At 64.7% G+C, this 111,086-nt stretch carries 106 protein-coding genes and 1 pseudogene (1 of these 107 only partly in view); 34 read left to right on the forward strand and 73 right to left on the reverse strand.

Annotated elements, in window-relative coordinates:
• Nucleotides 1-76: 76 nt before the first annotated feature.
• The 4 genes from RGUI_RS18695 to RGUI_RS18710 all read left to right on the forward strand — a co-directional run bounded on the left by RGUI_RS18695 (nt 77) and on the right by RGUI_RS18710 (nt 2,160).
• The gene (locus RGUI_RS18695) at nt 77-511 is read left to right on the forward strand and encodes a CBS domain-containing protein (protein WP_081535641.1); all 435 of its coding nucleotides are present in this window, start codon (nt 77-79) and stop codon (nt 509-511) included.
• Between the two features lie 98 nt (nt 512-609).
• On the forward strand, nt 610-1,116 hold the full coding sequence (gene coaD / locus RGUI_RS18700; protein WP_081535643.1) for a pantetheine-phosphate adenylyltransferase: 507 nt from the start codon (nt 610-612) through the stop codon (nt 1,114-1,116).
• A 167-nt stretch (nt 1,117-1,283) separates the two neighbouring features.
• Nucleotides 1,284-1,772 carry a hypothetical protein gene (locus RGUI_RS18705; RefSeq protein WP_081535645.1) on the forward strand — a complete coding sequence of 163 codons (489 nt, stop codon included), beginning with the start codon at nt 1,284-1,286 and terminating at the stop codon, nt 1,770-1,772.
• Nucleotides 1,765-2,160 (forward strand): cell division protein ZapA, encoded by a 396-nt coding sequence (locus RGUI_RS18710; RefSeq protein WP_081535647.1) that lies wholly within the window; start codon nt 1,765-1,767, stop codon nt 2,158-2,160. The genes RGUI_RS18705 and RGUI_RS18710 overlap by 8 nt, the downstream gene beginning before the upstream one ends.
• Before the next feature lie 72 nt (nt 2,161-2,232).
• Here the strand turns inward: RGUI_RS18710 and RGUI_RS18715 are convergent, their stop codons facing one another.
• Genes RGUI_RS18715 through RGUI_RS18725 form a run of 3 tightly spaced genes read right to left on the reverse strand, consistent with a single transcriptional unit; the run spans nt 2,233 to nt 3,347 of the window.
• Nucleotides 2,233-2,727, reverse strand: coding sequence for a hypothetical protein (locus tag RGUI_RS18715; protein WP_081535649.1), 495 nt, complete (start codon nt 2,725-2,727; stop codon nt 2,233-2,235).
• A gap of 9 nt (nt 2,728-2,736) precedes the next feature.
• Complete coding sequence (gene grxD / locus RGUI_RS18720) at nt 2,737-3,099, reverse strand: Grx4 family monothiol glutaredoxin (RefSeq protein WP_081536176.1); 363 nt, start codon at nt 3,097-3,099, stop codon at nt 2,737-2,739.
• A 5-nt stretch (nt 3,100-3,104) separates the two neighbouring features.
• Complete coding sequence (locus tag RGUI_RS18725) at nt 3,105-3,347, reverse strand: BolA/IbaG family iron-sulfur metabolism protein (RefSeq protein ID WP_081535651.1); 243 nt, start codon at nt 3,345-3,347, stop codon at nt 3,105-3,107.
• Nucleotides 3,348-3,586: 239 nt separating this feature from the next.
• Between RGUI_RS18725 and RGUI_RS18730 the strand changes: the two genes are divergently transcribed.
• A complete protein-coding gene (locus RGUI_RS18730; RefSeq protein ID WP_081535653.1) occupies nt 3,587-4,756 on the forward strand; it encodes a pyridoxal phosphate-dependent aminotransferase in 1,170 nt (389 codons plus the stop codon).
• 17 nt (nt 4,757-4,773) lie between these two features.
• The gene (locus RGUI_RS18735) at nt 4,774-5,721 is read left to right on the forward strand and encodes a 2-hydroxyacid dehydrogenase (protein WP_081535665.1); all 948 of its coding nucleotides are present in this window, start codon (nt 4,774-4,776) and stop codon (nt 5,719-5,721) included.
• A gap of 65 nt (nt 5,722-5,786) precedes the next feature.
• On the opposite strand, the gene denD is transcribed toward RGUI_RS18735, so the two are convergent.
• The 5 genes from denD to RGUI_RS18760 are packed head-to-tail and all read right to left on the reverse strand — an operon-like array spanning nt 5,787 to nt 10,822.
• Complete coding sequence (denD, locus tag RGUI_RS18740; protein ID WP_081535667.1) at nt 5,787-6,752, reverse strand: D-erythronate dehydrogenase; 966 nt, start codon at nt 6,750-6,752, stop codon at nt 5,787-5,789.
• Complete coding sequence (locus tag RGUI_RS18745; RefSeq protein WP_081535669.1) at nt 6,749-7,672, reverse strand: sugar kinase; 924 nt, start codon at nt 7,670-7,672, stop codon at nt 6,749-6,751. The genes denD and RGUI_RS18745 overlap by 4 nt, the downstream gene beginning before the upstream one ends.
• Before the next feature lie 9 nt (nt 7,673-7,681).
• Nucleotides 7,682-8,833: a fumarylacetoacetate hydrolase family protein gene (locus RGUI_RS18750; protein WP_081535671.1), complete on the reverse strand. Its 1,152-nt coding sequence runs from the start codon at nt 8,831-8,833 to the stop codon at nt 7,682-7,684.
• Between the two features lie 10 nt (nt 8,834-8,843).
• The gene (locus RGUI_RS18755; protein WP_081535673.1) at nt 8,844-10,226 is read right to left on the reverse strand and encodes an FAD-binding oxidoreductase; all 1,383 of its coding nucleotides are present in this window, start codon (nt 10,224-10,226) and stop codon (nt 8,844-8,846) included.
• Nucleotides 10,223-10,822 carry a LysE family translocator gene (locus RGUI_RS18760; protein ID WP_081535675.1) on the reverse strand — a complete coding sequence of 200 codons (600 nt, stop codon included), beginning with the start codon at nt 10,820-10,822 and terminating at the stop codon, nt 10,223-10,225. The genes RGUI_RS18755 and RGUI_RS18760 overlap by 4 nt, the downstream gene beginning before the upstream one ends.
• Before the next feature lie 156 nt (nt 10,823-10,978).
• On the opposite strand from RGUI_RS18760, the gene RGUI_RS18765 reads away from it, so the two are divergent.
• Together RGUI_RS18765 and RGUI_RS18770 are read left to right on the forward strand one after the other, a co-directional pair.
• Entirely contained in the window at nt 10,979-11,740 is a 762-nt protein-coding gene (locus tag RGUI_RS18765; protein ID WP_081535677.1) for an SDR family oxidoreductase, read from the forward strand.
• Nucleotides 11,741-11,751: 11 nt separating this feature from the next.
• Entirely contained in the window at nt 11,752-12,675 is a 924-nt protein-coding gene (locus RGUI_RS18770; protein WP_081535679.1) for an NAD(P)-dependent oxidoreductase, read from the forward strand.
• Nucleotides 12,676-12,698: 23 nt separating this feature from the next.
• On the opposite strand, the gene RGUI_RS18775 is transcribed toward RGUI_RS18770, so the two are convergent.
• From RGUI_RS18775 to RGUI_RS18790, 4 genes are read right to left on the reverse strand one after another with little or no spacing between them, the layout of a single operon-like run.
• Nucleotides 12,699-13,397, reverse strand: a complete 699-nt coding sequence (locus RGUI_RS18775; RefSeq protein ID WP_081535681.1) for an RraA family protein — start codon at nt 13,395-13,397, stop codon at nt 12,699-12,701.
• Between the two features lie 17 nt (nt 13,398-13,414).
• Nucleotides 13,415-13,744, reverse strand: a complete 330-nt coding sequence (locus RGUI_RS18780; protein WP_081535683.1) for an AzlD domain-containing protein — start codon at nt 13,742-13,744, stop codon at nt 13,415-13,417.
• Entirely contained in the window at nt 13,741-14,448 is a 708-nt protein-coding gene (locus tag RGUI_RS18785; RefSeq protein WP_081535685.1) for an AzlC family ABC transporter permease, read from the reverse strand. Before RGUI_RS18785 ends, RGUI_RS18780 begins: the two co-directional genes overlap by 4 nt.
• On the reverse strand, nt 14,445-14,909 hold the full coding sequence (locus RGUI_RS18790) for a hypothetical protein (RefSeq protein ID WP_081535687.1): 465 nt from the start codon (nt 14,907-14,909) through the stop codon (nt 14,445-14,447). Before RGUI_RS18790 ends, RGUI_RS18785 begins: the two co-directional genes overlap by 4 nt.
• Nucleotides 14,910-15,035: 126 nt before the next feature.
• Between RGUI_RS18790 and RGUI_RS18795 the strand changes: the two genes are divergently transcribed.
• The 4 genes from RGUI_RS18795 to RGUI_RS18810 all read left to right on the forward strand — a co-directional run bounded on the left by RGUI_RS18795 (nt 15,036) and on the right by RGUI_RS18810 (nt 20,339).
• On the forward strand, nt 15,036-16,817 hold the full coding sequence (locus RGUI_RS18795) for an IlvD/Edd family dehydratase (protein WP_081535689.1): 1,782 nt from the start codon (nt 15,036-15,038) through the stop codon (nt 16,815-16,817).
• A 10-nt stretch (nt 16,818-16,827) separates the two neighbouring features.
• Nucleotides 16,828-17,565, forward strand: a complete 738-nt coding sequence (locus RGUI_RS18800) for an SDR family oxidoreductase (RefSeq protein WP_081535691.1) — start codon at nt 16,828-16,830, stop codon at nt 17,563-17,565.
• Between the two features lie 375 nt (nt 17,566-17,940).
• Entirely contained in the window at nt 17,941-19,650 is a 1,710-nt protein-coding gene (locus RGUI_RS18805) for a tetrathionate reductase family octaheme c-type cytochrome (protein WP_172841201.1), read from the forward strand.
• Nucleotides 19,650-20,339: a cytochrome b/b6 domain-containing protein gene (locus tag RGUI_RS18810; protein ID WP_081536177.1), complete on the forward strand. Its 690-nt coding sequence runs from the start codon at nt 19,650-19,652 to the stop codon at nt 20,337-20,339. Before RGUI_RS18805 ends, RGUI_RS18810 begins: the two co-directional genes overlap by 1 nt.
• 24 nt (nt 20,340-20,363) lie before the next feature.
• On the opposite strand, the gene RGUI_RS18815 is transcribed toward RGUI_RS18810, so the two are convergent.
• Nucleotides 20,364-21,503 (reverse strand): mandelate racemase/muconate lactonizing enzyme family protein, encoded by a 1,140-nt coding sequence (locus RGUI_RS18815; RefSeq protein WP_081535695.1) that lies wholly within the window; start codon nt 21,501-21,503, stop codon nt 20,364-20,366.
• Nucleotides 21,504-21,577: 74 nt separating this feature from the next.
• Between RGUI_RS18815 and RGUI_RS18820 the strand changes: the two genes are divergently transcribed.
• A complete protein-coding gene (locus RGUI_RS18820) occupies nt 21,578-22,372 on the forward strand; it encodes an NAD(P)-dependent oxidoreductase (RefSeq protein ID WP_081535697.1) in 795 nt (264 codons plus the stop codon).
• Here the strand turns inward: RGUI_RS18820 and RGUI_RS18825 are convergent.
• The 8 genes from RGUI_RS18825 to RGUI_RS18860 form a co-directional block, all read right to left on the reverse strand.
• Nucleotides 22,357-23,253, reverse strand: a complete 897-nt coding sequence (locus tag RGUI_RS18825) for a DMT family transporter (protein WP_081535699.1) — start codon at nt 23,251-23,253, stop codon at nt 22,357-22,359. The two genes, RGUI_RS18820 and RGUI_RS18825, sit on opposite strands and share 16 nt — an antisense overlap.
• Nucleotides 23,254-23,261: 8 nt before the next feature.
• Entirely contained in the window at nt 23,262-23,984 is a 723-nt protein-coding gene (locus RGUI_RS18830; protein ID WP_081535701.1) for an SDR family oxidoreductase, read from the reverse strand.
• A complete protein-coding gene (locus tag RGUI_RS18835) occupies nt 23,981-24,874 on the reverse strand; it encodes an NAD(P)-dependent oxidoreductase (RefSeq protein WP_081535703.1) in 894 nt (297 codons plus the stop codon). The genes RGUI_RS18830 and RGUI_RS18835 overlap by 4 nt, the downstream gene beginning before the upstream one ends.
• A 24-nt stretch (nt 24,875-24,898) precedes the next feature.
• The gene (locus RGUI_RS18840; RefSeq protein ID WP_081535705.1) at nt 24,899-26,389 is read right to left on the reverse strand and encodes a UxaA family hydrolase; all 1,491 of its coding nucleotides are present in this window, start codon (nt 26,387-26,389) and stop codon (nt 24,899-24,901) included.
• A gap of 62 nt (nt 26,390-26,451) precedes the next feature.
• Nucleotides 26,452-28,047: a TRAP transporter large permease subunit gene (locus RGUI_RS18845; RefSeq protein ID WP_081535707.1), complete on the reverse strand. Its 1,596-nt coding sequence runs from the start codon at nt 28,045-28,047 to the stop codon at nt 26,452-26,454.
• Nucleotides 28,048-28,050: 3 nt separating this feature from the next.
• Complete coding sequence (locus tag RGUI_RS18850; protein WP_081535709.1) at nt 28,051-28,860, reverse strand: TRAP transporter small permease subunit; 810 nt, start codon at nt 28,858-28,860, stop codon at nt 28,051-28,053.
• Nucleotides 28,861-28,965: 105 nt separating this feature from the next.
• Nucleotides 28,966-29,982, reverse strand: a complete 1,017-nt coding sequence (locus RGUI_RS18855) for a TRAP transporter substrate-binding protein (RefSeq protein ID WP_081535711.1) — start codon at nt 29,980-29,982, stop codon at nt 28,966-28,968.
• A 384-nt stretch (nt 29,983-30,366) separates the two neighbouring features.
• A complete protein-coding gene (locus RGUI_RS18860) occupies nt 30,367-31,392 on the reverse strand; it encodes a TRAP transporter substrate-binding protein (protein ID WP_081535713.1) in 1,026 nt (341 codons plus the stop codon).
• A 204-nt stretch (nt 31,393-31,596) separates the two neighbouring features.
• Here RGUI_RS18860 and RGUI_RS18865 point away from each other — a divergent pair, with 204 nt between their 5' ends.
• From RGUI_RS18865 to RGUI_RS18875, 3 genes are read left to right on the forward strand one after another with little or no spacing between them, the layout of a single operon-like run.
• Nucleotides 31,597-32,274 carry a GntR family transcriptional regulator gene (locus RGUI_RS18865; RefSeq protein WP_081535715.1) on the forward strand — a complete coding sequence of 226 codons (678 nt, stop codon included), beginning with the start codon at nt 31,597-31,599 and terminating at the stop codon, nt 32,272-32,274.
• A 48-nt stretch (nt 32,275-32,322) separates the two neighbouring features.
• Nucleotides 32,323-33,168 carry a fumarylacetoacetate hydrolase family protein gene (locus tag RGUI_RS18870; protein ID WP_081535717.1) on the forward strand — a complete coding sequence of 282 codons (846 nt, stop codon included), beginning with the start codon at nt 32,323-32,325 and terminating at the stop codon, nt 33,166-33,168.
• A 9-nt stretch (nt 33,169-33,177) separates the two neighbouring features.
• Entirely contained in the window at nt 33,178-34,158 is a 981-nt protein-coding gene (locus RGUI_RS18875) for a LysR substrate-binding domain-containing protein (protein WP_081535718.1), read from the forward strand.
• A gap of 15 nt (nt 34,159-34,173) precedes the next feature.
• Here RGUI_RS18875 and RGUI_RS18880 read toward each other — a convergent pair whose 3' ends face one another.
• Both RGUI_RS18880 and RGUI_RS18885 read right to left on the reverse strand, forming a co-directional pair.
• The gene (locus RGUI_RS18880; protein ID WP_216640086.1) at nt 34,174-34,530 is read right to left on the reverse strand and encodes a response regulator; all 357 of its coding nucleotides are present in this window, start codon (nt 34,528-34,530) and stop codon (nt 34,174-34,176) included.
• Nucleotides 34,531-34,542: 12 nt separating this feature from the next.
• Nucleotides 34,543-38,847: a CheR family methyltransferase gene (locus RGUI_RS18885; protein WP_081535721.1), complete on the reverse strand. Its 4,305-nt coding sequence runs from the start codon at nt 38,845-38,847 to the stop codon at nt 34,543-34,545.
• 114 nt (nt 38,848-38,961) lie between these two features.
• Between RGUI_RS18885 and RGUI_RS18890 the strand changes: the two genes are divergently transcribed.
• Nucleotides 38,962-40,557, forward strand: a complete 1,596-nt coding sequence (locus tag RGUI_RS18890) for a PAS domain-containing hybrid sensor histidine kinase/response regulator (RefSeq protein ID WP_081535722.1) — start codon at nt 38,962-38,964, stop codon at nt 40,555-40,557.
• Between the two features lie 93 nt (nt 40,558-40,650).
• Here RGUI_RS18890 and RGUI_RS18895 read toward each other — a convergent pair whose 3' ends face one another.
• From RGUI_RS18895 to RGUI_RS18945, 11 genes are all read right to left on the reverse strand, one after another.
• Nucleotides 40,651-41,022, reverse strand: a complete 372-nt coding sequence (locus RGUI_RS18895) for a response regulator transcription factor (protein WP_081535724.1) — start codon at nt 41,020-41,022, stop codon at nt 40,651-40,653.
• A 153-nt stretch (nt 41,023-41,175) separates the two neighbouring features.
• Nucleotides 41,176-41,931, reverse strand: a complete 756-nt coding sequence (locus tag RGUI_RS18900; RefSeq protein WP_081535726.1) for an SDR family NAD(P)-dependent oxidoreductase — start codon at nt 41,929-41,931, stop codon at nt 41,176-41,178.
• A 10-nt stretch (nt 41,932-41,941) separates the two neighbouring features.
• Complete coding sequence (locus RGUI_RS18905; protein ID WP_081535728.1) at nt 41,942-42,988, reverse strand: transketolase family protein; 1,047 nt, start codon at nt 42,986-42,988, stop codon at nt 41,942-41,944.
• A complete protein-coding gene (locus tag RGUI_RS18910) occupies nt 42,985-43,836 on the reverse strand; it encodes a transketolase (RefSeq protein WP_081535730.1) in 852 nt (283 codons plus the stop codon). The genes RGUI_RS18905 and RGUI_RS18910 overlap by 4 nt, the downstream gene beginning before the upstream one ends.
• Nucleotides 43,837-44,053: 217 nt before the next feature.
• The gene (locus tag RGUI_RS18915) at nt 44,054-44,971 is read right to left on the reverse strand and encodes a dihydrodipicolinate synthase family protein (RefSeq protein ID WP_081535732.1); all 918 of its coding nucleotides are present in this window, start codon (nt 44,969-44,971) and stop codon (nt 44,054-44,056) included.
• Complete coding sequence (locus tag RGUI_RS18920) at nt 44,968-46,047, reverse strand: Ldh family oxidoreductase (RefSeq protein ID WP_081535734.1); 1,080 nt, start codon at nt 46,045-46,047, stop codon at nt 44,968-44,970. Before RGUI_RS18920 ends, RGUI_RS18915 begins: the two co-directional genes overlap by 4 nt.
• 3 nt (nt 46,048-46,050) lie before the next feature.
• The gene (locus tag RGUI_RS18925; protein ID WP_081535736.1) at nt 46,051-47,097 is read right to left on the reverse strand and encodes an L-idonate 5-dehydrogenase; all 1,047 of its coding nucleotides are present in this window, start codon (nt 47,095-47,097) and stop codon (nt 46,051-46,053) included.
• A 7-nt stretch (nt 47,098-47,104) separates the two neighbouring features.
• Nucleotides 47,105-48,382: a TRAP transporter large permease gene (locus RGUI_RS18930; protein WP_081535738.1), complete on the reverse strand. Its 1,278-nt coding sequence runs from the start codon at nt 48,380-48,382 to the stop codon at nt 47,105-47,107.
• A gap of 1 nt (nt 48,383) precedes the next feature.
• Nucleotides 48,384-48,878: a TRAP transporter small permease gene (locus RGUI_RS18935; protein ID WP_081536178.1), complete on the reverse strand. Its 495-nt coding sequence runs from the start codon at nt 48,876-48,878 to the stop codon at nt 48,384-48,386.
• A gap of 91 nt (nt 48,879-48,969) precedes the next feature.
• Nucleotides 48,970-49,944 (reverse strand): TRAP transporter substrate-binding protein, encoded by a 975-nt coding sequence (locus tag RGUI_RS18940; protein ID WP_081535740.1) that lies wholly within the window; start codon nt 49,942-49,944, stop codon nt 48,970-48,972.
• Entirely contained in the window at nt 49,941-50,687 is a 747-nt protein-coding gene (locus RGUI_RS18945) for a GntR family transcriptional regulator (RefSeq protein WP_081535742.1), read from the reverse strand. Before RGUI_RS18945 ends, RGUI_RS18940 begins: the two co-directional genes overlap by 4 nt.
• A 102-nt stretch (nt 50,688-50,789) precedes the next feature.
• Between RGUI_RS18945 and uxuA the strand changes: the two genes are divergently transcribed.
• The 3 genes from uxuA (at nt 50,790) to RGUI_RS18960 (ending at nt 55,629) form a co-directional block, all read left to right on the forward strand.
• Nucleotides 50,790-52,007: a mannonate dehydratase gene (uxuA, locus tag RGUI_RS18950; protein WP_081535744.1), complete on the forward strand. Its 1,218-nt coding sequence runs from the start codon at nt 50,790-50,792 to the stop codon at nt 52,005-52,007.
• Entirely contained in the window at nt 52,004-53,470 is a 1,467-nt protein-coding gene (locus RGUI_RS18955) for a mannitol dehydrogenase family protein (RefSeq protein WP_081535746.1), read from the forward strand. The genes uxuA and RGUI_RS18955 overlap by 4 nt, the downstream gene beginning before the upstream one ends.
• Nucleotides 53,471-53,601: 131 nt before the next feature.
• Nucleotides 53,602-55,629: a bifunctional diguanylate cyclase/phosphodiesterase gene (locus RGUI_RS18960; RefSeq protein ID WP_081535748.1), complete on the forward strand. Its 2,028-nt coding sequence runs from the start codon at nt 53,602-53,604 to the stop codon at nt 55,627-55,629.
• Nucleotides 55,630-55,646: 17 nt separating this feature from the next.
• Here RGUI_RS18960 and RGUI_RS18965 read toward each other — a convergent pair whose 3' ends face one another.
• From RGUI_RS18965 to RGUI_RS19030, 15 genes and pseudogenes are all read right to left on the reverse strand, one after another.
• Nucleotides 55,647-57,701, reverse strand: a complete 2,055-nt coding sequence (locus RGUI_RS18965; protein WP_081535750.1) for an exonuclease domain-containing protein — start codon at nt 57,699-57,701, stop codon at nt 55,647-55,649.
• Nucleotides 57,694-58,077: a response regulator transcription factor gene (locus RGUI_RS18970; RefSeq protein ID WP_081535752.1), complete on the reverse strand. Its 384-nt coding sequence runs from the start codon at nt 58,075-58,077 to the stop codon at nt 57,694-57,696. The genes RGUI_RS18965 and RGUI_RS18970 overlap by 8 nt, the downstream gene beginning before the upstream one ends.
• A 13-nt stretch (nt 58,078-58,090) precedes the next feature.
• Complete coding sequence (locus RGUI_RS18975) at nt 58,091-58,603, reverse strand: hypothetical protein (RefSeq protein ID WP_081535754.1); 513 nt, start codon at nt 58,601-58,603, stop codon at nt 58,091-58,093.
• A gap of 3 nt (nt 58,604-58,606) precedes the next feature.
• Nucleotides 58,607-60,445 carry a DUF294 nucleotidyltransferase-like domain-containing protein gene (locus RGUI_RS18980; RefSeq protein WP_081535756.1) on the reverse strand — a complete coding sequence of 613 codons (1,839 nt, stop codon included), beginning with the start codon at nt 60,443-60,445 and terminating at the stop codon, nt 58,607-58,609.
• 101 nt (nt 60,446-60,546) lie between these two features.
• Nucleotides 60,547-62,331 (reverse strand): annotated as a pseudogene (locus RGUI_RS18985) (sodium:solute symporter family protein).
• 4 nt (nt 62,332-62,335) lie between these two features.
• Nucleotides 62,336-62,596 carry a DUF4212 domain-containing protein gene (locus RGUI_RS18990; protein ID WP_081535758.1) on the reverse strand — a complete coding sequence of 87 codons (261 nt, stop codon included), beginning with the start codon at nt 62,594-62,596 and terminating at the stop codon, nt 62,336-62,338.
• Nucleotides 62,597-62,674: 78 nt separating this feature from the next.
• A complete protein-coding gene (gene acs, locus RGUI_RS18995; protein ID WP_081535760.1) occupies nt 62,675-64,645 on the reverse strand; it encodes an acetate--CoA ligase in 1,971 nt (656 codons plus the stop codon).
• Between the two features lie 310 nt (nt 64,646-64,955).
• Complete coding sequence (locus RGUI_RS19000) at nt 64,956-65,531, reverse strand: VPLPA-CTERM sorting domain-containing protein (protein WP_081535762.1); 576 nt, start codon at nt 65,529-65,531, stop codon at nt 64,956-64,958.
• Nucleotides 65,532-65,677: 146 nt separating this feature from the next.
• The gene (locus RGUI_RS19005; protein WP_172841203.1) at nt 65,678-67,972 is read right to left on the reverse strand and encodes an AMP-binding protein; all 2,295 of its coding nucleotides are present in this window, start codon (nt 67,970-67,972) and stop codon (nt 65,678-65,680) included.
• 374 nt (nt 67,973-68,346) lie between these two features.
• Nucleotides 68,347-68,553, reverse strand: a complete 207-nt coding sequence (locus tag RGUI_RS19010; RefSeq protein ID WP_081535766.1) for a cold-shock protein — start codon at nt 68,551-68,553, stop codon at nt 68,347-68,349.
• A 215-nt stretch (nt 68,554-68,768) separates the two neighbouring features.
• Nucleotides 68,769-69,344, reverse strand: a complete 576-nt coding sequence (locus tag RGUI_RS21575) for a hypothetical protein (RefSeq protein WP_216640087.1) — start codon at nt 69,342-69,344, stop codon at nt 68,769-68,771.
• Between the two features lie 120 nt (nt 69,345-69,464).
• Entirely contained in the window at nt 69,465-69,692 is a 228-nt protein-coding gene (brnA, locus tag RGUI_RS19015) for a type II toxin-antitoxin system BrnA family antitoxin (protein ID WP_216640088.1), read from the reverse strand.
• The gene (locus RGUI_RS19020) at nt 69,670-69,939 is read right to left on the reverse strand and encodes a BrnT family toxin (RefSeq protein ID WP_081535768.1); all 270 of its coding nucleotides are present in this window, start codon (nt 69,937-69,939) and stop codon (nt 69,670-69,672) included. Before RGUI_RS19020 ends, brnA begins: the two co-directional genes overlap by 23 nt.
• A gap of 50 nt (nt 69,940-69,989) precedes the next feature.
• Complete coding sequence (gene ettA, locus RGUI_RS19025) at nt 69,990-71,645, reverse strand: energy-dependent translational throttle protein EttA (RefSeq protein ID WP_081535769.1); 1,656 nt, start codon at nt 71,643-71,645, stop codon at nt 69,990-69,992.
• A 134-nt stretch (nt 71,646-71,779) separates the two neighbouring features.
• Nucleotides 71,780-72,424: a VPLPA-CTERM sorting domain-containing protein gene (locus RGUI_RS19030; protein WP_081535771.1), complete on the reverse strand. Its 645-nt coding sequence runs from the start codon at nt 72,422-72,424 to the stop codon at nt 71,780-71,782.
• 241 nt (nt 72,425-72,665) lie between these two features.
• Between RGUI_RS19030 and RGUI_RS19035 the strand changes: the two genes are divergently transcribed.
• Nucleotides 72,666-73,274, forward strand: coding sequence for a nicotinate-nucleotide adenylyltransferase (locus RGUI_RS19035; protein ID WP_081535773.1), 609 nt, complete (start codon nt 72,666-72,668; stop codon nt 73,272-73,274).
• Nucleotides 73,275-73,328: 54 nt separating this feature from the next.
• On the forward strand, nt 73,329-74,819 hold the full coding sequence (gene dacB, locus RGUI_RS19040) for a D-alanyl-D-alanine carboxypeptidase/D-alanyl-D-alanine-endopeptidase (RefSeq protein WP_081535775.1): 1,491 nt from the start codon (nt 73,329-73,331) through the stop codon (nt 74,817-74,819).
• A 12-nt stretch (nt 74,820-74,831) separates the two neighbouring features.
• On the opposite strand, the gene RGUI_RS19045 is transcribed toward dacB, so the two are convergent.
• The 8 genes from RGUI_RS19045 to RGUI_RS19080 form a co-directional block, all read right to left on the reverse strand.
• Nucleotides 74,832-75,566, reverse strand: coding sequence for a DUF4336 domain-containing protein (locus RGUI_RS19045; RefSeq protein WP_172841204.1), 735 nt, complete (start codon nt 75,564-75,566; stop codon nt 74,832-74,834).
• 4 nt (nt 75,567-75,570) lie between these two features.
• Nucleotides 75,571-75,867 (reverse strand): hypothetical protein, encoded by a 297-nt coding sequence (locus tag RGUI_RS19050; RefSeq protein ID WP_081535778.1) that lies wholly within the window; start codon nt 75,865-75,867, stop codon nt 75,571-75,573.
• A gap of 90 nt (nt 75,868-75,957) precedes the next feature.
• Complete coding sequence (locus RGUI_RS19055) at nt 75,958-77,235, reverse strand: TAXI family TRAP transporter solute-binding subunit (protein WP_081535780.1); 1,278 nt, start codon at nt 77,233-77,235, stop codon at nt 75,958-75,960.
• Between the two features lie 63 nt (nt 77,236-77,298).
• Nucleotides 77,299-77,943, reverse strand: coding sequence for a hemolysin III family protein (locus tag RGUI_RS19060; RefSeq protein ID WP_081535781.1), 645 nt, complete (start codon nt 77,941-77,943; stop codon nt 77,299-77,301).
• Between the two features lie 169 nt (nt 77,944-78,112).
• On the reverse strand, nt 78,113-78,394 hold the full coding sequence (locus tag RGUI_RS19065; protein ID WP_081535782.1) for a contact-dependent growth inhibition system immunity protein: 282 nt from the start codon (nt 78,392-78,394) through the stop codon (nt 78,113-78,115).
• Nucleotides 78,391-79,221, reverse strand: a complete 831-nt coding sequence (locus RGUI_RS19070; RefSeq protein WP_081535783.1) for an RNase A-like domain-containing protein — start codon at nt 79,219-79,221, stop codon at nt 78,391-78,393. The genes RGUI_RS19065 and RGUI_RS19070 overlap by 4 nt, the downstream gene beginning before the upstream one ends.
• Before the next feature lie 273 nt (nt 79,222-79,494).
• Nucleotides 79,495-82,788 carry a carbamoyl-phosphate synthase large subunit gene (gene carB / locus RGUI_RS19075; protein WP_081535784.1) on the reverse strand — a complete coding sequence of 1,098 codons (3,294 nt, stop codon included), beginning with the start codon at nt 82,786-82,788 and terminating at the stop codon, nt 79,495-79,497.
• 65 nt (nt 82,789-82,853) lie between these two features.
• Nucleotides 82,854-84,128, reverse strand: coding sequence for a glycosyltransferase family 87 protein (locus RGUI_RS19080; protein ID WP_172841205.1), 1,275 nt, complete (start codon nt 84,126-84,128; stop codon nt 82,854-82,856).
• Between the two features lie 206 nt (nt 84,129-84,334).
• Between RGUI_RS19080 and bchE the strand changes: the two genes are divergently transcribed.
• The 4 genes from bchE (at nt 84,335) to RGUI_RS19100 (ending at nt 89,365) form a co-directional block, all read left to right on the forward strand.
• Entirely contained in the window at nt 84,335-85,975 is a 1,641-nt protein-coding gene (bchE, locus tag RGUI_RS19085; protein ID WP_081535786.1) for a magnesium-protoporphyrin IX monomethyl ester anaerobic oxidative cyclase, read from the forward strand.
• Nucleotides 85,975-86,571 carry a bacteriochlorophyll 4-vinyl reductase gene (gene bchJ, locus RGUI_RS19090; protein WP_081535787.1) on the forward strand — a complete coding sequence of 199 codons (597 nt, stop codon included), beginning with the start codon at nt 85,975-85,977 and terminating at the stop codon, nt 86,569-86,571. Before bchE ends, bchJ begins: the two co-directional genes overlap by 1 nt.
• Nucleotides 86,572-86,804: 233 nt before the next feature.
• Nucleotides 86,805-88,583 (forward strand): aspartate--tRNA ligase, encoded by a 1,779-nt coding sequence (gene aspS / locus RGUI_RS19095; protein ID WP_081535788.1) that lies wholly within the window; start codon nt 86,805-86,807, stop codon nt 88,581-88,583.
• Nucleotides 88,583-89,365, forward strand: a complete 783-nt coding sequence (locus RGUI_RS19100; RefSeq protein ID WP_081535789.1) for a BglII/BstYI family type II restriction endonuclease — start codon at nt 88,583-88,585, stop codon at nt 89,363-89,365. The genes aspS and RGUI_RS19100 overlap by 1 nt, the downstream gene beginning before the upstream one ends.
• Here RGUI_RS19100 and RGUI_RS19105 read toward each other — a convergent pair.
• A complete protein-coding gene (locus tag RGUI_RS19105) occupies nt 89,345-89,977 on the reverse strand; it encodes an MT-A70 family methyltransferase (protein WP_081536180.1) in 633 nt (210 codons plus the stop codon). The genes RGUI_RS19100 and RGUI_RS19105 overlap by 21 nt on opposite strands.
• A 174-nt stretch (nt 89,978-90,151) precedes the next feature.
• Between RGUI_RS19105 and RGUI_RS19110 the strand changes: the two genes are divergently transcribed.
• Complete coding sequence (locus tag RGUI_RS19110; RefSeq protein ID WP_081535790.1) at nt 90,152-90,868, forward strand: GNAT family N-acetyltransferase; 717 nt, start codon at nt 90,152-90,154, stop codon at nt 90,866-90,868.
• A 62-nt stretch (nt 90,869-90,930) separates the two neighbouring features.
• A complete protein-coding gene (mce, locus tag RGUI_RS19115; RefSeq protein WP_081535791.1) occupies nt 90,931-91,335 on the forward strand; it encodes a methylmalonyl-CoA epimerase in 405 nt (134 codons plus the stop codon).
• Nucleotides 91,336-91,375: 40 nt separating this feature from the next.
• Here mce and RGUI_RS19120 read toward each other — a convergent pair whose 3' ends face one another.
• Together RGUI_RS19120 and RGUI_RS19125 are read right to left on the reverse strand one after the other, a co-directional pair.
• Nucleotides 91,376-92,080, reverse strand: a complete 705-nt coding sequence (locus RGUI_RS19120) for an EI24 domain-containing protein (RefSeq protein ID WP_081535792.1) — start codon at nt 92,078-92,080, stop codon at nt 91,376-91,378.
• Complete coding sequence (locus tag RGUI_RS19125) at nt 92,077-92,655, reverse strand: nitroreductase (RefSeq protein WP_081535793.1); 579 nt, start codon at nt 92,653-92,655, stop codon at nt 92,077-92,079. Before RGUI_RS19125 ends, RGUI_RS19120 begins: the two co-directional genes overlap by 4 nt.
• Before the next feature lie 94 nt (nt 92,656-92,749).
• Here RGUI_RS19125 and RGUI_RS19130 point away from each other — a divergent pair, with 94 nt between their 5' ends.
• A complete protein-coding gene (locus RGUI_RS19130; protein WP_081536181.1) occupies nt 92,750-93,001 on the forward strand; it encodes a DUF167 domain-containing protein in 252 nt (83 codons plus the stop codon).
• A 106-nt stretch (nt 93,002-93,107) separates the two neighbouring features.
• Here the strand turns inward: RGUI_RS19130 and RGUI_RS19135 are convergent, their stop codons facing one another.
• The 10 genes from RGUI_RS19135 to dusB all read right to left on the reverse strand — a co-directional run bounded on the left by RGUI_RS19135 (nt 93,108) and on the right by dusB (nt 105,778).
• Complete coding sequence (locus RGUI_RS19135; RefSeq protein ID WP_081535794.1) at nt 93,108-93,737, reverse strand: VPLPA-CTERM sorting domain-containing protein; 630 nt, start codon at nt 93,735-93,737, stop codon at nt 93,108-93,110.
• A gap of 200 nt (nt 93,738-93,937) precedes the next feature.
• Nucleotides 93,938-95,203, reverse strand: coding sequence for a GTPase HflX (hflX, locus tag RGUI_RS19140; protein WP_253798629.1), 1,266 nt, complete (start codon nt 95,201-95,203; stop codon nt 93,938-93,940).
• Nucleotides 95,204-95,235: 32 nt separating this feature from the next.
• On the reverse strand, nt 95,236-95,469 hold the full coding sequence (hfq, locus tag RGUI_RS19145) for an RNA chaperone Hfq (protein WP_081535796.1): 234 nt from the start codon (nt 95,467-95,469) through the stop codon (nt 95,236-95,238).
• A 134-nt stretch (nt 95,470-95,603) separates the two neighbouring features.
• Nucleotides 95,604-97,127 carry a TrkH family potassium uptake protein gene (locus tag RGUI_RS19150; protein WP_081535797.1) on the reverse strand — a complete coding sequence of 508 codons (1,524 nt, stop codon included), beginning with the start codon at nt 97,125-97,127 and terminating at the stop codon, nt 95,604-95,606.
• Between the two features lie 6 nt (nt 97,128-97,133).
• A complete protein-coding gene (gene trkA / locus RGUI_RS19155) occupies nt 97,134-98,510 on the reverse strand; it encodes a Trk system potassium transporter TrkA (protein ID WP_081535798.1) in 1,377 nt (458 codons plus the stop codon).
• Between the two features lie 55 nt (nt 98,511-98,565).
• A complete protein-coding gene (locus RGUI_RS19160) occupies nt 98,566-99,969 on the reverse strand; it encodes a sigma-54 dependent transcriptional regulator (protein ID WP_081535799.1) in 1,404 nt (467 codons plus the stop codon).
• A gap of 3 nt (nt 99,970-99,972) precedes the next feature.
• The gene (locus RGUI_RS19165) at nt 99,973-102,174 is read right to left on the reverse strand and encodes a PAS domain-containing sensor histidine kinase (RefSeq protein ID WP_081535800.1); all 2,202 of its coding nucleotides are present in this window, start codon (nt 102,172-102,174) and stop codon (nt 99,973-99,975) included.
• 176 nt (nt 102,175-102,350) lie between these two features.
• On the reverse strand, nt 102,351-103,727 hold the full coding sequence (locus RGUI_RS19170; RefSeq protein WP_081535801.1) for a response regulator: 1,377 nt from the start codon (nt 103,725-103,727) through the stop codon (nt 102,351-102,353).
• Nucleotides 103,728-103,742: 15 nt separating this feature from the next.
• A complete protein-coding gene (locus RGUI_RS19175) occupies nt 103,743-104,807 on the reverse strand; it encodes a nitrogen regulation protein NR(II) (protein WP_081535802.1) in 1,065 nt (354 codons plus the stop codon).
• Nucleotides 104,804-105,778, reverse strand: a complete 975-nt coding sequence (dusB, locus tag RGUI_RS19180; RefSeq protein ID WP_371587016.1) for a tRNA dihydrouridine synthase DusB — start codon at nt 105,776-105,778, stop codon at nt 104,804-104,806. Before dusB ends, RGUI_RS19175 begins: the two co-directional genes overlap by 4 nt.
• A gap of 201 nt (nt 105,779-105,979) precedes the next feature.
• Here dusB and RGUI_RS19185 point away from each other — a divergent pair, with 201 nt between their 5' ends.
• Genes RGUI_RS19185 through RGUI_RS19195 form a run of 3 tightly spaced genes read left to right on the forward strand, consistent with a single transcriptional unit; the run spans nt 105,980 to nt 108,095 of the window.
• Nucleotides 105,980-107,125: a bifunctional 2-C-methyl-D-erythritol 4-phosphate cytidylyltransferase/2-C-methyl-D-erythritol 2,4-cyclodiphosphate synthase gene (locus RGUI_RS19185; protein ID WP_081535804.1), complete on the forward strand. Its 1,146-nt coding sequence runs from the start codon at nt 105,980-105,982 to the stop codon at nt 107,123-107,125.
• Nucleotides 107,122-107,616, forward strand: coding sequence for a phosphatidylglycerophosphatase A (locus tag RGUI_RS19190; RefSeq protein WP_081535805.1), 495 nt, complete (start codon nt 107,122-107,124; stop codon nt 107,614-107,616). Before RGUI_RS19185 ends, RGUI_RS19190 begins: the two co-directional genes overlap by 4 nt.
• A gap of 5 nt (nt 107,617-107,621) precedes the next feature.
• Nucleotides 107,622-108,095, forward strand: coding sequence for a CinA family protein (locus tag RGUI_RS19195; protein ID WP_371587440.1), 474 nt, complete (start codon nt 107,622-107,624; stop codon nt 108,093-108,095).
• A 46-nt stretch (nt 108,096-108,141) separates the two neighbouring features.
• On the opposite strand, the gene RGUI_RS19200 is transcribed toward RGUI_RS19195, so the two are convergent.
• Complete coding sequence (locus tag RGUI_RS19200) at nt 108,142-108,597, reverse strand: type II toxin-antitoxin system RatA family toxin (protein WP_081535807.1); 456 nt, start codon at nt 108,595-108,597, stop codon at nt 108,142-108,144.
• 69 nt (nt 108,598-108,666) lie between these two features.
• Between RGUI_RS19200 and hpt the strand changes: the two genes are divergently transcribed.
• Nucleotides 108,667-109,206 (forward strand): hypoxanthine phosphoribosyltransferase, encoded by a 540-nt coding sequence (gene hpt / locus RGUI_RS19205; RefSeq protein ID WP_081535808.1) that lies wholly within the window; start codon nt 108,667-108,669, stop codon nt 109,204-109,206.
• 6 nt (nt 109,207-109,212) lie between these two features.
• On the opposite strand, the gene RGUI_RS19210 is transcribed toward hpt, so the two are convergent.
• Nucleotides 109,213-110,088, reverse strand: coding sequence for a CHAD domain-containing protein (locus RGUI_RS19210; RefSeq protein WP_172841206.1), 876 nt, complete (start codon nt 110,086-110,088; stop codon nt 109,213-109,215).
• 123 nt (nt 110,089-110,211) lie between these two features.
• Between RGUI_RS19210 and RGUI_RS19215 the strand changes: the two genes are divergently transcribed.
• Entirely contained in the window at nt 110,212-110,619 is a 408-nt protein-coding gene (locus tag RGUI_RS19215) for a DUF4864 domain-containing protein (RefSeq protein WP_081535810.1), read from the forward strand.
• Between the two features lie 3 nt (nt 110,620-110,622).
• Here the strand turns inward: RGUI_RS19215 and RGUI_RS19220 are convergent, their stop codons facing one another.
• Nucleotides 110,623-111,086: the 3' portion of a HugZ family protein gene (locus tag RGUI_RS19220; RefSeq protein ID WP_081535811.1), read on the reverse strand. The gene runs 28 nt beyond the window's last position; the window shows 464 of its 492 coding nt (coding positions 29-492); the start codon falls outside the window, past its right edge — the gene reads right to left on this strand; its stop codon occupies nt 110,623-110,625.

The raw sequence follows: 111,086 nt of genomic DNA on the forward strand, positions 1-111,086 counted from the left end.
CGTGAGTCGCGCGCTTGACAGAATGCCGCAGGTTGGGGGACCATTTTCCACTCACTCGGGAAATGGGAGGAAAACCATGCAAGTCAGGCAGATTCTGTCATTCAAATTGCTGCCCGGCGTCGCAACGATTCAGCGCGATGCGCGCGTGTCCGAAGCGGCCTCGGAAATGGCGGCGCGCCGCATCGGGGCGCTGGTCGTCAGCAGCGACGGCACCACGGTCGATGGCATCCTGTCCGAACGCGACATCGTGCGCGAACTGGGCCGTCGCGGGCCGGTGTGCCTGAGCGATATGGTTGGGCAGATCATGACGCGCGAAATCCAGACCTGCCAACTGGATGATCGGGCCGACGATATCCTGTCGCTGATGACCGAGGGCCGGTTCCGCCACATGCCGGTGATGCAGGGCGGAAAGATGGTGGCCCTGATCTCCATCGGCGACGTGATCAAGGCGCGGCTGTCGGAACTGACGATGGAGAAGAAGGCCCTTGAAGACATGATCATGGGGTTCTGAGGTTTCGCTGCAACTGCGAAATTCCGTCCCGGGATGCTGCACTTGCAAAATCCTTCCGGATATTGTTGCGTCGGTGAGAGCGAATTCAGGAGGCTCCCATGCGCATCGGACTTTATCCGGGGACTTTCGACCCCGTGACGCTGGGCCATATCGACATCATCACGCGGGCCTGCGCGCTCGTTGACCGGCTGGTCATCGGGGTGGCGATCAACCGTGACAAGGGGCCGCTCTTTTCGCTCGAAGAACGGGTCGACATGATCGAGAACGAATGCGCGGTCCTCAGCGAGAAGACCGGCACAGAAATCGTTGTGCATGCGTTCGAAAACCTGCTGATCGACTGTGCCAACGATGTGGGCGCCACGATGATCGTGCGCGGCCTGCGCGCCGTGGCCGATTTCGAATATGAATTCCAGATGGTTGGCATGAACCGGGCCCTTGATGCGTCGGTCGAGACGGTGTTCCTGATGGCCGATGCGCGTCGACAGGCGATTGCATCCAAGCTGGTCAAGGAAATTGCGCGGCTTGGCGGGGACGTTCATTCGTTCGTCACGCCCGCGGTGCGGGAACGCCTGCTGGCGAAATATCCCCGCTCAGCCGCGACCTGAATCGCCAAACCGTTTGCGCAGAGGGTCAGCCGCGCCCCGTAAGCCCTTGACGGCAAACAGGGGCGCAATCAGCTTCGCCATCGGCTAAGATCGGGCAAAGGTCCGCGGCCCCCGATTCGACCGGGTCTGACCGCAGGCCCAAAGGACGACGCCGGAAAAGAGGCAGAATGAGCGATATAGACGAACTGGAGCGCCGGCTTTCCTCTGCGCTGGAACGCATCGGCCAGGGGCTTGGCGGGCTTGAAAAGGCCGACCCGTCGCGTGCCGATACGGCCGAGGTCGAAGGTCTGCGCGAGGCGCTGGAAACCGAGCGGGCCTCCAACGCGCAACTGAACGACCGGGTCAAGGCGATCTCGGAGCGGCAGGAAACGCAGGTGGCCCGGCTGGAACAGCGGGCCGGCGAAATGGCCGCCCGGATCGAGGAACTGGAAACCGAGATCGAACGTTTGCGCGCCGTCAATGCCCGCCTGCGGGAAACCAGCACGGCACTGCGAACGGCGAATGCCCAGGGCCTGGGAGATTCCTCGGCTATCAATGCGGCGATGGAGGCGGAGCTCGACGCGCTCAAGCAGTTGCGCGAAAGCGACCGGGCGGAGTTGAGCGCCATCCTTGCCGATCTCATTCCGCTGGCCGAGGGGGGTGCCGGTCATGCCTAACCTGACCATCACCATCGGGGGACGCCCGTTCGAGGTCGCCTGCCAGGAGGGCGAGGAAAGCTATCTGGAGGCAGCGGCCAAGGCGCTGGACAACGAGGCGTCGACCCTTGTCACCCAGGCCGGTCGTCTGCCCGAGGGACGCATGCTGCTGATGGCGGGGCTGATGCTGGCCGACCGCTGCGCGGGGTTGGAGGAACGGTTGCGCGCGGCGGAATCGAAACTGGCCGAAGTGAACTCGCAACTGTCGACCATGGAAACCGCCCCGCCGCCCGAACCCGAACGGGTCGAGGTGCCGGTCATTCCGGCCAGTGTGACCGACGCGCTGGCAGAACTGGCCGCCCGGGCCGAGGCACTGGCAGAGTCCGTGGAAGAGAAGGTCGCCGGCTGACGGCAGGAACGGCGCTGGGCCGGAAGGGGCCCGGCGCGGTCATGGGGGTGTCGGGTGGCTCAAGGCGGCCCCCTAGCGCAGCCCCAGCACCATCCTGACCTCGTCAAGGGAGCGTTTCAGGCGCACCATCACCCCTTCCGGTTCCGGGAAGGGGAAATAGAACAGGCGGCCATTGTCGATGTCTTCCACCATGCCGCCGACCGCATAGGCCAGCGGGAAAAGCACACTGCGCGCCACGCCTGCGCCGGGAAAGAACCGGCCATCCCGCGGGTCATGGAATTCCAGCCGCGCGGTCGCATGGGCCAGCCTTTTAGCGAGCTTCTCTGGGGCATCGGCGGGCAGGCGAGACACCAGATCCGCGCCCTCTCCGGAAACCTCCAGCCCACGCGACAGGATCACATGCGCCCGCACAGGGGCCCGCAGATCGATCTCCGGACCCCAGCGACCATTCCGTTTACGCTCCTGCATGTCCAGCGTACAGCCGAGCGGACCGCGCAGATAGCGTGCGATGCGATCGACGCCTGTCGCGTGCCCGGCCGGGCCATACCACAGCCGCGCCCTCAGCATCGGTGCACCTCAGGCGTTGGCGGCGCGGATCTTGTCGGCGGCATCCTTGGAGTAGGACACGCCCTTGTCGTCGAACAGCTTGTCCAGTTCGCCCGACAGCGTCATCTCTGTGACGATGTCACAGCCGCCGACGAATTCGCCCTTCACGTAAAGCTGGGGGATCGTCGGCCAGTCGGAAAAGTCCTTGATGCCCTGCCGGATCTCGTCATCGGTCAGCACGTTGATGTCGGCGAATTGAACACCCATGAAATTAAGCACGCCGGCCACGCGGCTTGAGAACCCGCATTGCGGCGCGTCTTTCGTGCCTTTCATGAAAAGCACCACGTCGTTGGTGTCGATGGTGTCCTTGATCTGGTTCTGGGCGTCGGCCATGTCGGTCACTCCGGGGCTTTGGTGGTGAGGGCAAGCGCATGGAGCGCCCCGTTCGAGCCCTCCATCTGGTCTTTCAGCGCGGCATAGACGGCCCGCTGCTGCTGGACACGGTTCATGCCCTTGAAGCTTTCGTCGATCACCTCGGCGGCATAGTGGTTTCCGTCGCCGGCGATGTCGGTGATGGTGATCTGCGCTTGCGGAAACTGCGCGCGGATCAGGGATTCGAGTTCTTCGGGCGCGATGGCCATGGGCGGGCGTCCTTATCCAACGGTCAGCACAGATGTAGAAGCCCGCAGGCGCGGCTGCAAGCGGTGATGGTACGTGGCGCCGGCCCACAGCTTGGAAATGTTCAAAACTGCGGCGAAAGCGTCGCCGAGCCGGGACGAGCCCCCGGTTCTATCGCGGCCCTTTATCTCTGCGGCCAGATTGGTATACCAAATCAGGGGGCTGCGGCGAACCTGCGCCGCTTCACGGGGAGGGGAACGCGATGTCAGATCTGAAATTTGCCGAAAGCCTGTCACGGCTTGGCACCGAATCCGCCTTTGTGGTGCTGGCGCGTGCCCAGCAACTAGCGCAGGCGGGGCGCGATATCATCAACCTTGGCATCGGCCAGCCTGATTTCAAAACGCCCGGCCATATCGTCGAGGCGGGGATCAAGGCCCTGCAGGATGGCCAGCACGGCTATACCCCGGCCAATGGCATCTTGCCGTTGCGGGAGGCTGTCGCGGCCGATCTGAACCGCCGCCACGGGGTGGAGGTGAACCCCGATCATGTCGTCGTGGTGCCCGGCGGCAAGCCCACGATGTTCTTCGCCGTGCTGATGTTCGGCGAACCGGGGGCGGAAATCATGTATCCCAATCCCGGCTTCCCGATCTACGAATCCGTCATCAAGTATTCCGGCGCGACCCCGGTGCCCATCGCGCTGGAGGAGAAGAACGGTTTCGCCTTCGACGCCGAGACGGTTCTGGCCCAGATCACCGACCAAACCCGGCTGATCATCATCAATAGCCCGGCCAACCCGACAGGCGGCGTGACGCCCAAGGAGGAGATCGACAAGCTGGTCGCGGGGCTTGACCGTCACCCGCATGTGGCGCTGATGTCCGACGAGATCTATTCCAACATGCTTTATGGCGGGCGGGCCCATGTCAGCCTGCTGCAATATCCCGAGATCCGCGACCGGCTGATCATGCTGGACGGCTGGTCCAAGACCTATGCCATGACCGGCTGGCGGCTGGGCTATGCGGTCTGGCCGGAGGCCTGCGTCGATCATGTCACGCGGCTGTGCATCAACGACCATTCCTGCGTGAACGCCGCCACCCAATATGCCGGGATCGCGGCATTGGAAGGGCCGCAGGACGCCGTGCGCGACATGGTGGCAGAGTTCGACAAGCGGCGCGAGGTGATCGTGCGGGAGTTGAACGCGCTGCCCGGGTTCCGTTGTGCCGATGCGGCCGGGGCCTTCTATGCCTTCCCGAATATCGAGGGCACGGGGATGTCCTCGAAACAGGCGCAGGATCGTTTTCTGGATGAGGCCGGTGTGGCCACCGTCGCCGGCACATCCTTCGGCGCCTGGGGGGAGGGGTATCTGCGCTTCTCCTACGCCAATTCGACCGAGAACACTCTGGAGGCGCTATCGCGCATCCGCCAACTGCTGTGACCCTGGGGGGACCTGACATGACCGACGCGACCCTGCTGCTGTGCGGTGCCGGCTTCAACGATGAAGAACGCGCCCGCCTTTCGAACGCCTTCCCCTCGGTCCATGTCGATGGGCCGGACCTGATGGAGGGGCTGGACGACGCCACGCGGGCCGGGATCCGCGCCATCGCCTTCAAAGGGCACAAACCGCTGGGCGGGGCGCAGATGGATCTGTTCCCGGAACTCGGGATCATTGCCAATTTCGGCGTGGGCTATGACGCCATCGACGTGGCCGCCGCAACTGCGCGGGGCGTGCGCGTGACCAACACCCCCGATGTGCTGAACGACGACGTTGCCGATCTGGCCGTTGCACTGATCCTGGCGCAAGCCCGCCGCATGGTGGTGGGGGCCGATCGGGTGGCCTCTGGCCGCTGGGCGCGGGAGGGCGAGATGCCGCTTAACCGCAAGGTTTCAGGTGCCAAGGCCGGGATCGTGGGCCTTGGCCGCATTGGGCGCGAAATCGCCAACCGTCTGACGGCCTTCAAGATGGACATCCACTACCACTCCCGGTCCGAGAAGGAGACGCCCGGCTGGACCTATCACGCCGACCCGGTCTCGCTGGCTGGGGCCGTCGATTTCCTGATCGTCGCGCTGGTTGGTGGGGAGGAGACCCGGAACTATGTCGGACGCGAGGTGCTGCAGGCGCTGGGGCCGACCGGGGTTGTCGTGAATATCTCTCGCGGGACGACAATCGACGAGGCGGCCCTTCTGGATGCGCTGGAGGCCGGGACCATCGGCGGCGCCGCGCTGGATGTCTTCCTGAACGAACCCAACATCGACCCGCGGTTCCTCGCGCTGGATAACGTCGTGCTGCAACCCCATCAGGGCTCCGGCACCGTTGAAACCCGCCGCGCGATGGCGGAGTTGCAGTTGGCCAATATCAAGGCGTTCGTGGAGGGCACGGCGCTTCCGACCCCGGTGAACTGACATCGGTCGAACGATGCCGCGCCCCTGACCTGATCCGGGGCGCGGGGTGAGTTCGGTTTCGTGCCTCAGGACCCCGGTCGGTCATCCTCGATGTAATACCGGATATTGTCCTCGAAACTCTCGTCTGCGCTCAGCCCCAGTGCCAGCGCCTTGTCGGCGTGGATGTCGAAGCGCCATCCCGACACGATGCGCTTGATCTCGGGCTGATCCTCCCACCGGATCAGGCCCGCCGGTTCTGGCCCGGCGACCGCCGTCATCGCGTCGATCATCTGCCCGATGGTCCATGTCCGCCCCGGCATCGTCATGCAGCGGTTCTGGCCGAGGGCTTCGCCGTCCAGTTCTGCCGCCTTGATCAGGTTCTCCACGCATTTCCGTGGCGACAGGTAGTAATGTGGAAACTCCCGGTCGACGGGGCAAACGGCCTCTGCGCCGTTCAGGGGCTCGCGGAAGATCGACGACATGAAACTGGATGCCGCCCGGTTGGGCTTGCCCGGCCGAACGGAAATCGTGGGCAGGCGCAGCCCCCGCCCGTCCACCAGACCCCGGCGGGAATAGTCGTTCAGCAGCAATTCCCCCACCGCCTTTTGCGTGCCGTAGGACGTCTGGGGGTTGAGGTAGCTGGCATCGGTGATCGGATCGGGAACCTCGCCCCCGAAAACCGCGATGGAAGAGGTAAAGACCAGAACCGGTTTCGTGCCCAACTCCCGGCAGCGTTGCAGCACGTTGAAGGCGCCCATCATGTTGATGTTCAGCCCGGCGTCGAGGTCTTCCTCTGCATGGGCCGAGACGATCGCGGCCAGCAGATAGATCACGTCGGTTTCGGCGTCGATCACCTCGGCGACCGAGGCCGGATCGGCGATGTCGCAACGAACCGTGTCCAACGGCACCGTGGAGTCGAACGGGGCGGGGTTGTTGATATCGGCCAGGACCAGTTTTTCGATGGCTGTTCCGCGCAGCGTGCCGCGTTCCGCCAGCGCGCGCGCCAGTTTCTGGCCGACGAAACCGCCGCCGCCGATGATCAGGACCTTCATGTTTCCCCTCCCTTTTCGAATATGTCCGGGGCGAGCGCCCCGCGCCGCCGGATCACTTCGCCCGCAAGCGCGGCCGCTTTCCCGGTCGCCGTCACCATGTCGTCCCCGGTCGCCCGCGCGGCCAGAAAACCCGCGGCGAAGCTGTCGCCGGCTGCGGTGCTGTCCACGACCTGCCCGACGGGCGGCGGCGCGACTGTGGCGAAGCCTTCGTCGCGCGACCACAGGTGGCAGGCGGCGGCGCCGTTCTTAACGACAACCGTTGTGGCGCCCGTATCGCGATAGCGCGCGATGGCCGCGTCGGGCGTTGTCTCTCCGAAGGCGATCTCTTCCTCGTCGAAGGAGGGCAGCACCGTATCGGCCACCGCCGCGCCTTGCATCAGGCCCGCCCGCATGTCGTCAGCGCCCGCCCAAAGCCGCGGCCGCAGATTGGTGTCAAAGGCCACATGGGCCCCGGCCGCACGGGCGCGGGCCAGCGCCGCGCACAGGGTTTCCCGTGCCGCGGGCGACAGGATCGCCAGTGTGATGCCAGAGAAATGGATCACCTCCCGCCCGGCAAAGGCGGTGTCCAGCCAAGCCGGGTCATCGGCCATTGCGCGCGCCGCCGACTGCCCCCGCCAATAGGAAAAGCTCCGCTCCCCATCCTTCAGGCTGATCATGTAAAGCCCGACGGTGCGGCCGCCGATCCGCCGGATCGCAGTCGTGTCGATGCCCTGTCCCGCGATGAAGGCGACCATGTCGGCTGAAACCGCGTCGTCCCCCACCGCCGTTGCATATCCCACCGACCAGTCGGGCGGCAGCAGGCGCCGCGCATACCATGCGCAGTTGAACGTATCGCCGGCAAAGCCCATCCGGAACAGCCCGCCCTCGGCCGGGGCCATTTCCACCATGCATTCGCCGATGGCGAGGAAGGATTTGGCCATCGCGCGCGCCTACAGCAGGTTGCGCCCGGCAAGGTTGCGCATCAGCGCCCCGGTGCCAAAGCTCCATTCCGGGGCCTCGGTCGACAGGCGCACGATATTGCGCAACTCGCCCAGGCCTTCTTCGCGGATCGTCACCACGTCGCCCATCTTGTGGGTAAAGCCCTGTCCGGGGGTGTCGCGGTCCTGCACCGGGGCGAAGAGCGTGCCGAGAAACAGGAAGAAGCCGTCGGGATACTGGTGATGGCGCCCGATGGTCTGGCGCAGGATGTCCATTGGCCGGCGGCTGATCTTCGTCATCGAGGAATGGCCGATCAGGGCAAATCCGTCCTCGCCCTGCACGGTCAGCGACAGTTCCGCGGCCTCGACATTGGCCATTGTATACCGGTCGTCGAACAGCCGGACGAACGGCCCGATGGCGCAAGAGGCGTTGTTGTCCTTCGCCTTGCCCAACAGCAGGGCCGACCGTCCCTCCACATCGCGCAGGTTCACGTCGTTGCCCAAGGTCGCGCCCACCGCGCGCCCCCGGCTGTTGACCGCCAGCACGATCTCGGGCTCGGGGTTGTTCCATGTGGAAATCGGGTGCAGCCCCACCGCCGCGCCCCAACCGACCGAGGCCATCGGCTGGCACTTGGTAAAGACCTCCGCATAGGGGCCGATGCCGACCTCCAGATAGGGGGACCAAAGACCTTCGGCCTGCAGCACGCGCTTGACCTCCAGCGCCTTGTCCGATCCCGGTTCGATCCCCGACAGGCTATCGCCGATGACCGCCTGCACCTTCTTGCGGATCGCCTCTGCCCGGTCGGGGTCGCCCGCGGCCTGTTCCTCGATCACCCGCTCCACCATCGACTCCGCGAAGGTCACGCCAGAGGCCTTCACCGCCTGCAGATCGAGGGGCGCCAGAAGATGCAGGTCGTCCTCCCCGGCGGTTTCGACCGATGCGGCGGTCAGGTCGGCCAGTGTGCAGATCGTCTCCCCCTTCATGTCGGGCAGATGCAGGGGCAGTTCCTCATGCTCCAGCAGGTCGCGCATCGTGGGCGTGCCGGGGCTGGTGATGTCCACGACCTCGTCATCGCGCAGGGTAACGATGGCCGGGCCGATGCCGGGGCGCCAGACGCGGCCGACCAGCAGCGCATCGGGATCGGGGTTGGAGCGGGGCAGCATCAAAGCCTCCTTACGCGCTGGGCGGCGGCAGCATCTTGCCGGGGTTCAGGATGTCGTGGGGGTCGAACGCCGCCTTGATCGCGCGCATGTAGGTCAGCGCGGCCCCATGTTCGGCGTCCATGTATTTCATCTTGCCCAGCCCGATCCCGTGTTCGCCGCTGACCGTGCCGCCCAGTTCCAGCGCAAGCTCTGCCAGCGTGTGGGAAAACTCGCGCCCCCGGTCCATCTCGTCGGCATCCCCGGGATCGACGCTCAGCCCGCAGTGATAGTTGCCGTCACCCGCATGGCTGACAATGGTGCAGGTCAGGCCCAGACGCCGGGATTCCGCCTGAGAGCGCGTTACCGCCTCTGCCAGTTTGGAGATCGGCACGCAGACATCGGTGGTCATCAGCTTCTTGCCGGGAAAGAACGAGGTGCTGGCGTAATGCGCCTTGTGCCGCATGTCCCACAGCGCATTGCGATCCTCGGTCTTCGTCGCGGTCTGGAACCCTTCGGCGCCGAAATCGGCCGCGATCTCGCCGAAACTGGCCATCTGTTCGGCGACCCAGGCGGGCGAGCCGTGGAATTCAAGGAACAGATGCGGGGCCTCTGGCAGGCCGGCCTTTGAATAGATGTTGAACCCTTTCACCATCATCTCGTCCAGCATCTCGATCCGCGCCACGGGCAGGCCCGACTGTACGGTCAGGATCACGCAGTTCACCGCGTCCTCTACGCTCGCAAAGCGGCAGGTCGCGGCCGAGATCGCCTCGGGCACACCCTGAAGGCGCAGGGTCACTTCGGTCAGGATCCCCAGCGTCCCTTCGGAGCCCACCAGAAGATGGGTCAGGTCATAACCGGTGGAGGATTTTCGCGCCTTGCTGCCGGTGCGGATGATCGTGCCGTCGGCCATCACGGCCTCCAGCGCCAGAACGTTTTCGCGCATGGTGCCATAGCGAAAGGCGGTGGTGCCGCTGGCCCGCGTCGCCGCCATCCCGCCGATGGAGGCATCGGCCCCGGGATCGACCGGGAAGAACAGGCCGGTGGCGCGCAATTCCTCGTTCAGGGTCTTGCGGGTGATGCCCGGCTGCACCACTACGTTCAGATCCTCGGCATTGACCGTCAGCACCCGGTTCATCCGCGCCATGTCAAGGCTGATCCCGCCCGCGGTTGCCAGGTGCTGCCCCTCCAGCGAACTGGCGGCCCCATAGGCCACGACAGGGCAGCGATGGGCATTGCAGGTCTTCAGGATGGCCGCGACCTCTTCGGTCGTCTCCGGATAGGCGACGGCATCGGGCGGGGAAAAGGGATAATAGGTCTCGTTACGGGCATGCAGGTCAAGTTCGGCTTGCGTGGTGACGAGCCTGTCGCCCAGCTGCGCGCGCAACTCGTCAAGGGCGGCGGTGTGATCGGTCATTCCGTGTTCAGTCCCGAAAGGATGGCCAGCGCCACGACGACAAGCATCGACGCGGCCATGAGATAATTGATCCGCCGGTGCCCGGCCTCGCTGATGTTCAGCCGGTGCAGGCTTGCCCCCGCCCACAGCCAGCCGAGGTGAATTGGAATCCAGATTGCGTTCATGATCACCAGCTTGGCTGCTGTCTCGAAGACAAGGTTTTCCGGCGCAAAGGCGAACCCCGCAAAAAGCGTGGTGTTCACGGCATAGGCCTTGGGGTTGATGATCTGCAAGAGCACACCGGCCATGACGCCGGGGGGTGTCTTCGCCTCGATAAACGCGATGCGGGACCCGGCAAAGGCGATGCGCGCGGCGAGATAGGTCAGATAGGCCACCGACGCGCCCATCAGCACCACGCGGATCACCGGCACCGACAGGACGATGGCCGCCACGCCCGAGATCACCGTCAGCCCGACAAGGTTGGAGCCGAGAAACAGCCCCAGCACATAGCGCAAACCGGGCCGGAACCCGTAGGCAGACCCCATGCCCGCCGCCGACAGCACACCCGGGCCGGGCGTGATGATCAGGAACAGGACGGCGGCGGCGAATGTCAGCATCGACGATCCGTCGCCGGCAGCGCGGTGTGTGGGCTCACGTCTGGGCCTCCCGGGGGGCGCGGTCTTGCATCGCCGCTTTAATGGTATACCATTTCGATGAATGCGGGTTTGCGGGGCTTTGTCAACCGCTGTGCAAGGCCCGCAGGGGGAGGAGACATGCAGCTTTTCGATCTGAGCGGCCGGACGGCCCTTGTGACGGGCGCGTCCATGGGCATCGGCTTTGCGCTCGCCCGCGGACTTGCACAGGCCGGTGCGCGGGTGGTGTTGAACGCACGCAATGCCGAGCGCCTTGCCAACGCGGGCGAAACCCTGCGCGCCGAGGGGGCAGAGGTCGCGACACTGCCTTTCGACGTGACCGATGCAGGGGCTGTGCGCACGGCCATCGACGGGTATGAGGCCGACACCGGCCCCATCGACATCCTTGTCAACAATGCCGGCATGCAGCACCGCACGCCGCTGGAGGACTTCCCGGTCGACGCATTCGACCGCCTGATGCGGACCAATGTGAACTCCGCCTTCTATGTCGGGCAGGCCGTGGCGCGGCACATGATCGGGCGCGGCGCCGGGCGCATCGTCAATATCGCCAGCGTGCAGGCGGCGCTCGCCCGTCCGGGCATCGCGCCCTACACCGCGTCCAAGGGCGCCATCGCCAACCTGACCAAGGGCATGGCGACGGACTGGGCGCGGCATGGACTGACCTGCAATGCCATCGCGCCGGGCTATTTCGATACGCCCCTGAATGCCGCGCTGGTGGCCGATCCGGAGTTTTGCGCCTGGCTGGAGAAACGCACGCCCGCGGGCCGCTGGGGCCGGGTGGAGGAACTGGTGGGCGCCTGCGTGTTCCTCGCCTCCGACGCCGCCAGTTTCGTCAACGGGCACACGCTTTACGTCGACGGCGGCATCACCGCCAGTTTGTGAGGGAGGAACACATGGCCGACACACCTGTCATGGGTTTCATCGGCGTGGGCTATATGGGCCACGGCATGGCGAAGAACATCCTGCAGGGCGGCTATCCCCTGTGGATCAAGGGCAACCGCAACCGCGACCCGGTCGAAAGCCTGAAGGGCATGGGCGCGCAAGAGGCGGCCACCAACCGCGAGATGGCCGAAAAATGCGACATCATCCATCTGTGCCTGCCGAATTCCCCGGCGGTGGAGGCCGCGGTGCGGGGGCAGGACGGCATCCTAGCCGGGGCGCGTCCGGGCCTGATCGTGATCGACACGACCACCGCCGATCCGGCCTCCACCATGGCGCTGGCCGATCAGATGGCGGCCGAGGGCGTGACGCTGGTCGACGCACCGCTGGGCCGCACGCCGAAAGAGGCGGAGGCCGGCACGCTGGACGCGATGGTCGGGGCGGATGACGCCACCTTTGACAAGATCAAACCGGTGATTGACTGCTGGGCGGGCAACATCACCCATGTCGGCGGCGTGGGCGCAGGCCACAAGATGAAGCTGCTGATGAACATGATCGCGATGAGCTATGCCGCGGTCTATGCAGAGGCGACGGTGCTGGGCGCCAAGGTCGGCATATCGCCCCAGACCGTGCGCCAGGTGATCGGGTCAAGCCGGCTGTCGAACGGGTTTTTCGAGACCTTCATGCGCTATACCGTCGACCGCGACCCCGACGCGCACAAGTTCACCATCGCCAATGCCAGCAAGGATGTGCGCTACGCCAATGCGATGGCCGCCGATGCCGGTGTCCTCAGCCTCATGGCCTCTGCCGCGCGGCAGTATTATGCGCATGTAGAGGCGATCGGTGCCGGCGGCGATTTCGTGCCGATGCTGGGCGACCACATGGCCCGGCTGAACGGCATGGACATGGCGGAGGAGGTGAAGAAAGGGCAGGGCTGAGCGCTCTGCCCCGTGGCTTGGGTTTACTCAACCACGACCGCCTTGCCCTCCGCGATCATGCCGTCGAGGTCCAGCAGTTGATAGGCCCCGGCGGCGACTTTGGCCTCAAGGTCCGCCTCCATCTTGCGCACGGCATCCAGCTTGCCGGCGACCTCGTCGATCCGGGCGAAGGGCACGACCACCACGCCGTTGCGGTCGGCCACGATCAGGTCGCCGCTGGCCACGATCTGCCCGCCGATCACCGCGCTGCCGCCAACACGCCCCGGCCCCTTGGAATAGGGGGAGTTCGGGTTCAGCCCGGTGCACCATGCGGGCAGGCCGACCTCGACGATGCCTTCATAGTCGCGCATCGGTCCGTCGGTGACAAAGCCCGCGGCACCGGCATTCTTCATCATGCCCATGACCTGGTCGCCCGAGGCCGAACAGCCCTGATGCCCGTCGACCGCGGCGATCACGACATCGCCCGGTTGCACCATGTGCAGCGCGGCGAGCGTGGCCAGGATCTCTGCCGGGCCGTTATCGGCCACCAGCGCCGGGCCGACCGCGACACAGTCGATATCCACCCCGAAACCGATGGGCGTGATGGCGGTGTCGAGCGCCCCTTTCCCGTCCATCGCGTCGCAGACGAACCCGGTAGGCACGCCGCTGAAGGCGGCGATCTGCGCCTTGGTCGGACGGGGGAAGGATTTGTGCAGGGTCAGGATCGGCGGTTCTTCGATCATCTTGGCGTCCTTTCGGGTCAGAGGTGGGGAGTGAGATATTGAGCGAGGTACAGCGTGCCCATGCCCGCGATCAGCGCGCCGATGACGGTGCCCTTCAGCGCGGCAATCAGTGTGGCGAGCGCGGCGATCAGGCGGGCGGGGTCGGTCTCTCCCCCGGTGGCAGCGGGCCAAAGGACCATCGGCGTGACCAGCGCGGGCAAGACGCCAACGCCGACGTATTTCAGGTGGAGCAGCAACCAGTCGGGCAGCGGCCGTCCGCCCAGAAGCCCGAGGAAGGAAAACCGGATCAGGAAGGTGCCGAGGCCCAGACACACCGTCAGCGTCCAGAAGGCGGAGTCAGAGATCATCGCGCATGCCCCCGGCGGCGCAGCCAAAGCTCCACCTGCGCGCCCGCGATGATGGCGCTCAGCGCCGCCGCGATCAGGCCAAGTCCCGCGGGGAGCCCGGAAAACAGGATCGCCGCCAGTACCGACACCACCGCGGCCACCGTATGGGGCAGGCTGCGGATCAGCGGCCCGATCAGCGCGATGAAACACACCGGTGCCGCGAAATCGAGCGACATCTCTGCCGGGACCGCCCGCCCGATCACGGCGCCCGCAAAGGTGCAGGCATACCAGAACGGGCAGATCAGCATCATGACCCCGAAATAATAGGCGACCTTTTCGGGGCGGGTCATCTCTGGCCGTTCCTCATAGGTCTTCACCGCGACGGCAAAGGCCTGATCGACCATCAGGTAGGACATCAGCGCGCGCGTCCCCAACCGGGCATGGCCCAGATGCGGGACCAGCGCGGCGGAATACATCGCCATGCGCAGGTTCACCGCCAAACCGGCCAGCAACGCGATGAAGACCGGGGCGTGGTCCTTTAACAGCGCCAGTGCCGTGAACTGCGACGCGCCCGCGATCACGAGAACCGACATCGCCATGGTCTGCAGGATATCCAGCCCGGCATCGCGGGCCACCACCCCGAATAGCGTGGCGAACGGGATCACGACAAGGATGAAGGGCGCGCAGTCGCGATAGCCCAGCCAGAAGGCCGCGCGCGGCGTCACGGCAGTGTCCGCGCCCGCCAGACAAGGCGCATATAGGTCAGGCCCGCGGCCGTCGCCTCACACCGCATCTTCTGGAGGCCGATTTCCTGCGCCGGGGCGGGGCCAAGCTTGGCCAGGTCCTCCATCCGGTCGCATTGCAGCAGGTTGGCCAGCAGGTCGTACTTGACCTCTATCCCCGCAATCGCGGCAATCTGGTCGGGGGCAGAGGCGCGCAAGGTCTGCATGCCGTCGCTGATGGCTGCCGAGAACGCCTCCTTCGCATCGCTGAAGCACAGGCCGGCCACCGCAGGCGTATCGGCGGGCACCGCAAGACACTCGGCCAGGGCGGCGTCGATACAGTCGGTCGGCGGGCGTTTCTGCGCGCTGCTTTGTGCGACGCAGGCATCGACCCGGGAAATGTTCACCTCGGCATGGGCCGGTGCTGCAAGGCACAGCAGCACGGCCGCAAGGCGCATGGTCATGAGTGGTCCTCCCTGAACCTCGGGCATTTGCCTCTTGCTTTTGGTATACCAAATTTGAATTCTGTCACAAGAGGCCAGCACAAGCGGATTCGAAACCGCGACGGCCGTCAGACAGGGAGAACACGCATGGCAGACACCCGCGCGAACAAACGCTTCCGCAGCCAGGAATGGTTCGACAACCCCAACAACCCCGGGATCACCGCGCTTTACGTGGAGCGTTACCAGAACCAGGAATTCACACGGGAAGAGTTGCAGAGCGAACGCCCCGTCATCGGCATCGCCAATACCGGGTCGGACCTTGTGCCCTGCAACAAGATCCATGTCTTCCTGATGGACCGGATCAAGGCGGGCATCCGCGAGGCCGGCGGCGTGCCGATGGAATTTCCCGTTCACCCCCTGCAGGAAACCGGCAAGCGGCCCACCGCCGCGCTTGACCGCAACCTCGCCTATCTGGGGCTGGTCGAGATCCTGCACGGCTATCCCATCGACGGGGTGGTGCTGACCACCGGCTGTGACAAGACCACGCCCGCGATGTTGATGGGCGCGGCCACGGTGGACCTGCCCGCCATCGCGCTGAACGGCGGTCCGATGCTGGACGGCTGGTGGAAGGGCAAGCGCGCGGGATCGGGTACCATCGTCTGGGAAAGCCGGCGCCTGCTGGCCGAGGGCAAGATCAACTATGACGAGTTCATGGACCGGGTCTGTTCCTCTGCCCCCTCGCTTGGTCACTGCAACACGATGGGCACCGCCAGCACGATGAACGCCATGGCAGAGGCGCTGGGCATGAGCCTGACCGGCAATTCGGCGATCCCCGCCCCGTTCCGCGAACGGATGGGCATGGCCTACGAGACCGGCAAGCGCATCGTGCAGATGGTGCTGGACGATCTGAAACCGTCCGACATCCTGACGCGGGCGGCGTTCGAGAACGCCATCGTCGTCAACGCGGCCATCGGCGGCTCGACCAACGCGCCGCCGCATTTGCAGGCCATCGCCCGTCATGCAGGGGTGGACCTGAACGTGAAGGACTGGGAGACCATCGGTTTCGACGTGCCCCTGATGGTCAACATGCAGCCCGCGGGCGAATATCTGGGCGAAAGCTTCTTCCGGGCAGGCGGTGTGCCGGGGGTGATGGGCGAACTGGTGAAGGCCGGGCGCCTGCACACCGGGGCCATGACCGCAACGGGCAAGCCGATGGGCGAGAACCTTTCCGGCTGGGAAAGCCGGGACACCGACGTCATCACCACCTATGACGCGCCCCTGCGCAAGAATGCCGGGTTCAAGGTTCTGTCGGGCAACCTGTTTGACTCCGCGCTGATGAAGACCAGCGTGATTTCAGAGGATTTCCGCCGCCGTTTCCTGTCCGAACCGGGCACGGAAGGCGTATTCGAGGCCCGCGCCATCGTGTTCGAAGGGCCGGAGGACTATCACGACCGGATCAACGACCCGGACCTGAAGATCGACGAAACCTGCATCCTGTTCATCCGCAATGTCGGCTGCGTGGGCTATCCCGGCTCGGCCGAGGTCGTGAACATGCAGCCGCCGGATGCGCTGATCAAGCAGGGCATCAACCACCTGCCCACGGTGGGCGACGGGCGGCAATCGGGGACGTCCGAAAGCCCCTCGATCCTGAACGCCTCGCCCGAGGCGGTGGTGGGCGGCGGGCTGGCGCTGCTGCAAACCGGGGACCGGGTGCGGCTGGATCTGAACGCCTCCACCATGAACGCGCTGGTGGACGACGCCGAATGGGCGGCGCGCAAGACCGCATGGCAGGCGCCTGAGATCGAGAACCAGACGCCGTGGCAGGAGATCTACCGCACCCATGTCGGGCAACTGGCCGATGGCGGGTGCCTCGAACTCGCGACCGCCTATCAGCGGGTGGGCCGCAACCTGCCGCGCGACAACCATTAGGGAGGGACCCATGGCCCAGACGATCATCATCACCGGGGCCGGTCGCGGGATCGGCAAGGCCTGCGCCGAAGCGTTCCTTGAGGCTGGCTGGCAGGTCGGCCTTGTCGGGCGCACGGCGGAGCCATTGCAGGCGATGGCCGCGGCCCATGCGGGTGCGCTGGCGTTGCCCTGCGATGTGACGGATGAGGCGCAGGTCGATGCGGCCTTTGACACGGCCATCGCGGCATGGGGCCGGATCGATGCGCTGTTCAACAACGCGGGCGTGTCGGTCATGGGGGCGACCATCGACGAAATTGCCGTCGACGACTGGCGCCGCTGTATCGACATCAACCTGACCGGCAGCTTCATCTGCGCCCGCGCGGCCTTTGCCCGGATGCGCGCGCAGGATCCGCAGGGCGGGCGGATCATCAACAACGGCTCGATCTCGGCCCATGTGCCGCGCTGGGGCTCTACCCCCTACACGGCCTCGAAACATGCGATCACCGGGCTGACCCGGTCGCTCAGCCTTGACGGGCGGCCCTTCAACATCGCCTGCGGGCAGATCGACATCGGCAACGCGCTGACCGACATGGCCGCCAAGATGACCAAGGGCGTGCCGCAGGCGGACGGGTCGGTGAAGGTCGAACCGGTGATGGACGTGTCCAACGTGGCGCGGTCGGTGCTGCACATGGCCTCTTTGCCGCTGGATGCCAACGTGCAGTTCATGACCGTGATGGCCACCGCGATGCCCTTTATCGGGCGGGGCTAGCAGGCTGCTGAAAAACCAGAATCCCCGCCGTCGCAAGAGAATACCGTTCCTTGTAAACAAAGCTGGCCCGGGCTGGTCGCCCGGGCCAGCTTTGGACGATGGTGCGAAAGGTTTCGACCCTAGGCGCATGTCATGTGCTGTTTCAGCAGCCTGTTAGATGCCGGCGGCGCAGATATGTGAACATCCGTCGCGAAACCGGGTGATCGACGCAACGGTTTGACCTGACTCAAGGCTCGGCGACAACTTGCCGCAGGAATAATTTCCTTTCCCGCGATTCCGAAAGCTGTGTTTACAATCCTTAAGTGCGGGATGGGAGCCCGCATCTCCGGAGAACGGTCCGAAAACGGGCGACTCCGGATAGGGAGGAGACAGAGCATGACGCCAAGAGCGATGGTCTTGACGTGCGTGGGCCTGTTCTTCCTGCTTGCCGGTTACGGCATGGCAGGGGACAGGTTCGGCACGCCCGAATTGCCCGTCAGCGGTGCGGGCGAAGCGAAGAAATATCAAGAGGCCCATCCACCCAAGCCGCCTGAACCACCGGTCACAGGCCAGCAGTCCGGCCCGATGTTCGGCAAGACCGCGGACCACACCAAGTTCGAGGCCCTGAAAGGCCCGTTCGCCAACAATTTCGAGGTGAGCGCGGCCTGCGTCGGCTGCCATACAGAGGCCGAGGCGCAGATCAAGAAGACCATCCACTGGACATGGGACTATATCAGCCCGCGCACCGGCCAGCGTGTCGGCAAGGAAAACGTGATCAACAACTTCTGCACCAATGCCAAGAACAACGAGGGCATGTGCGCCTCCTGCCATATCGGCAACGGGGTCCGGGAGGGGGAGGAGTACACGTTCCAGAAGGAAAGCAGCGTCGATTGCCTTGTCTGCCATGACCGCACCGCTGGCTATTATCGTACCCCGCCGACCAAGGGGAATGCGGTCTGCGCCACGATGTTCGAGGGCCTGCCGCCCATCGACTATCCCCATGTCGCGCAAAATGTCGGCTTGCCCGGGCGTGAGAATTGCGGGTCCTGCCACTTCTTCGGGGGCGGCGGCGACGGGGTGAAGCATGGCGATCTCGACACCTCGCTGAAGAACCCGCCGAAAGAGCTGGACGTGCATATGGCAACGGACGGGGCGAATTTTGCCTGTACCCGGTGCCATGTCACCAAACACCATGCCATCGCCGGCAGCCATTACGAGATGGTCGCCCATGACGAACACGGTGTGGGTGGCCCCGGCGAGCTGCGTCAGGCCGCGACATGTGAATCCTGCCACGGCACCGAACCGCATCCCAAGCCCAGCCTGATCGGCTATCAGCTGGATGCCCATGCCGCGCGGATCGCCTGCCAGACCTGCCATATCCCGGAATTCGCGCGCGGTGGCGTGGCCACCATGACCGACTGGGATTGGGAAACCGCCGGAAAGCTGCTGGATGGCGCGGGCTATTACGAGGAGGAATATACTCAGGGCAATGGCGAGCATCGCCATACCTACTGGTCGATCAAGGGCAGCTTCGTCTGGGGCGAGAACCTGACCCCGACCTACAAGTGGTTCAACGGCGACATGCGCTATACCATGCCGACCGAGCAGATCGACGACAGCCAGCCGGTCGTCCCGATCAACGACGTGCTTGGGGATGCGTCCGACCCCGGGTCGCGGATCTGGCCGTTCAAGGAAATGCACACCCGCATTCCCTATGACGCCGGTAACAAGACGCTGGTTTACAACCATCTGTGGGGCGATGACGATGCCGCCTTCTGGGGTAATTTCGACATCGCGAAATCGATCGAGGCCGGGATGGAGATCGAGCAGCGCCCATTCTCCGGCGAGATCGGGTTCCTGCCCACAGTGTCCAACTGGCCGATCACCCACATGGTCGCACCGAAAGACGCGGCGCTGGACTGTTCCGCCTGCCACGCGCGCGACAGCCGTCTTGCGAAGGTGGCCGGGGTCTACATGCCCGGGTTCAGCCGGTTCGGTTGGCTTGAGACATTGGGCCTGGCCGGGCTTGGCCTGACGCTTCTGGGGGTGGTCCTGCATGGCGGTCTGCGGATCGCGCTGCGCAGCAACGGCAAGGGAGAGGAATGATGACCGACGCAACCGAGGCCGAATTCCGCGGCGAGGACGAACCCAAGCGCACGGTCATGATCTACACCGCGTATGAGCGGTTCTGGCACTGGTCCCAGGCGCTCTTGATCTTCATCCTTGCGCTGACCGGGTTCTCCGTACATGGGCTGTTGCCGATGGATTATCGTCTGGCGGTGCTGATCCATTCCTATGCGGCCATCGCGTTGATCCTGCTGTGGGTGTTCACGACCTTCTGGCATTTCACCACCAACCAGTGGCGGCAATACCTGCCGAAGCTGTCCAGCCTGTGGGAGGTCATCCGGTTCTATGCCTGGGGCATCCTGACCGGCGCGCCGCACCCCTATACCAAGTCGCTGAAGCGCAAGCAGAACGCGCTTCAGTCGCTGGCCTATCTGACCTTCATGGTGATCATCGGGCCGGCGCTTTGGGCCTCTGGCATCGTCTATATCCTGTTTCCGCTCTGGGCAAAGCTTGCGGCGGGAACGATTGCCTTGCCGCTGCTGGCGTTCATCCACACGGCGGCGGCCTACATGATGGTGATCTTCGTGTTGATCCATGTCTACATGACGACCACCGGCAAGACCGCGTTCCACTACATCAAGACGATGATCACGGGGTATGACACGATCCCGCTGTCCAAGGCGCAGGCCGCCTATCTGAGAGAGCAGGAACCGAACCGGCTGAAATAGCCCCGGCTTTAAATAGCCCCGGCTTTATTGAGGGTCCGGGGCGCGCCATTCGGTCAGCGCGTCCCGGTCGATATCAACGCCAAGTCCCGGCGCGTCGGGGATCGCGACGCGCCCGTTCTGACAGGCGATCGGGGTCTTCAGGATCGCCATGCGGAACGGGTTGTCGGTCTGGTCGAATTCCAGCCACGGATCGCTTGGCGCATGCCGCTGCGGCGAGGGCGGCAGGATCGTCAGCATCTGAAGGGACGCCGCCACATGCACGCCCGTCCCCCAGACATGGGGCACCACGCGCACGCCTGCGGTTTCCGCCATGGCGGCGATCTTGCGCATCTCGGTGATGCCGCCGCAGCCCGCCACGTCCGGTTGCAGGATATCGACGGCGCGGGCGTTCAGCGCTTGCGCATGGGCCGTACGGGTGTGCCATGTCTCGCCGCCCGCCACGGGGATGGGCTGGCCCCGGCGGACCTGAACATAGGCGTCAAGCTGTTCGGGAACGACCGGTTCCTCGAACCAGTCGATATCCTGATCGGCAACGGCGCGGCCCAGCCGGATCGCGTCGACCGCGTCATAGCCGTGATTGGCGTCGATCATCAACGCGCGGTCGGGCCCAAGAACCTGTCGCGCGGCGCGGACGGCCGCAACGTCAAGGTCATGGCCATAGCCGATCTTGATCTTGGCCGCCGTGAACCCCGCCGCCGCGTAGGCGGCCAGTTCATCGGCCAAGGCCGCCACCCGGTCGCGCCCCTCCTGCATGAAACCGCCCGTTGCATAGGCGGGCACCGACGACCGGTAGGCGCCACCGGCCAGCACATGCACCGGCATCCCGAAATGGTGCCCCGCGATGTCCCACAGCGCGATGTCGATCCCCGACTGCGCGGTGACCGTCAGGCCCCGTTGCCCCTGATCGCGGAACTGGTTGTAAAGATGGGTCCAGATCGGTTCGATCTGCAACGGGTCGCGCCCGATCAGAAGCGGCGCCATCGCCTGCACGATTGCGGCGTTGGGCCGGGCGGGGCCAAGGCATTCGCCCCATCCGGTCGTGCCATCGTCGCAGGTGATTTCCACCAGACAGGCCCAGCGTTCGGTGAAGGTCGAGAAGGAGGAATGAAACGGCACGTCCAGCTTGTGGCAGAGCAGGTGGGTCCGGATCTCGGCGATCTTCATGGGGCAAGCCTTGCGGTTGTCTGGGGCGGGGGTGCTGTTAGTCTGGCCCAAGGGAAAGCCAAGGGAGGAACAAGATGCAGCAGGTCCTGATGACGGGGGCTGCGGGGGGTATCGGCACGCTGCTTCGGCCGATCCTTCCGCGGCTGAAGGTGCGGATGCGGTTGAGCGATCTGGCCGACGCGATCCCGCAGGCAGAGCCCGGCGAAGACTGGATGCCGGGCGACCTGACCAACCCTGCGGACGCCGCGCGGCTTGTGGCGGGCTGCGATGCGATCCTGCATTTCGGCGGTATCTCGACCGAGAACCGGGCCGACCTGATCCACGAGGTCAACGTCAAGGGTACCTATACCCTTTACGAGGCCGCGCGGAAGGCGGGGGTCCGCCGCATCCTGTTTGCCAGTTCCAACCACGTTATCGGGTTTCATCCCCGCGAGACCCGGCTGGATGCCGACAGCGAGATCCGCCCCGACAGCATGTATGGCGTTTCCAAGGCCTATGGCGAGGCGCTGGCGCGGTACTATTGGCACAAGTTCGGGATCGAGAGCCTGATCCTGCGTATCGGGTCGTGCTTTCCCCAGCCGAAGGACCGGCGGATGATGGCCACCTGGATGAGCAAGGAGGACATGCTGCGCCTGATCGGGGCGATGCTGTTTGCGCCGCGGCTGGGCTGTCCGGTGGTCTATGGCGTGTCGAACAACCGCGAAAGCTGGTGGGACAATTCCAAGACCGCCTATCTGGGCTGGGTGCCGCAGGACAGTTCCGAGATGTTCGCGACGAAATTCGCGGATTACGTGCCCAATGACCCGAACGACCCGGCGATCCTGTATCAGGGCGGCAATTTCGCCAAGGCCGGTCATTTCGAGGATTGAGCTTTCAGCCGGCGCTCTCGCCGCCAGATGTAAAGCCCCGAGGCGATGATCACCAAGCCCCCGCCCAGCGTCCAGACGGTGGGCCATGTGGCGAAGACGAGGATCCCCGCGATGGCAGCGGTGAACACCTGGATATAGACCATGGGTGCGAGGAGGGAGGCATCGGCCCAGCGGTGGGCGATGGTCGCCGCGATATGCCCGCCTGCGCCGAACCCGCCGATCGCGAAGAAGACCACCCAGTCGACGGCGCGGTCGGGCCACATCCAGCCGCCAAAGACGAAGGGCGCCAGCGCCAGCGCGGCGGTGCCGCTTGACCAGATCTGCTGGGTGGAATTGGCCTCCTCCCCCGCCAGCATCCGCGTCATGATGAAATACATCGACGCCGACACCATCGCGGCAAGGCTGAGGAACATCGCGGGGTGAAACGCCGCGCCCCAGGGCTGGATCACCACCAGCACCCCCATGAAGCCGGTGCAGACGGCGAGGATGCGGCGGATGCCCACCCGTTCGCCAAGCAGCGGGATCGCCAGCAGAGTCACCGCGATGGGGCCGGCGAACATGATCGTCGTGGTCACCGTGATCGGCAGGAATTTCAGCGCCGAGAAGTTGAAGACCGTGCTGCCGAGCAGAAAGGCCGAGCGCAAGAGTTGCAGCCAAGGCCGGTTGGAGCGCAGCGCCGCGGCACCTTCCTGCGGCAGGTAAAGGGTCAGCGCCAGAAGCCAGTGCACGAGGTAACGGACGAAGACCACCTGCAGCGTCGGCAGCCCTGCAAGGATCAGCCACTTGGCCGAAGTGTCGATGCAGGTGAAGAAACACACCGCCAGCGCCATCAGCGCGACGCCCGCGGCTGTCTTGTCCTCGCGTGGGATGACCCTGCCCATGCCTTGTCTTACCCTACGGCCCAGCCGCCGTCGATCACATGGGCCTGTCCGGTGGTAAAGGCGCTTTCGTCAGAGGCCAGATAGATCGCCAGATGGGCGATCTCCTCTGCCGTGCCGATCCGGCCCATCGGTTGGCGTGCCTCGAACGCCTTGCGCGCGGTGTCATAGTCGCCCATCGCCCGCAGCCGGTCGTGCAGCGAGGGGCTGTCCACCGTACCGGGGCAGATGGCGTTGACGCGAATGCCCTTGGTGACAAAGTCGAGCGCCACCGATTTCGTCATCCCGATCACCGCGGCCTTGGACATGCCGTAGATACATCGGTTGGGCGCGGCGACGACTGACGACGCGACCGAGGCGATGTTGATAATCGATCCGCCGCCCCGTTCGATCATGCCGGGGATCGCGGCCTGCATCGCGTGGAACTGTGCCTTGACGTTCAGCGAAATGGCGAAGTCGAACTCGTCATCGGTGGCATCGAGGATCGTGCCGGAATGGACGAAACCCGCGCAGTTGACCAGAACCTCCGGCGCGGCGTCCCGAATGGCCGTGGTCAGCGCGGCCTTGTCGGTGACGTCCAGCGCGAAACTTTCCCCCGTCAGCCCCTGCAACAGGTCGGCGTTCAGGTCTGTCGCCACGATGTCTGCCCCTTCGCGGGCGAAACCTTCGGCGATGGCCCGCCCGATGCCCTGGCCCGCGGCGGTGATGAAGGTGCGTTTGCCCGAAAGTCTCATGCCGTTTTTCTCCCCAGATGGGTGGCCATCCACGCGACGAGTTCCGGAACCATCAGTGCCCCGTCGCCACTATCGCGTACCTCGCGCAGGGTGGCATCGGCCGCGCCCGACATGCGGCTGGCCTGTCCCAGATCCGCGGCCATCTGCCGGTAATATCCGACGTCCTTGGCCGCGTTCGCGACAGTGAAGGCAAGGTCGATCTGCCCGTCCGTCGCATAGGCCTTGATGAAGTCCATCATGCCGGAATGGTTCGGTCCCGCGGCCATCACGTCATAAAGTTCCTGCCGCCCGATCCCCGCGGCATCGGCCATCGCGAACGCCTCTGACATGGCGCAGGCGGTGGTCATGGCGAAGTAGTTGTTGATCAGCTTGATCGTATGCCCGTTGCCCAGCTTGCCAAGGTGAAAGACGTTCTCCCCCAGCACGTCCAGCACCGGTTTGACCTTGTCATAGGCCGCCCGGTCGCCCGCGCACATGATGTTCAGCTTGCCGTCCTTTGCATGGGCGGGTGTCCGGCCCAGGGGCGCATCCAGATAGGTCGCACCCTTTTCAGCCAGCGCCGCACCGATCTTGAGGGTCGAGGCGGGCAGGGAGGTGCCGAAATCGATGATCACCTGACCGGGCTGGGCGCCGGCCAGAAGACCATCCTCCCCGTAAACGCGGCTTTCGACCTGGTCCGATGTGCCGACGCAGATCATCACGATATCGACCTCCTCGGCCAGCGCCTTGGCCGTTTCGGCCTCGGTCGCGCCGTGGTTCAGCGCCTCGTCCACGCCGGTGCGATCCCGGTGGCCCAGAACGGTCAGCTCATAGGCGCCCTTTTGCAGGCATTCCACCATCGCCCGGCCCATGAGGCCCAGCCCGATAAATCCGATACGGGGTAAGTCCATCCGCTATTGCCTTTCCGTTGTCCGCTACATCACCGCGCCGATCTGCCACGGGACGAATTCGAAATCGCCAAGGCCCTCCGCCTCCGACTTGCTCTGTTCACCGCTCGCCATGCGCAGCCACATGTCGTAGATTTCGCGCCCGACCTCCTCGACGGTGGCGCCGTCGGTCAGGATGCGCCCGGCATTGACGTCCATGTCATCGCTCAGCCGCTCGTACATCTCTGTATTCGTCGCGATCTTCATCGAGGGCGAAGGCTTGGCGCCAAAGGCGGAGCCGCGCCCGGTGGTGAAGGCCACCAGATTGCAGCCCGAGGCGATCTGCCCGGTGACGGAGGCCGGGTCGTAACCGGGGCTGTCCATGAAGACGAAGCCCTTCGCCGTCACCGGTTCGGCATAGTCGTAGACGCCCATCAGCGGCGTCGTGCCCCCCTTGGCCGCCGCGCCCAGCGATTTTTCAAGGATCGTGGTCAGCCCGCCCGCCTTGTTGCCGGGAGAGGGGTTGTTGTCCATGCTGCCGCGGTTGCGCGCCGTATAATCCTCCCACCAGCGGATCAGGCCGATCAGCTTCTCGCCGATCTCGCGCGTTGCGGCGCGGGCGGTCAGCAGATGTTCGGCGCCGTAGATCTCGGGCGTCTCGGCCAGCACGCCGGTGCCCCCCTGCGCCACCAGCAGGTCGCAGGCATATCCCAGCGCGGGGTTCGCCGTGATCCCGGACCACGCATCCGATCCGCCGCATTGCAGGGCGACCATCAACTCCGACGCCGGGCAAGGGGTGCGCTGCGCCGCGTTGACCTCTGGCAGCATGGCTTCGACCTTGGCAATGCCCAGATCGACGGTCTTGCGCAGCCCGCCGACGTCCTGAATGTTCATCGTCTGGAACAGCGGGCCCGGCGTCAGGCCATAGGCCTCGATCAGCCAGTCGATCTGCATCATCTCGCAGCCAAGGCCCGCCATCAGCACCCCGCCGACATTGGGGTTGCGTGCATAGCCCCAAAGGACCCGCTGCAACGCCTGAAACCCGGTGCCGTCCCCGCCCATCGCGCAGCCCGTGCCGTGGACGAAGGCCACCACGCCATCGACATTGGTATAGGGGGCCAGACGCTCTGGCGTGAAATGGCCCGCGATCATCCGCGCCGCGGTGGCAGAGCAGTTCACCGAGGTCAGAACGGCGATATAGTTGCGCGTGCCGACACGGCCGGACGCCCGCCGATAGCCCAAGAATGTGTCGATCTCGGGCGCCGGGGGCACGGGACGCAGGTTGGTGGAGAACTCGTACTCCGTCTCCACATTCCGGAAGGCGAGGTTATGGGTGTGCACATGGGCCCCCGGCGCAATGTCCCCGGCGGCGTAGCCGATGACTTGCGCGTATTTCAGAACCGGCGCGCCGTTGGGGATCGTCTGTGTCGCCAGTTTGTGGCCGCGGGGGATGGCCTCAATCGCCCCGTCCTCCCCGACCTTCAGGGGCGTGATCGCGGTTTCGACATTGTCCGCATCGGAAAGCCGGACGGTCTTCATGGGGGTCCCCTCGTCAAAAGGGCCGGGGCAGGTCTGCCGCCCCGGCTGAGACTGCAAGCCCGTTACAGGAACAGGGTCACGATGGGCGGCCAGATCAGCAGCACCGACAGCGCCAGAAGCTGAATGCCGATGAAGGGCAGGAAGCCGCGGAAGATATCGGTCAGCGAGATATGCGGCGGCGCCACCGATTTCAGGTAGAACGCGGCCGGACCAAAGGGCGGTGAAAGGAAGCTGACCTGCATGTTCATGCAGAACACCACCCCGAACCAGATCGCGACGTAGCGCGGCTCCAGCGAGCCGAATACGCCGATCTCATCCACCGGCAGGCGCAGCACGATGGGCAGGAACACCGGCATGATCAGCAGCACGATCCCGATCCAGTCCATGAACATGCCCATGATCAGGAAGATCACCATCATCACAAGGATGATCCCCATCGTCGGCAGGTCCGCCCCCACGATCAGGTTGGCCACGTAATTCGGCCCCCCCGCCAGCGTGTAGGCCGCGGCCAGCGACGCCGCACCGATGGTGACCCAGATGATCGTGCCGGTGGATTTCAGCGTGCGCATCAGGCTGTCCCACACGATCTCGAACGTCATTTCGCGCCGGATCAGGCCGATCACGAAGACCGCGACAACGCCCATGCCCGCAGCCTCTGTAATGCCGGTGATGCCCCCGTAGATGGAGCCCAGCACAACCCCGATCACGATGATCGGCGCGATCAGGCCCTTGCCCATTTCCCAGCCCTTCGCAGTGCGTTCGCGACCAGCCACAAGGAACATCGCCGCCGCGGCCAGCGCGAAGGCCCCGATGATCCACGGAATGTCGCTGACCATGCCAAGGAAGATCGGGTCGACCCCCGTTGTCACCGCGTTGCTGCCGGTGACCGTGAAGAACAGGTTGCGCAGCAGCAGAACGCCGGTGATCCACATCGTGAAGCGCGAGGCGAAGCCGAGGAACATCAGGGCCTTTTCGGCGCCCTTCGGATCGCCGGGCTTTTCCTCGGGCAGGGGGGCCATCGACGGGTTAAGCCGGGTCGTCAGGATGATGTAGATGATGAAGAACGAGGCCAGCATGAACCCCGGCAGGAAGGACGCGGTGAACAGCGCCTTGATCGAGGTTTCGGTCACCAGCCCGTAGAAGATCAGCACGATGGACGGCGGGATCATGGTGCCAAGGCTGCCCGAGGCACAGATCGTCCCGATGGCGAGGTTCTGGTTATAGCCCAGCCGCAGCATCTGCGGCAGCGCGATCAGGCCCAGCAGCACGACCTCCCCCCCGATGATGCCCGACATCGCCGCCATGATCACCGCCATGATCGAGGTCACGATTGCGATGCCGCCGCGAGTGCGGGAGAGCCACATGTTCAGGGAGTTGTACATGTCCCGCGCAATGCCCGATCGCTCCAGCAAGGACGCCATCAGGATGAACAGGGGCACCGAGATCAGGACGTAGTTGGTCAACTGGCGATAGATTGCCTGCCCCAGCACCGATAGCGGCCCCTGCCCGAAGGTGCGGAACAGGATGTCGACGTCGAATTTCAGAACCAGCGTGACCACGGCCAGAAAGGCCGAGGCAAAGCCAAGGGGCATCCCGATCGCCAGAAGGGCGAACATGGACAGGAGGATGATGAGGCTGAGTGTGCCGATATCGACCATGGCCTAGTTCTCCTCCAGCGTGCGGCGGATGTTCTCGATCTCGGTCTCGTCGATATCCTCGATCCCCTTGTGGTGGTCCGGCCGCTTGTTCCAGTCGGCGATCAGGTTCGACACCGCCTGGATCGTCACCAGGAAGATGATGATCAGGACCGCGGGCTTGACCGTGCCGGGGATGGGCGGATCCCACGCGGTGCCGAAGGTCTCCATCCGCAGCATCCGGCGCATGGCGTCGTTATACCCGCCCCACAGAAGCGCGAAGAAGAAAGCGCAGATGAGCGATACCGAGATCACGTCCGCCAGTTTCTGCATCCAGCGGGGCATGATGTCGTAGATGACATAGATGCGGATATGGCTGCGCTGCTGCATCGCGTATTGCCCGGCAAGCAGGAACACGAAGGCCGCGATCCAGAGCGACAGCTCGTTCGCCCAAAGCGTCGGCCGGCTGAAGACGTAGCGCGACACGACCTCGTAGAACATCACGATGACGATGAAGGCCACGGCGATCATCGCCAGCCGCGAGGTGACAAGCGACAGCACATCGAAGAAGCCCTCGGGCTTCGGTTCGATCGCGCCGATGCTGTCGGAAAGGTATACCGAGGTAAAGAGCAGCGTTCCGGCCAGTCCGATCAGCATCGCCTGCACGACCGGCCGGCCGGCGGGGCGGATCATCTCGTGCATGCCGATGGCCTCTTCCGAGATGAACTGGTTCAGCACCAGCCATCCGAAGACAAGGGCGGTGAAGGCCCCGAACAGGATCGCCACGATCCTGACCGGTCCCCTCAACGGCCCCAGCCACACACTTTCGGTTTCCATGCGCCGCCTCCCTTCGGTCATGTGAACGGGTGTTCGTGTGCAGATCGGGCGGGCCCCTTGGGTGGCCCGCCCGATTGCATGTTCATTGCTTCCGGATCATGCCGGTCAGTTCGCCAGAAGGCCCAGATCGCTGAGGTAATCGCGGTGGCTTTTCACCAGCGCTGCGGCCTCGGGCGTCTTGGCGGCCCAGCGGTCCCATGCCTTTTGCGCGGCGGCGCGGAAGTTCGCGCGATCCTCGGCCGACCAGTCATAAAGCGTGACCCCGGCGGCCGTCAGTTCGGCGGCGGCCTCGGCGTTCTTCTTCTCGTTCGACAGTGCGGTGTGCAGGGTCAGCTTCTGCATGGCGGTGTCGATGATCCGGCGATGCTTCTCTGACAGGCCGTCCCAGACATCCTTGTTACAGGCCAGGTGGTCCGACGGCATGGAGTGGAAGCCGGGATAGGTGGCGTGCTTGACGATGTCATAAAGGCCAAGACCAACGTTGTTATAAAGACCCGAGGCGTCCGCGCCGTCGATGATCCCGGTTTCCAGCGCGGTGAAGATCTCGGTGAAGTCCATCACGATGGGCGAGGCGCCCAGTTCCTGGAAGATCTCGGTCTCCAGCCCCGGGGGAGAGCGGAACTTCCAGCCCTTCAGGTCATCCGGCCCGGCAATCGGTTTGGACGAGGACAGGGATTCCTGACCGTACAGCCACCAGCCGATCAGCTGCATGCCTTGCGCGTTGTAAAGTTCCTGCGCCGCGTCATAGCCGCCACCGTAGTAGAGCCACGAGATCTGCTGCCACGGGGTGTCATAGCCCCCCATGATGTCGCCCACGAACTGGAAGGCGGGGTTCTTGCCGGTCTGGTACGCGCCACCGGTCATGTCGCAGTCGAGGATGCCGTTGATCGCGGCGTCAAACGTCTCGGTCGTGGCGACCACGGACGAGGAATAGAACATCTCGATGGCGATCTCGCCTCCCGACATGGTCTGCACGTCGTCGACGAATTGCGCGGCCAGTTTGCCAGAGGGATGTTCGGTCGCGTAATGCGTCTGGATACGCAGGGTCACATCCTGCGCCAGCGCCGGTACGGCGGCGACAGCGGCAACGGCGGCCGATGTCAGTACGGTTGTCAGCTTCATCTCGTTTCCTCCCAGAATGGGGCGGGTGCCCCGGTCGTTTGGGCCCGTGTTTCGCGCCCGGTGATCTTCTTTGTTCCGAGAGGCTAACCGAAGGTCCGCGAGGCGATCAACAGTTTTGGTATACCAAATTGCCGAATGTCGTTCGAAATGCGGTGCTGGGAAGACGACTCCGTGCGTTGGGCGGCGTATATGCCGGGCGGTCGCAGGGCGCATGTAGGCCGGCGAACGAAACCGCTGGGTGCGCCTGCAACGAAAGGGTGTGCTGCCCCCGGGCCGGGCGCGATTCCTGGTGGCCGCGACGGTGGTGCCGCAGATGACAACGGGCGCGACTTGTCCGGTCGCGCCCGTTGAATTCAGGTCTTTGGCAGGGGCTGGACGGCAGGCTCAGTCAGACGCCAGAAGGCCCAACTGGCCAAGATAGGCCTTGTGGCTTTTCACCAGTGCCGCGGCCTCGGGCGTCTTGGTGGCCCAGCGGTCCCATGTCGTCTGCGCCGCCTTGCGGAACTCGGCCCGATCCTCGGCCGACCAGTCGTAAAGCGTGACCCCGGCGGCCGTCAGTTCGGCGGCGGCCTCGGCGTTCTTCTTCTCGTTCGACAGCGCGGTGTGCAGGGTCAGTTTCTGCATGGCGGTGTCGATGATCCGACGATGCTTCTCGGACAGGCCGTCCCACACATCCTTGTTGCAGGCCAGGTGGTCCGACGGCATGGAATGGAAGCCCGGATAGGTGGCGTGCTTGACGATGTCATAAAGGCCAAGACCAACATTGTTATAAAGGCCCGAGGCATCGGCGCCGTCGATGATCCCCGTTTCCAGCGCGGTGAAGATCTCGGTGAAGTCCATCACGATGGGCGAGGCGCCCAGTTCCTGAAAGATCTCGGTCTCCATCCCCGGGGGCGAACGGAACTTCCATCCCTTCAGATCCTCGAACCCGGCAATCGGCTTGGCAGAGGACAGGGACTCCTGACCGTAAAGCCACCAGCCGATCAGTTGCATGCCTTGCGCGTTATACAGCTCCTGCGCGGCATCGTAGCCGCCGCCGTAGTACAGCCAGCTCAACTGCTGCCACGGCGTGTCATAGCCCCCCATGATGTCGCCCACGAATTGAAAGGCGGGGTTCTTGCCGGTCTGGTACGCACCGCTGGTCATGTCGCAATCGAGGATGCCATTGATCGCGGCGTCGAAGGTTTCGGTCGAGGCGACGACGGACGAGGAAAAGAAGATCTCGATGGCGATCTCGCCGCCGGACATGGTCTCGATATCGTCGGCAAATTGCGCTGCCAGCTTGCCCGAGGGGTGTTCGGTCGCGTAATGGGTCTGGATGCGCAGGGTCACATCCTGCGCGTTGGCCATGCCGCCCGCGGCGGTCAGGGCCGCAAGTGCGGTGGTCTTCAGAAAGCAGTTCAGGGTCATTGGCGTATCCTCCCGTTTTCGCCGTGGTCGATGGGTGTCTTGGCGCATCCCTTGAATTTGGTATACCATCGTGGGCAAAACGCTAGCAAAGCCAATCTCGACAATCAACGAGTTCTGGTATACCAGATCTGGGCTGGCATAGTCTGGCGCCCGCCGGGCAACACCCTGAACGGGCATGGAATTTCGGAACAAGGGCACGCATGGATGGCAGAAAAGAGCCGCGCGGAAGAAATCGCTGATCACCTTCGGCGCGAGATCCTCCGCGGCAAGCTTCTGGCCGGTGCCCCGATCAAGGAACGCGACAACGCGCTTGAGATGGGGGTGAGTCGAACCCCCATGCGCGAGGCGATCCGCATCCTTGCCAATGAGGGGCTGGTGATCCTGCGCCCCGCGCGCAGTCCTGTCGTCGCCAAGCTCAGCCTCAAGGAGGTGAAGGACGCCATCGACGTGCTGAGCGCGCTGGAGCTGTTGTCGGTGCGGCTGGCCTGCGAACATGCAACCGATGAGGATCTGGCGGCGATCCGCGTGGCGGAGCGCCATATCGCCGAGAATTTCGAGACGCTGGAGGATATCGAGCGGTTCGAGGCCGACATGCGGTTTCACATCGCAATCGCAGGTGCGTCCCACAATGCGGCGCTGGCGGAAACGCATATGTCCTATCTCGCGCGGATGTGGCGGGCGCGGTTCCTGTCGGCCAACCGGCAAAGATCGCGGGACACCGTTGTCGAACAGCACGCCGCCATCGTGGCGGGGCTTGAGGCGCGCGACCCCGACCTTGCACAGGAAAAGCTTCAGGTGCATCTGGACCGGTTGCTGCTCAATGTGCGCGAGTTTTTCGAAGCCGAAAACGACAATAAGGAGCCCGGAACGAAGGCCGGCTAGATCGGGCCGGCCCACGGGCATCCATTCTCAGGAAGAGGGACCAACGACATGAAACTCTTGCGCTATGGCGAGGCCGGGTCCGAGAAGACCGGCATTCTGGACGGGCAGGGCACGGTGCGCGATCTCGGCGCCCATGTGCCCGACCTTTCGGGGCAGGCCGTGTCCGTTGCGGCGCTGGACAAGCTGCGCGCCGTTGACGTCGACAGCCTGCCGCCGGTGGAAAACCCGGGCCGGACCGGGTCCTGCCTGTCGCGGGTGCCGAACTTCTTCTGCATCGGGCTGAACTATGCCAAGCACGCGGCCGAGACCGGGGCGGAGCCGCCGAAAGAGCCCATCGTGTTTTCCAAGGCGACCTCGGCACTGTCGGGGCCATATGACCCGGTGGTGATCCCGCGCAACTCCGTCAAGACGGACTGGGAGGTCGAACTCGGCGTCGTCATCGGGCGCGAGACGCTGTATGTCTCGGAAAAGGACGCGCTGAACCATGTCGCGGGCTATTGCGTCATCAACGACATGTCCGAACGCGAGTTCCAGATCGAGAAGGGCGGGCAGTGGATCAAGGGCAAGTCCGCGCCGACCTTCGGCCCCACAGGTCCGTGGCTGGTCACGGCGGACGAGGTGCCGGACCCGCAGAACCTGCCGCTGAAACTGGCGCTGAACGGCGCGGTCGTGCAGGATTCCAACACCGATGACATGATCTTTTCGGTGGCCGAGATCGTCTCCTATCTCAGCCAGTTCATGGCGTTGCAGCCCGGCGACATCATCGCCACCGGTACGCCCTCGGGCGTTGGCATGGGGATGAAGCCGCAGCGGTTCCTGCGCCCCGGCGACGTGATGGAGTTGAGCATCGAGGGGCTGGGCCAGCAGCGGCAGGAGGCCGTGGCGGCACAATAGGGCAGGTCGATGGCGCGCGGGCCGAACCTCAACGCCTATCTGCATTTCGAAGCCGTGGCCCGGCGCGGATCGCTGGGCCGCGCGGCCGAGGAGTTGTCGGTCTCGGCCTCGGCCGTGGGGCAGCAGATCAAGCTTCTGGAACAGCAGATCGGGGTAAAGCTCTTCCGGCGCAAGGGGCGTGTGCTGGCCCTGACGCTGGAAGGCGAGCAGCTTTTTCAGGCCAGCGCGACAGCGATCCGCATGCTGCGCGATGCGCAGCGCCACCTGACCCAGGAACCCGACACCCACCGGCTGGCCCTGCGGGTGACGCCCAGTTTCGGGGTGCGTTGGCTGGGGCCGCGGCTGTCGGATTTCGTGCATCGCAATCCCGATTGGGAACTGCGCGTCGACGCCGCCCCCGACCCGACGGATTTCGAGCGCGAACTGATGGATCTGGATATCCGCTACGGTACCGGCGACTGGGCTGGCTATCACGTCCAGCCGGTGCTGAAGGACCATGTCCTGCCGCTGTGCAGCCCCGGTTACCTTGCCGCGACCGGGCCGGAGGGCGACAGCGACCGCTTCGCCCACGCCCGTCTGATCGACAGTTCCCGTGCGCTTTGCAAATGGGATTTCTGGCTTTGGCGCATGGGTCTGAAGACCTCCGCGAATGGCAAGGCGATCCTGATGGACCGCTCTTCCATGGCCCTTCAACTTGCCGTGGACGGCGCCGGTGTGGTGCTGGAATCCCTCGCGCTGGCCTCGGCCGAGGTCGCGGCGGGCCGGCTTGTCCCGGTCACGCCCGATCTGCCGGTTCTTGCCTTTCCGGCCTACTGGGCGCTCTGCCCGGGGCGGCATCTGAACCGCCGCGCCGTGCGCCGGTTTCTGGCATGGATCGCAGGTCAGGCCGATGCCCATGAGGCCAATGTCGCCCGGCTTGCCACGCGGTATGGCTTGCGGATCGAGCCGCTGGATGCCGGGGCCGAACTTGTCGCCCCCGCGTCGGTCTGAGGCGCTGGCCCGGGATCACGGCCCCAGCAACTCTGAAATCGTCGCGATCAGCCGCTGCGCATCGGTCGGTTTCGACAGCCACGGCGCATCCGCATAGGCCGCAAGCGCGGGAACGGCCACCGGCGGACGCCCCGACAGGAACAGGAACGGCACGCCCATCGCGACCAGCCGTTCGGCAACCGTCTCGCTGGTGCCGTTGCCCCGCAGGCTGACGTCTAGGATCGCGACATCGGGGCGGGCAAGTGCCAAGGCGGCCAGCGCGCTGTCGCAGCTGTTGTGATAGCCCATCATCTCGTGCCCCGCGCGCTCCAGCATCATCTGCAGATGCGCGCCGATCACGGCTTCGTCTTCGAGGATCAGAACCCTGGCCATCATTGCCACCTGTCAGTTTTCGCCGGGCGGATCGACGGGAAACCGGATGGTGCATGTCAGGCCCGTTTCAGGCATGTCCAGCGTGACCTGCCCCCCCAGATCCGCGGCCAGCAGGGTCTTCAGCAGAAACGTGCCAAAGCCCGTTCGATCCGACGCGGCAGGCGCCGGCCCCCCGGTTTCGACCCAGTGCAGAACGCAGGTGCCGCCGCTGTCCTCGGTGCCCGCCGATATCGCGACACGGCCGTTCGGCGATGTCAGCGCCCCGTGTTTCAGCGCGTTCGTTGCCAGTTCGTGCATCGCCAAGGCAAGGGCAAGCGCCCGGGACGGTTCAAGGGTGAAATCGATTGTCCGCAGGTCGAGGCTGAAATGCGCCTCTGGCATCAGCGCCTCGACCTCGCTCGACACGATCTCCTGCAGGGTCAGGCCCTCCCAGTCGCTGTCGGTCAGTCGCTCCATGCTGCGCCGGATCGCGTTCAGCCGCCCTTGCAGCGCCCGCGTCATGTCTTCCTTGGTTTCGGCGGAGTCGCTGGTGAAGTCCGTCATCGCCATGACCAGTGCCAGCGTGTTCTTCAGCCGGTGCTGCAATTCGTGGAACAGGAGCATCTGCTGCGCCTCGGCCCGGTGGCGGTCGGTCACGTCCAGCGCGGTCACGAAATAGCCCGTGATCTCATGCCCGCGGTTGAAATGCGGGGCGATACGCACATCGACCTGCACGGCCCGGCCGTCCGGCGCGGTAATCGATGCCTCGAACCCCTTTTCGACCCCCTCGGTCGCCTCCGCCAGGCTTTGGCGCAGAAGATCCGCGGCCTCCTTGGTCCACCAGCGGCCCGCACAGAAGGGTCTGCCCAGTTCCTCCGACGGGCGCGCTGTGGTCAGGTTCCAGGCATACTCGTTCGCGTGACGCAGGTTTCCCGCCCGGTCCAGCGTCGCGATGAAGGCGGGGACGGAGTTCTGGATCTGCTCGATCTCCCGCCTTGCATCCTTTTCAAGATTGCGGGCGGCGGCGATATCGGTGACGTCCTGCGCCATGACCATGACCCCGGCAACCGATCCGTCGGCGCGCGTCCATGGTTGCAGCACCCGGCTGAAGATACGTTCGGTCGCCTGTCCGGCCTCGCGGCTTGCCATCGGGACGAGTTCCGGGGTGATCACCGCGTTGCCTGACCGGAAGGCCCGGTCGAAAACGGCCGTCTCGCCACGCTTGGCGAGATTGGGGAAGATCTGGGCAACGGTCATGCCGACGGGGTCGAAGCCAAGCTCTGACTTGGCGCGCCCGTTGGCGTAAAGGCATCCGTGATCGGCCCCTTCGAAGACGACGATGATGGCGGGCGATTCATCGAACAGGCGGAACAGGCGGGCCTCTGCGGCGTCCAGTTCCTCCTGCTTGGCTTCCAGCTTGCGCTGCAAATCCCGTTGCTCGGTCACGTCGGTCACACAGGTGCCGATGGCAAAGGCGCCGTCGCTGGTGGACACAGGGAAATAGTCCACCAGCCATGTGCGTTCGCGATCCGGGTCGCCCGGGGTCGTGCCCACCAGTTCCTTGCCGCGCACCGGCTTGCCCGTCCGCAGCACCCCGTCGATCTGGCGCGTCGCGTCGATACCGATCCCGGGGACCATCTCTTGCAAGGTGTGGCCGATATGGGCCGCCGGTGTCGCGCCGTTCATCGCAGCCATGGCGTTGTTGATACGCAGGTAGCGCAAGTCGGAATCCAGCAGGCTGATCCCGATCGGCGCCTCGGCATAGAACGCCTCCAGTTCGGCAAGTTGCCGTTCGATCGTGGCGGCCTGCGCGCGCAGTTCGATTTCCGCCTGCTTCTGCTCGGTCACGTCGACGAAGGCGATCACCGTGCCATCGATCCGGTCGTCGAGGGTCCGGTAGGGGGAAATCCGCGCGATGAAGCAGCGCGTTCCGTCATAGGTCCGCACCTCTTGCGCATGGGCTGTCAGCGTGCGCATGACGCGGCGGGCGTCCTCTTCGATCCCGGGATAGTCGACATGGGCCCTGAGTTCCGACAACGGGCGCCCGCAGTCGGAGTCGCGGATCGCATAGAGGTCCCGGGCGGCCTCTGTCGACAGGCGCAGGTTCAGCTCCCCGTCGAGGAAAAGCAGCGCGACCTCGGTCCGCAACAGCATGTTGTTCATGTTGTTGCGGGCGGCCAGCAGTTCGAAATTGCTTTCCTTCAGTTCCGCATTGACGGTCTTGAGTTCCTCGTTGACCGACTCCAGTTCCTCGCGCGAGGTTTCCAGTTCCTCGTGAGAGCTTTTGAGTTCGACGTTCATCGACATGAGCGTCTCGTTGGCTTCGATCAGGCCCTGCATGGTCTCGGCATGGCGGATCTCGGCCTCGGCGATGACATCGCGCGCTTCGGCCAGGTCCCGGCGCAGGGTCGCGCTTTCCGGGTCGTCGCCGCTTTGTCGGTCTTCCTGCTGCTGTGGCGCATTCGGGGCCGAACGGGGCAGCAGCGCAACGATGCTGGCGCCCTTGCTGGCCGGTTTCACGACCAGGTCGAACCGGTGGGTCTGGCCATCCACACTTGCCCGGACGCCGGGGCGCACGACCTCTTGCTCGCTCTGGCGCGCCTCGTGCAGGCTTGACAGGATGGGGCCCCGCAATTCGCGCTGCAACAGCCGTTCGACGCTTGCGGTGATTGTGCCGCCCTCGTGCCTCAGCAGCGGCGCCATCCCTTCGGAAACATAAAGAACCGAGTTGTCCTGCGAGACCAGCAGGAAGGGATGGGCGAAGGCGGCAACATAGGCGTGTTCGGCAAGGGACGAAATGTCCTCGGCATGCCGGGGCCCCGACACCGTCAAAAGATCGCCCGGCTGCGTCGGGCCCTTCGTCACGATGTTGGAGCTGAGATGCACCGCATGCTGGCGGTCGCGCTCCACCTTTCGGAAAAGCCGGTATTCTTCCGAGATGGGTTCGAACATCCCCTCGGCCTGAGCCGTGCTTTCGGCCGAGCCCAGCATCAGAACGCCCCGCGGGGCAAGTGAGAAATGGATGCGGGTCAGGGCCTCGCGCTGGGCCTCTGGGCGCAGATAGATCAGCAGGTTGCGGCAGCTGACCATGTCGATTTCCGAAAACGGCGGATCGACCAGAAGGTCATGCACCGCAAAGACGCAGCGTTCGCGGATCTCGGGGCGTACCCGATAGCCCTGCGCGGTGATCTCGAAACTGCCCTCGACAAGGTCCGCGGGCACATTGGCGATCTCGTCGGCGCCATAGCGGGCGCGCCGCGCCCGGTCGATCAGGCGGGACTGGACGTCGGTTGCAAAGCACTGGAAATCGCAGGTCGGATCGGCCCGTTTCAGGGCGTCTTGCCAGAGAATGGCTAGCGTGTGGGCTTCCTCCCCGGTGGCGCATCCCACGCTCCAGATCCGATAGCTGCCCTTGCCGGAGGACAGCAGCCGCGGAATCGTCGTGTTGCGCACCTCCTCAAAGGCGTCTGGGTCGCGGAACAGGCTGGTGACGACAATCAGGAAATCGCGGGCCAGCGCCTGGGCCTCGGTCGGATCGTTGCGCAGCCGCTGGACATAGCGGTCGACGCCAAAGGCGCGCTGTTCGACAAGGCGACGCTGCAACCGGCGGGACAGGGTCCCGGTCTTGTAGCGTGAAAAGTCCCGGCCGGTCATGGTGCGCAGGATATCCACGATCTCCGGCAGGTGCGCCGCGCCTTCGGACAGGGCAGGTTCGTCATTCGAAAGGCCCGGCGCCGGGGCCGCCCGGAACGCCGCCTGCAGCAGGCGCGGTATTTCTGCGGCCGACAGGATATGGCGCACACCGCCCGCGGCAATCGCGTTTTCCGGCATCGCGGGAAACTGTGCCTCGGCGGTGGGTTCGGCGAAGGTGATGCCGCCGCCCGTCTTGATCTCGACCAGCCCCGCCGCCCCGTCTGCCCCGTCGCCCGACAGCACGACACCCGCCGACAATGGCCCCAGATCCTCGGCCAGCGACGTGTAAAGGGTGTCGATCGGGCGATGGGGGGACGGCCGCCTTTCGTCGGCGGTCAGCACGATCCGGCCCGCGATGACCTCTGCCACCATTCCCGGCGGCACGACATAGACATGCCCGCATGTCGGGGTCACGCCGCTGGCCGCGGTTTCAACCGGCCGGTTGCCGACCTTGGCCAGCAGATCCGAAAGGTGCGACGGCTGAAAGGGCGGCAGGTGCTGCTGCACGATCACCGCAAAGCACATGTCGCGGGGCAGGGCACCGACGAAGCGGCGCAGCGGATCCAGACCGCCGGCGGACGCCCCGACCGCAGCAATCGGACATCGTGCGGACAAGGTGCCTTGGTCGATTGTCCGAGACCACATGCGGAATTTGTCCCCGGCGAATTTTGATTCGTAAACGTGTTTCCTTTTTGTTACCTTAGTTGCCAATGGCCCCGCCGGGGACACCTAAATCGCGAGTGGGTCGAAAGACATCGCATGCCAAAGGTTGAAACGGGCAGGTTTGTGTTCTCCGATCCGGGCGGTTTCGGGGAAGACTTTTCAGAGGCGATGTCCGCAGGGACGTCTCATCTCTCGCTGGAATTGGCACGCTCGCTCGGCGTGGCGCACTGGATTTTCAACCGCGATACTGGTTCTTTCGGGTTTGAGCCGCATCTGCCGGCCCTCTTGGGCGCGACCTCGGAGGAGGTGGCAGAGGCCCGGGGCAACTGGACGGCATGGACCCTGCCGCAGGACCGCGACATTGCCGATGCCGCGAAAAGCGCGCTCCTTGACAGCGGAGAGGGCGGGCGGCTTGCCTTTCGCATTCAGCGCAAGTCGGGCGAGGTCGGGTGGTTGCAGGAATTCGTGGCGCCGTTGCAGGGGCCGGTCTCTCTGGGGTTTCTGCGCGATGTCACCGCGGAACGGCTGAGTGCAGAGGCGTTTGCCACGGCGCGCAACTTCGCCACGATGACGACCGTTGCAGGGCGCATGTCGCATCGCAGTGCCAACGCCCTGTCGGTGGTGATCGCGGCCCTCGATCTGCTGTCCCAGACGCCGCTGTCGCTGCGCAACCGCATGTTTCTGGCGGACGCGCAGGAGGCGGCGAAAGAGATGGAGTCCCTTGTGCGCGCCCTGCAGGGCGTGGCCTTCGGCGGGGTGTCGAAACCCGAAAAGATCGATCTGCAAGCCGCCGTCCGGGATGCCGAGGCCACCATTCGCCGCTCCGCCCCCGAGAATATCGACCTGTCGGTCAATGTCGACGCGGGGCTGAAGGATTGCGTGGCCGGCGCCTCTGCCATGAAGATTGCCCTGATGACACTGCTGCTGAACGCGATCGATTGCCTGCCCGAAGGCGGAGAGATCGAGATCCGGGCGGAAAACACCTGCCTTGACCCGCGGCAGGCGGAACGGCATGGCCTGTCCCCGGGGCCCTATGTTCAGGTCGCCGTCCGCGATAGCCGCGATACCAGCGGTGTGCAGGCCGAGGTGGACGACCCCGAGACCGATCTTGCGTCGTCGCTCATGCCGTCTACGAATTTCGTTTCGCTCTACTCGCTGATCCGGCATTTCGGCGGATTGCTGCTGAGCGAGATCATCCCCGACGAAGGCGCCGAGATCCGCTTTGTGCTTCCCGCCTGCGAGCCGGGGCGGCAGGAGCGCGCGACATCGGACAAGATGCTTGGCCGGGCAAAGCCGTCGGCCCGGCTGCTTCTGGTGGATGACGACCGCCGGATGCGCCGGATCGTCACCGACTGGCTGCTGGCCGAAGGCTATGACGTGCATCGGGCCGCCTCGGGGGATGAGGCCGTCGCGATGATCGGCGGTGGCCTGCGGCCGGAACTGATCGCCACCGATATCGTCATGCCGGGGATCATGCAGGGCAATGATGTCGTTTGGGCGGCCCGGCAGTTGATCGAGAACCTTCCGGCGATCTACCTGTCGGCCTATCCGTCGGACACCGTCGTTGCCCGCCGGACCTGCGCGCCGGGCGACATCGTTCTGGCAAAGCCGCTGGAACGCACGGTGTTCCTGAACGCCGTGCGCCGGGCCGTCGCGAGTTGCGAACTGCAAACCGCGCAGATCCTTCACTGAAGGCACCGGGTCGGGCCGATGGGTTGTCGGCCGTGCCGACGATGCGTCGGACATGATCGGCGGCACACTTCAGTCAGGGCGCCGCGGTGCCGCTCAATCGCCGGTGAGCGAGCGAACGAGGTCGTCGAGTTCCCGAAGCGTGGCGGTCTTGCCCACGCGTGCATCGGCCAGCCGCATGCCGTTCTTGAAAAGCGGCGACCGGGTTAGCTCCGGCCGGCCGGTGATCATCACCACGGGCAGGTCGGGCTGGGACTCCGACAGGCGCTGCAACAGCGCCGCGGTGCTGCCATTGGGCATCATCACGTCAAGGAAGACGATGTCATAGGGCGGATCGCCGGCAACCAGGGCGGGTTCGACCTGATCGGTCTGCGCGACGCCCACGGCCTTGTGCCCCAGGGCATCCAGACCGCTACAAAAGGCCGTTCGGTAATCCGCGTCGTCATCTGCGATAAGAATGCGGGCCAAGAAATGGTTCTCCGTTCCCGAATGTAGTGGGAAATATGTACGGAATGGCCGGGCATATCAAGATGTGGTCCTGCCCGAAAGATGTGCAAGGGCAGGATCGGTGTGGAGGGGGGCGCGGACGAACGGGTTTTTCACCGTCCGTCCCGGGGCGTTTCAGTGGATCAGCGATCCGCCGTTCACATCGACCTCCGATCCCGTCACATAGGCCGACAGCGACGAGGCGAGGAACAGGGCACAGCCTGCGACATCGTCCGCCTCGCCCGCGCGTCCCATGGGAATGCCCGCCAGCACCTGTGCGCGCATCTCGTCGGTCAGCTTGCCGGCGGTGATGTCGGTGGCGATGAAGCCCGGGCAGATCGCGTTCGACCGAACGCCATCGGGCGCCAGTTCCCGCGCCATCGCCTTGGTCAGGCCGAGGATCCCGGCCTTGGCGGCGGAGTAATGCGGCCCCCCGAAAATGCCCCCGCCGCGCTGGGCCGATACCGACGACATGTTCACGATGGAGCCCGCCTTGCGCCCCCGCATATGCGGGATCAGCGCCTGGCTCATGTAAAGCGTGCCGCGCAGGTTCACGTCCAGCACCGCGTCGTAGTTCTCGGGCGCGATCTGCATCAGCTTCAGCGGCTGGGTGATCCCGGCATTGTTCACCAGCACATCAACCTGACCGAAGGCGGCGATCACGGCCGTCGCCGCGGCATCGCACCCGGCCTTGTCGGTAACGTCGCAGGCAAGGCCCATATGGCCCTCGCCCGGCAGGTCGGCCGCGGCGGCCTGCGCTTGGCCCGCATCGAGATCGAGGATCGCGACGCGGCATCCGTGCTCTGCGAACATCTTCGCCGTCGCCTTGCCCAGGCCCCGCGGGCTTGCCGCCCCGGTGACGATGGCGGTTTTTCCATCCAACAGTTTCATGCGCGTCCCCTCACAGCCACGACTTGACCGACGCCGTCACCGCGTCGACCGAAATGCCATATTGATCATGCAGCGTCGGCAGCGCGCCCGCGTCGAGGAATTCATCGGGCAGGGCGATCTGGCGGAACGGCACATGCACGCCCGCCCGCATCAGGGCGCCTGCCACGGCCTCTCCCAGCCCCCCGGTGATGGAGTGGTTTTCGGCGGTCACGACCAGCCGCCCGCCCTTCGCGGCCTCTGCGGTGATGGTCGCCACGTCCAGCGGCTTGATGGTCGGGGAATGCAGCACGCCGCAAGAGATGCCGTCTGCCTCCAGCCGCTTTGCCGCGTCCAGCACCCGCATCGTCATGAAGCCCGACGAGATGAACAGCACATCGCCGCCATCGCGGATGACCTTGGCCTTGCCGGGTTCGAACTGATAGCCGTATTCGCCCAGCACGTTCGGCACCTTGCCGCGCAGCAGCCGCATGTAGACGGGGCCCGCAAGATCGGCGATGGCGTGGGTGGCCTGCGTGATCTCGACCGCGTCGCAGGGATCGATGACGGTCAGGTTCGGCATGCCGCGAAAGATCGCCAGATCCTCGGTTGCCTGATGGCTGGGGCCGTATCCGGTGGTCAGGCCGGGCAGGGCGCAGACGATCCTGACCGGCAGGTTTTCTTCGGCAATCGCCATGCAGATGAAGTCATAGGCCCGGCGCGAGGCGAAGACGGCATAGGTGGTGGCGTAGGGTGTGAACCCCTCACGCGCCAGCCCGGCCGCGGCGGAGATCATCACCTGCTCGGCCATGCCCATCTGGTAGAACCGGTCGGGGTATGTCTTGGCGAAGACATGCAGGTCGGTGTATTTCGAAAGGTCCGCTGTCAGGCCCACGATGTCGTCGCGTTTCGCGGCCAACTCGCACAGCGCCTCGCCAAACGGCGCGGCGACCGTCTCGCGCCCCTCGGCGTCGAGCGAGGCGATCATGGCAGAGGTCGTCAGCTTTTCGCCGGTCTCCGACACCGGCACGGTGCGGGGCGTGTATTTGGAGCGGCGGCGGGACAGGGTTCCGGTGCTCATTGCGGTTTGTCCTCGTCCAGAATGGCCAGCGCCTTGGCCCATTCGTCGGCCTCCACGCGGATGAAATGGGTGATCTCGCGCTCCTCAAGGAACGGGATGCCCTTGCACATCTTGGTGTTGCAGATGATCACCCGCGGCTTCGGCTCGGTCAGGGTGCGCGCCGTGTCGAAGGCGGCGACCACCGCGGGGATGTCGTTGCCGTCCACCGACTGCGCATGCCAGCCGAAGGCTTCCCATTTCGCGGCCTCGGGCACTTGGGCCAGGGCCTGCGTCGTGGGCCCGTCCGCCTGCTGATTGTTGAAATCGACGATGGCGATCAGGTTGTCGAGCTTCCACTGAACCGCGGACATCACCGCCTCCCACGTCGACCCCTCGCCCAGTTCGCCGTCCGACAGCATGTTGTAGACGAAGGCGGGGTTATTCTTGCGCTTCAACCCCAGCGCAGCCCCCACCGCGATGCCAAGACCGTGGCCAAGCGAGCCGCCGGTGATCTCCATCCCCGGGGTATAGGCCGCCATGCCCGACATCGGCATGCGGCTGTCATCCATGCCATAGGTTTCGATCTCGTCCTCGGGCAGGATTCCGGCCTCGATCATCGCCGCGTAAAGGGCGATCGCGTAGTGCCCGATCGACAGGTAGAAACGGTCGCGCCCCTCCCACTCCGGGTCGCCGGGGCGGTATGTCAGCGCGTGGAAATAGGTCACGGCCAGCACATCGGCGACACCCAGCGCTTGCCCGATATAGCCCTGCCCCTGTACCTCTCCCATCCTTAGCGCGTTGCGCCGGATGGCCCATGCCCGTTGTTCAAGGCTGACGTTAGAGCCCGCCTGTGCCGGTTGCGTCTGCACCTTCCCCTCCCTCTGGCTTTGGCCGATTGTCGCGTTCTATCCGGTGCGGCGCTCCATACAATCAAGTTATGCTACGTCTTGCGCGAAGCTGAACTTGATCCTTGACCCCGACCCGCCGCATCCGCGTGTCTTGGCGGGGCTGTTGGCCCGCCGGCGCCGCAGGTATCCTCTCCTGACCGCCGTCGTCCGTGGGCTTGAACCGCAGCCCGGGCTTCGCTCATTCACCCCATCTCAGGGCGATCAGGTCCAGCTCTCCGGCAAGCTGCAAGAGCCGGGCCCTCGTGCGCTCCGACATCGGTTTCAGCGGGTGGCGGACATGATCGCTCTGGATGACGCCGCCGGCCTTCATCACGGTCTTGGCCGCGCGCAGGCCACATTGGCGGTTTTCGTGATTGATCAGCGGCAGGCACAGCTTCCACTGCGCCAGCGCCGCGTCGTGATTGCCCGCCAGATATTCGGTCACGATGGGCCGGATCATCTCCGGTTGCAGGGCAGAGGTCATGGTGCCGGTGCAGCCCGCGTCCAGATCGGCCAGCAGCGTCACGGCCTCCTCTCCATCGAAGGGGCCGACGATATCCGCGCCGCCGGCCTCGATCAGCGCGGAGAGCTTGTCGGCGGCAAAGGGGGTTTCGATCTTGAAATAGCTGACATGCTCGATCTCGCGCGCCATGCGGGCCAGCAGCGGCACCGGCAGCGATACGCCGGACAGGGGCGCATCCTGCACCATGATCGGGATCGCAATCGCATCGCTGACGGCGCGGAAATGTTCGACGATCCCGGTTTCGGACGGGACCAGCCCGACGCCGTGATAGGGCGGCATCATCATCACCATGGATGCGCCCATCGCCTGCGCGGCCTTGGCGCGGGTCACCACGATGTCGGTTGCGAAATGGCTGATCGTCACGATCACCGGCACGCGGCCTGCCACATGGGAAAGGCTGACGCGCATCAGCAAGTCGCGCTCGGCATCGGACAGAAGGAACTGTTCCGAATAGTTGGTGAGGATGCAGATCGCGTCGACCCCCTGATCGATCATGCAGTCGAGCACCCGGCGCATGCCGTCCTCGTCCACCTGCCCGTCGTCGTGGAAGGGCGTGGGGGCAACCGGCAGGATCCCGGTCAGCGGGGTTTTCATGGCGTGTCCTTCCGCGTTGGGGTGCTGTCGTCATCGGGCAGGGGAATGCCCATCTCGACCGCGCAGGCCCGCAGCCGCGTCCAGACCTCCTCCGGCAGCACGATGCCGTCCGCCGCGGCGGCGGCAAGGGCGGCCTGCACCCGGTCGCCGGGGATGCGGACGGGCGCGTCGGGGCGGGCGGGGGTGCTGGTGCGGCAGCGGTCGTTCAGGTGCCCGACCTGCGCGGCGAAGGCATCGGCCCCGCCAAAGGCCGCCGGGTCCATCACCTGCAGATAGACATTGGCGCCCCAGCGCGTGGGATGATCGGCCCGGCCGTGCCCGGCCAGTCCTTGGGTCAGCATCTCCACCATCAGCGCCAGCGCGAAGCCCTTGTGCCCGTGGTCCAGACCCCCGACGGGCAGGATCGTGCCCGGCGGGTCGGCCTTGACGACGGTGGGGTCGGCGGTGGCGTGGCCCTGCCCATCCAGCATCCACGGATGGGCGAAGCTTGTGCCGGTGTTGATATGTTCGCGCATCTTCGACACCGTGGTGATCGAGGCGCAGGTGTCGATCAGCACCGGATGATCGCCGCCGGGATAACCGATGGCAAAGGGGTTCGGGGTCAGTACCGGCTCCACCCCGCCATATGGGGCGACCCATGCGCCCGCAGGGTCGGAGGTGGCGATCAGGCAGACCAGGCCCTGATCGGCAGCTATCCGCGTGAGCGTCGAGAGACAGCCGATATGATGGCTGCGGCGCAGGGCAAGGGTGACGATGCCGTGGTCGCGGGCGCGGGGGATGCAGGTGTCCAGCGCCTGCGTCATCAGCCAGTGGCCGGGCAGATAGTTGCCGTCCCACACCATCGTCACGCCGGTGTCGGTGACGACCTCGTGGATGCCGGTCGCGGTCATGGCGCCGGATTTCAGTTCCGGCAGGTAGTAGGGGATGAGCGAGGTGCCGTGGGTCGTCACCCCCATCTCGTCCGTGCGGGTCAAAAGCTCGGCCACGACAGACGCTTTGGCAGCTTCCATGCCGCCGGTTTCAAGCAGGCGTTGAGCGAAGGCGCAAAGCGCGTCACGGGAGATGCGATAGGCCATGCCTCAGGCCCCGTCGAAGGTCAGGTGTACCTTGACGGCACGGGTGCGGTCGCCCGCGGCCTCGAATGCCTCCCGCGCGTCGGACAGCGGATAGCTCGCCGACATGATCGGGCGCACGTCGATCCGGCCGCTGCCGATGGCTGCCACCGCCTGTTCGAATTCCTCGTGAAAGCGGTGGGTGCCGCGGAAGGTGATTTCCTTGCCGACGATCAGGTTCAGGGGCACCGGCGTCGCGCCCCCCACGCCCACCTGCACCAATGTGCCCCGCGGGCGGAGCGCCGTAATGGCCGAGGCGATGGCGGGCGCGGCGGCCGAGCATTCGAAGACCACGTCGAAATGACCCTTGTCCGCGGCAAAGGCGTCGAGCGCCGCACCGTCCCGGGCGACGTTGATGGTTTGCGTCGCGCCCATCTGCCGGGCTATCTCAAGCGGGTGGTCCTGCAGGTCGGTGACGACGATCTCGGCCGCACCGGCCTCGGCCGCGACGGCAGCGCAAAGCGACCCGATCGGCCCCGCCCCGGTGACCAGCACCGCCTTGCCCTGAAGATCGCCCGCCATGTGGCCCGCATGCAGGCAGACGGCCAGCGGTTCGGAACAGGCGGCCTGCCCGATGGTGATCGCGTCGGCGATGGGCACGCATTGTGCGGCCTCTACCGTGATGCGGTCGCGGAACAGGCCCTGTTCGTGGGGAAACCGCATGGCAGAGCCGCGAAAGCGCATGTTCAGGCAGTGGTTGTAAAGGCCCTGATCGCAGAACTTGCAGGCATGGCAGGGGCGGGAGGGGTTCAGCGCGACCCGGGTGCCGGGGGCAAGATCGGTGACGCCTTCGCCGACCTCGACCACCGTTCCGGCGGCCTCGTGCCCCAGAATGATCGGCTCTTTCACCCGGATCGGGCCGAAGCCACCGTCATGGTAGTAATGCAGGTCCGACCCGCAGATGCCGCCCGCGCCGACGGCGACCAGAACCTCCCCCGGTCCGGGGGCCGCAACGGGCAGCGTTTCGATGCGGATGTCGTGGGGGGCGTGCAGGCGGCAGACGCGGGTATCCATGAAAACCTCAGGGCATGACGACGGAAGGCAGCCAGGTCGCAAGGCCCGGCACGAAGGAGACGAGCAGAAGCACGCCGATATTGGTCAGAAGGAACGGCAGGATCGCGATCACCACCGGGGTCAGCGGCAGCCGCGCGATGCCGGCACAGACGAACAGGCACACCCCCACCGGCGGCGTGGTCAGCCCGATCATCAGGTTCAGGACGGCGAAGGTAGCGAAGTGCAGCGGCTCGATCCCCACCGCCTGCGCCAGCGACAGAAGCGGCACGAACAGGATGATCAGCGCCGCGATGGTTTCCATGAACATGCCGACGAAAAGCAGCAGCAGGTTGATGATCAGGATCACCAGGAGCTTGTTGTCGGTGATCGAGAGCACACCCGCTGCAATCGCCTGCGGGATGCGTTCGGAGACGAGGATCCAGCCGAAGACATTGGCAAAGCCGACCAGCGTCAGGATGCCCGCCGAGGCGACGGCGCTGTCCACGATGACGCCAGGCACCTTGGACAGCGGCAGTTCGCGGTAGATGAAACAGCCCACGATCATCGCATAGACACTGGCCACCACGGCGGTTTCGGTCGGCGTGGCAAGGCCGGACAGCAGCCCGTAGATGATCAGGAACGTCATCGCCAGCGCCCAGACCGCGCCGCCAAAGGCGCGACCGACCTCGCCCACGCCCTGCCAGGGCTGTCGGGGAAAGTTCTTGCGGACGGAGATGACATAGGCCGTGACCATCATCGCCAGCCCCATAAGGATGCCGGGCACGGCGCCGGCCAGAAACATCTTGCCGACCGAGATACCCGACAGCGCACCGACGATGATCATCGGCACGCTGGGCGGGATGATCGGCCCGACGGTCGATGACGCCGCCGTGACGGCGGCCGAAAAATCAGCGGGATAGCCGGCTTTCTTCATTCCCGGTATCAACACGCCCCCGATCGAGGCCGCGTCGGCCACCGCGGTGCCGGTGATGCCCCCGAACAGCATGGAAGCGGCGATATTGGTCAGGCCCAGCCCGCCGCGGATCCAGCCCACCAGCGCATTGGCAAACCGCACGATCCGCTGGGTGATGCCGCCGCGGTTCATCAGGTTGCCCGCAAGGATGAAGCCGGGGATGGAGAGCAGTACGAACACGTCCATGCCCGCATACATCTTTTGCGGCATCACAACGGGCGGGATGCCTGCCAGCAGCAGATAGCCCAGCGATGAGACGCCCAGCGTGATCGCGACGGGGATGCCAAGGACCAGCCCGCCGACGAACAGCCCGAAAAGGACCCAGACCTCCATGTCAGAGTTCCTCCGGCTTCTCGGGCGACCCGTCCTCGGCGCCGCTGAGCATGCCAAGGACGCGCAACAGGGCGAAAAGGGCCAGCAGGCTCAGCAGCAGGAACACACTGAAATGCACATAGCTCATCTTCAGCCCCAATGCGGGGGAGCTTTGCATGCGGCCGATCCAGACGTATTTCCACGCAAAGGGCAGCAGATAAAGCGCGATGCCACCCGTCGCGATGGCGGACAGAAGGCGCAGCCGCCATGGCCAGCGGCCGGGCAACTGTTCGCAGACCACATCGACATTGACCATGTCGCCGGTGCGAAACGACAGCCCCGCCCCGAATGCCACAAGGAACAGCAGGGCGAAGCGGGTCAGTTCCTCGGTCCAGACGGGGGAGTTGCCGATGGTACGCCCGACGACCTGGATCAGGACGGCGGCGATCAGCACCAGAAAGGCAAGGCCCACCCCAAGCCGTGCAACACGCACGACCAGTTGGATCAAACGTTCCATACGCGGCATTTGTCTGCCTTCACACAATTTTCGGGTCGGCATCGGGAGGAGGGGGAGAGAGCCGATGCCGACCCCGCGAAGGGCGTCTGCCTTATTCGGCAAACAGCCCTTCGACGACCGGTTTGATTTCGTCGCTGACATTGGCCAGCACGGCGTCCTTTGCCTTGGCGGCGAAGGCCGGGCCGTCGACCTCGACGAAGGTCATGCCGTTGGCTTCCAGATAGGCGCGGTCGGCGGCGATGCTGTCCTCGAACAGGCCGCGTTCATAGGCCTGGGCGCGGGCGGCGGCCTCCATCACGGCGGCCTTGTCCTCGTCCGACAGCTTGTTCCACGTCATCTCGGCGATGGTGAGGTAGATCCACGACCGCACATGTTCGGTCATGTTCACATGGCTCTGCACTTCGTTGAAATTGGCAGAGCGGATCAGGGCCAGCGGGTTTTCCTGCGCACCGATGGTGCCGTTCTGAAGCGAGGTGAAGACCTCGGAAAAGGCCATCGGGGTGGGCTGGGCGCCCAGCGCCTTCCAGACATCGACGAACAGCGGCACGTTCGGCACCCGCATCTTCAGCCCGTCAAGGTCGTCGGGATGGGCGATGGGCCGGTTGGAGGTCAGGTTGCGCGGGCCGCGGGCGAAGAACGCGATGGGGCGGATCTGGGCGCGCTCGACAATCTGCGCCTCGATCCGGTCGCCGATCTCGCCGCTGGCGACCTCGTCCATATGCTCGATGGATTTATAGGCGTAGGGCACGGCCAGAAGCGCGGCCATCGGCGCCCAGTTCTGCAGGGACTCGCCGGTGATCGTCATGTCGACCGTGCCAAGCTGCATGCCGTTGATCAGGTCGATTTCCTTGCCGAGGCTTTCGTTGGGATAGACCTCGACCACGATGCGCCCATCGGTCAGGGCGGCCAGTTCCTCGCCGAATTTCACGCTGGCCTTGTGCCAGGGGTTGTCCTCGTTCGCGAGATGGCCAAGCTTCAGCGTCATGTCCTGCGCGGCGACGGGGACGGCGGCAAGACTGGCGACAAGGGCCGCGGCAAGCCCTGACAGTTTCCAGGCTTTTGTCATTCTCGTTCTCCTCCTTCGATGGGTTTTTTGTCCGACGTTGGAATGCCGCCGGCTGGCAATTCGAAAAACTCCGGATGGGCCAGTGTGATTTCCGGAAGGTCGTGCAGGATCGCGCGCAGGTGTGAGCGGATCGCGGCCTCTGCGCCGCTGACATTGCCCGCGGCGATCAGGTTGACGATATTCTCATGCTGGCCGATCAGGTTGCGCACAGGCAGATCGCCAAGCGAAAGATAGCGCACGCGATCCATCTGGGATTTGAGGCCCTCGATCTGTTTCCACGCGCCGCCCTTGCCCGCACCTTCCGCAAAGGTGCGGTGGAACTTTTCATCCAGGTCGATGAAGTCGCGTGGCGCGGCCTTGCCGATGGCCTTTTGCGCCATGATCTGCGCCCGCAGTTCGGTGATCAGGGCGGGGTCGGGGTCGCGGGCCAGAACCTTGACGATGTCGGCCTCGAACGCCTCGCGCAGGAAGCGCGCATCCAGCACGGCATCATAGGTGATGCGGCTGACGATGGTGCCGCGTTGCGGGCGGATCCACAAAAGGCCCTGATCGGCGAGCTTGATAAACGCCTCGCGCACGGGCTGGCGACTGACGGAGCAGTTCCGCGCGATCTCTGACTCAGAGATCTGGTCGCCGGGTTTCAACTCGTTGCGGATGATCCGGTCGTGAAGAAACTGGTAGATCTGGGGCGTGATCTGCCGGTCGGGATCGAGCGCGCAGGCAATCGCGGTATCCATCTGCATGATTCCCCCCCTTTCGTGAGGAAAGCTACCATACTGCCATACTAGTCAGCAATTCATTAAGCTGTTAGGCTTTACAAAGGTGACTCGGGAAAAGGTGTGTCTATGCGGCAGACATGGCGGTGGTTCGGCCCCAAAGATCAGGTCTCGGTTGACGATGTCCGACAGGCTGGCGCCGAGGGCGTCGTGTCGGCCCTGCATCATGTTCCCACGGGCGCTGTCTGGTCGCCCGAAGAGATTGCCCGGCGGCAGGCCGAAATCGGACGCATGACCGACGGGGCGGAGTCGGGGCTGTGTTGGGACGTTGTCGAAAGTCTGCCGGTTTCGGAAGCCATCAAGAAACAGCGGGGCGACTGGCGGGACCATGTCGCCGCGTATCGGGAGAGCATGAAGAACCTCGCTGCCGCGGGGATCGAGGTGATCTGCTACAATTTCATGCCCGTTCTGGACTGGACGCGCACCGATCTGGCCTGGCGCCGACCCTCTGGCGCGACCTGCATGCGGTTCGACCTGATCGATTTCGCCGCGTTCGACCTGCACATCCTGTGCCGCCCCGGTGCGGCGGAAGACTATGACGACGCGATCAAGGATGCCGCGGCCCGCCGCTTTGCCGAAATGGATGCTGCCGCAGCGGACGCGTTGGCGCGCAATGTCGTGTTCGGATTGCCGGGGGCGGCGGAGCGGTTCACGCTGGAGGATGTCCGCGCCCATCTGGCGGAGTATGACGGGATCGGAGAGGACGGGCTGCGCGCCAACCTTGTCGATTTTCTCGAACAGGTCGTGCCGTTGGCAGAGGACCTTGGGGTAAGGCTGTGCTGTCATCCTGACGATCCGCCCTTTCCGCTTCTCGGGCTTCCGCGCATCATGTCGACGGAGGAACATTATACCGCGATTATGGGTGCTGTGGAAAGTCCCGCGAACGGCATCACCTTATGTTCGGGTTCTCTGGGCTCCCGTCCCGATAACGACCTGCCGGGCATGATGGCGCGGCTGGGCGACCGGGTGCATTTCCTGCATCTGCGCAATGTTCGGCGGGAAACGGCGGATATTCGCGGGTCGTTCTATGAGGACGAGCATCTGGGCGGCAACACGGACATGGTCGCCCTGGTAGAGGCGGCTTTGCAGGAAGAGGCACGGCGCCGGGCGGCGGGTCGGGCCGACTGGTCGATTCCGTTCCGGCCCGACCACGGGCAGGACATTCTGGACGACCTGAACCGCAAGGCGCAGCCGGGCTATCCGGCGATCGGGCGGCTGAAGGGCCTGGCCGAGCTTCGCGGCATCATCGCGGCGCTGGAGCCGCGGACCGGGGTGCCCGCCGGATGAGACGTCTGGACGATCTCCGCGGGCTGCCCGACACGGTGCTGCGCCCCGCTTACGACCCCTGGGCGCATGGGGCGGGGATCGTGCATATCGGCCTGGGGGCGTTCCACAAGGCGCATCAGGCGGCCTATACCGATGCGGCCCTTGCGGCCCGGGGCGGCGACTGGCGGATCATCGGCGTCAGCCTGCGCAGCGCGGACGCATCAGAGGCGCTGGAGCCGCAGAACGGTCTTTACACCTTGATCGCGCGGGATGCGGAGGGGCAGGAGGCGCGCGTAATCGGGGCCATCGCGCGGGCGCTGGCCCTGCCGCGTCACCGGGCGGAGGTCTTGCAGGCCCTGTGCGATCCGGCCACCCGGATCGTGTCACTGACCGTCACCGAAAAGGGCTATGGCATCGACCGGGCCACGGGGGGGATCGACCGGACCCATCCCGCCATCGCGGCCGATCTGGCCGATCCCGATACGCCGACGGGGGTGGCCGGGCTTCTGGTCTGGGCGCTTGGTCAACGGCTGGCGGCGCGGATGCCGCCCTTTGCGGTGCTGTGTTGCGACAACCTGCCGGACAACGGGTCGATGCTGCGTCGCCTGCTGGCCGATTTCGCGCGCGAGGCGGCGCCGGCCCTTGTCTCCCATATCGAGACCGAGGTCGCCTTTCCCGCGACGATGGTCGACCGTATCACCCCCGCAGGCACCGATGCCACGCGGTCGCTGGCCGCGGATCTGACCGGGCGGCAGGACATGGCCGCGGTAGAGACCGAGCGGTTCACCCAGTGGGTGATCGAGGACCATTTCCCGAGCGGCCGCCCTGCATGGGATGCGGCCGGGGCGCTTTTCGTGGGCGATGTGGCGCCCTATGAGAAGATGAAGCTGCGCATGCTGAACGGGGCGCATTCGATGCTGGCCTATGCCGGGTTTCTGGCGGGGCATGCGCATGTGCGTGACGTGATGGCCGATGCTGCGCTGGTCGGCCTGATCCGGCGCCATATGGGGGCGGCGGCCGCGACCCTGCCGCCGCTGCCCGGTATCGATCCGGCGGCCTATGCCGAGGCTCTGCTGACCCGGTTCGCCAATCCGCATCTCGCGCACCAGACCTATCAGATCGCCATGGACGGCACCGAGAAGATGCCCCAGCGGATATTTTCCCCTGCCGGCGATGCGCACGCGGCGGGGCCCGACCTTGCACCCTTTGCCTTCGCGACGGCGGCATGGATGCGCTATGTCCTCGGCTACTGCGACAGTGGGCAGGCATACGCCCTGCGTGACCCGAGGGAGGCGTTGCTGCGCGACACCGTCGCCGGATGCGAAACCGCGGCAGAGATCGTGACGGCCCTGCAGGCGCTGCCGGGCCTCGTGCCGCCTGCGCTGGCCGCCGATGGGACATGGTCGGCCGCCGTTGCGCACCGCCTGTCGGTGATGATGGAGCATGGCATGCGCGCCGCCATCGACCGGGAGTGTGCGGCTTGACCCGGTATGAAGGTTCCATCCAGGGGCAGGTTTTCCCGCGTGATCGGAGACATGATCCCAAGAAGGGCAACCATTGGGAAACACTTTTCTGTCAAGACAGGGAATACCCTGACCCTGCGCGAGATTGATCTGTGCGCCTTTCCCTCCTCTCCGCCCCCGATCCCCGCCGCTTGTGGTTGCGCTATGTCTTTGCAATCGGGTTGATTCTGGTCTTTCTGGGCAGCGCGCATCTGGTGAACCTGCACAGCATCAAGGCCAGCGAGGCGGACGCCGAAACCATCAATGTCAGCGGGCGGCAGCGGATGCTGAGCCAGCGTGTGGTGTTTCTGGCAGAGCATGCCGTGCAAGACCCTGACCCCGTCTATGATGCGGAACTGGTCCTAGCGGTCGGGCAGTTCGCGGATGGCCATGCGTGGCTGCTGAAGAATGCGCTGCGTTCGCCAGAGGCCCGCGCGCTTTATTTCGATCCGGACGGGCCGCGGCTGGATCGGCAGGTGGCGGAATTCCTGCGCCTGTCGAAGGAGTTCCTGGCGCTGCGGGATCAACCCGCGTCCGCATTGCCTGTGCTGCGCCAGATGGAAGACATGGCGATTGCCGATCTGCTGGAAAGCCTGAACGCCGCGGTGACCCTGTTCGAGGCCGAGGCGACCGAGCGGACAGCCCGGTTGGAGCAAATGCACCACCTCGCCCTGCAACTGACGCTTCTGATCCTTGTGTTGGAGGCGATCTTCGTCTTCTGGCCCGCACAGCGGACCGTGACCCGGTCGTTGAACAAGGTGGTGGAGCAAAACCGAAGGTTGCTGACCCGAAACGACGAGCTGGACCGGCTGAGCCGGGAGCTGGATCATGCCGCCCGGCACGACCACCTGACGGGGCTGGCCAATCGCAAGAAGCTGTACGAGGAACTGGAAACGCTGCTGGCCGACCGGCGGGAAAGCGGCCGGGCCGTCTGCGTCATGGCTGTCGATCTCGACCGGTTCAAGGAGGTCAACGACACGCTGGGCCATGCGATGGGCGACGCGGTCCTGAAACAGGTCGGCGACACCATGCTGGCCATCGTGCGCAAGGGCGATATCGTGGCGCGCACCGGCGGCGACGAGTTCGTGATCGTCCTGCCGTTCTCAAGCCGGTCGGAACGCAGGCTGGCCCAGGCCATAGCGGAGCGGATCGCGGACGAACTGCGCCGGACCATGATCATCGACGATCAGGAATGCATGATCGGGGCCAGTGTCGGCTATGCCTTTGCCGACGAGGACTCCATCGAGGCCAGCGGCCTGATCACGAAGGCCGACATTGCGCTTTACGAGGCCAAGCGGGCGGGCAAGGGCATTGCCCTGGCGTTCAACGAATCCATGCGCGACCGCCTGGAACGCCGCCATGCCTTGATACAGGACTTCGACCGGGCCTTCCGCGATTGCGAGTTCGTGCCCTATTTCCAGCCGCAGATTTCCTGTACCGATGGCCGGCTGATCGGGTTCGAGGTTCTGGCCCGATGGGACCACGGCAAGCAGGGGCTGATCATGCCCAACGAATTCATTCCGCTGGCCGAAGAAACGCGGCAGATCGATGTCATCGACGGGCGGATCATTTTCCGGGCGCTGGAATCCCTGTCAGAGCTTCGGTCGATGGGCTGGGATGTGCCGACGCTGTCGCTGAACGCGTCGGGGCGTATCCTGCGCGACCCGCAATTCCCGGACTACCTGATGTCGATGATCCGCATGCATGGTCTCAAGCCGTCGGACATCGTGGTCGAGATCCTTGAAACCGTCCTGATCGAGCATGAAAGCGATCAGGCGTTGATCTCGATCCAGCGGATCGCCGCGGCGGGTGTGGCCGTTCATATCGACGATTTCGGGACGGGCTATGCCTCTCTCTCCAAGCTGGCCATGCTGGATATCAGCGGGTTGAAGATCGACCGGTCGCTGATCATCGATCTGCAGAACGAGAAATCGGCCAAGGTTGTCGATGCCATCGTCGGGCTGGCACGCAGCATGTCGCTGGACGTGGTGGCCGAGGGGGTCGAGACCTCTCGCCAGTTCGATACGCTGGCCGAGATGGGCTGCGACAAGGCGCAAGGCTATGCCATCGGTGTACCGATGGCCAAAGGCGAGGTGCCCGGCTGGCTGGAGCGGTTCGAACCGCGCCCCGTCGCCGTCTGACGCTTGCCCCGGCGACCTCAGTAATTCTGCGCCCGCCTGATGCTCTGCATCTCGTTGCCCAGTGCGATTGCGTCGTTCAGTGTCTGCGCACCCTCCGCCTGCAATAGCGGGATCATGTGCCGGAAGACCTCTGCCGTGGCCAGTGCGTCGCCCAGGGCGGTGTGCCGGTGCTCCTCCGGCAGGTTGACGCCGAAGCGCAGGGCCAGTGCATCCAGGGTGTGATCGCTGGCATGGGGGAAGAGTGCCGCGGACAACAGCACCGTGCACAGCGTCGGATGATCAAAGCGGCAGCCGATCTGCTTTTCCTTCAGGGTCAGGAAGGTCATGTCGAAGGCGGCGTTATGAGCCACCAGAACCGACCCCTCGCAAAAGGCATGGAACCGCTGCCCCGCCTCACGGATATCGGGGGCACCGCGCACGCGGGCGTCGTCGATCCCATGCACGGCGGTCGAGGCCGCAGGGATATGGCGGCCGGGGTTGACCAGCGTCTCGAACACCTCCCCCCGCAGGATGCGGCCATTCACGATCCGCACGCCCGCGACCTGCACGATTTCGTCGCCGGTCCGCGGCGACAGGCCGGTGGTTTCGGTGTCGAACACGACGAAGCTGAGATCCTGCAACGGCCGGTCGGCCAGATCGCAGGGGGCCGACAGGGGCAGGGCGAAGTCGTAGAATTCCGGCCGGGCATCGGCAGGGGTCAGCAGCGGCGCATCCGCCCGCTGCAGCGGCAGCACGATCCGGTGGCCTTCTGCCCGGGTCTCTGCCCAGATCTCGGTGCCGTGGCCTTCCAGCGCGTCGCGCCCGGAATACTGGCCATAGCCCGACAGCGGGCCTTGCAGCCAGCGGTCGACCTGCCCGTTGGGGACCGGGTCACCCTTCCATGCCAGCGACAGGCAGACCTCACGCTCGCAATTCTCGGCCCGGAGAACGAAATCGCAGCGCTTGCCGTCGGCGCGCAGCCCGTCGATCACCCGGGCCAGCAGCTCGGAAATCGCAAAGCCGTCGCAGCGGATGAACTGCCGGTCGCCTTCAAAGCGCAAGTCCTCGGGCAGGCGGGCCTGAAGCGCGTCGAAGATGTCGTCCGACGCAACCGCGGGCATCGGCCAGCGCCGGGTGGCGGCCGCGCCATGGCGGTCTGCGATCTCGTTCACGCCGTCGACCAGACGGGCCAGTTCCTTGCGCAGGGCCTGGGTGAACTTCTGGCGGGTGTCGGCCGGCGGGCTGGGCGCATCCTCCAGCGCGTCGAACAGGGCGCCGATGGCGGTGGCCGGGCGGCGAACGGATTCCAGCAGGCTGTTGAACAGGTGATCGCCCTCGGCATGGGCGTCCAGGTCTTCGGTCGCGTCGTGGAAGATCAGCACATAGCCCACCCGCGTGCCGTCCACCGCGATCGGGCTGACCCGCGCCATCAGGAACCGTTCGCCGCAGGCGGTGGCGGCGAGGAACCGTTCGGCCTCCACCTCTCCACGTGCGGCGCGGGCGCCCATCCGGTCAAGCGCATGGGCCAGCGGTTCGGGGCGCAGGAAGGCGTTCAGCGACCGGTCAAGCCCGATGTCGCCCAAAAGGCCCTGCGCGGCGCGGTTGTACAGCATGATCCGGTGGTCGGGGGTGGCCACGACCACGCCCTCGGCCAGATCGCGTAGCAGCGCCTCGAACATCGCCTTTTCACGGTTCAGGCTGGCGGTGCGTTCCGCGATGGCCTGTTCCTGTGCCGCGCGGGTGGCCCCCAGCGCGTCGTGAATGGCATTGGCCGCGGGCGCCAGCGCCCCCAGATAGCGGGCGGGGGCCTCATCTATATCGGCGTCCACATCGGCGCGCGCGCGGGTGTTCAACTCTGCCGCCAGCGCAAGGATCGGGCGCGCGACGTTTTCATCGAACATCAGCGCGACCCAGGCGGTCAGCGCGGTCAGGCCGAAGCCCGCCACCAGCCCCGCGATGACATATCCCTGAACCGGCCCGCCCTCGCGCCAGTGGCCAAGCCACAAGCCACCTGCCAGGGCGGCCAGTCCGCCCAGTGCCAGCGCCACGAAGAAAAGCGCGAAACGGGTTCTCAGCCCAAGCCGGTCATGCATCCATATCTCCCCCCAGCAACGCGCGGATCTGGGCCGTCAGATCCGCGGTCGCGAAGGGTTTGGTCAGGAATGCATCCGCCCCAAGTGCCAGTCCCTTGCGACGCTCGACCTCTCCACCGCGCGCCGTCATCATCAGGACTTTAACATCTTTTAATGCTTTGTCCTGCCGTATCGTCTGACAGACCTCATATCCCGAGGGTTCCGGGATCATGACGTCCAGCACGACCAGATCGGGCCGTGTCTCCTCCATCGCGGCCAGTGCCGCGCTGCCATTGGCCACCCGCCGGGTGTCATAGCCCTGCCGCGAGATCAGGTATTCCAGCGCGATGGCGATGGAGTCCTCGTCCTCGACCAGAAGTACCGATTTCTGCGGCATGGGGCTTGGTTCCTTATTCGCGGGACGTGCAGACGGCGACGACAAGCGGGTCGCCTGCGGGCAGGGGAAGCCAGTCGGCCTGGGCGGGATCGGCAAGGGCGGCCTCCGTCGCATCCGCCCGCGCCGCGGTTTCACAATCGACAAGGATCGGGACCGTGCGCGCCGGCTGCCAGCGGGCGAAGAGGTAGAGGTTGACCAGACGTAGGGCGGGGGCATCGGGGCGGGTCGCCGCGCCGCCCGCATCCGCCGCCATCAACCGGGTGGTCTGGGGCACAATGTAGGTCCACGGCTTGTAGGCGATACGTTCGTCCACCCGGCTGACCTCGACCACACCCTCGGGCAGGCCCGCCACGGTGCGCCCGGCCCAGCTGTATTCGGACCAGACGGCATAGGCGATCATCGCCGCGCCTGCGGCCACCGGCATCAGCCATTTGGGCAGGCGCCCGCCGGTCATCATGTTCAGCCCCATCACAAGGCCCGCGGCCCCGAGTGCGGCCACGAAGGTGGCGATCAGTTCAAGGAACATGGCTTACCCCATCACCCCGCTGCCGCGCCCGACCGAGGACTGCATGGTCTTGATCACCATGAAAGCATCGCGCAGGTGGTTGCGTTCCAGTTCCGACAGGGACGAGGGCGCCATGAAGTTGTCGGGCTTGCCGCCCGCCGCGATCTGGTCGGCCTGATGGCGCAGCCGGGTTTCGGCGATGAAGTCATAGGCATCCAGCAGGTCATGCGCCCCGGTTTGCGAGATCACGCCAGCGGCCCGCGCAGCCTCGATCCGGTCATGGGTGTTGGCCGTCTCGATCGCGCCTTTAAGGGCATAGACCCGGCCCAGATCGACCACCGGTACGACGCCCGACAGTTTCAGGTCGACGGTGTCCTTGTGCTCTCCCGAGCGGATCAGGGCAAAGCCCCGGAGCAGCCCCAGGGGCGGCGTGTGCTTGAGCGAGTTCGACACCATATGCGCCACGAAGATCGAGTTCTTGCGAGCCATCGCCAGCGTTTCGGCCTGCAAATCGGCGAACAGTGCCGTGGTGCCGCCGATGGGGCGCAGGTCGAACATGACCGAGGCCAGCATCTGCGCCTCGTTATCCGGCTGGGCGATCCAGCCTGCGAAATATTCCCGCCAGACCCGGCGGGGCTGCCGCCAGCGGGGACTGGTCGCCATCATGTCGCCGGGGCAATAGACGAAACCGCATTCGTTCAGCCCGTCGGAGACGAACTTGGCCAGCGCCGCGAAATAGGCGTCATGCTCTGGCTTGAAACTGTCGTCGAGGATCAGGCAGTTGTCCTGGTCGCTCTGCCCCGTCTGTTCGCGCCGGCCCTGGCTGCCGCAGGCAAGCCACAGATAGGGCACCGGCGGGGGGCCAAGCGTTTCTTCGGCCAGCGCCAGCAGGCGGCGGGTGATGGCGTCGGTGATATCGGTGATCCGGCGGGAAATCGCGTTGGGCCCCGCGCCCGAGCGGACCAGTTGCGCCAGAAGACCGGGCACCTGCGTGACGACCTTGGCCATTTCCGTCGCCGATGTGGCATCGACGATTTCCACGATCATGTGGCTGGCGGTGGCAGCCTGCTGGCGGAACAGGTCGGTCCGGCCGATCAGGCCGACGATCCGGCCGTTCTCGGCCACGGGCAGGTGGCTGATATTGTTGTCGGCCAGCGTCATCAGCGCATCCAGCCCCAGCGCATCGGGCGCGATGGTGATCGGGTCGGGGGTCATGATCCGGTCAACCGGGGTCGTGCCGTCCAGCCCTTCGGCCAGAACCTTGTTGGTCAGGTCCCGGACGGTGACGATCCCGGCAGGCGCTTCGCCCGCCATCACGATGACCGACGAGATGCCGTTGCTGCGCATGGTGCGCGCCACGTCGGTGACGGTGCTTTCGACCGGGCAACTGACGGGGGTCTTCGTCATCAGGTCGGACACATGCAGCGCGGTCAGCCCCGCGGCCTCATCCCCGCTGCCGGCAACGCGGCCGGGCACGGCCCGCTGGAACCACGCGGCGAAGGGCGTGACCTCGTCCATCAGGTCGTGGAACTGTTCCTTGGGCAGCAGAAGGATCGTGGCCTCTTCCTTGACCCGCGCGGTCAGCGTGGCGCGGCCCAGCCGCAAAAGACCCCGTTCGCCGAACACATCGCCGGGCCCGCGATGGGCGATCAGTTCGGAATCGGCGGCTTCGATATCGACAGTGCCGGTTTCGATGACGAACAGCCCGTCCAGCTTTTCGCCCTCATGGACAAGCGTCTGTCCTTCCTTCGCGACGAACCGGGTGACATGGCCTTCCAGTGCGGCAAGCGCGTCCTCCGGCAGGGCGTCGAACGGGGGGAACTGGGTCAGGCTGAAAAGGATATCTGCCTCAAGATCGGACATCGGAGTCTCCGGCGTGCGGATTGATATGACCTAAAAGGATACTCTGCACCGGAAAATGCCGGGAGAGAAGGAGGGGGCGGGTGCCGCCCCCTCCGACGATCTTAGTGGTCGGTGGCAGCGCCTGCACCGCGCGGGATGCGAACGCTTTCGACCAGGTCCTTGATCTCTTGCGGGGTCTCTTTCGTCATGCCGGCCACAACATAGGCCACCGTGAAGTTGATCGCCGCACCGATCGCGCCGAACGAGGTCGACTTGACGGTGAAGAGCAGCGGATCGGCATCGGTGAACGAGTTGGTGCCGGGGATGAAGAACCAGCCCTTGTGCAGGAAGATGTAGACCAGCGTGGTCAGCAGACCGGCCAGCATGCCGGCAACCGCCCCGGTGTTGTTGATGCGGGTCGAGAAGATGCCCATCATCAGCGCCGGGAAGATCGAGGCCGCCGCCAGACCGAAGGCCAGCGCCACCGTTTGCGCGGCAAAGCCCGGCGGGTTGAGGCCCAGATAGGTCGCCACCGCAATCGCCACCGCCATCGCGATCCGCGCGGACAGAAGCTCTGCGCGTTCCGAGATGTTGGGGTTGATCGCGCCCTTGATCAGGTCGTGGGACACCGCCGACGAGATCGCCAGCAGCAGACCGGCAGCGGTGGAGAGCGCGGCGGCAAGACCGCCCGCGGCCACCAGACCGATCACCCAGGAGGGCAGGTTGGCGATTTCGGGGTTGGCCAGAACCAGGATGTCGCGGTTGAACTTGGTCAGCTCGTTGCCTTGCCAGCCCTCTTCCGCAGCCCGCGCCTGCATGGCTTCGGACTTGTCGTTGTAGTACTGGATCATGCCGTCGCCGTTCTTGTCTTCCCAGCCCAGCAGCCCGGTTTTCTCCCAGGTTTCCATCCAGTCGTATTTTTCGTCTTCCGCGATGGTCTGGACGGACACTGCGTCGCCGCTGGTGCCGTTCGGCCACATCAGTTAGGTGATGTTCAGGCGGGCCATGGCGCCCACGGCCGGGGCCGTCAGGTACAGCAGCGCGATGAACACCAGCGCCCAGCCGGCCGACCAGCGGGCATCGGCCACGCGGGGGACGGTGAAGAAGCGCATGATCACGTGCGGCAGACCGGCGGTGCCGATCATCAGCGACAGGGTGAAGAGCACCATGTTGAACGTGTCGGCATGGTGGGTGGTGTATTCGGCAAAGCCCAGTTCGCTGATGATCTGGTCCAGCTTGGCGAGAAGCGGCTCTCCGCTGGCGACATGATCGCCGAAGAGGCCCAGTGCCGGAACCGGGTTGCCGGTCAGTTGCAGCGAGATGAAGATCGCCGGGATGGTGTAGGCGAGGATCAGAACGACATACTGGGCGACCTGCGTATAGGTCACGCCCTTCATGCCGCCGAACACCGCATAGGCGAACACGACCGCGGCGCCGATCAGAAGGCCGGTGGTGTTGTCCACCTCAAGGAAGCGGCCGAAGGCCACGCCGACGCCGGTCATCTGGCCGATCACGTAGGTGACCGAGGCGACGATCAGGCAGACAACGGCCACAAGGCGCGCGGTCTGGCTGTAGAAACGGTCGCCGATGAATTCCGACACGGTGAACTTGCCGAACTTGCGCAGGTAGGGCGCAAGCAGCAGCGCCAGCAGCACATAACCGCCGGTCCAGCCCATCAGGAAGGTGGAGTTGTCGTAGCCGACAAAGGCGATCAGGCCCGCCATCGAGATGAACGAGGCCGCCGACATCCAGTCGGCCGCGGTGGCCATCCCGTTGGTGACCGGGTGAACGCCCCGGCCCGCGGCATAGAATTCCGAGGTGGAGCCCGCACGGGCCCAGATGGCGATCCCGATGTAGAGGGCGAAGGACGCGCCCACGAAGATCAGGTTGACGATAAACTGGTCCATGAACTTACTCCTCGTCCACGCCGTGCTTGCGGTCGAGCGCGTTCATCCGGAAGGCATAGAAAAAGATCAGGGCAAGGAACACCAGGATCGAGCCTTGCTGGGCGAACCAGAAGCCAAGATCGGTGCCGCCGACCTGAATGCCGGCCAGAAGCGGGCGCAGCAGGATGCCGAAGCCGAAGGAGACCAGCGCCCAGATGACGAGGCTCACATAGATGAGGCGCAAATTGGCGCGCCAGTAGGAATTGGCGGAGTCCTTCTCGGACATGTCCGTTCCTCCCATTTCGGTTGCAGGAAACCGGGCGCCCCCTCGGCGCCCGGCGGGTCAGTCAGACCGGATGGGTGCTTACGCCTTGTTCATCCGGTTTTCGATGAGGTCGTCGACCACCGACGGGTCGGCGAGGGTCGAGGTGTCGCCCAGGGAGCCGAAGTCGTTCTCGGCGATCTTGCGCAGGATGCGGCGCATGATCTTGCCCGAACGGGTTTTCGGCAGGCCCGGGGCCCACTGGATCAGGTCGGGCTTGGCGATCGGGCCGATCTCGGTGCGGACCCATTTCTCAAGCTCCTTGCGCAGCTCGTCGGTGGGTTCGACATCGTTCATCAGCGTCACATAGGCGTAGATGCCCTGGCCCTTCAGCTCGTGCGGGTAGCCCACCACGGCGGCCTCGGCCACGGCGGCGTGGGCGACCAGTGCGCTTTCGACTTCCGCGGTGCCCATCCGGTGGCCGGAGACGTTGATCACGTCATCCACGCGGCCGGTGACCCAGTAGTAGCCGTCGCTGTCGCGGCGGCAGCCGTCACCGGAGAAGTAGTAGCCCTTGTAATGGCTGAAGTACGTGTCCTGAAAGCGTTCGTGATCGCCCCAGACCGTGCGCATCTGGCCGGGCCAAGAGTCTTTCAGGCAGAGAACGCCCTCGGCCTCGATATCGTCGATCTCCTTGCCGCTTTCGGATTCCAGCACGACGGGCTGAACGCCGAAGAAGGGCTTGGTGGCCGAGCCGGGCTTGGTCGGGGTCGCGCCGGGCAGCGGCGTCAGCAGGTGACCGCCGGTTTCGGTCTGCCACCAGGTGTCGACGATGGGGCAGCGGTCTTGGCCGACATACTTGTTGTACCATTCCCACGCTTCGGGGTTGATCGGTTCCCCGACCGAACCCAGCACCTTCAGCGAGGACAGGTCGTATTTTTCCACCCATTCGGTGCCCTTGCCCATCAGGGCGCGGATCACGGTGGGGGCGGTGTAGAACTGGTTGACCTTGAGGTCCTGACAGACCTGCCACATCCGGCCCGCATCGGGGTAGGTGGGCACGCCCTCGAACATCACGGTGGTGGCACCGTTGGCGAGCGGGCCATAGACGATGTAGCTGTGGCCGGTGACCCAGCCCACGTCAGCGGTACACCAGAAGACGTCGCCCTGATGATAGTCGAAGACGTATTCCATCGTCATCGAGGCATAGACGAGGTAGCCGCCCGAGGAGTGCACGACGCCCTTCGGCTTGCCGGTGGAGCCGGAGGTGTAAAGGATGAACAGCGGGTGTTCGGCGGCCAGTTCGCGCGCCGGGCAGTCGGGGGAGGCGTGCTCCATCAGTTCCAGCACGTCGACATCGCGGCCCTGCACCCAGGTGGTCTGGTCGCCGGTATGCTTGACGACCATGCAGCGCACCTTGTCAGAGCAGTGCAGCAGCGCGGCGTCGGTGTTCGATTTCAGCGCGGTCTTGCGGCCGCCGCGGGGGGCGGTGTCGGCGGTGATGACGACCTTGGCGCCACAGTCGTTGATCCGGTTGGCCAGACCGTCGGCCGAGAAGCCGGCGAACACGATGGAGTGGATTGCGCCGATGCGGGCACAGGCCAGCATGGCATAGGCGGCTTCGGGGATCATCGGCAGATAGATCACGACGCGGTCGCCGCGCATGACACCCTGGCTGAGCAGGACGTTGGCCATGCGGTTCACCTTCTCGTGCAGTTCACGATAGGTGATGTGCTGGACCGGGTCGCCCGGTTCGTCGGGCACGAAGATGATGGCGGTCTGGTCGCCGCGGGTGGCAAGGTGACGGTCGATGCAGTTGGCCGCGACGTTCAGGGTACCGTCGCGGAACCAGTGGATCTCCACCTCGCCCATCTTGAAGTTGGTGTTCTTGACCTCGGTATACGGCTTGATCCAGTCGATGCGCTTCCCGTGCTCGCCCCAGAAGCCTTCCGGGTCCTCGATCGACTGCTTGTACATCGCGTCGTATTTCGCGGCGTCGATATGGGCCCCCTTCACGAATTCCTCGCTCGGCGGGTGGGTTGCGATGGCGTCAGTGGTCGCCGTATCGGTCATGCCTTGTGTCTCCTCGTTGTCGCTGTCCCGGTGCGCAGGTCATACTGCGTTAACGTCTCAGCGTCGCTTTTACCAATTTCTGTAAAAAATGAAGCCCGTTTCGCTGATTTGTTGAGAATATTGTGAAGAATGTGACGCGTCGAGCAAATTTGTCAGTAAATTTATTTACAGAATTGTGGCGCAGATCCGTGGCATCGCGTGGCGGGCGGAGAGGTCGGCCAAGCTGCGCTATCGCAGGCGGGAGGCCGGTTTCACGCAAAAGAAAGCGCCGCCCAAAAGGGCGGCGCGCAAAATGCATTTGGCGGCGTGATCAGCTGGCCTTGCGGCGATGCTTCATCCCGACCAAGGCACCAAGACCCGTGATCAGCAGCCCAAGACCTGCCGGAACCGGAATGTCGGCCGCGACGCGGACGACAAGCAGTTCCGCATAGGTCTCGGCGCCGGGCTGACCCCACCATGGCCCTTCCGGACCCAGGTTGCCGGGCGCATCGCCCCAGTCGCAATGGTTCCAACTGCCGCTGGAAAAATACGGCGTCGCGCAGGCCGCATCGCCCGTAAGCAGGGCATCGACCACGTGGAACGTGGCGCCGCTGATCGGGTCGGTACCGCCAAGCGGCACATTCGCGCCATCGAAGATGAAGTCGCTGGGCGACGGGGCAGAGAGCAACTCATCCGCGGTGGCGAGCCGCCAGCCATAGGCGCTCTGATAGCTCAGATCGAAACCCGAATGGTCGGAGTTGTAGGGATAGGCCCACGCCCAGTCGAGGCCCCCCATGGTGATATAGGCGTTATCGGGCAGCGGCGCCTCGATATTCGCTGCGCTGGCCGCGGTGGCGAGGCCGGCAAGACCCGCACAAACGCAAAGGACCTTCAACGGCTGTTTCATGATCTCTCCCCTTCTGAAAAGACACATACCCTGTCTTATGGTAAATGAAATCCTAACAACTTTTCGTGCATCTGTCCAACAATAGCAGTCCGCGGCAATGCTATTGGGCCCGTTCGCCGCCCTAATAGGCGTCGGCCGGAGGACCGTCAGGCGGCCGCCTCTTCACCCGACAACATCTCGGTCAGGGCCGGATAGTTGGTCTTGCCCGAGGCCAGGACCGGCAGTTCCTCGATCTCGACGATCCGGGCGGGCAGGGCGATTTCGCCAACACCCTTTGACCGCGCATGCTGGGCAAGGGCCGCCCGGTCGAGACCGGGTTCGGTGACGGCAAGGACAACGCATTCCCCCTTGCGCGGGTCGGGCTGACCGACCGCGGCAAGGGCCACGCCGGGCCAGACCTCGTTGGCCAGTGCCTCCACCGCACCAAGGCTGACCATCTCGCCGCCCACCTTGACGAAGCGTTTCTGCCGCCCGCGGATCGAGATGAATCCGTGCCCGTCCAGATCGACAAGATCGCCGGTATCGTGCCAGCCATTCTCCGGTGGCAGCAGAACGCCGGGGGCCTCGGGCAGGTAATAGCCCAGCATGACATTCGCCCCCTTGATCAGCAGCTTCGCGCCGGGCAGGCCGGGGACCTCTTGCAGGCGGGTGTCGATGCCCGGCAGGATCCGCCCGACGGTTCCGGCCTTGTTGCTGGCGGGCGTGTTCAGGGCGACGACCGGCGCGGCCTCGGTCGTGCCGTAGCCTTCCAGGATGCGGACCCCGAACTTTTCGGCCCAGTAGGCCCGAGTGGCTGGTTTCACCGCCTCGGCCCCCGAAATGGCGGCGCGCAGGGTCACGAAGTCCTCGGGGCTGGCCTTGCGGCCCCAGCCCGACAGGAAGGTGTCGGTGCCAAGGATGATCGTCGGCTGGTGGATATAGGCCATATGCGGGATCTCGCGGTAATGCAGCGGCGAGGGGTAGAGCGCCACGCGCGCCCCGCAGATCAGTGGGAACAGAACGCCCCCGGTCAGGCCCAGCGAATGGAACATCGGCAGGGCCGAGAACATCTTGTCCGCGGGCCCGACATCCGTGCGCGCGCGCAACTGGGCGACATTGGCCAGAAGACTGCCGTGGCTCAACACCACGGCCTTGGGCGCCCCTTCGGTGCCCGAGGTGAACAGGATGACCGCCGGCGTGTCGCGGGTCACGCCCACCCGATGCGGCAACGAGGCCGTCACCATGGCGCGCAGTTTCTCCGTCCTGCCGACCGCGGCTTTCAGGTCTTCGGTCCACAATATCTCGACCCCGTTCGCCTCAAACGCCGCGATCACCGGCTCCAGCTTGGCGATGTCGACAAAGGCGCGGGAGGCGACGACCTTGCGGATCTTTGCCGTCGTCAGGCAGGACAGTGCCGGCCCCGGCCCCAGCGTGGGGTTCAGCAGCGCGGGCACCCGCCGCTCTCGCCAGAGCGCGAACAGGACAACGGGCGCGGCGGCCACGGTGGGCAGCAGGACGCCGACATGTTCCTCCACCTCCGTATGGCGGGCGAGTTCGGTGCCCAGCGCCGCCGCCCCGATCCTGAGCCGCGATCGGCTGAGGCTGTTGCCCATGGCATCCGCGATGATGGTGCCGCCAGAGCCGAAGCGGGCGATGGTGTCACTCAGCGCGTCGGGCAGCGTGTCGAACCGATCCAGCGCCTCGTACCGGTGCCGCTCCATCAGGTTGACGAGCGCCACGGCGGCGGCGTCCCGCCGCTCCGCCCCTTTCAGGTCGGGATCGAAGTCCAGCTTGCGCGGCGGCCCGACCCGCAGCCGTACCCGCGGGAACAGGTGGCGCGGAAACCCCGTCTTGCGGCGCGACCACGGCGTGAATTCCAGCCCCTCGATATTGATCGGAACGACCGGCGCGTCGGCGACCTCGACCAGCCACGCGGCGCCGGGAAAGATCTTCATCAACCCGCCATGCACGGTCAGCCGCCCCTCGGGGAAGATCATTGCCGCGCCGCCCGCCCGGATGCTGGCCGCGACACCCTTCATCGTGGCGGGCTCCACCGCGTTCACGGGGACGAGAGGGACAATCCGGCGAAAGGGTTTCAGGAACGGCTTGTCCGCCCATGCGGTATCCACGGCAAAGGAACAGTCCCGCCCGATCAGCGCAAACAGCAGCGGCCCGTCCAGCAGGCTGACATGGTTCGACATGAAGACGACCGGGCCGCTGGTGGACAGATACTCCTCCCCCACGATGTCGATGCGGTAGAAGCTGCGGATCAGCGCCCGCAGCACGGCCCGCAACGTGGCGCGCGGGGCAACGGCCATCGCCACGACGACGACCAGAAGCGCAAGGGAGAGGACGGACACCGCCGCCGCGACAGGCGACATCCCGGCCAGCAGGGCCAGGGCAAAGGCCAGCGCGCCCCCGAGCTTCACGCCGTGGCGCCGGATGCGTTTCAGATATGTCATGCGCCGTCCTCCCCATGCTGCGCGACGCCACGCGCGGGGCCCGTTGGTGCCGGGCCTTTGCGCCATAGAACCAACGCCTCTGGTCCTTGCGCAAGCCCAATCGTTCCCGCCCGAGGGTCAGTATTTCCCGACCATGGCCGGTTAAACGACGATCTGCCCGTGCCGGGGAAACCTCGGCCGGGTTTGGCGCGTTAGGCCAGACAACTTGGAGAAAGGAGAGAGAATATGAGCGACAATCGCAATCGCCGCATGCAGGGGGCGCAGGATCGCCGCGAAAAACCGGCCCGCTGGCGTTTCACCGACTGGGCGGCTATCTGACCGGGTCGCAAAGGGCCCCGGGGCGGCGGATGCACGCGCCCCGCGGCCGGGTCGTCTTAGAGGGCGACGAGGTTCGTCGCGGACTCGCGGCCATCGCGGCCGGCTTCGATGTCGAACTCGACCTTCTGGCCGTCATTCAGACCGTTGAGGCCCGAGCGTTCGACGGCAGAGATGTGCACGAACACGTCCTTCTTGCCGCCATCGGGTGCGATGAAGCCGTAGCCTTTGGTGGAATTGAACCATTTCACGGTGCCAGTAGCCATCCGTCTGTCTCCTTGTTTGATGCCGCTCGCGGGGATCGCAGCGGCCCGGCTCTGTCAGGGGTCGATCGAGGAACTGAGCAGCCGGTGAAGGTAGACAGTGGTCGAAAGTCGTAACGTCGCGAAGGTTGTATGCGGGAAGAGGGGATTCGAAGCAAGGGAAATCGGGGGTGGCGAAGCAACTTGGAGCCCTTGGGGTAACTTTCGACAGGTTACAGCTAAGGCTTTGCCCCCCAAGAAGAAGGCCAGTTTTCGTAGAGAGGCTTCTTGACCCATTTGTTTATAAATTCATCCTCGTATAGCTGCGAATAGTTGGTATTTATTTCCATTAGCGTGTCTTTTAGTTCTCGAAAATTGAACGCCCACTTTATCACCTCCTCTGTCCAGCGTCGCGCTCGTTCGGAATCGGCTTTCTTTAGAATCCCCTTGGAACCTTGAAATGCTACCGATCCGATTGTCACTTGATTGAATAATGCAGCTCTAAGCATGGTGCGCGCAGTTTCATTTTGGTTATCATGTGCTTCGATTAGGCTGCGCTTATACTTTTCAATTCTACTGCGATATTCTTGAGAAGCAGCTGCGCCTGTTCTTGGTCCGGGGATGGCGTGTTTCATGAGGAATTCATTATTCTCGCGAGCTAGCTGCGATATATTCTTCCAGTAATCGTACCTTTGAATTCTTCGAAACTGTAAAATACCAATCCACAAGGACAATGTTGCCACAAAAAGCGCACAAAACGCAGCAGTTGCATTTGCCCAATCTGCTGAGAGGGGAGAACAGTCAGGCACTTTCACCTCGTAAGCTTCTTGTACTTCACCCGCTTCGGCTCCACCGAGTCTGGCCCCAGCCCCCGGATCTTGTCTTCCTCATAGGCTTCGAAATTGCCCTCGAACCATTCGACATGGGCCGCGCCCTCATTCCAGCTTTTCCGCGATCCACATCTTGATCAGCGCCTGCCGGGTGATGCCCAGATGGGCGGCGCGGGCGTCCAGCCCGTCGACCATCCAGGCGGGGAAATCGACGTTGACGCGGCGGGGGTCGCGCCCCGGGCGGTGGGCCTTGTCGAGGTCGAGATAGGCCGTGATGTCCTCGCCTTCGTCGAAGGCGCGGTCGAACTCTTCAGCGGATATCTTTGCGTTCATAGAGCGCCACCTCCTCTTTCCGGGCCCGGCGGGCCGAGATCAGCCTGAGACGGTCGCCGCGCCGGGTGAAGATGACCGTCCAGTGCCGTGTGCCGAGCCGGCCGATCAGGGTGAACCTGTCCTCACCACGGGTGCGGGCCGGGATTTCGAGCCGGTCGGCATCGGCCCAAACGCCCTGCGCCGCCTCGAAGTCTATCCCGTGCTTCTCGCGGTTCGTCGCGCTTTTGGTCGGGTCGAACTCGAACATGGGTCAATATGGTATGGAAAGGGGGTCCAATCAATGCCCTTTCCATACCGTTACCGCGCAAACTTTTTATACTTCACCCGCTTCGGCTCCACGCTATCCGGCCCCAGCCGCCGGATCTTGTCTTCCTCGTAGGCTTCGAAATTGCCCTCGAACCATTCGACATGGGCCTCGCCCTCGAAGGCGAGGATGTGGGTGCAGAGGCGGTCGAGGAAGAACCGGTCGTGGGAGATGATGACGGCGCAGCCGGCGAAATCCTCCAATGCGGCTTCCAGCGCCTGCAGGGTTTCGACGTCCAGATCGTTGGTCGGTTCGTCGAGCAAAAGCACGTTGCCGCCGGATTTCAACAGCTTCGCCATATGCACCCGGTTGCGTTCCCCACCCGAGAGAAGCCCGACCTTTTTCTGCTGATCCCCGCCCTTGAAGTTGAAGGCGGAACAATAGGCGCGGGAATTCACCTCGGCATCGCCCAGCACAACGATATCCAGCGCGTCGGTAACTTCCTCCCACACGGTCTTGTCGGGGTCGAGCGCGTCGCGCGACTGGTCTACATAGGACAGTTTCACCGTGTCGCCGAATTCGATCGTGCCTTCGTCGGGCTGTTCCTGACCGGTCAGCATGCGGAACAGCGTGGATTTGCCCGCGCCGTTGGGGCCGATCACGCCGACAATGCCGCCCGGCGGCAGGGCAAAGGATAGATCCTCGATCAGCAGCCGGTCGCCATAGCCCTTTTTCAGGTTGGTGACCTCGATCACGCGGCCGCCCAGACGCGGGCCGTTGGGGATGATGATCTGCGCGCGCGACAGTTTTTCGCGTTCGGACTGGTTGGCCAGATCCTCATAGGCGGCAATACGTGCCTTGGATTTCGCCTGCCGGGCTTTCTGGCCGGCGCGGATCCAGTCCAGTTCGCGCTCAAGCTGCTTCTGCTTGGCCTTGTCCTCGCGCGCTTCCTGCGCCATCCGCTTGGATTTCTGTTCCAGCCAGTCGGAATAGTTGCCCTCATAGGGGATGCCGCGGCCGCGGTCCAATTCGAGGATCCAGCCGGTGATATCATCAAGGAAATAACGGTCGTGGGTGACGATCAGGATCGTGCCCTTGTAGTCGATCAGGTGCTGCTGCAGCCACGCCACCGTTTCGGCATCAAGGTGGTTGGTCGGTTCGTCCAAGAGCAGCATGTCGGGCGCTTCCAGCAGCAGCTTGCAGAGCGCTACCCGGCGTTTTTCGCCGCCTGACAGGGTTTCGACGGGGGCGTCATCCGGCGGGCAGCGCAAGGCCTCCAGCGCGATGTCGATCTGGCTGTCGAGATCCCAGAGGTTCTGCGCGTCGATGGCGTCCTGCAACTCCGCCATCTCCTCCGCCGTCTCATCCGAGTAGTTCATGGCGAGTTCGTTGAACCGGTCGAGCTTGGCCTTCTTCTCGGCCACGCCCAGCATGACGTTTTCGCGGACGGTGAGCGCGGGGTCGAGTTCGGGCTCCTGCGGCAGATAGCCCACCTTGGCGCCCTCGGCCGCCCAGGCCTCGCCGCTGAAGTCCTTGTCCCAGCCGGCCATAATGCGCAGAAGGGTGGATTTCCCCGCGCCGTTGACGCCCACGACGCCGATCTTGACGCCGGGAAGGAAGTTCAACCGGATGTTTTCAAAGCATTTCTTGCCACCCGGATAGGTCTTGGAGACGCCGTCCATGTGGTAGACATATTGATAGGAAGCCATATCGGTTCTCCGGGAAGTCTCATGGGGGTTCGCTGTTCTCTATCCAGCGAGGCCCACAATCACAAGAAGTGATATTCGGCAAAGAAGAAGGGCGCCGGAAGGCGCCCTTTGGTGTGTTGGGATGGCTTGAAAGCTCAGGTCTTGCGGCGCGCGATGGCAAGGGCGCCGAAGCCCGCTGCGAGAAGCGGCAGCGTCGCGGGGAGCGGCACCGCGGGGGCCTGACTCACCTGGTAGGTGATGTCGTCCACGCCAACGAAGTCGCCGCCTGCCCCGGTGAAATAGTCAATCGACACGATGGATGCGCCGAAGTCGGTGAACCCGAAAAACGTCGTGCCGCCGAAAGATATCTCCGCGGCCGGCAAGGTGACCGTTGTGGTGGTGCCGTCCGTATATGTCAGGGTCGCATCCGCGCGCTGAACGCCGGTGAAGTACGCACCGAAGGCTTCGATCGGCGACGCGAAGTTGAAGGTTGTGTTATAGGTCACCTCAAGGAAGTAGCTTCCGCCAGAGGTTGTGTTGTAGCCGCAAAGTTCGGCAGCACAGCGCTGGCTGTTCCGAACCAGACCGTCTGCGGTGAACGAGAAATCACCGAGCGAACCTTCGAAATCGACGACCGTCGACGATGTCAGCGCGGCCGCGAAACTCGCCGCCGCTGCTGTCGCATTCGGTGCCGCCGCCAAAGACCCGGCGCCCGAGTCGAAACCGGAATAAACCACGGCCGCATGGACGGGCAGGCACAGCGCAATTGTCCCGACAGAACCCAACAGGATTCTCTTCATCTTATCTTCCCCTTATGAATGTGTCGCCCCGCTCATGGACCGGAGCCTCCCTTGCACGTGGTGAATGTTAACCTTTTCTTTACCGCAGGCCAAGGAATCTGCGGCCACTGTTGCGATGCGCGTTCTTGAGGGGGCTTTGCGCGGCTCTGGTCGCGGGCGCCGGGCGCCGCGATCCAGATGACGCACGGTGCGACCGGTATCTTTCGTTGACATGTTCAGGCCGTAACGCCATCCGTATCGCGTGTATCAGGGCTTTCCAAAGGCGCGGCCGGGCATGCGCATCGGTCTTCTGGGTGGGTCTTTCGATCCGGCCCATGAGGGGCATGCGCATATCACACGGCAGGCGTTGATGCGGTTCCGGCTGGATCGGGTCTGGTGGCTGGTCAGCCCCGGTAACCCGCTGAAGACAGAGGGTCCCGCGCCGATGGAGCGACGGATCGCGGCGGCCAAGGCCGTGTGCCGGCACCCGCGCGTGGTCATCACCGATCTGGAGGCGAAGATCGGCACGCGCCACACCGCTGCGACGCTGGGCAAGCTGATGGCGCTTTATCCCGGTGTGCGGTTCATGTGGCTGATGGGGGCGGACAACCTGACCGGCTTTCACCGCTGGGACCGGTGGGAGTGGATCCTCGACAACGTGCCCGTCGGCGTTCTGGCGCGGCCGGGGCAGGGCGTGGCGGCGCGACGGTCGAAGGCGGCCATTGCCTATTCGCGCTACCGTTTGCGCGGGCGGCAGGCGGCGGGCCTGATCGATCACGCCCCGCCCGCGTGGTGCTTTGTCAACATGGCGATGGTGGACATCTCGTCAACGGAGATCCGGGCCCGGGGGGACTGGTCCCGTCACCCTTGAAAATTAACACTTTCCCGGCTTGTTCGAGTCGGGGTGATCTGGTTCACTTCGCGCATGAGCGCGCCTGTTCAGGTCTGGTCGCGGCGCACCGTCCTTGGTGGCCTGTTTGCCGGTGCGGCCTCTGCCGCAGGGGCAGAGGCGTTGTTGCGCTCTCCGATACCGGTATCGCGGCCCGAGGATTTGCGCCGCCGGGTCGAAACGGCCTGGATGGTCGACCGGGCCGGTCTGTCGGGCAAGGTGGCCTTTGCCTTGGCCGATGCCTCGACCGGAGAGATCCTTCAGGTGCGCAACCCGTTGCTGGGGCTGCCCCCGGCCTCGGTCGCCAAGGCCATCACCGCGATCTATGCGCTTGAGACGCTGGGACAGGACCACAGGTTCGCCACCCGCGTGATTGCCACCGGCCCGGTGGAGAACGGGCGCCTCGACGGCGATCTGGTTCTGGTGGGCGGGGGGGACCCGACGCTTGATACCGACATGCTGGGCGATCTGGCCGCGCAGATGAAGGCGGCGGGCCTGCGCGAGGTGCGGGGGCGGTTCCTGTATCACGCCGGCGCCCTGCCGCGGCTGCCGCTGATCGATCCGACGCAGCCGCCCCATGTGGGCTACAACCCGGCGATCTCGGGGTTGAACCTGAATTTCAACCGGGTGCATTTCGAATGGCGACGGGCGGGCGCGGGCTATGACGTCACCATGGATGCGCGGGCCGAACGCTATGCACCCCGGGTGAACGTGGCGCATATGCAGGTCGTGAACCGCACGGCGCCGGTCTATACCTATTCCTCCAAGGGCGGGGTGGATGAGTGGACGGTCGCGCAGGGGGCGCTGGGCAGCGGCGGGGCGCGCTGGCTGCCGGTGCGTCGTCCCGCCGTCTACTGTGCAGAGGTCTTCCAGACGCTGGCCCGGTCCCACGGGATCGTGCTGCCCGCGCCGGAAGACGCCGATGTCGCGCCCCGCGGAACGGTGCTGGCGGAAAACCACAGCCCGCCCCTGGCCGCGGTTCTGCGCGACATGCTGAAATACTCCACCAACATGACGGCAGAGGCGGTAGGGCTGAGCGCCACGCTGGCGCGCGGCGCGGCCGTGGCCAGCTTGCCGGACTCGGCGCAGGCGATGAGTGCCTGGTTGGCGGGCCGGACCGGCACCCACAAGGCGCGCTTTGTCGATCATTCCGGCCTTGGCGACGGGTCGCGGATCTCGGCGATCGAGATGGTCAGGGCCCTTGTCGCGGTGGCACCCTCGGGGCAGTTGCGGGAGTTGCTGAAGCCGGTCTACCTGCGCGATGCGAAGGGCCAGCCGCTGCGCAATCACCCCGTTCGGATCAAGGCGAAGACCGGGACGCTGAATTTCGTCTCGGCGCTTGCGGGCTACATCACCCCGGCGACGGGCCGTGAGCTGGCCTTTGCGATCTTTACCGCAGACATGGACCGGCGCGCGACACTGTCACTGGATGAACGGGATCGGCCCGAAGGCGGGCGCAACTGGGTCGCCCGATCGCGGCGGCTGCAACGTGAACTGGTCGAAGCCTGGGCCACGGGGGCGGTGTAGCCGTCCCATTGATCAGAGCGCCCAGGAAAAGGCGTGCCGCAACCGGGCCTCGACATCGTCCTCGATCAGATCGCCATGTGCCAGAACCACGCGCTCCGGCTTCCACGCGATAACCTCGCGCAAGGCATGGGCCGCGGCGGCCTTGTCGGACCATGTCAACTGGGCGTCCCGCGGGGTTTGACCGTGGGGGGCCTGGGTACCGGCGATCCATGTACCAAGGCGCATCAGCGGCCCGATCCGGGCGGTGTCGAAATTCTCGATCAGGTCGGTCAGGATCAGCGTGCGCGACGGGTCGTGGAAGAACACGACCTCCTTGAGGAAGAAGTGGCCGGGGATCAGCTTTTGTCGCAGGGTCCCGGCCCAACCCTCGGGCACGTGGTCGTCCAGCAGGGTATGGACCGGGAAATCGACGTCATGGCGGGCGGCCCGCCGGGCCACGCCCGGGGCGGCATAGACTTGGGCATTCGGAAAACGCGCGGCCCATGCGGGCAGATATGCATAGTGCAGGGCGTTGGGCGCGATCAGGAACCGGACATGGCCCAGGGCCTGAACCTCGGCAATCAGCCGTTCATCAGGGGCAGTCGGGGAATGCAGCCACACCTCCCCGTGGGTCAGCCGAACAACAGTCATCCGGGTCGGAAACGGCATCCCGTAGAACGGGATCAAGGGTCCATCCGCAATCCACAGGGTTTGCGACAGGGCCTTCAGCGTGTTCAGCGGCGCATAGACCTGACGCGCGCCGCCCATTGGACTAGCCGCAATAATTCGCGGCGGTCGCGCCGAATTTCTTGTAGCGCTGCCAGAACCGTTCATCGCTGCGGCGGTCGGACTGGCGTACTTCTTGCGCCTGATGCGGGTCACGGAAGAACTTGACCGCCCGATTCTGATCGCCACGGCTGAGCGTCAGGTCGGCCACTTCCTGAATGCAGCCGCACAGCCCGCGCGACGCCCCCGGCCGGTCCGATTGCAGGCAGGCGCGCTCAATTGGCCCTGCCGACGCGGGAACGGACAACGCAGCCAGAATGGCTGCAATCGCGAGTGTTCTCATTTCACTGCCTCTCTGCCGGGGCGGCGCCGGTTCGTCCGGATTGTACTCCGCCCCCGAATGCGCGGGATCATGCCACAATTGGGCCAAATTTCAAACTGGATCGGCTGCTTTCAGCCGATCCATCCGCATTTCGATCCTTTGCCGGACAAGATCGATATGCAGTTGCGCGGTATAGGCCCGGTCGCGATAGGGCGGGGGCAGGGTCAGCCGGGCGACATCGACATCGATCCGTTCAAGCTGCGCCTCAAGGTCCTTCAGTTCTTCGACCGACCGGGCGGTGCGCGCCTGCATGTCGATGGCGCGGATCGCGGGATAGTGGCGGAACACCCGCCGCCGCATCTGCCAGCCATAAACGCCGGGCAACGTTCGCAAGAGCGGCACGACGATGAACACCAGCGGCAGCAGCAGGATTGCGAACCGGTTGATCTGGGCCACGACCCAATAGGGCAGCACGTCCTGCAACCGGCTTGGGCCTTCCTCGATCAGGGTGCGGGCATAGGCGTCGATGGGCAACGGGCCATCATCGGCTGCGGGAAAGTCCCGCGCCCGGGTGATCGCGTCGGCACCGGAATGAACCTCGCGTGCGGCCTCGACCAGGCGGTCGACCAGTGACGGGTGCAGATCGTCCCGGGCCACCAGATGCGCCACCATGCCCAGCATCTGCACATCCACCGGTGGCACGACCGGATCGAAACTGATGGCCGCGGCTGGCACGGTGATCACCTGCGTCTGGCGCATCCGCCGCGACAGCGCCGTCACATGGTCAAGCGGCAGAAGCCGAACCGCATCGTCCTGAAAGAGCGGTGCCAGATAGGGCGCATCGACGGGCGCGACGAAGACGGCCATATCGACCGCGTCGGCCAATAGCGCGTCTGCCGCCTCACTGCCGCTTAGCGCGATGCGGGTTACCGCGCCCGGTGCCAGGCCAAGGGCGTGTTCCAACCCGTCAAAGGCGGCGGCGGTGCCGGATCCCGGTGCGCCTGTCGCGATGGTCACGCCGCGCCACAGCCCCGGATTGCCGGGCAGGTCGGCGCGGGGCCTGGTGAAGAAGAACATCGGTTCGACAAACACGGCGCCCAGCGATTCCACATCGTTCGGCGCGTCCACACCGCCTTGCAGAAGGGCGGCGTCGACGGCTCCGGCGGCCAGCAGCGCAGCGTTTTCGATGGAGCCGGAGCTTTCGGCGATGACCAGCGTGATCCGGTCCCGGGCAAGGATGTCGCGATAGCGTTCGGCGATGGCATGATAGCCGCTGCCGGGCGCGCCCGCCGCAAGCCGCATTTCCTTCGGTGGCAGCAAGTCGCGGCTGAGACCCCACAGCGCCGCCGCCGCAAGCACCACCGTCACGATCCCAAGGACTGTCCGCATCGCATCGCCTCCCGCCCCAGTATAGCAACAGGTGCGCGCAGCGGCGTAAGCGAATTCGTCGCGTCAGGCCGTCTGGATCACGTGGGTCGTCACGGCCGCGAAGAAAACGACGGAGGCGACCAGAACGAAGATATGCCAGATCGTGTTGTGATAGGGCAGCTTTTCCCAAAGGAAGAACATCATGCCGACGGTATAAAGTACGCCGCCCGTGACGATCAGTGTCATGACCGCGGGGGACAGGGTTGCAAACAGGCTCCAACCCGCGATGGTCCCGGCCCATCCCATGGCGGGGTAAAGGGTCATGTTCAGCGCCTTGAACCGGTTGGGCACGAAGACGCGCAGGCCGGTTCCCGTCAAGGCCGCGGCCCAAAGGCCCGCCACCAGCGTGGCGCCCTGACCGCCCGACAGCAGGGTGAACGGCGTATAGGTGCCGGCGATCTTCCAGTAGATGGCGGCATGGTCGAGGCGCCGGAAGATCGGCGTCCAGCGGGCATGCTGCACCATGTGATAGAGCGCCGAGAACCCGATCATCGCGAAAAGCGCAAGCCCGTAGACGGTGATGCCGAGGATCGCGGCGCCGTCGCCCCGGAACAGGATCGCAAGGACCATCAGGACCGGCACGCCCATCGCAACGACGGCAAGGCCGGTCACATGAACAACCGCATCGGAGCGGCGCTCGGCTCGGGTATAGGGTGGGTACTGATCCATCTGAACCTCCGTTGCGCAAGATTGTTGCGCGGACGTTCAAAAAAGGTTAGCACAGCGGCTCAACTGCGTCAAAAACACGCATTTTTGAGAGGCGCGGAACGTTGCGTGATGTGAACGCGGCGAGTCCGATCCGTCGGAATTACGACTTCTTCAAGAGCGTAGTTCTTCCCTAACGGAGTTGCGCCTTGACGTCGGACAGGAAATTGAGCGTGGAACCGCTGAACGCTCTTGCGTCGATGTCGGGTGAGAATGCCTTCTCAAAGGCCATATCGAGCCCATCGGCATTGTCTCTGATGAACGAATCGATTTCCTCGATCAGCGCGACATGGCGCGATGCCGGAACGCTTCGTGCATAGGCCGCAACGATTTCTGGGACGGTTTCGCCTTCGATATCGAAATCCTGATGGAACCACCCCGATATGAGTGTTTGGAGTTCGGGGTAGTCGCTCATGGAATCGGAAAGGCTGTTAGGATGAAATAGGGTTTGTTGCCGACGATCTCCTTCTTCAGCACCACGCGGATCTTGGACATTTCCTGTGCGGTTTGCGATCCCCGCACCACTCCCCGCCCGATTACTTTTCCAAGTGCGACCTCGAAACCATGAGGTTCTCCGACAGACGCAGTCTTTGCCCAAGTCTGAATTGCCGCCTTGTTCTGCCTTAGGCAGGCGGCGACTGCTTTCTCCGCTTCGCTCAGCGTCCGGAAGGTCGATGCGGCCCGAATGCGCCGCTGTTGTGAAAGGCGCTGCAGCAACTCAGCGTCGCTCTTTCCGACGTGGCGCGCGATGGCATGCCCCCCGGCCTTTTCTGAGGCTTTCAGCGTGATGGTGCCACCGCGGATCGCGGCCGCCCGAAGCATTCCTGCAAAACCCGCCGCCAGCGGAACGGCAATATCGACGACGAGTCCGACGGTCCGCGCATTTTTTTCATCGGCGCCCATCAATTCGGCCGCAGCGGTTGCCGTCTGCGCTGTGAGCGTCATTCGTGTCTTTCCACTCACCACCTGGTAGACGTTCGTGCCGATGGTATCGGCGCCATGCAGGGCAAGTGTTCCACCGGCGATCTTGGTTACCGTTGTGGGCTCGGGGACAAGGAGGAGTGCGGCCCCACCAATGAGTTCAACCGCGCCAAACAAAGCTCCTGCAACGCCCCAAAGACGCGTTGAAAGGGTAGCTTCTTCTTCGATCGTCTCCCCTTCCAGAAGTGCTGCGAGTTGGAGGGGGGTGAGTACGATTTCTAGGCCGTCCTCAGTTGTCTCGGCGCGAACAGCGTCTGGCATGGCAATCCCAAAAGGTGAGGTTTGCAAACAAGCGCTTCAAGAAGTAGTCACCAGAAAACACGCGGCAACCAACAAACATCACCCCGTATTTTGCGGGAGATTAGCGATTCTGACAAGGAAACCCCGCAGACCGGGCCGAATACCCTGAATGATTGAAGGATAGTATCCCGCGATAAGAAGAATCTGCCCCGGTTATATATATCGCGACCTGTTCGGTCAAAGCCATTGCTGGCGCCTAGGAGGACGATCAGCTTCCAGCCTTATCTCTCGGCCTCACCCCTGCAAGCTCCGCACGCCGATTTCACCGTCCTCGCGGGATTTCATCGCCAGCGCGGCGGCATGGGCCGCGGCGGCGGTGGTGAAATAGGGGATCCGGTCCATCAGGGCGACGGCGCGCATGGAGCGGGAGTCGGACACCGCCTGCGCCCCTTCGGTGGTGTTGATCACCAGATGCACCAACCCGTCCTTCATGACGTCGACGATGGTGCGGCCGCCCTCATAGGCCTTGTTCACAACGTCCGCCGCGATGTCGTTTTCGGCAAGGAAGGCTGCCGTGCCGCGGGTGGCGAGGATCGAAAAGCCCAGATCGATCAACAGGCGCGCGGTCTCGGCAAGCTCCGGCGTCTTGTCGGCATCCTTGATCGAGAAGAACACGTTGCCCGCATTCGGCAGATCCGTGCCCGCCCCCAGTTGCGCCTTGAGGAATGCGCGCGGGAAGGAGCGGTCCCAGCCCATGACCTCGCCGGTGGAGCGCATCTCCGGCCCCAGCAGCGTGTCGACGCCGGGGAAGCGGGCAAAGGGCATCACCGCCTCTTTCACCGAGAACCACGGCATGTTCGGGTCGGCCAGCGACATCTGGTCGGCCAGCGGCAGCGGCGTGTCGGGGTCGGCATCGGCGGGGTAGGGCGGGCGCATGGGGAAGGCCGACAGCGTCTCTCCCGCCATCAGCCGCGCGGCGATAGAGGCGATGGCACTGTCGGTCGCCTTGGCCACGAAGGGCACGGTGCGGCTGGCGCGCGGGTTCACCTCGATCAGATAGATCTCGCCGTCCTTGACCGCGAATTGCACGTTCATCAGGCCGACGACCCCAAGGGCCAGTGCCAGCGCCTCGGTCTGGTGCTTCAACTGTTCCACGATGTCTTTGGGCAGGCTGTGGGGCGGCAGCGAACAGGCGCTGTCGCCGGAATGAACGCCCGCTTCCTCGATATGCTGCATCACGCCGGCCACATGCACGGCCTTGCCGTCGCAGAGCGCGTCTACATCCACCTCGGTTGCGCCGGAGAGATAGCTGTCCAGAAGCACGGGTGACTTGCCGGAGACCACGACCGCCTCGGCGATGTAGCGTTCCAGATGGCCCATGTCGCGGACAATTTCCATCGCACGGCCGCCCAGAACGTAGGACGGGCGGATCACAAGCGGGAAGCCGATGCTTTCGGCGGCGTTCAATGCCTCTTCCGCCGACGCGGCGATGGCGTTCTTGGGCTGTTTCAGGTCCAGTTTGTGCACGAGCGCCTGGAACCGTTCCCGGTCCTCGGCCAGGTCGATGGCGTCAGGCGAGGTGCCGAGGATCGGGATGCCTTCCGCCTCCAGCGCATTGGCGAGCTTCAACGGCGTCTGGCCACCGAACTGCACGATCACGCCATGCAGCGTGCCATGGGATTTCTCGACCCTGAGGATCTCCATCACATGCTCGAAGGTCAGCGGCTCGAAATAGAGCCGGTCCGAGGTGTCGTAGTCGGTGGAGACCGTCTCGGGGTTGCAGTTGATCATGATCGTCTCGTACCCCGCATCGGTCAGGGCGAAACAGGCATGACAACAGCAATAGTCGAACTCGATCCCCTGTCCGATCCGGTTCGGCCCGCCGCCCAGGATCACGACCTTCTTTCGGTCGGACGGGCGCGCTTCGCATTCCACATCGCCCATGACCGGGGTCTCATAGGTCGAATACATGTAGGGTGTCTGCGCCTCGAACTCTGCCGCGCAGGTGTCGATGCGTTTGAAAACGGCGGTCACGCCCAAATTCTGGCGGGCGCGGCGCACCTGATCCTCGTCCCGGCCAGTCAGCGTGGCCAGCCGTGCATCGGTGAAGCCCAGCATCTTGAGGCGGCGCAAGCCATCCTCGGTCACGGGCAGTCCGTCCTTGCGGACGATATCCTCGGCGTCCACGATTTCGCGGATACGGGCCAGGAACCACGGATCGAAATGGGTGACGGCCTGAATCTCGTCATCCGACATCCCGTGGCGCATGGCCTGCGCGATGGTCCGAAGCCGGTCCGGCGTCTGTTTCGACAGGGCGGCAACGATCTGCGCCTTGTCGGGCGCGCCGTCGATGTCGATCTCGTCGAAGCCCGTCAGCCCGGTTTCCAGCGAGGCCAGCGCCTTCTGGAAGGACTCATGCACGGTTCGGCCGATGGCCATCGCCTCGCCCACCGATTTCATCGCGGTGGTCAGTTCCGGCTTGGCGCCGGGGAATTTCTCGAACGCAAAGCGCGGGATTTTCGTCACGACATAGTCGATGGTGGGTTCAAAGCTGGCAGGCGTCACCTTGGTGATGTCGTTGTCCAGCTCGTCCAGCGTGTAGCCGACCGCCAGCTTCGCGGCGATCTTGGCAATCGGAAACCCTGTGGCCTTGGAGGCCAGGGCGGACGACCGCGACACCCGCGGGTTCATCTCGATCACGACCATCCGGCCGTCGGCGGGGTTGACCGCCCATTGCACGTTCGACCCGCCGGTTTCGACCCCGATTTCGCGCAGCACGGCGATAGAGCCGTTGCGCATCATCTGGTATTCCTTGTCGGTCAGCGTCAGTGCCGGGGCCACGGTGATGGAATCGCCGGTATGCACCCCCATCGGGTCCACATTCTCGATCGAACAGACGATGATCGCGTTGTCCGCCTTGTCGCGGACGACCTCCATCTCGAACTCCTTCCAACCCAGAAGGCTTTCGTCGATCAGGATCTGGTCGACCGGGGAGGCATCAAGGCCCGTCCGGCAGAAATGCTCGAACTCCTCGCGGTTGTACGCGACCCCGCCGCCGGTGCCGCCAAGGGTGAAGGCCGGGCGGATGATCGCGGGCAGGCCCACATGTTCCAGCGCGGCCATGCACTCTTCCATGTTGTTGGCGATGGTGGCCTTGGGGTTTTCCAGCCCGATCCGGTCCATCGCCTCGCGGAACAGCTTGCGGTCCTCGGCCATTTCGATGGCGGCGCGGTTGGCGCCGATCAGTTCCACCCCGAATTTGTGCAGCACGCCCATATCGGCAAGCTTCAGCGAGGTGTTCAGGCCGGTCTGCCCGCCCATCGTGGGCAACAGCGCGTCGGGGCGCTCTTTCTCGATGATCTTGGCGACGACCTCGGGGGTGATCGGCTCGATATAGGTGGCATCGGCCAGCCCCGGATCGGTCATGATCGTGGCGGGGTTGGAGTTGACGAGGATGACCCGGTAGCCTTCCTCCTTCAGCGCCTTGCAGGCTTGAGCGCCGGAATAGTCGAATTCGCAGGCCTGCCCGATGATGATGGGGCCCGCGCCGATGATCATGATGGATTTGATATCGGTTCTTTTCGGCATTGGGCCGTCCCCCGGAATGGCAAATTGCTGCGGGTTATAGCCAAGCGCGTTTGGGGTGCAAGGGCTCACTCGCCCGGGAAGGGCCGTGGTGATGTTCGGGCGGCCATGCGCGTAACGACAAGCCCCAGCAACAGCAGCGTTCCCACGGCGACCGAGGCCGCCGTTATCCCGGGCAGGGGAAGGTTCTGCAGTTTGACCAGGGCCACGACGCTGCCGAAACAAAGCGTCGCAAACGCCAGGGACAGGCGCAGGGCGGGGTTCGGTAGCGCCAGCATGGCCGGGGCAAGCAGAACCTGCAGCAGGAAATAGTGGGCCCAACTGAACGGCCCGAAGAGACCCAGAAGCAGAGTCAGTTGAAACAGCAGGAAGACCGGCCGCCAGGCCGCGGCGATGCGCCGGGCGGCCGCCAGCGATGCCGCCAGCAGGGCAAGAAGCGCCGTCTTCGAGATCAGGCCGATCAGGGCCGGCGGGTTGTGGACGAGTGCATTCGTCATGGCGCTGTCATTTGGCGGGATCAGGCCGGTAGCATAGAACAGGCCGTAAAGCGCCGAATTGGCCGAGAAGTTCACCCCGCTCAGCACCATGGTGCCGCGAATCGTCGACAGCGTGTCGAGGAAGGCCGCGTTCAGCGCGGGACTGACGAGCAACAGATTTCCCCCGCAGAACCCGGCCGTGGCCAGCGCAAATGCGGCGATGGCTCGCCACCTGCGTTCAATGAGAAAGATCAACAGCAATGCGGCCGGTGTCAGCTTGAGCGCGGTGGCCACCGCAAGCGCAAGCCCGGCCGCCCTGTCGCGCCCATACGCCATCCGCTCCACCGCCAGCAGGCACAGGACGGCCACCGCGATTTGTGGCTGCATCAGGTCCAGCGCAAAGGCCGGAATCACGCCGGTCTGCAGCAGCAGGGCCGAGAACAGGCCCCATTGCCAGAACGGGATCGCCACGGCCCTACGGACAAGACGCCAGGCCAGCCAGACGCCGAACCCCAGCATCGGAATCAGGATCGTGGCCGCGAGGTTGAAGAAGGCAAGCGGGCCCATGATTTTTGTCAGCGGGGCAACGAGGACCGCCCAGAGGGGCGGGTAGATATAGGGGAACGCAGGCTGCTTGCCCGCGCCAAGGGCCTGAAGATCGGCCTGCCAGACCTTCGGCGTGGTGTTCACGAAGCTGTCGGCGGAGACCACGTAGACAAGTTCCGGTCGCCCCGTCGCTATCATGTGGCCTGCCATATAGACCGCCGCAAGATCGTCGGCCCAGTTGCCCCAGACGCGATGCAGGACGACCGCCGACCAGAGGCCAAGGCAAAGCAGGCCCAGCACAAGGGATCGTCTGTCGTTCAAGGGATTGCCCTTCCTTGCCCGTCCGCCAGCGTCGCCCGGGGGTATGCCCGAGCAACTGTAAAGACTTCGCGAAAAAGAGGGCTGTTCGGGACGGCGGAAAAGGCCACCAAGGGCCGCCCGACATTCCTTACACCGATTTGACATGTGTCAAGTTGGCTTGACAGGCAATGTGTCATGTTCGCCCGCAAATCACGGGGAGTCGATCCATGCGAATTTGCTTTGTCCATCCCAACTACCGCTCTGGCGGGGCCGAGATCGCCGGAACCTGGCCGCCGGCCTGGGTCGCGTATCTGACCGGCTCTCTGCGGCGGGCAGGGTATGACGACATCCACTTCGTCGACGCGATGACGGATAACCTGACCGAGGACGACCTGCGCGCGCAGCTCAAGACGCTGCAGCCCGACGTGGTCGCAACCACCTCGATCACGCCTTCGATCTATGCGGCCGAACGCACGCTGGAAATCGCGAAGGAAGAAGTCCCGAACGCGCTGCGCGTGCTTGGCGGCATCCACGCCACCTTCATGTTCAAGCAGGTCCTGTCCGAGGCGCCGTGGATCGACGTGATCTGCCGGGGCGAGGGCGAGGAAATCATCGTCGAACTGATGAACGCTGTGCGCGACGGTAACTGGCCGGACTGCCGCCGGGACATCAAGGGCCTTGCCTTCCTTGATGGGGACGAGATCATCTCGACCGCCGCGGCGCCCACGGTCAAGGACGTCGATTCCATCAAGCCCGACTGGGATATCCTTGAGTGGAAGAAATACATCTATGAGCCCCTGAACTGCCGGGTTGCGATCCCGAACATGGCGCGCGGTTGTCCGTTCACCTGCTCCTTCTGCTCGCAGTGGAAGTTCTGGCGCGACTACCGCATCCGTGACCCGAAACTGGTGGTCGACGAGATCCAGGAACTGGTCGAGAAGCACGATATCGGCTTCTTCATCCTCGCCGACGAGGAACCGACCATCAACCGCAAGAAGTTCATCGCCTTCTGTCAGGAACTGATCGACCGCGGTCTGCCCGACAAGGTGAAATGGGGCATCAACACGCGGGTGACCGACATCCTGCGCGACGAGGAGCTTCTGCCGTTCTACCGCAAGGCGGGTCTGGTCCACATCTCGCTGGGGACCGAGGCCGCGGCGCAGCTCAAACTCGACCAGTTCAACAAGGAAACCCGCGTCGAGGACAACAAGCGCGCGATCCAGTTGCTGCGCGACGCCGACATCCTGACCGAGGCGCAGTTCATCGTCGGGCTCGACAACGAAACCCCGGAGACGCTGGAAGAGACCTTCCAGCTCTGCTGGGACTGGCAGCCCGACCTCGCCAACTGGGCGATGTACACGCCGTGGCCGTTCACGCCGCTCTTCCAGGAGCTGCACAACAAGGTCGAGGTGTTCGACTACTCCCGCTACAACTTCGTGAACCCGATCATGAAGCCCGAGGCGATGGACCGCGCGGAACTTCTGGACCGCACGATGAACAACTATCGCCGGTTCTACATGCGCAAGGCGCTGTTCCACTATCCGTGGCGCGGCACCGGGTTCCGCCGTCGTTACCTGCTGGGCTGCCTGAAGGCGTTCCTCAAGGCCGGTGTTGGCCGGACCTTCTACGACCTTGGCAAGAACAACTACTGGGGGCCGCAGTCGAAGGACAAGGTCAAGTTTGACTTCGACATGTCCCGCAAGCCCGCCAAGGCGCAGGTCGAGGACTGGGAGTCCAACGCCGACCGCGCCGCCCAGGCCAAGGCCCGGCGCCAGTCCAAGGATGACAGCTTCAAGATGCCCCAGGGCGATGCGGCGGCTGACGTGCGCGTCTGCGGCGGCGGCGACCAGCAGATGGAAGACGCCTGATGAAAGACACCCAATCCGGCCATGAGGGCCGGATCGGACCGAATGCCGTGCTCCAGCTTCTCCCTGTGCTGGAGACGGCGGGTGGCGCGGCGCTGCGCGACGAGATGATGCATGCGGCGGGCCTTGATGCGCCCCCGTCCGACGCCGGCCTGATGGATGAGGGTCCGGCCGCCGCGATGCATCGCGCGCTGCGCCGCCGCCTTCCCCAACGTGCGCCCGACCTTTTGAGAGAGGCCGGGGCACGCACGGGGGAATACATCCTTGCACATCGTATCCCGGCACCGGCCCAGCGGGTGCTCAAGGCGCTGCCGGCCTTCTTGTCGGGGCCGATGCTGGCCAAGGCCATCGCCAAGCACAGTTGGACCTTCGCCGGGTCCGGGGAATTCACCGTGATCTCGACCCGCCCGCTGGTGTTCGAATTGCGGGACAATCCGCTGATCCGCGGCGAAAGCGCGCCGCACCCGATCTGCGGCTGGCACGAGGCGGTGTTCGACACGCTGTTCCAGACACTGGTCGACAAGCGGCTTCGAACGCACGAGACGAAATGCACCGCAAGCGGCAGCCCGGTCTGCCGGTTCGAGATTTCGCGGGGCTGAGCGGCAGACCGTGACACGATGCAATGCCGCGTGATCGGCGGGCCGTGCGGTCGGCCCGTCGTTGGCGCGATTGGGCTGACGCCCCTTGAGCCCGCGTAGCACACTGTTGCAGGCGACGGCGGCACGTCACCGGAAAGCGCCCCGCCGAGGGATATCTTGCGCACGCCCTTGACTTCCGCGCCCATCGACGGTGTATCGGCCCGGACCTTTTCACGTGCCAGAGGACCCGGCCCATGCACCCCTTTCGCAGCCATACCTGCGCCGATCTGACCAAAGCCCATGTGGGCGAAACCGTGCGCCTGTCGGGCTGGGTGCATCGCGTGCGCGACCACGGGGGCATTTTGTTCATCGACCTGCGCGACCATTACGGCGTGACGCAGGTTCTGGCCGATCCCGACAGCCCGGTGTTTGCCGAGGTTGAAAAGGTCCGCGCCGAATGGTGCATCCGGATCGACGGCGAGGTGAAGGCCCGCGATGAAAGCCTGATCAACCCCAAGATCCCGACCGGCGAGATCGAGATCTTCATCCGCGACATGGAGGTTCTGGGCCAGGCCGAGGAATTGCCGCTGATGGTCTTCGGCGATCAGGAGTATCCCGAGGAAACCCGCCTGCGTTACCGCTATCTCGACCTGCGGCGCGAGGTGATGCAGGACAACATGAAGCTGCGCTCCGACGTTGTCGCCTCGATCCGGCGGCGGATGTGGGACAAGGGGTTCCGCGAATACCAGACGCCGATCATCACCGCGTCGAGCCCCGAAGGCGCGCGCGACTTCCTCGTGCCCTCGCGTCTGCATCCGGGCAAGTTCTACGCGCTGCCGCAGGCGCCCCAGATCTTCAAGCAGTTGATCATGGTGTCGGGCTTCGACCGGTATTTCCAGATCGCCCCCTGCTTCCGGGATGAGGACCCCCGCGCCGACCGCTCGCCCACCGATTTCTACCAGCTCGACATGGAGATGAGCTTTGCCACCCAGCAGGACGTGTTCGACACGATCCAGCCGGTGATCGAGGGCATCTTCGAGGAATTCGGCGGCGGCCACACCGTCGACAAGCACTGGCCGCAGATTTCCTATGCCGATGCCGCGAAATGGTACGGCACGGACAAGCCCGACCTGCGCAACCCGATCAAGATGCAGGATGTCAGCGAACATTTCCGCGGCAGCGGTTTTGCCATCTTCGCCAAGCTGCTGGAGCAGGAAGGGACGGAAATCCGCGCCATCCCGGCCCCCGGCGGCGGGTCGCGCAAGTTCTGCGACCGGATGAACAGCTACGCCCAGAAGGAAGGGCTGCCCGGTATGGGCTACATCTTCTGGCGCGATGGCGACAACGGGATGGAGGCCGCCGGGCCGCTGGCCAAGAATATCGGGCCGGAACGGACGGAGGCGATCCGCCAGCAACTGAAACTCGGCAAGGGCGATGCGGCGTTCTTCCTCGGTGGGAAGCCCTCTTCGTTCGAGGCCGTCGCGGGGCGTGCGCGCAACGTGATCGGCGAAGAGCTGAAGCTGACCGAGCAAAATCGGTTCGCCTTTGCGTGGATCGTCGATTTCCCGATGTACGAAAGGGATGACGAGACCGGCGATATCGATTTCAGCCATAACCCGTTCTCCATGCCGCAAGGGGGGATGGAGGCGCTGGAGGGCGATCCGCTGAACGTGCTGGGCTATCAGTACGACCTTGCCTGCAACGGCTATGAACTGGTGTCGGGCGCGATCCGAAACCACCGGCTGGACACGATGTTCAAGGCGTTCAGCCTTGCCGGCTATACCGAGGGCGAGGTGCGCGAACGCTTCCCCAGCCTCGTCAACGCCTTCCGCTTCGGCGCGCCGCCCCACGGTGGGTGTGCTGCCGGTATCGACCGCATCGTGATGCTCTTGGCCGACCAGGTGAACATCCGCGAGGTCATCATGTTCCCGATGAACCAGCGGGCCGAAGACCTGATGATGGGCGCGCCGACCATGCCGTCGAACGAACAGTTGCGCGAGTTGAACCTGCGCGTCATCCCGCAGGAGGATTGATGCTGGCCGCGTTGCGGGAGCGGGGCTTCGACGTCCTGACCCGCAACCATGCGGGGGCGATCCTTGCCCACGACTTCCCCGCAGAGACGGCGGAACTGGTGCAGGCGCTTCTGGCCCATCGCATCGCGCTGGCCGAGATCGTGGGCGGCGGCGGCGGGGAAAGCGGCCAGACCCAGCGGTTGCGCCACAGTCTGGCCGATATGGGCTGGGCCAAGCACAGCTTTGCCGTCAGGACGATGGTCGACGGGATCGAGCGCGAGGCGATCAGCCATGAAGTCGACCATGTCCGCTTCGGCACGGCAGGGACGTTGGCGCTTGAGATCGAATGGAACAACAAGGACCCGTTCTTTGACCGCGATCTTGAGAATTTCCAGCGGCTGCATGCGCTTTCGGCCATCTCGGTCGGGATCGTCGTGACCCGCGGCGCGTCTATGCAGGAGGCGTTTCTGCCACGCATCACCGCATGGATGGAGGCAAACGGGCTGGCGTCTGAAGACGATCTTGACCGGTTGGGGATCGCCGAACGCACCCGGGCCCAGCGCCAGACCGTGGCGCGCGCCGTGGCCCGCGGCATGCCCTTTGCTGAGGCCTTCGCCCGCGCCTTCGTGGCCAGCAAATATGGCCCGGCCTCGACCCATTGGCGCAAGCTTGAGGCGCGCGTGGCGCGTGGTGTGGGAAATCCCTGTCCGCTGCTTTTGATCGGAATGCCCGAAAGCCTGTTGTCCGAGGCTGACCTGCCCCCGGCCCCGACGCCGCGCGACCTATTCGGCGGCGATGCCTGAGTTGTAGGCGTAGGTCTTCCAGTCGGGCTTGTAATCGGCATCCGCCTGATTGCCCCAGACCGTCCAGCCCTTGCGAATACCGCGGCCGAAAAGCTCCAGATAGGGGCCCCAGGAACAGTCCTCGATCAACGCGTATTGTTCGTCGGGTTTACGGGAATGTTCGCGCTTGCGGGTCTGTACCATGTTTACCTGCCGCCGACCGGGCGCCAGCGTGCGGGCGTTCTTGCCCCGCGTACCGAACAGCAGAAGTTCCGTGACATTGCGGAAGTAGAACCCCACGCCGCGCCCGTCCGACCCGCCATCCTTGCGGATCTTGTGCCAGACGATATTCGATTTGTATTCGAACCCCCAGGCGGTCAGCACCTGCAAGCCCTCTGGCAAGAGCGCGTTGGGCACCCACAGATAGCAATGGGCGCGGTCTTCCAGATGGTCGGCCACAGGCAGGGCGCAGATTTCCTCGACCGTCAGGGTCGGATAGCGCGACAACCGCTTGTGTTCCGGCGCGACCTTTCCCGTGCGGTTGATGAACCGCCATGGCGGGTCCGCCAGAACGGTGGCAAACCGGTCCTCGCCTAGGAAATCTTGCAGGTCTTGTGCCGCCGATGCGCCCATATCCAACATATTGGCGGATTTCCCTTGCTGCTCCAACTGGAACAATATGAGAACAAGGCGGGGATTTCAATTCCTTTCCTTGACGGCGGGCATGCGGGGCCGCCGAATCCGCTTTCGGTTGGCCGCGGAAAGTGACAGCAACGGCCCGGGACAAGGAAGCGAAGGACAGGTTGCATGACGAAGGCTCAACCGCTCGGGGCCCCCGTGCCCGACTGGACCGCGCCCGTGTGGCCGGCGCGGCAGACCCTTGACGGGCGGTGCGCCGTGCTGGAGCCGCTGTCGGCAGAGCGGCATGCGGCAGACCTGCACCTGGCCAATTCCGCGGACGCGTCGATCTGGCACTACCTGCCATACGGGCCGTTCGCGTCGCTGGAGAGTTTCGAGGACTGGATGACAGGCGTCACCTCCCATGACGACCCGGTGTTCTTCGCCGTCCGTGATCGGCAGAGCGGCCTGTGCACGGGGGTATTGAGCTATCTGCGAATCCAGCCGCAGGCGGGCTCCATCGAGATCGGGCATGTGAATTTCTCGAAAGCCTTGCAGCGTACCCCCGCCGCGACCGAGGCCGTGACCCTGCTGGTCGGCTGGGCGTTCGAGGCGGGATATCGGCGGGTGGAATGGAAGTGCAACACGCTGAACATGGCCTCTCGCCGGGCGGCGCAAAGGTTCGGGCTCAGCTATGAGGGCATCTTCCGGCAGCATTCGGTGGCCAAGGGGCGCAATCGCGACACCGCATGGTTTGCTGCGATCGATGCGGAATGGCCCGCACTGAAGGCCGCCTATAGCCGCTGGCTGGCACCATCGAATTTCGACGCGGCGGGCCGGCAGATCGAACGGTTGAGCGACCTGACGCGCCCCGTTCTGGTCGCGGCGGACCCCGAACTGTCCTGAAGGCTTGCGCTGCATTGAGGCACGGTCGATAACCCAGCAAACCGCCACGAAAGGAAAGACCCATGATCGGCCGCCTGAACCATGTCGCCATTGCCGTGCCGGACCTCGACGCCGCGTCGGCGCAATATGCCAACACGCTGGGGGCCAAGGTCGGTGCCCCGCAGGATGAGCCCGACCATGGCGTGACCGTGGTCTTCATCGAACTGCCCAACACCAAGATCGAACTTCTGTATCCGCTGGGCGATGCCAGCCCGATCAAGGGGTTTCTGGAAAAGAACCCCTCCGGCGGTATCCACCATATCTGCTACGAGGTGGACGATATCCTTGCCGCGCGCGACAAGCTGAAGGATCAGGGCGCCCGCGTGCTGGGCACGGGCGAACCCAAGATCGGCGCCCACGGCAAGCCGGTGCTGTTCCTGCATCCCAAGGATTTCAACGGGACGCTGGTCGAGCTGGAACAGGTCTGATCTCAAGACCCCGCCCCGGATCAGGTCCGGGGCGGAGGGCTCAGGCGGCAACGGGATCGCGCGCCGCCAGCCCGTTGACGATATGGGTGAAGACCGCCGCCGCCAGAATCGGGATCACGAGGTTCACCAGCGGGAAGGTCAGCGGCACCGCCATCAAAAGCCCGGCAGCGAAGATCGTCAGGCTATGCCGCTTGCGCAACTCTCGCGCGCCCTTGCGGCCCAACCGACGCATGCCCGCCATCTGGAAATATTCGCGGCCCAGAAGGAAGCCGTTCACCGCCCAAAACAGGAAGGGGGCTAGCGGCCCGACGAAGAAATACAGGACCAACGCGACAAGGTTCACCCCGATCAGCACGCCGAGGAAGCCGATGCTGTCCATGATCTGGTCGGTGATCGGTATGGCGTGCGGTTCCGGCAGACCGGGGTAATGACGCGCCTCCACGGCCTCGGCCACGTCGTCGAGGAAGATGCCGGTAAAGGCCGAGGCGACCGGCACCATCAGGAAGACCGACATCACGATCATCAGCAGGAACGACGCGCCGGAGAGGATCTCGTCAACCCAATGCACCTCGCCGATCCAGGGCAGGGTGAAGGTGTCGGGCACGAACCAGCCGATCAGGAAGAACACCAGCGCATAGATCGCGGCGAGCAGAAGCACGCTCAACCCGATGCCCAGGAACAGAACCCTGCGGAAGGCGCGGTCGCCGATCTGGCCAAGCGTTTTCAGAAAGGCAGTAAGGATCATTCCGACACCCATTCGGTGATTGCGTTCAGATCGGGTCGTGGCCGTTCCGGCGGGGCCGTGGTTTCGGTGCCGATGAAGATCAGCCCGGCGACCTGTTCGGACGGGGCCAGCCCAAGGCCGGTTTCGACGAAGCCGCGATCATGGGAGGGCCAGCCCGACAGCCAGTTCGCCCCCCAGCCCGCCGCCAGCGCGGCATTCAAAAGCGCAAGGCAGACCGCCCCGGCGGAATAGGTCTGTTCGATTTCCGGGATCTTGTCGGAAGGTTTCGGGGACGCGATCACGGCCACGCACAGCCCGCCATCTTCATAGGCTTTTGCCGCTTTCGCGATGGCCTCGGGCGTCTGGCCCAATGCAGGCCCCCGTTCCTGCACCAAACCGGCAAGGCGGCGCAGGGCCGGGGCCTCAAGCACGATGAAGCGCCAGGGTTCCAGCTTGCCATGATCGGGACTGCGCGCGGCGGCAGTGAGGATTGGGATCAACTCATCGCGCGTGGGCACCGGCAGGCTCAGCGTCTTTGCCGGGCGCGAGCGGCGGGTGAGCAGGAAGTCCAGCACCTCGGGACGTGGGGTGGGCATGCTTATCTCCGTTTACCTTGTCCTGATGTCGGCCATCGCGGCGCGCGGTTCAACCCCGCTTGACCCCGGCCGCCTGATCGGACAGCAACATGCCATGTGCGATCTTGCCCATCTGGCCGACCCCGGTACCGAGATTTCCGTTCGCGTGACGCCGAAAGCCTCGCGCAACCGGGTTGTGGTGGAGGAGGGGCAGGTGCGCGTCTATGTCACCACCGTGCCGGAGGGCGGCAAGGCCAATGCCGCGGTCGTCAAGCTGCTGGCCAAGGCAGTCGGCGTTCCGAAGTCGCGGCTGGAACTGATCCGGGGGCAGACGTCGCGCGACAAGGTTTTTCGCGTTTTGGAGTGAGGCGGCGCAGGCAACTGGGGAAGATATGATAAACAATCACCCGGCGCGCGGGACGCACCGGGTGTTGTGAAAGCTCTTTAGCCGGCGTCGCGAAACCGGCGTGCGATCATGCGTGGCGCTGACGTGCAACCAGCCCGAGGCCACCAAATGCGGCCAGCAGCAGCGGCAGAGCTGCCGGAAGCGGCACCGCAGGGGCCCCCACCTCCGAGGTGTAGACGAAATTGTCGATTCCGATATCCCAGTCGGTGCCCCACTGGAAATAGGCGGTTCCGGTCAGAGTGACGCCCGGCGTCAGGGTGACCGACGTTCCGGTATGATCGACGATGTCCTGCTGCCAGACGATGTTCCACGCGCTGTCGTAGATGCGGAAGCTCGCATCGCGGGGCGTTACACCGCTACGATAGTTGCCGAAGTCGAAAGCATCGAACGTGATCTGGTAGCCGGCATCGACATCGAACTGAAGCTCGCCCACGTTTCCGTCGGCAGAGGCGTAGGCGACGTCGACAAGCTCCGAATAGCCGGTCGTCCAATGCTCGACATGTTCTTCGTAGACCGTCGCGTTCGCATACCCGTCACGGGTGCGGTTCGTCACATCGACATAGGTGCTGTCGCCGATCGAGTCGTCGAAGGGCGTGTAATCGCCGGTGACCTCATCAAAAGTCATGGTCACAGTCTCGGCGTAGGACGGAACGGCCATCATCGCCGCGAGGCCCAATGCGGGCAGCAAAAGCTTCATTTCATTCCCCAAAAACGAGTTCCAAACTATTAAAATTGTAATTGGCGTTATCGTCGTGGGTCAAGTCGTCGACCTGATCCTGCACACGGAATCCCAGCTGTCTTGCTGCTTGAACCTGTATTTACGCTGCTGGACGCAACCCTGTGCGGCAAGGCACAACTTTCCCGGGATGACAAGGGTGTGCGGCTCCCGCAGGCGCCTCAAGGGTTTTCCGACAGGCCCTTGAATCGCTGTTCCTGCCGGGCGGTCCAGTTGACGGTCAGGCGATAGCCATCTTCGACCTGTTCTTCGCCTTCGACAATGCCCTGCTCGAACAACCAGGCCCGCTTGCGCCCCTCCGAATAGGGCAGGGTCAGCACCCGACGCTCTCGCGTTTCGTCCAGCGCCGCGGTGATCGCTTCCAGCAGTGGCTCCATCCCCTCGCCGGTCCAGGCCGACAAGGTCACGATGTGGTCGTGGCGCGTTGCCACCGCCGCAATCGCCTCACGGCGGTCTGCAGGCAGAAGGTCCGTCTTGTTCCAGACCTCGATCAACGGGGTGTCGCGCATGACGCCAAGATCGTCGAGGATGGTCCGGACATCGGCGGCCTGCTCCTCGGTCTCGTCATGGGCGATGTCGCGGACATGGAGGATAAGGTCGGCCTCCAGCACCTCCTCCAGCGTGGCGCGGAAAGCGGCGACAAGCTGCGTGGGCAGGTCGGAGATAAAGCCCACCGTGTCGGACAGGATGACCTTTAGCCCGGTGGGCAACGCAACCGCCCGCATCGTCGGGTCGAGCGTGGCAAAGAGCATGTCCTTGGCCAGCACCTCCGCCCCGGTCATCCGGTTGAAGAGCGTGGACTTGCCCGCATTGGTGTAGCCTACCAGCGCCACCACAGGGAAGGGCACCTTACGCCGCGCCGCGCGGTGCAGGTCTCGGGTCTTGACCACCTTCGACAACTGCCGCCGGATCCGTGTGATCGCCTCGTCGATGGCGCGGCGGTCGGCCTCGATCTGCGTCTCGCCGGGGCCGCCGACGAAGCCAAGCCCGCCGCGCTGCCGCTCCAGGTGGGTCCATGCGCGCACCAGCCGCGTGCGCTGATAGGACAGCGCGGCCAGTTCCACCTGAAGCACGCCTTCCCGTGTGCGGGCGCGGTCGGCGAAGATTTCCAGGATCAGGCCGGTCCGGTCGAGGATCTTGACCTTCCAGTCCCGTTCAAGGTTGCGCTGCTGAACAGGCGTGACTGGCCCGTCGATCAGGACCAGTTCGACCTCGGCCTGTGACAGCCGTTCGCGCAACTCTTCTATCTTGCCCGATCCGAACAAGAGCCCCGGCCGCGCCTTTGGAAGCGACACGACCTCATGGCCGACCACGTCGATATCCGGCAGGGCGGCGGCGAGCGCGACAGCCTCCTCCAGCGCGGGGCCGGGGGCGCGCCGGTCCTTATCGCTTGCGATGTCGGGATGCAGCACCCAGGCGCGCGTCACCCGGGGGCTGTGATCCTCAAATCCGCCGGAACTCAATCCTCACCGTCGTAGAGGTTGATGGGCTGGGACGGCATGATGGTTGAAATCGCGTGTTTGTACACAAGCTGGGACTGTCCGTCCCGGCGCAGCAGCACGCAGAAATTGTCGAACCACGTGATCACGCCCTGAAGCTTGACGCCGTTGATCAGGAAGATCGTCACCGGCACCTTGGTCTTTCGGACGTGGTTGAGAAATGCGTCCTGCAAATTCTGTTTGTCGGCAGCCATCGGTCTTTTGCCCTTGTTCTTGTTCTGCCCCGCGGCGGACAGGCTTTCCTGATGAGCGGAGTATTAAACGAGGTTTATCGAGATTCCAGACCCCTTGATTGATCCATGCGCGAAAAATGCGCGCGGTGTTGCCGTCAGTTCCGCCAGAACTCGGGGTTGAAGAAGGCAATGATTGCAAGGGTCTCCAGCCTGCCCAGCACCATTGCCATCGCCAGGATGATCTTTGCGCCGTCCCCCAGCACGGCATAGGACAGCGAGGGTTCGGTGGCCGCGGCGGCCAGCGGGCCGGTCGTGGTCAGGGCTGCGACCGTCAGGATCGTGGCGGCCTCGAAGTCGAGACCGGCGGCACCGAGGGCCGTCATCACCATGGCGACCGACAGCGCGAAGAGCATGAAGAAGACGAAGGCGATCTGCGCCCCCTGCCGCCGGATCCGCCGCGCAAAGGCCCCCGCGCCCCCGACCGAGGACGGATGGACGAGCTTTTCCATCTCGCGCAGGCCGTGCTTGTAAAGCGCGTAGATCCGCAAGAGTTTCACCCCGCCTGCGGTCGTGGCCACACCGCCCCCGAAAACCGCGAGTCCCACAAGGATCAGCCCGGGCGTGGCAAGCCCGGACCAGTCGCGCGCGTCGATCCATTCGTTGGACGCAAACCCCGTCGTCGTCAGGTAGGACGTCACCGTGAACACCGTGCCCCACAACGCCTTGACCGCGGCCAGCAGGTCCTCTTCGGCCGAAACCTCATAGGCGCCCAGCCAGTGGCGCGCGAACAGGAAGAACGTCACGACCCACGCGATTCCGACGCCCATCTTGATCTCGACATCCTTTTTCAGGCTGCGCCAGCTTTCGGTGCGGAAATCGAGCATGAAGGTCTGGCGTGAGAAGGCGAACAGGAAGAAGCACCACAGCATGAACTCGCCCAACAGGCCGCTATGCCCGTACTGGACCCCGCCCACCGGCGAGATGCCCGAGGTCGACAGGACCGACATCGCGTGACAGGCCGCGACCAGCGGCCCTTCGCCGGCCAGCAGCATCAGCACCCAAAGACCCGCGGTCAGCCCGACATAGACCGGCATCAGCTTGGCGCCGAACCGCTTCAGCCGTTCGCGCATATTGGCCGCCTGTCGCGACTCGGCCGCCCAGCGCGGTTCCGATCCGGTGCCTTCGCCCGGGCTTGCCGTGACCTCGAACCCGCCAAGATTCATCGGCGCCAGAATCGCGATGGCCGTGACCCACAGGAAGAACCCGCCCAGCCAGCCCACAATGGCACGCCAAAGATGCAATGCGGCCGACAGATCGCCCGGGTCGTCGAACAGCGAGGCACCGGTCGTCGTCAAGCACGAGACCATTTCGAAATAGGCATCCAGAAACGCGGTATTGCCCTGGGCCTCGGCAAAGGGCACGGCAAGGATCAGGGGCAGGACCGTGTAGAAGCCCAGCATCGCCAACAGGTGGCTGCGGGCCTGGTTGGTGCTGGCGTTGTTGATCGTGGCGAACCCCACAAGGGCGGTCAGCACCGTGAACAGCAACCCGCCATAGAGAAAGCTGCGGGCGGTCTGCCAGTCATGCTCTGTCACGGCGAGCACGACGACGGGAAACATCGCCACCGTGCCGAAGCCCATCAGGAGGACGAGAAACGGAAGTTCGGCCAGCCGCTTCATGGGCGGTCAGAAAAAGTCGATGGAGACCTGCAACAGGCGCTCCACCTCCGGCACGTCGGCCGATAGCGAGAAGATGACCACCATGTCGCCTTCCTCGATGCGCGTCGTGCCGGTGGGGCGGATCACCTTGCCGTCCTTCATCACGGCCCCCATCAGCGCGCCTTCGGGGAAGTCGATATCCTGAACCCGCTTGCCCGCCATGGGCGAGGTCGACAAAACCTGCGCCTCCAGCACCTCGGCCTCGGCATCGCCAATCGAGTAGACGCCGCGCACACGCCCGTGGCGAACATGGCGCAGGATCGAACTGACCGTGGTGGCGCGGGGGTTGATATAGGCGTCGATGTCCAGCGGCCCCATCAGCGATACCAGTGAGGGGTCGTTGACCAGACAGATCGCCATAGGGCAGCCTTCCATCTTGGCGCGCACGGCGGCCAGAAGGTTGGTCTTGTCGTCGTCCGTCACCGCAAGCACGGCGTCGGCCCGGTGAACATTGGCCTCGTTCAGCAGGTTGACGTCCAGCCCGTCGCCATTCAGCACGATGGTCCGTTCCAGTTCATCGGCGGCGATCTCGGCCCGGCCGCGGTCCTTTTCGATCACCTTGGCGCGGATGCGCTCCTCGCTGTTTTCAAGGGCCTTGGCAACGGCCAGCCCGACATTGCCGCCGCCGATGATGACGACCCGTTCCTGTTTTTTCAGGGTCTTGCCGAAGATCTCCAGCGTCCGGTTCACGTCCTCTGTATGGGCGAAGACGTAAATCTGATCTTCGGGGAACAACTGGTCGCCCGGTTCCGGGGCGAACAGCGTGCCCTCGCGCCGGACGCCGACCACCAATGCGCGCAGGGTGGAAAACAGGTCGGTCAACTGGCGGAGCGGCGTGTGCACGACCGGGCAGTCCTCCTCCAGCGTGATGCCCAGAAGCTGCGCCTGACCCTTCAGAAAGCTCTCGGTATCAAAGGCGGCCGGGGCGGCCAGCCGTTGCAGCGCGGCCTCGGCCACCTCACGCTCGGGGCTGATGACCACGTCGATCGGCATGTGGTCGCGCCGGTATAGGTCGGAATAGATCGCAGTCAGGTAGGACTGCGCCCGAAGCCGCGCGATCTTGCGCGGGACGGCAAAGATCGAATGGGCCACCTGGCAGGCGACCATGTTGACCTCGTCCGAATGGGTGGCGGCGATGATCATGTCCGCATCGCGCGCGCCCGCGCGCTCAAGGATATCGGGGTAGGAGGCATGGCCCGATATCCCCTGCACGTCCAGCGCATCGGTCGCCCGCTGCACCAGATCGGGGTTGAAATCGACGACGGTAACGTCGTTGCGCTCCCCCGACAGGTGCCGGGCGATCTGCCAGCCCACCTGGCCTGCACCGCAGATGATGACCTTCATTCAACCGTTCCGACTGGCAAACTTGCCTCATGCATTGCAGAAGGGGCGCGGCCGGTCAATCGGCCGCCTCTGCTTCTTCCACATGGGCCACGCGCGCGCCCGTTTTGGCAGAGGTGACGACGCCCAGAGATTTCAGTTTCCGGTGCAGGGCTGAGCGTTCCATGCCCACGAAACTGGCGGTGCGCGAGATGTTGCCGCCGAAGCGGTTGATCTGGGTCAGCAGGTATTCGCGTTCGAACAACTCGCGCGCTTCGCGCAGGGGCAGGGTGGCAAGGCTACCCGACAGCAGGACCCGTTCGTCGTCGTCACCGCCAGTGCTGGGCAGTTCGGACGATGTGATCTCGCCGCTGCTCTCGCCCAGGATCAGCACCCGCTCGATCACGTTCTTCAACTGCCGCACATTGCCGGGCCACGTCATGGTCTGCAGCATCGCCTCGGCCTCTCCCGACAGCGCGCGCAGGGGCAGGCCCTGCTCCCGGTTGAAGGTCTCGATGAAATGGTTGGCCAGTTCGGGGATGTCCTCGCGCCGTTCGTCAAGGGCGGGCACCTGGATCGGGACGACGTTCAGCCGGTGATAGAGTTCCTCGCGGAACGTGCCGGCCTCGATCTCGGAGGGCAGATCGCGCGTGGTCGATGAAATCACCCGCAGGTCGACGCGGACATTGTCGGCCCCCCCGGCGCGCTGGAACTGCTGGTCGACAAGAACGCGCAGGATCTTCGATTGCGTCCCAAGCGGCATGTCGGCAATTTCGTCGAAGAAGATCACACCCCCATGGGCCTGTTCCAGAAGGCCCGGTTCCACCCCGCGGGCGGTGCTTTCACGGCCAAATAGAACCTCCTCCATCCGCTCCGGCTCGATCGAGGCAGAGTTGACGACGACGAAAGGGCCGGAGGCCCGGTTTGAATTGGCGTGGATAAAGCGGGCGGCGACCTCCTTGCCGCAGCCGGAGGGGCCCGTCAGCATCACGCGGCCGTTGGACTTGGTGACCTTGTCGAGCTGCGATTTCAGCGCCTTGAAGGCGGGGCTGGCACCGATCATCTCTGCCTGTGCCACGTCGCGCCGTTTCAGTTCCACGTTTTCGCGGCGCAGGCGCGAAGCCTCCATCGCGCGGCGGATCACCACCAGCAACTGATCGATGTTGAAGGGCTTCTCGATGAAGTCGTAGGCCCCCTGCTTGATGGCGGCGACCGCGATCTCGATATTGCCATGCCCTGAAATGATGACGATGGGGATATCGGGGTTCGAGCGCTTCACCGTCGACAGGATGTCGATGCCGTCCATCCGGCTGTCTTTCAGCCAGATGTCCAGGATGATCAGCGCGGGCGGGTCGGAATTGATCTCCGCCATGCAGGTATCGGAATTCGCGGCAAGCCGTGTCGTGAACCCCTCGTCCTGCAGGATGTCCGCGATCAGTTCACGAATGTCGCGTTCGTCGTCGACGATCAGAATATCGCCCATGGTCTACTCCCCTGTCAGCGCCTCAAGTCGTGTCATTGCGTCGGTCAATCGGGCCGCGTCGTCGCGTTCGGCCAGCACCGGCAGCCGGATTTCCGCCAAGGCCCCGATATGCGCCCCCGGCTGGAACGGGTCGGCATCGTGCAAATCCAGCCGCCCGCCATGTTCCTCGATGATCTTCTTGACGATGGGCAGGCCCAGCCCGGTGCCGTGGTCCCGCGTCGTGACATAGGGTTCGAAGAGCCGCCCGCGATCTTCGGGCAGGCCGATCCCGTTGTCGGCAATCCGGATCACCGCGGCCGCGTCCGACTGGCTCAGCGACACGCGGATTTCGGGTTCATACCCTTCGGGCGCGGCCCCCGTGTCGCGGTAGCTGTCGATGGCTTCGCCCGCGTTCTTGATCAGGTTGGTCAGGGCCTGTGACACCATCGTCGCGTCCAGTTCCGCGGGCACTGGGCCTTGGGGCAGGTCGCTTGTGAACCGCACCCCCGGCTGGCCACTTTCCTGTAGCACGACCGCGTCGCGCACCAGTTCGGCAAGGTCGACCTGCTTCCGGTCAGGCTCCGGCATCCGGGCGAATTTGGAGAACTCGTCGACGATGCGTCGCAGATCGCCCGTCTGGCGAACGATCACGTCGGTCAACTGGTCCAATGCCTCGGCCTGATCGCCGGCGGCTGCGCGGAACTTGCGCTTGATACGTTCTGCTGACAACTGGATCGGGGTCAGCGGGTTCTTGATCTCATGCGCGATGCGGCGTGCGACATCGCCCCAGGCGGCCATGCGCTGTGCCGTCACTAGGTCGGTCACGTCGTCGAAGGCCACCACATAGCCTTCCAGCCCGCCCTCGGCGCCGCGGCGCGTGGCCATGCGGACCAGCAGGTTTTCCATCTTGCCGTGGCGGGTCAGACGAAGTTCCTCCTGCGCCACGCCGCGGGGACCTGCGCGCAGCTTTTCCAGAAGGGCGGCGAATTCGGGCACGGTGTCGGCCAAGGGCGTGCCGTGGGCCGCGTCCTCATCCAGTTGCAGATGCGTCACGGCAGACCGGTTCAGAAACTCCACCCGGCCATCGGCATCCAGCCCCATGACCCCCGCCGTGACCGAGGACAGCACGGAATCGAACAACCGCCGGCGAAGTTCGATCTGGCGGTTGTTTTCCAGAAGCGCCTCGCGCTGGCCTTTCAGTTGCCGGGTCATCTGGTTGAATATACGGCCCAGCATGGCGATTTCGTCGTCGCCCGATTCCTCGCGCACACGCACGTCAAGATCTCCCGCGCCCACACGCTGCGCCGCCCCGGCAAGGCGCCCGACCGGGCGGGATAGCCGTTCGGCGAACCAAAGTCCAAGCCACACGGCGGCAAGGATCAGGATCACGGCAAAGCCCAGATAGAGAAGGCCGAATTCGAACAGGACCTTCCCGCGCTCGTTTTCAAGCTGGTGATAGAGGCGGACGCTTTCCTGCGTATCGTCCAGAAGGCCCAGAAGCTCTCCATCCACACTGCGCGAGACATATAGCAGGCGGTCGGCAAAGGCCGTCAGGGCGATCAGGGCGCGGAACTCGTTATTGTCCCAATCCTCGACGATCACGGTCTCGCCGGCATTGGCGCGCGCGATATCTGCGGGCGAGGGTTGCTCGAAATCGAAGAGGTAAGAGCGGTCGCCGCGGGCCATGATCTCGCCCGCGCCGTTGATGACATAGGCCTCTTTCAGGCCGCGCTGAACGCGCCCCTGAATCTGGGTCAGAAGCTGGCGCACCTCGCCGTCCGACAACAGGAATGTCGATTGCCGCGCAAGGTTCAGATAGCGGGCCAGCGCCTCGGCATCGGTAGACAGGTCCCGGCGGTGTTCGTCTTCATAGGCCTCTGCCGCCGAAAGGGATGCGCCGACCACGTTGCGCACCCGGTCGGAAAACCAGCCCTCAAGCCCGATATTGATCGTCAGGCCGGCAAAGACCGCGACCAGAACGGTGGGGATAAGGGCCACCAGCGCGAAGACCGCGGTCAGGCGCAGGTGCAGTCGCGACCCGGCCGACCGGCGACGCCGCGCGGCGATCATCCGGGCGATCCGCTGCACCACGAGGCTGGCAAGGACCAGCGCATAGACGAGGTCTGCCAGAACGATGACCCGCAAACCGTTGGAGCCCGCCCCCTGCCCAAGCGGGCCGAGCAACAGGAAGGTGCCTATGGCCAGAAGCGGCCCCAGCACCACCATGCCCAGCGTTGCGGTATTCTGAAGCCGGCGCGACCTGCGCCTCTGCCAGAGCCGCTCCAGCAAATGTCTGCCTGTGGCGCGTGCCACCGCTTGCCTCGTTCCCTTGCGCCACACTCATGCGGCGAATTTATTGGGCCGGAAACGCTGCGTCGTTCCCGCCACGTGATGTTGCCAATTTACATCAACTTGCGGCGGCGTGTCACGCGGATATCAAGGTCGGTGATCTTTTTTCTCAAGGTATTGCGGTTGATTCCAAGCAGGTCAGCACATTTGGCCTGATTGCCGCCGGTTGCGTCGAGGGCGATTTCGATCAACGGCAACTCCACCTCGCGCAGGATCCGGGAATAAAGGCCCGGGGGCGGCAACACCCCGCCATGCAGATCGAAGTAGCGGCGCAGGTGCTTGGCGACCGAGGCCGACAGTTTTTCCCCGTCACCGCCGCCGACAAGGGGCTCGATCTCGGGCTGGTTGCCAAGAACGGCCTCGACTTCGGTGCGGGTGATGATCTCCTCGGAACTGGTCACCATCAGACGGCGGATCGTGTGTTCAAGCTGGCGCACATTGCCGGGCCAGCTATAGGCGCGGATCAGTTCCATCGCGTCATCGGCGATGGAGCGGGGGGCAGAGCCGTCGCGTTCGGACCGTGTCAGGAAGTGGTCGGCCAGAAGCGGGATGTCGTCCACCCGTTCACGCAAGCTGGGCACGGCCACGCTGACGCCGCCCAGGCGATAGAACAGGTCCTGCCGGAATTCGCCCGCTTCCATGCGCGACATCAGGTCGGACTGGCTGGTCGCCATGACCCGCGGGGCGGTGTCGCCGAAACTGTCCAGCATGCGCACGATCCGGGCCTGCGCGTCCTCGTCGAAATCGGCGACCTCGTCGAACAGGATCGACCCGCCCTTGGCCCGGGCCACCAGCGTCGAGGGGCCATCGGCGCCGGCCAGATCGGCCGCGGTGGCAATCACGAAGGGCAGGGACCGGCGGTCGGAGAAGTCGTGGATCGCGCGGGCAATCAGCGACTTGCCGGTGCCGGACTCGCCGGTGATCAGAACCGGCAGATCGGCATTCATCACCCGGGCCACCAGCCGGTAAAGCGCCTGCATCTGCGGCGTTCGACCCACAAGCGGCAGATCGTCCTGATCGGCCGAGGTCGTGTCGGGCAGATCGCGCGGGCCGCTGCGCACCCGGCGCTTTGTTTCGAGCGCGCGAGCGGCGCGTTTCATCAGGTCGGGCAGGTCGAAGGGTTTGGGCAGATAGTCATAGGCCTCTGCCTCCGCCGCCTGAATCGCGGTCATGATCGTGTTCTGCGCCGAGATCACGATCACCGGCAGGCCGGGGCGCTCCTGCCCGATCTTGGGCAGCATTTCCAGTCCGTTGCCGTCGGGCATGATCACGTCGGAGATCACCAGATCCCCCTTGCCCTCACCCACCCAGCGCATCAGCGTCGTCAGCGACGAGGTTGCATGCACCTTGCAGCCCGCCCGGGTCAGCGCCTGTGTCAGAACGGTGCGGATCGTGCGGTCGTCGTCTGCGACAAGTACGGTTCCGTCCATGATGCTCAGTCCTCTCTATTCTTTTGGTGCCACGGGCAGCGAAATTCGGAACACGGTGCGCCCGGGCACCGAGTCGACCGCGATCCAGCCGCCGTGGTCTGAAATGATCTTGGACACCAGGGCCAAACCCAGCCCGGTGCCGTTTTCCCTGCCCGATATGAAGGGCTCGAAGATATCGCCTGCGATCTCGGGGGGAAGGCCGGGACCGTCGTCGATGATCTCCACCTGAAGCGGCACGGGGACGCCCGATCCGTCGGGGTGGCGCATTCTCAGCGACAGGTCATAGAAGGTGCGCAGGTGGATCGTGCCGCCGGCGGGCCCCGCGGCCTGTGCCGCGTTCTTGATCAGGTTCGTGACCACCTGAATCAGCTGGTCTGAATCGGCCCATGTCGGCGGCAACGAGGGGTCGTAGTCCTCTACAATCCGCATGTTCGCCGCAAAGCCCACTGCAGCCGATTTGCGCACCCGGTCCAGAATGTCATGGATGTTGACCGCCTTGCAGGCCGGCGGGCTGAGATTGCCGAATTGTTCGACCTGATCCAGCAGTTTCACGATGCGGCGGCTTTCGGCGACGATCAGGTCGGTCATCTCCCGGTCGCCATTGCTGAGGCTCATGGACAGCAACTGCGCCGCGCCGGTGATCCCGGCAAGCGGGTTCTTGATCTCGTGGGCCAGCATTTCAGCCATGCCGATGGCCGATTTCGCGGCCGATTGCACCGAATGCGCACGGCCAAGGCGCCCGGCGATCTCTCGCGGTGTGATCAGCAACAGCACATGTTCCGCCGGGTCGTTCATCGGGGCGATCTGGACGTTGCAATGCACCGGGGGGCGGTTGCCGGCGCTGACTTCGACGTCGTTGATGAAGAGCGCCGCATGGTTGCTGCGGACCCGCTCGAACGCCTCGTCAAGGGGGGCATCGACGGCAAGCCTGTCGAAGACGGGCACTTCGCGCAGGCCTTTTATGGTGGAATTCACAAAGAGTTCCGCGGCCGGATTGATTTCGGCGATGCGGTCCTCTGCGTCCAGCAGGAAAGCCGGGATCGGCAGCGCCGTCCAGATCGCGTCCTGGTCGAGGGTCATGCGGCGGCCCTCGCCGTTTGCTGGGCCATCGCATCGGGCAGCATGGCCAAGACCTGTTCGGGGTCACGTTCTGTCAACACGCGCTGGCGCAGGGCGCGCGCGGCTCCGGCGCCGTCCATGTACCAGCCAAGATGCTTGCGCGCCACGCGCAGGCCAAGGTCGCGGCCGTAGAACGACAGCATCGCCTCGTAGTGATCCGCGACCACGCGTGCCAGTTCTGCGCCCTTCGGCGCGTGCGGTTCGGTTTTGCCGTCAAGCCCCGCCGCGATCTGGCCAAGCCGCCACGGCGCGCCCTGGGCGCCGCGACCGACCATAACGCCCTGGGCGCCGGAGTCCGCAAGCGCCTGCCGCGCGCTGGTCGTATCGACGATATCGCCATTGGCAATCACGGGAATCCCCACTGCCTCTGTCACGGCGCGGATGGCGGCCCAGTCGGCCCGGCCCTTGTAGAACTGGCAGCGGGTGCGCCCGTGAATGGTGATCATCTGCACCCCGGCAGCCTCGGCCCGGCGGGCGAGGTCGGGGGCGTTCTGCATCTCGTCATCCCATCCCAGCCGGGTTTTCAGCGTGACGGGGATCGAGACCGCGCCGACCACCGCGTCGATCAGGGCCAGTGCACGGTCAAGGTCGCGCATCAGGGCCGAACCGGAATAGCCGCCCACGACCTTTTTCGCCGGGCAGCCCATGTTGATATCGATCATCCGGGCGCCGTTTTCTTCCACCATGCGGGCGGCGCGGGCCATCCAGACCGGGTCGCGCCCGGCAAGCTGAACAGCGGTTGCAACCTCGCCCAGACCAAGCTCTGCCCGTTCGCGCACGCCCGGTTTCGCCTGCACCATTTCCTGGCTGGCGACCATTTCGGACACGACAAGGCCCGCGCCGAACGACGCGACCAGCCGACGGAACGGCACATCGGTAATGCCCGCCATCGGCGCCAGAAATACCGGCGGATCGAGGGTGATGTCTGCCACCTGAATGGACAAGTGATGAATCCTTGTGCGATTACCCGCGAATTAGTGCGCCTTGAACCGAATGGCAATTGCAGGCGACCGGCATGCAACCCTTCAAAAGTGCATTGCCCAAAATTTCGGCATATTCGACCGGCAGATTGCCCCATTGCTCTGCATCGCGACCCCGCCTAAAGAGACGCGACGCTGATTTCGGGGTGGGACATGTCAGTCACGGCAATCATCGTGGCCGCGGGGCGCGGTACAAGGGTGGGCGGTGACCGGCCCAAGCAATATCAGGCGCTTGGCGGCAGGGCGGTGCTGGGCCACACGGTCGCCGCCTTCGATGCGCATCCACGTGTGACGGGCGTGGTGGTCGTGCTGCACCCCGATGATGACGATCTGTTTGCCGACGCGATGCAGGGGCTGGAGATCGACGTCATCACCGTGCCGGGTGGGGCCACGCGCGATGCCTCGGTTCAGGCGGGGTTGAACGCGGCGCCCGAGGGAACCGAACGGGTGCTGATCCATGACGGGGCCCGCCCGCTTGTGACGCCGGACCTGATCGACCGGGTGATCGATGCGCTGGACGACAACCCCGGGGCTGCGCCGGCGCTGCCGGTCACCGATGCGCTGTGGAAGGGGGCTGACGGCAAGGTGCAGGCCCCCCATCCGCGCGACGGGCTGTTTCGCGCGCAGACGCCGCAGGGTTTTCACCTTCGGGCAATCCTCGCCGCCCATGCGGACCACCCGGGCGGGGCCGCAGACGATGTCGAGGTTGCGCTGGCCGCCGGTCTTGACGTGGCGATCGTCGCGGGGGACGAGGACAATCTGAAGATCACCCACAAACAGGATTTCGCCCGCGCAGAGCGGGTCTTGCGGGAGAGGGACATGGATATTCGCTGCGGCAACGGGTTCGACGTGCACGCCTTTTGCGAGGGCGACGGGGTGATCCTGTGCGGGATCAAGGTGCCCCATACCCATGCGCTGAAAGGGCATTCCGATGCCGATGTGGGCATGCACGCGGTGACCGACGCGATCTACGGGGCACTGGCGGATGGCGATATCGGCCAGCACTTTCCGCCCTCCGATCCGCAATGGAAGGGTGCGCCGTCGGATATCTTCCTGAAGCACGCGGTGAACCTTGCCGGGGAGCGGGGCTATCGCATTGCCAATGCGGACCTCACCCTGATTTGCGAACGGCCCAAGATCGGCCCCGTCGCCGGCGCGATGCGCGCGGAAATGGCGCGGCTGATGGGCATGGAACTCGACCGGGTCAGCGTCAAGGCCACCACGTCGGAACGGCTGGGCTTCACCGGTCGCGAGGAAGGCATCGCGGCGCTGGCAACCGTCACGCTGGTGCGGCCGTGACGCCCGCGCGCCGGATCGCGACGGCCTTCGGTGTAGGGCTGCTGCGCCCGGCGCCGGGGACGTGGGGGTCGTTGGCCGCCTTGCCGATCTTCTGGGCGTTGCACGTCCTTGGCGGCCCTTGGCTTGCGCTTCTGGCCATTGTCTTGGTGACCCTTGTGGGCTGGTGGTCGGTCAAGGCGGCCTCTGCCGGGTTGTCCGACCCGGATCGGTCAGAGTTCGTGATCGACGAGGTGGCGGGGATGTGGATTGCCCTGCTGCCCGTGTCATTCGGGGCCTGGGCCGCGGGGGCGGAGATTCTTGCCCTCTATCCCGGCTGGATCGCGGCATTCCTTGGCTTTCGCCTGTTCGACATCTGGAAACCGTGGCCCATCGGCTGGGCCGACCGGATGAAGACGCCCTTGGGTGTGATGCTGGATGATGTGCTGGCCGGTATCGTGGCCGCCATCGTGGTTCTTGTGCTTGCGGCCGTCTCGCATATCGTGCTGATGTGAGCTCGATCTCGGAAACCCTTGTCGCCCTTGCGCGTGATCGCGGTGTCATGATCGCAACGGCCGAAAGCTGCACGGGCGGCATGATCTCTGCGGCGATCACTGATGTGCCGGGTTCCTCCAGCGTGTTCGACAGGGGCTTTGTGACCTATTCGAACGCGGCCAAGACAGCCATGCTGGGGGTGTCCGAGGCGACGCTTGCCGCGCATGGGGCGGTGTCGGAAGAGGTCGCGGCCGAGATGGCCGCCGGGGCGTTGGCCCGGTCGGATGCGGCGGTGTCGGTTGCGGTAACGGGAATTGCGGGGCCCGGCGGATCGGAGTTCAAGCCGGAAGGCCGGGTTTGTTTCGGGCTGGCCCGCAGGGAATCAGAACCTGTGACTGAAACGGTCGATTTCGGTGCCCTCGGCCGGGCGAATGTCCGTGCAGCCACGCGCGATCATGCACTGAAAATGTTGATCGCTGCCCTGTCGGAACACCCCTGATCCGCTGTGCCGTTGGCATCGGCCCTGCGCGACAGCGCGCCCCTGACTACGTCTTTTTTCCGTACAACGCTTTCGCCCGGTCCTCGAACGCGCGGACGATGCGCTGCATCGCCTCGTTGAAGACGGCGCCGATCACACCTTGCAGGACGCGGTTCTTGAATTCGAAATCGACGAAGAACTCGACCTTGCAGCGGTCGGCGCCGATATCCTCGAATTTCCAGTAGGATCTGAGATAGCGGAACGGGCCGTCCAGGTATTCGGTGTCGATCCGGTGCTGGCCGGGCCAGAGTGTCACCCGGCTGCCGAACCGTTCGCGGAACACCTTGAACGAGATAACAAGGTCCGCCTCCATCACCTCGTTGTCGCCGAAATCCGTGCGGGAACGGATGCGCGCCGCAGCGGTCCATGGCAGAAATTGCGGGTAGGACGCCACGTCCGCCACCAGATCGTACATCTGCTGCGCGGTGTAGGGCATCTCGCGGTTTTCCGAATGGCTGGGCATGGGACCTGCTGGCTGCTGACAGTGGGGAGCCGTTTCTGCTATGACGGCCATGAAATCAAGGGGGCAGCCATGGCCGCGGGACCATATGTCATAGACGAACTGCTGTCGGCGAAGACCATCGCCGCCCGCGTGGAAGCACTGGCGCATGAGATCACGGACCATTTCGGCGATACCGACAAGCTGGTCGTCGTGGGGTTGTTGCGCGGGTCATTCATCTTCATCGCCGATCTGGTACGCGAACTGCACCTGCCGGTGGAGGTCGATTTCATCGAGACGTCATCCTACGGCAATTCCACCGAAAGCTCACGCGAGGTACGTATCCTGAAGGACCTGCGCGGTGAGATCGAGGGGCGCGACGTGCTGGTGGTGGAAGATATCGTCGACACGGGCCACACGCTCGCCCATGTCCTGCACCTGCTGGAGGGGCGCAAACCGGCCCGGTTGAAGTGCTGCGCGCTGCTTGACAAACCCTCGCGGCGTGAGGTCGACGTTCAGGCCGACTGGGTCGGTTTCGAGATACCGGACAAGTTCGTGGTGGGCTACGGGATCGACTATGCCCAACGGAACCGGAACCTGCCCTACATCGGGGCCGTTCGGTTTACGCACTGATCGGGGTCACGCGGACCGCCAATCCCGCCACCAGCCTGCCCACCGCTTGCCCAGATCCTTTGGCGAGCTTGCAAAGAGCCGCGTGCCGAGGCTTTGCGCCTCGTCTTCCAGAACCTTCTGACGGTCGGCAATCCGGGTGCGGAACGCCGCCCAGAGCGCGGGATCGCCCGGCAGATCGCCGGAGGCCGCGATGAAATCGTCCAGCACCGACAGGTCGTGGTGGTCGCCGAGAAGTTCCGAAAGATCCCGTGTCTGCGTGGCGCGGCGCGACAGGATGTCGTCCTTGAGCGGGGACAGGAGCCGGGTGTGATACCAATGGTATTTCACGCGCTTCCGCCATTCGTGGATCGAAAGCTCGTCCGGCACGTCCGCCGCGGCCTGCCGCGCCTTGCGGGCCCGGCCGAAGGTCTTTTCCAGACCGGCGCGGATCGCGGCGAACCCTTTCGTCTTCAGTTTCCAATGCGCGGCCCGCTGGCGCAGCGTCTCGAATTCCTCGCGAAAGGCGGCAAGGTCATCCTCGACATGGGCCTTGGCCGCCGCCGCATCGCGGTTTGCCACCAGGTGGTCGCGGACCGGCGCGAACTCGGTCGCACCGGTGGCAGCGACAAGCTTGTCATAGGTTTCAACCATCCCTTCCCTGTCGCGCAGGGCTGACAGGCGCCGGGCCGCGTCGCGGATCACGGCATTCTCTGCCTCGAAATCGGGAAAGGCCGGCCGGTAGAGCCGGATCAGCCCGCGGAGCTTTTTCGCGCGTTTGCGCAACTGGTGGACCTTTTCATGCAGGTCGATGCCGGGGTCGTCGAGTTCGGCAAGGCCCGCGTCGATCTCTTCGGTCGCGATCCGGCGCAGCGCATCCTGCGTGGACTTGTCGGAGGCTTTCATCCGGTAGGCCATCGGTCGAACGGGTCCCCTCGTTAAATTCCTTCCCGGCCTGTGAACCGCTGCGGTCCGGGCGTCGTACCTTGAATGTAGACGTCCAGAGATTTCCAGCCAAGGGAGAGGTCGATGTTCAGGTTCGGTGCCGTGTTGGCGATGGCGGTCTGGGCCGCGCTGCCGCTTCGCGCGGGGCCGGTGTCGGATGCGGTACAGGGCGTCATCTCCGACCAGATTTCGGCATTTCTTGTGGATGACATCGACCGGGCGTTCTCCTTTGCGTCGCCGGGGTTGCGCGATCACTTCGGCATGGCGGGGCGTTTCGGTGAAATGGTGAAGAACGGCTATCCCATGGTCTGGCGTCCCGGGGATGTCCGGTTCCTGCAGCTTGATGGGGACGGCAAGGCCCGGCGCCAGATTGTCGAGATATCCGACCGCGCCGGGCGCCCATTCCGGCTGGAATACGAGATGATCGAGACCGAAGAGGGCTGGCGCATCGACGCTGTTCGGTTTCTGCCGGTGCCGCCGCCCATGACCTGAGTGTTAGCGGCGTGGCTCACCTAGGTCCGCGGCAGTCAGCCGAAAGGCCTGTCCAAAGCCCCCGTTCAGATGGCCGGAAAGCGGTTCGAACAGGACGAAGTGGAAATCGGCGAAATCCACGTAAAGCTGGGCCTTCGGTTGAAACGAGAGGTAGTGCGCGCGCATGTCAGCCCGCTCTGCGCTGTCGCGCGGGATGAAGCTCGCCCGCGCCTGAACGGTCAGGCGGGGATGGGTCAGCGGATCGCCCTTGTCCCCCGGTTCCCCGACCATAAGCGAACAGAGCGGCGCTTGCCGAAGGGCGTGTGTATGGGGGGCCAAGTCGGAAATCAGCGTGATCGCGCCCGTGATCGACCCCGGTGCAAGCGCGATGCGTGTCACGAAGGGTGCCCCGTCCAGCAAAACGCCCAGCGCTGCGAACCGGGCATGTCCGATCAGTCGGGCCGCCAGATCCCGCGCCGCATCATCGG

This window comes from Rhodovulum sp. P5, assembly GCF_002079305.1.
In the GTDB taxonomy this organism is placed as follows: domain Bacteria; phylum Pseudomonadota; class Alphaproteobacteria; order Rhodobacterales; family Rhodobacteraceae; genus Rhodovulum.

What these genes read in the sequence shown, in the direction of transcription:
- RGUI_RS18890 (WP_081535722.1), top strand. Translation starts at nt 38,962, where the DNA reads ATGCCAAAGGTTGAAACGGGCAGGTTTGTGTTCTCCGATCCGGGCGGT.
- RGUI_RS19110 (WP_081535790.1), top strand. Translation starts at nt 90,152, where the DNA reads ATGACGAAGGCTCAACCGCTCGGGGCCCCCGTGCCCGACTGGACCGCG.
- bchJ (WP_081535787.1), top strand. Translation starts at nt 85,975, where the DNA reads ATGAAAGACACCCAATCCGGCCATGAGGGCCGGATCGGACCGAATGCC.
- RGUI_RS18790 (WP_081535687.1), bottom strand. Translation starts at nt 14,909, where the DNA reads ATGACCATGCGCCTTGCGGCCGTGCTGCTGTGCCTTGCAGCACCGGCC.
- RGUI_RS18820 (WP_081535697.1), top strand. Translation starts at nt 21,578, where the DNA reads ATGCAGCAGGTCCTGATGACGGGGGCTGCGGGGGGTATCGGCACGCTG.
- RGUI_RS18730 (WP_081535653.1), top strand. Translation starts at nt 3,587, where the DNA reads ATGTCAGATCTGAAATTTGCCGAAAGCCTGTCACGGCTTGGCACCGAA.
- RGUI_RS18880 (WP_216640086.1), bottom strand. Translation starts at nt 34,530, where the DNA reads ATGGCCAGGGTTCTGATCCTCGAAGACGAAGCCGTGATCGGCGCGCAT.
- RGUI_RS19100 (WP_081535789.1), top strand. Translation starts at nt 88,583, where the DNA reads ATGCTGGCCGCGTTGCGGGAGCGGGGCTTCGACGTCCTGACCCGCAAC.
- aspS (WP_081535788.1), top strand. Translation starts at nt 86,805, where the DNA reads ATGCACCCCTTTCGCAGCCATACCTGCGCCGATCTGACCAAAGCCCAT.
- grxD (WP_081536176.1), bottom strand. Translation starts at nt 3,099, where the DNA reads ATGGCCGACGCCCAGAACCAGATCAAGGACACCATCGACACCAACGAC.
- RGUI_RS18800 (WP_081535691.1), top strand. Translation starts at nt 16,828, where the DNA reads ATGGCCCAGACGATCATCATCACCGGGGCCGGTCGCGGGATCGGCAAG.
- dacB (WP_081535775.1), top strand. Translation starts at nt 73,329, where the DNA reads ATGAGCGCGCCTGTTCAGGTCTGGTCGCGGCGCACCGTCCTTGGTGGC.
- RGUI_RS18965 (WP_081535750.1), bottom strand. Translation starts at nt 57,701, where the DNA reads ATGCATGACCGGCTTGGGCTGAGAACCCGTTTCGCGCTTTTCTTCGTG.
- RGUI_RS18835 (WP_081535703.1), bottom strand. Translation starts at nt 24,874, where the DNA reads ATGGACTTACCCCGTATCGGATTTATCGGGCTGGGCCTCATGGGCCGG.
- RGUI_RS19105 (WP_081536180.1), bottom strand. Translation starts at nt 89,977, where the DNA reads ATGGGCGCATCGGCGGCACAAGACCTGCAAGATTTCCTAGGCGAGGAC.
- uxuA (WP_081535744.1), top strand. Translation starts at nt 50,790, where the DNA reads ATGCGGCAGACATGGCGGTGGTTCGGCCCCAAAGATCAGGTCTCGGTT.
- RGUI_RS18815 (WP_081535695.1), bottom strand. Translation starts at nt 21,503, where the DNA reads ATGAAGATCGCCGAGATCCGGACCCACCTGCTCTGCCACAAGCTGGAC.
- RGUI_RS19030 (WP_081535771.1), bottom strand. Translation starts at nt 72,424, where the DNA reads ATGAAGAGAATCCTGTTGGGTTCTGTCGGGACAATTGCGCTGTGCCTG.
- RGUI_RS18840 (WP_081535705.1), bottom strand. Translation starts at nt 26,389, where the DNA reads ATGAAGACCGTCCGGCTTTCCGATGCGGACAATGTCGAAACCGCGATC.
- carB (WP_081535784.1), bottom strand. Translation starts at nt 82,788, where the DNA reads ATGCCGAAAAGAACCGATATCAAATCCATCATGATCATCGGCGCGGGC.
- brnA (WP_216640088.1), bottom strand. Translation starts at nt 69,692, where the DNA reads ATGAACGCAAAGATATCCGCTGAAGAGTTCGACCGCGCCTTCGACGAA.
- RGUI_RS19065 (WP_081535782.1), bottom strand. Translation starts at nt 78,394, where the DNA reads ATGAGCGACTACCCCGAACTCCAAACACTCATATCGGGGTGGTTCCAT.
- RGUI_RS19045 (WP_172841204.1), bottom strand. Translation starts at nt 75,566, where the DNA reads ATGGGCGGCGCGCGTCAGGTCTATGCGCCGCTGAACACGCTGAAGGCC.
- RGUI_RS18945 (WP_081535742.1), bottom strand. Translation starts at nt 50,687, where the DNA reads ATGCAGATGGATACCGCGATTGCCTGCGCGCTCGATCCCGACCGGCAG.
- RGUI_RS19185 (WP_081535804.1), top strand. Translation starts at nt 105,980, where the DNA reads ATGTCAGTCACGGCAATCATCGTGGCCGCGGGGCGCGGTACAAGGGTG.
- RGUI_RS19005 (WP_172841203.1), bottom strand. Translation starts at nt 67,972, where the DNA reads ATGACATATCTGAAACGCATCCGGCGCCACGGCGTGAAGCTCGGGGGC.
- RGUI_RS18855 (WP_081535711.1), bottom strand. Translation starts at nt 29,982, where the DNA reads ATGAAGCTGACAACCGTACTGACATCGGCCGCCGTTGCCGCTGTCGCC.
- RGUI_RS18845 (WP_081535707.1), bottom strand. Translation starts at nt 28,047, where the DNA reads ATGGTCGATATCGGCACACTCAGCCTCATCATCCTCCTGTCCATGTTC.
- RGUI_RS18780 (WP_081535683.1), bottom strand. Translation starts at nt 13,744, where the DNA reads ATGATCTCTGACTCCGCCTTCTGGACGCTGACGGTGTGTCTGGGCCTC.
- hpt (WP_081535808.1), top strand. Translation starts at nt 108,667, where the DNA reads ATGGCCGCGGGACCATATGTCATAGACGAACTGCTGTCGGCGAAGACC.
- coaD (WP_081535643.1), top strand. Translation starts at nt 610, where the DNA reads ATGCGCATCGGACTTTATCCGGGGACTTTCGACCCCGTGACGCTGGGC.
- RGUI_RS19200 (WP_081535807.1), bottom strand. Translation starts at nt 108,597, where the DNA reads ATGCCCAGCCATTCGGAAAACCGCGAGATGCCCTACACCGCGCAGCAG.
- RGUI_RS18990 (WP_081535758.1), bottom strand. Translation starts at nt 62,596, where the DNA reads ATGTCCGAGAAGGACTCCGCCAATTCCTACTGGCGCGCCAATTTGCGC.
- RGUI_RS19215 (WP_081535810.1), top strand. Translation starts at nt 110,212, where the DNA reads ATGTTCAGGTTCGGTGCCGTGTTGGCGATGGCGGTCTGGGCCGCGCTG.
- denD (WP_081535667.1), bottom strand. Translation starts at nt 6,752, where the DNA reads ATGAAGGTCCTGATCATCGGCGGCGGCGGTTTCGTCGGCCAGAAACTG.
- RGUI_RS18830 (WP_081535701.1), bottom strand. Translation starts at nt 23,984, where the DNA reads ATGAGACTTTCGGGCAAACGCACCTTCATCACCGCCGCGGGCCAGGGC.
- RGUI_RS18810 (WP_081536177.1), top strand. Translation starts at nt 19,650, where the DNA reads ATGACCGACGCAACCGAGGCCGAATTCCGCGGCGAGGACGAACCCAAG.
- RGUI_RS19050 (WP_081535778.1), bottom strand. Translation starts at nt 75,867, where the DNA reads ATGAGAACACTCGCGATTGCAGCCATTCTGGCTGCGTTGTCCGTTCCC.
- RGUI_RS18705 (WP_081535645.1), top strand. Translation starts at nt 1,284, where the DNA reads ATGAGCGATATAGACGAACTGGAGCGCCGGCTTTCCTCTGCGCTGGAA.
- RGUI_RS18770 (WP_081535679.1), top strand. Translation starts at nt 11,752, where the DNA reads ATGGCCGACACACCTGTCATGGGTTTCATCGGCGTGGGCTATATGGGC.
- RGUI_RS19170 (WP_081535801.1), bottom strand. Translation starts at nt 103,727, where the DNA reads ATGGACGGAACCGTACTTGTCGCAGACGACGACCGCACGATCCGCACC.
- RGUI_RS18970 (WP_081535752.1), bottom strand. Translation starts at nt 58,077, where the DNA reads ATGCCGCAGAAATCGGTACTTCTGGTCGAGGACGAGGACTCCATCGCC.
- RGUI_RS18865 (WP_081535715.1), top strand. Translation starts at nt 31,597, where the DNA reads ATGGCAGAAAAGAGCCGCGCGGAAGAAATCGCTGATCACCTTCGGCGC.
- RGUI_RS18930 (WP_081535738.1), bottom strand. Translation starts at nt 48,382, where the DNA reads ATGGAGGTCTGGGTCCTTTTCGGGCTGTTCGTCGGCGGGCTGGTCCTT.
- RGUI_RS18975 (WP_081535754.1), bottom strand. Translation starts at nt 58,603, where the DNA reads ATGTTCCTTGAACTGATCGCCACCTTCGTGGCCGCACTCGGGGCCGCG.
- RGUI_RS18725 (WP_081535651.1), bottom strand. Translation starts at nt 3,347, where the DNA reads ATGGCCATCGCGCCCGAAGAACTCGAATCCCTGATCCGCGCGCAGTTT.
- RGUI_RS19000 (WP_081535762.1), bottom strand. Translation starts at nt 65,531, where the DNA reads ATGAAACAGCCGTTGAAGGTCCTTTGCGTTTGTGCGGGTCTTGCCGGC.
- RGUI_RS19010 (WP_081535766.1), bottom strand. Translation starts at nt 68,553, where the DNA reads ATGGCTACTGGCACCGTGAAATGGTTCAATTCCACCAAAGGCTACGGC.
- RGUI_RS18795 (WP_081535689.1), top strand. Translation starts at nt 15,036, where the DNA reads ATGGCAGACACCCGCGCGAACAAACGCTTCCGCAGCCAGGAATGGTTC.
- RGUI_RS18850 (WP_081535709.1), bottom strand. Translation starts at nt 28,860, where the DNA reads ATGGAAACCGAAAGTGTGTGGCTGGGGCCGTTGAGGGGACCGGTCAGG.
- mce (WP_081535791.1), top strand. Translation starts at nt 90,931, where the DNA reads ATGATCGGCCGCCTGAACCATGTCGCCATTGCCGTGCCGGACCTCGAC.
- RGUI_RS18695 (WP_081535641.1), top strand. Translation starts at nt 77, where the DNA reads ATGCAAGTCAGGCAGATTCTGTCATTCAAATTGCTGCCCGGCGTCGCA.
- RGUI_RS18915 (WP_081535732.1), bottom strand. Translation starts at nt 44,971, where the DNA reads ATGAAAACCCCGCTGACCGGGATCCTGCCGGTTGCCCCCACGCCCTTC.
- RGUI_RS18760 (WP_081535675.1), bottom strand. Translation starts at nt 10,822, where the DNA reads ATGCTGACATTCGCCGCCGCCGTCCTGTTCCTGATCATCACGCCCGGC.
- RGUI_RS18935 (WP_081536178.1), bottom strand. Translation starts at nt 48,878, where the DNA reads ATGGAACGTTTGATCCAACTGGTCGTGCGTGTTGCACGGCTTGGGGTG.
- RGUI_RS18745 (WP_081535669.1), bottom strand. Translation starts at nt 7,672, where the DNA reads ATGGCCAAATCCTTCCTCGCCATCGGCGAATGCATGGTGGAAATGGCC.
- acs (WP_081535760.1), bottom strand. Translation starts at nt 64,645, where the DNA reads ATGACCGATACGGCGACCACTGACGCCATCGCAACCCACCCGCCGAGC.
- RGUI_RS18715 (WP_081535649.1), bottom strand. Translation starts at nt 2,727, where the DNA reads ATGCTGAGGGCGCGGCTGTGGTATGGCCCGGCCGGGCACGCGACAGGC.
- RGUI_RS18925 (WP_081535736.1), bottom strand. Translation starts at nt 47,097, where the DNA reads ATGGATACCCGCGTCTGCCGCCTGCACGCCCCCCACGACATCCGCATC.
- RGUI_RS18955 (WP_081535746.1), top strand. Translation starts at nt 52,004, where the DNA reads ATGAGACGTCTGGACGATCTCCGCGGGCTGCCCGACACGGTGCTGCGC.
- RGUI_RS19120 (WP_081535792.1), bottom strand. Translation starts at nt 92,080, where the DNA reads ATGATCCTTACTGCCTTTCTGAAAACGCTTGGCCAGATCGGCGACCGC.
- RGUI_RS18870 (WP_081535717.1), top strand. Translation starts at nt 32,323, where the DNA reads ATGAAACTCTTGCGCTATGGCGAGGCCGGGTCCGAGAAGACCGGCATT.
- RGUI_RS19020 (WP_081535768.1), bottom strand. Translation starts at nt 69,939, where the DNA reads ATGTTCGAGTTCGACCCGACCAAAAGCGCGACGAACCGCGAGAAGCAC.
- bchE (WP_081535786.1), top strand. Translation starts at nt 84,335, where the DNA reads ATGCGAATTTGCTTTGTCCATCCCAACTACCGCTCTGGCGGGGCCGAG.
- RGUI_RS18875 (WP_081535718.1), top strand. Translation starts at nt 33,178, where the DNA reads ATGGCGCGCGGGCCGAACCTCAACGCCTATCTGCATTTCGAAGCCGTG.
- RGUI_RS18805 (WP_172841201.1), top strand. Translation starts at nt 17,941, where the DNA reads ATGACGCCAAGAGCGATGGTCTTGACGTGCGTGGGCCTGTTCTTCCTG.
- RGUI_RS19125 (WP_081535793.1), bottom strand. Translation starts at nt 92,655, where the DNA reads ATGCCCACCCCACGTCCCGAGGTGCTGGACTTCCTGCTCACCCGCCGC.
- RGUI_RS19130 (WP_081536181.1), top strand. Translation starts at nt 92,750, where the DNA reads ATGTGCGATCTTGCCCATCTGGCCGACCCCGGTACCGAGATTTCCGTT.
- RGUI_RS18900 (WP_081535726.1), bottom strand. Translation starts at nt 41,931, where the DNA reads ATGAAACTGTTGGATGGAAAAACCGCCATCGTCACCGGGGCGGCAAGC.
- ettA (WP_081535769.1), bottom strand. Translation starts at nt 71,645, where the DNA reads ATGGCTTCCTATCAATATGTCTACCACATGGACGGCGTCTCCAAGACC.
- RGUI_RS19055 (WP_081535780.1), bottom strand. Translation starts at nt 77,235, where the DNA reads ATGCGGACAGTCCTTGGGATCGTGACGGTGGTGCTTGCGGCGGCGGCG.
- RGUI_RS18905 (WP_081535728.1), bottom strand. Translation starts at nt 42,988, where the DNA reads ATGAGCACCGGAACCCTGTCCCGCCGCCGCTCCAAATACACGCCCCGC.
- RGUI_RS18710 (WP_081535647.1), top strand. Translation starts at nt 1,765, where the DNA reads ATGCCTAACCTGACCATCACCATCGGGGGACGCCCGTTCGAGGTCGCC.
- RGUI_RS18755 (WP_081535673.1), bottom strand. Translation starts at nt 10,226, where the DNA reads ATGACCGATCACACCGCCGCCCTTGACGAGTTGCGCGCGCAGCTGGGC.
- RGUI_RS19210 (WP_172841206.1), bottom strand. Translation starts at nt 110,088, where the DNA reads ATGAAAGCCTCCGACAAGTCCACGCAGGATGCGCTGCGCCGGATCGCG.
- hfq (WP_081535796.1), bottom strand. Translation starts at nt 95,469, where the DNA reads ATGGCTGCCGACAAACAGAATTTGCAGGACGCATTTCTCAACCACGTC.
- RGUI_RS19160 (WP_081535799.1), bottom strand. Translation starts at nt 99,969, where the DNA reads ATGGGCGATATTCTGATCGTCGACGACGAACGCGACATTCGTGAACTG.
- RGUI_RS19175 (WP_081535802.1), bottom strand. Translation starts at nt 104,807, where the DNA reads ATGACCCTCGACCAGGACGCGATCTGGACGGCGCTGCCGATCCCGGCT.
- RGUI_RS18825 (WP_081535699.1), bottom strand. Translation starts at nt 23,253, where the DNA reads ATGGGCAGGGTCATCCCACGCGAGGACAAGACAGCCGCGGGCGTCGCG.
- RGUI_RS18750 (WP_081535671.1), bottom strand. Translation starts at nt 8,833, where the DNA reads ATGCTGCCCCGCTCCAACCCCGATCCCGATGCGCTGCTGGTCGGCCGC.
- RGUI_RS19135 (WP_081535794.1), bottom strand. Translation starts at nt 93,737, where the DNA reads ATGAAGCTTTTGCTGCCCGCATTGGGCCTCGCGGCGATGATGGCCGTT.
- RGUI_RS18980 (WP_081535756.1), bottom strand. Translation starts at nt 60,445, where the DNA reads ATGTCCGATCTTGAGGCAGATATCCTTTTCAGCCTGACCCAGTTCCCC.
- RGUI_RS18920 (WP_081535734.1), bottom strand. Translation starts at nt 46,047, where the DNA reads ATGGCCTATCGCATCTCCCGTGACGCGCTTTGCGCCTTCGCTCAACGC.
- trkA (WP_081535798.1), bottom strand. Translation starts at nt 98,510, where the DNA reads ATGAAGGTCATCATCTGCGGTGCAGGCCAGGTGGGCTGGCAGATCGCC.
- RGUI_RS19150 (WP_081535797.1), bottom strand. Translation starts at nt 97,127, where the DNA reads ATGAAGCGGCTGGCCGAACTTCCGTTTCTCGTCCTCCTGATGGGCTTC.
- RGUI_RS18885 (WP_081535721.1), bottom strand. Translation starts at nt 38,847, where the DNA reads ATGTGGTCTCGGACAATCGACCAAGGCACCTTGTCCGCACGATGTCCG.
- RGUI_RS18940 (WP_081535740.1), bottom strand. Translation starts at nt 49,944, where the DNA reads ATGACAAAAGCCTGGAAACTGTCAGGGCTTGCCGCGGCCCTTGTCGCC.
- RGUI_RS19070 (WP_081535783.1), bottom strand. Translation starts at nt 79,221, where the DNA reads ATGCCAGACGCTGTTCGCGCCGAGACAACTGAGGACGGCCTAGAAATC.
- RGUI_RS19165 (WP_081535800.1), bottom strand. Translation starts at nt 102,174, where the DNA reads ATGGTGGTGCTGGGGCCGCTTCTGGCCATAGGCACCTTCCTGTTGCTC.
- RGUI_RS18765 (WP_081535677.1), top strand. Translation starts at nt 10,979, where the DNA reads ATGCAGCTTTTCGATCTGAGCGGCCGGACGGCCCTTGTGACGGGCGCG.
- RGUI_RS19060 (WP_081535781.1), bottom strand. Translation starts at nt 77,943, where the DNA reads ATGGATCAGTACCCACCCTATACCCGAGCCGAGCGCCGCTCCGATGCG.
- RGUI_RS18735 (WP_081535665.1), top strand. Translation starts at nt 4,774, where the DNA reads ATGACCGACGCGACCCTGCTGCTGTGCGGTGCCGGCTTCAACGATGAA.
- RGUI_RS18860 (WP_081535713.1), bottom strand. Translation starts at nt 31,392, where the DNA reads ATGACCCTGAACTGCTTTCTGAAGACCACCGCACTTGCGGCCCTGACC.
- RGUI_RS18775 (WP_081535681.1), bottom strand. Translation starts at nt 13,397, where the DNA reads ATGATCGAAGAACCGCCGATCCTGACCCTGCACAAATCCTTCCCCCGT.